Below are 112,779 nucleotides of genomic sequence, written 5' to 3' on the forward strand. Positions count from 1 at the left end.
CTCAGGTCCCGGGGCACCGGCATCAGGCGGGCCGGTATCCCCCGCCGGTCACAGTCCTTCTTGAACCGCATGGCGCCGAAGTGGGAGTAAAATGTGGCGATACAGACCATTTTACTTGGTCAGGGTCAGGGTGTAGGTGCCGTTCTCCTCGGCCACGGACACCTGGCAGCCCTGATGCTGGGCATAGCGGGTCACATTCTCCCGAGCGGTGGGGTTGTCCACCAGCACCTGGCAGGGCAGCTTTCCCGCCGTCACGGCCTTCCGGGTCAGGATCACAGGCTCCGGGCAGGAGAGCCCTCTCGCGTCCACTGTGTGCATGCTCATTCTCCTCTCTTTTTGCCAAAGGTGTTGCAGCAGGCGATGATTGCCACCACGGCGATGCCGATGAGCACCGCGATCTTGCCGTTGGCAGTGGGGCCCTCCCCGCTGGAGGCCAGGCCGAAGTTGTGGGCGAAGGCGGCGCCGGCCACCAGGCCGATGACGGTGATGGCGCTGTCGGTGTTGCCCTCACCGGCCAGCACCAGCTGGCGCAAGGGGCAGCCGCCCAGCAGCACGCAGCCGAAGCCCACCAGCAGCATGCCCAGGGCGTTCCACAGCCCGTCGGTGTGGGCCACGGCCTGGCCGGCCATGCCCAGCTTGAAGTAGACGTTGGGGGTGACGCCGGTGAGGATCAGGTTGCACACCAGGGCGCTGGCGAAGATGGCCACAAAGCCGGCCAGCAGCTTCCACTCCCGGAAGAGCACCACATCCCGGATGCCGCCCACCATGCAAAGCCGGGTGCGCTGGGCCAGAGCGCCCACCACCAGGCCGGCGATCAGGCTCACCGCGATGGCCGCGTGCTGGGCGCCGGGGCCGCCGCCGGCCTCGGTAAAGTGGATGAAGGCGGGGGCGGCAATGAGCAGCACCAGCAGCACCACCTGGACGACAGGCAGGATGCGGCCCTCCAGGGCGGGCAGCTGATAGGTGCGCTTCAGGGAGTAACCCTTGGTCAGGAAGAACACGCCCACCAGGATGCCGCACACAAAGCCCACCAGGCCGAACACCGCGTTCAGGTCGCCGCCCGCCAGCCGCAGGATCATGCGGAAGGGGCAGCCCAGGAACATCAGGCAGCCGATCATCACGAAAAAGCCCAGCACAAAGCGGGTGACCGGCGCACTGCCGCCCTTGGAACCGAACTCCTTCCGGGCCGTGGCCAGCAAAAAGCTGCCCAGCACCAGGCCGATGATTTCAGGGCGGATGTACTGCACGTTGGCCGCGCTGTGCAGCCCCAGGGCCCCGGCGGTGTCCCGCAGGAAGCAGGCGATGCAGAAGCCCATGTTCAGGGGATTGCCCAGCAGCACCAGCAGCGACGCGATGACGCCGATGACCAGCCCGGCCAGGATGATCCCAGTCTTCTCTCGTTTCAACTCCATAGCTCTCTCCTCCTGTCTGTTGCTTACGATGTGAGTATACCGGAGGTTTACTGTGATTTCCAATAGTAAGTATTGATATATTTAATCATTCTATTTGAAATTCCAATGATAGTGGAGTACAATGGACGGGCAAAGGGGGCAGAACTATGGACGCCATCTACTTAGACAACGCCTGCACCTCCTACCCCAAGCCGGAGGCGGTGCCCAAGGCCATGTATGACTATATGTGCCGGGTGGGCAGCAACGTGAACCGGGGCTGCTATCAGCGGGCCTACCGGGTGGAGGAGACGGTATACGAGGCCCGGCAGATGCTGTGCCGCCTCTTCGGCGGCGACGACATCCGCAACGTGGTCTTTACCAAAAACGTCACCGAGAGCCTGAACGTGCTGCTCAAGGGCTTTCTGAAGCCGGGAGATCACGTGATCGTCTCCTCCATGGAGCACAACGCGGTGATGCGCCCGCTGGTGCAGCTGGAGAAGCTGGGGGTGACCTTCACCCGGGCCCATTGCAGCGAAACCGGGGCGCTGGACCCCACCGTGCTGGAGCGCTGCCTGGAGCCCAATACAAAGGCGGTGGTGATGACCCACGCCAGCAACGTGTGCGGCACCATGCTGCCCATCGCCGCCGTGGGGGAATTCTGCGCCGCCCACGGCCTTCGGTTCTTTGTGGACGGAGCCCAGACCGGCGGGGTGTTCCCCATCCACATGGGAGACATGCACATCGACGCCCTGGCTTTCACCGGCCACAAGGGGCTGCTGGGGCCCCAGGGGATCGGCGGCTTCCTGCTGCGGGGCGGCATGGAGGGGGAGCTGGAACCGCTCCTCTCCGGCGGCACCGGCAGCGTCAGCCATCTGGAGGAGATCCCCGACTTCATGCCCGACCGCTTTGAGCCGGGCACCCCCAATCTGCCCGGCATCGTGGGGCTCCACGCCGCCCTGAACTGGCTGGAGGAAACGGGCATGGAGGCCATCCGCACCCACGAACTGGCGCTCACCCGCCGGTTCCTGGACGGCCTGCTGGAGCTGCGGTCAGCGGGCCTGCCTCTGAAGATCGTGGGCCGGGAGGACACGGAGGACCGCACCGGAGTGGTGTCCATCCAGACCACGGACCGGGACATGGCGGAGGTGGCCTGCCGCCTGGACGAGGACTACGGCATCATGACCCGGGTGGGACTCCACTGCGCCCCCTCCGCCCACAAGACCCTGGGCACCTTCCCCGCCGGCACCATCCGCTTCTCCTTCGGCTGGCACAATACGGAGGAGGAGATCGACCGGGCGTTGGAGGCCCTGGAACACATTTTGAAGGAGCAGCCCGGACTATGGACATGAAGCAGCTCCAGTCCTTCGCCGCGATGGTGGAGTACCGCAGCTTCACCAAAGCAGCGGAGAAGCTCTACATTTCCCAGCCCACCATCAGCACCCATATCCGCCTGCTGGAGGAGGAGCTCCACTCCTGCCTCGTCATTCGGGGCAAGCGCACTGTGGAGGTCACCCCCCGGGGGCAGGAGCTGTACGAGTGCGCCCGGGACATCCTCAGTCTGCGGGACAGCCTGCTGCGCCGCTGGACGGAGGAGAAGAATCCCATCATCCAGCTGGGGGCCTCCACCATCCCCTCCGCCTACATCCTGCCCGAGATCCTGCCGGAGTACGGGCGGCTCCACCCGGAGGTGTACTTCACCATCCACCAGAGCGACAGCCAGGGGGTGGCCGACGGCATTCTCAACGGCAGCTTCGACCTGGGGCTGGCGGGTATGGAGGTGGCCCACGAGCAGCTGACCTGCGTTCCCTTCTACCAGGACCGGATGGTGCTCATCACCCCGGTTACCCCCCGCTTTCTGGCTCTGAGGGAACTGCCGGAGGTGCCGCTGGACAGTCTGCTGCGGGAGCCCATCATTCTCCGGGAGCAGGGCAGCGGCAGCCGGAAGAGCGCCGAGCGCTTTCTGGACAGCATGGGCGTCCGGGAGGAGGAACTGAACGTCACCGCCCGGATCAACGACCAGGAGTCCATCAAGAACCTGGTGGCCGGCGGGCTGGGGGTGTCCATCCTGTCCGAGCGGGCCGCCCGCAATTTTGCGGAGGAAAAGCGGGTGCTCCTCTTCCAGCTGCCCGAGCGCACCTCCAAGCGGTATCTGTATCTGCTCTTCCGCAAAAATTTCGTACTGAAGTCCTATATCCAGGCCTTCTGTGACCACATCAGGAAATACTATGCCGACACCTTACGGCAGACATAAAAGCCGGAGCACCCCGATCGGGGTGCTCCGGCTTTTTACACATCAGCTCAGCGGAACCAGATGGTCATGTCATATTTAAAGGTACGGTAGTTCTGCATGCTGCACTCATAGGCGTACTCCCGGATGAGCACACCGTCCGGGTCATACTCCCCGAACACCATGGCCACGCCGCTGTTCACCACCCAGTTGTCCGAACCGTCGCAGGGCGAGCCGTTGGAAACAATGCTGGAGTAGGGCACGTCGAAGCTGCGCTCCAGGGAGAAGGTGCGGTTATTCTCATCAATGCGGTAGATGTACACCTGGCTGGTCTCGTCACCGGTTTTGTACAGGCCGGTACCCACGCTGTCCGCCACGTCCATGTCGAAGTCACGGCTGTTCAGGGACCAGTAGTTGTTGTTGAACAGCGCCAGGTAGTAAACGCCGTCCTCTTCCCCGTCGGCATAATACTCCACACAGTGCTGGCCGTACTGGGGCACAAAGTCCCCCTCCTGGGTCAGGCAGGCGTCGGCGTAGGGGGTGTCCGCCCAGAACCGCTGGTCGCCGGCCAGCCAGTCCACAGCGGGAGCGGTGTGCAGGTCCTTGATCTTGATGATGGTGGAGGTCTCACGGGAGGACACGATCAGGCTGTCCTCCTCCGGCAGGTACTGCAGGCTGTTCAGGTGGATCCAGTCCCACTCCCCCGCCTGCCAGAAGAAGTCGTCAGTGGCGCCCACACGCCGGGTCATGCTGAAATAGGGCTCCAGCAGTTCGGCGAAGTCCAGCAGCTGAGTGACTTCACCGCTCTCCAGGTCGATGGACAGCAGCCGGTCCTCCACCGTCTCCCCGCCGATCTCCTCGGCCAGGGCCAGGACCTCCCCGTCTTGGCCGAAGCCGATGTCGTGGTGCAGATCATAGCCGCTCAGGTCATAGATCTGGGTCACCTGGCCCAGGCCGTTGATCCGGGCCAGCTTGGAGGCGGAGACACAGGTCAGGATCTCGTCGTCCACAAACAGGATCCGGTCAAAGCCGTAGCCCTCCAGCACCATCTCATAGCGGAGGATGCCGTCGTTGTCGTAGAAGAATCCGTAGCCCAGATAGCCGTTGACCCGCATCATGGTGAACAGGCCGCCGGCCTGCTCCGCCTCAGAGGGACCGTCGGTGGTCTCCAGCCGGGTGGCATAGCCCGAGCTGGCCTCCGGCATATCCACCTTGAAATTCACCACCTGCCTGGTGTTGCCCCAGCTGCCGCTCATGGTCAGGGTGACATAGTTGGTCTCACCGGGCACCAGCCCGATCACCTGGAATTCGTGGATCTTGGTATGCTCCTTGCCGGAGTGGTCGGCGGCGGCGGCGGTAAAGTCCGGGATATCGTCGTCGTCCACACGTATTGTATAGCTGACCGCAGTGGCCCGCTCCGTCTCAAAATACAGATACAGCCCGTTGCTTCCGGTACCGTAGGGGTTGAGCACCGCTAAGGGTGTGGTCGCTGTCCACGATGCACCCGACGAGTTCTTCATGCTCTCCAGAGCCCCCTCCAGCCGCGCCTGTACATCCATGTCGTAGTAGGTGAAGCCCTCCTCCTGGATATCCCGGGGCACCAGCTGGACAGCCCGCAGACCGTCCCCCAGTTCCGCCTCCGCAAAATCCACCTGCCACTCATCCATTTTGGCAATGATGTCGCCGGTCTCAAAGGTCCAGTCCGTGCGCACCGTGTGCTCCTGGGCGGTAAAGTATTTGGAGACGGCCAGCACTACCGCCGGCACGACGACAAACACCACTACCGCAGTGATGATCACGATCTTGCAGATTCTCTTCCAGTTTTTTGACGTCTTGGTTGCCATATTGATCTCCCCATTTTTATATGATTTTTACTCACCAGAAGGAGATAACTACCAGAATAATGCCCAACACGGTGAGGATGATACCGGTCAGCCGGTTGAGCAGCCGGGCATCCGCCCGAGTGGCGATCCTGGCGGCGATCTGTGCCCAGATCAGAGTGAAGATCACGCACATGACCAGCAGATCCAGCCGCGGCATATGGCTGGCCAGGGTAAAATGGCTGATGGTGCCGGTCAGTGCCGAGAACGTCATCACAAACACGCTGGTACCCACGGCGGTCTTAAGCTCATAGCCCAGCACCATCGTCAGCACCATCAGCATCATCATGCCGCCGCCGGCGCCGAAAAAGCCGCAGATCAGGCCGATGCAGGAACCGCCCACAGCCCCTTTGACGATCTGCACCGCCCGGCTGCCGCCCTGGATGGTCCGGCTGGGCGACGTGACGGGCAGGATCAAAAACCGCAGGCCCAGGATCAGGGTCATAACCACCGAAAATCCGCCCAGCGTGCTGTTGGGCACCATAGTGGACAGCCAGCTGCCCACCATGGTCATGCCCAGCACACCGCACATCATTACGATCCCGTTTTTGATATCAATAGCGCCGCTTTTGGCATAGGTACGGGCACTGACCGCACTGGCCAGTACGTCACTGCCCAAGGCAATGCCGATGGCATCGTAGGCCGGCACGCCCAGAAACGTGACCAGCATGGGGCTGATTACGGTAGCCGCGCTCATCCCCGCAAAGCCGGTACCCAGCCCCGCCCCGGCACCAGCCAGAAAACAGATCAAAACCTCAAACCAAAGCTCGTTCAAGTCCTACTTTCTCCTTTAATTGGGTTTATCTTTTATGCTAACAGATACCGACCTCTTTCTCAACAGTTTCCTTGTGGGACGACTGATAAAAATTGGAATATTATTTATCTGGCAACAAGCATAGGCTTGACAACGTCCTCCAGTGGCGCTATAATGTCCTTCACAAGTAAACAGGACAGTTGAAGCGCCCAGGAAAAAGCATTTGCTTGCCGAAGGAATAACACTCTCAGGCGTTCCGGTCAGGAACAGAGACTGTGCGTGAATGTCACTCTGGAGAAGCTCATGAACTGAGTGCCGAAGGGGCAAAGCGGCAGAATAAACGCCGCCAATCTCTCAGGCAAAAGGACAGAGGATAAACAGAACCGGCGAAGCCGCAGGCTTCGCCGGGGTAATTGTTTGTTTTCAGGCCGTGGGTGGATCCACGGCCTGTTTTTTTGAGAAAAGAGGAGAGAAAACATGTTGGAAACATTAGAAGCCTGGCTCTACCCCATCGTCTGTGAAATCAACGTCACCTTATCCAGCTATATTCTGGTCTTTCTGCTGATCGGGGTCGGTTTGTGGTATTCGATCCGCACCCGATTCATTCAGGTGCGCTGCTTCGGCGAGGGTATGCGGAAGGTCTTTGGCAATCTGTCCCTGCGGGGCGGTCGTCAGGAGCAGGGCATGAGCACCTTCCAGGCCCTGGCCACCGCCATCGCCGCCCAGGTCGGCACCGGCAATATCGTGGGCGCCTCCGGCGCCATCCTCACCGGCGGCCCGGGGGCCATCTTCTGGATGTGGGTCATCGCCTTCTTCGGCATGGCCACCATCTACGCCGAGGCTACCCTGGCCGTCAAAACCCGGGTGACGGACGATCAGGGGAACTATCACGGCGGCCCGGTCTACTACATCACCACCGCCTTTAAGGGCGCCTTCGGCAAGTTCCTGGCCGGTTTCTTCGCCGTGGCCATCATCCTGGCCCTGGGCTTCATGGGCTGCATGGTCCAGTCCAACTCCATCGGCTCCACCTTCCAGACCGCCTTCGGCGTGCCCTCCTGGGCGGTCGGCATCGTTCTGGTGATTATCTGCGCCGTCATCTTCCTGGGCGGCATGAACCGGCTGGCGGCGGTGACCGAAAAGCTGGTGCCCATCATGGCGGTGATCTTCCTGGCCGGCGGCCTGGCGGTTCTGGTGGTCCGGTACCGTTACATTCCCGACACCTTCGCCATGATCTTCCGCTATGCCTTCCAGCCCCAGGCCATCATCGGCGGCGGCTTCGGCTACGCCATCAAGACCGCCATCAGCCAGGGCGCCAAGCGGGGCCTGTTCTCCAACGAGGCCGGCATGGGCTCCACCCCCCACGCCCACGCCCAGGCCAACGTGAAGGACCCCCACGACCAGGGGGTTGTGGCCATGGTGGGCGTGTTCATCGACACCTTTGTGGTGCTCACCCTCAACGCCCTGGTCATCATCTCTACCCTGTACACCAGCGACGGCATTCTCCACACCGGCGCCATCCCGGCAGAGATCAGCAAGACCAATCTGGCCCAGACCGCCTTTGGTACCGTGTTCGGAGCGGAGGGCGGCGCCATGTTCGTGGCGGTCTGCCTGTTCTTCTTCGCTTTTTCCACGGTACTGGGCTGGAATATGTTCGGCAAGATCAACGTGATCTATCTGTTCGGTAAGAAAGCGGCTCCGGCCTACGCCGTCATCGCCCTGCTCTTCATCTTCCTGGGCACCCTCATGTCCAACGACCTGGTATGGGAGCTGACCGATATGTTCAACAACCTGATGGTCATTCCCAACGCCATCGCCCTCTTCGCCCTGACCGGCACCGTGGTGGGAATCGCCCACGGCAGGAACAGGCAAGCGGCACTCCCGCGGTAAGACTGCGTCAGCCGCATAAAAATCACGGCTTCTGATTCAGAAAATCAGGAGCCGTGATTTTTTGGGTCGGAACATCATGCCGCCATGCCAACCTACCGCTCCGTCTCCGGCAGCAGCGCCGAGGATTTGGTTATTGAGCTGTTTCCCCACACCTTCGGTCATCTACCAGAACAGCCGGTTTGCCGACTTTTTGATTGAGAACGGCGGACAGAAGATGGCCATTGAGATCGCGTTGGGGCTTCTCACAACACAAAGCTGATCTCCCAGATGCGAGCGTTATGTTCGAGACGGCCTGCTGGTGCCCGATCTGGTGGTGCCCATGAGCGAGCACCGGACCTTCAAACCTTTCAAAGAGGAGACCCTCCAGAAGTATCCCAAACAAATAGAAGTCCTTGGGGTGCGGCGGATCTACAGATTGATCTACACCGCAGGACCATCTGATCATCGGATGAAATGCGGAGGACCGCCCTACGGCGTACCTACGGCGCGGGCCAGGCGATTCTCCGGGCCAAAGTGAAGGTTGCTTTTATGAACCGGCAGTTCTATAATTTGTAAGAAGAGCGACCGATAAAATGAAGATGTTTATCAATTTTTCCAGGTGCCCTGCCGGCCTGGACAGCCGTGCCTTCGTTCCGGACGATGGTCACCTGAATGGCGCCGCCGGTCAGAGAGGGAGCACCTGATACTCCTGCTCCAGCAGATCCATCCACAGCAGCTTCCCCGCCAGAGGGCTGGACCGGCCGCACAGAAGCCTGATGGCCTCGCCGGCCTGGACAGCCGCGCACAGGCCCGCCGTGGGCGAGAGGCTCCCCTGATCCGGGTGCGCGGGGGCATCCGCGGGATAGAGCCGCTCCAGCAGATCGCTCTCCGGCAGGATCACCGCCGCCTGGGCATACCAGCCCTGAATGGCCCCATGCACCAGGGGGATACCCGCCTGGCGGCAGGATTTCGCCAGGATACGCCGGGCGGACGGGCTGTCCAGAGCGTCCAAGGCCAGATGGTGGCCGGCGATCAGACGGTCGGCATTTTCTGCCGTCAGGAAGGTGGGAACGGCCTTTACCGTGACCTGCGGATTCACCAGGGCGGCCCGCTCACATGCACACTCCGCTTTGGACCGGCCCAGACTTGCTGTGTCGGCCAGCAGCTGACGGTTGAGGTTGCTGGGTACGAACCGGTCCCCGTCGCACACCGTGATGGCTCCCACCCCGACCCGGAGCAGATGCTCCAGCAGATACCCGCCCAGTCCGCCGCAGCCGGCCAGAAACACCCGGCGCTTCTGCAGCAGCAGGCAGTCCTGCTCCGTGAGGGGACCCAGATTGCGGGCATAGCGCTCCTGCATCACACATCCACCTTTCCTGTTACGATTTTGAACTTATTTTACCGGATTTCCCTGGGAGAGACAAGCCCCGGGGTGCGGTTTTCCATACCGTCCGCCATGCTCGCAGGAGGGAAGCTTCATGCTCAATGTCAAAACTCCGGATGAGGCCCTGGAGATCATCCGTACCGCCTTTGCCCCTCTGGATCGGCCTCCGGAAACTGTGCCGCTGGCCTCTGCTCTGGGGCGGGTGCTGGCGCTGGATGTGACCGCTGATGAATGGGCGCCCGACTTCCACCGCTCCACGGTGGACGGCTATGCCGTCCGGGCCTCCGACACCTTCGGCTGTTCCGACGCCCTGCCCGCCCAGCTGATCCTGTCCGGGGAGGTCCGGATGGGAGCGGGGGCGGGGCTGACCCTGGCTCCGGGGCACTGTGCCGCCGTCCCCACGGGAGGAGAAGTGCCCCAGGGGGCGGACGCCGTGCAGATGCTGGAACTGTGCGAGAACTACGGCGACGGTACCATTGGGATACTCAAAAGCGTGGCCCCCGGCCACAACATGATCTTCCGGGGAGATGACGTCAAGCCCGGTGACAGGGTACTCCCCGCCGGCCGTCGGCTGGAGCCCCAGGACATCGGCGCCCTGGCTGCCCTGGGGGTGGTCTCGGTGCCGGTGGTGCCTCGCCTCCGGGTGGGAGTCATCTCCACCGGGGATGAGCTGGTGCCGCCGGAGTGTATCCCTGCCACCGGCCAGGTCCGGGATGTGAACGGCCCCCTGGTGTGCGCCCTGCTGGAGCAGGCCGGGGCGCTGCCCCGGTTCTACGGCATTGTCCCCGATCAGGAGGACCGGCTGACCCGGACGGTGGAGCGGGCCCTGGAATCGTGCGACGGGGTGATCCTGTCCGGGGGCAGCTCCGTGGGGGAGAAGGATGCGGCCTACCGGATCCTGTCCGCCCTGGGGGAGGTGCTGTTCCACGGCATCGCCATGAAACCGGGCAAGCCCACGCTCCTGGGCAGGACGGCATCGGGCAAAGCCATGGTGGGGCTTCCGGGGCATCCGGTGGCCGCCCTGTTCACCACCCAGATCTTTGTCCGGGCCCTGCTGGCCCGCCTGGAGGGGCGGACCCTGCGCCAGCGGCAGGTCACCGCCCAGCTCACCGAGGAGGTCTCCGCCAACCACGGCCGGGCCCAGTACAACGGTGCCATCCTCCACCAGGGTCCTGAGGGGCTGGAAGCCCTGCCCATCCGGGGCAAATCAGGGCTCATCACCGCCCTGGCCGGAGCAGACGGCTATTTCTGCATTCCCCGGGACTGCGAGGGCTTTCCCGCCGGGGCCCGGGTCCCGGTCCATCTGTTTACCGCGGACTGAACTGTTTTTTACCATTCCCTGTGGGAAGGAGACCGATATGGCCTTTCAATATCTCAACAACCGGCCTCTGGACGAGGCCAGAAATCAGTACCTGGCCCTGCTGCAGGAGGAGGGCTTTGCCCCCCGGACGGAAACCATACCCGTTCCGGCTGCCGGAGGGCGGGTCACTGCCGGGGCAGTGTACGCCCGCATCTGCGCACCCCACTACCCCGCCTGTGCCATGGACGGCATCGCCGTCACCGCGGCTGACACCTTCGGAGCCAGCGACACCACCCCGGTCTCCCTGGCCCCGGAGCAGTATGCGGTGGTGGACACCGGCGACCCTCTGCCTGAGGGGCGGGATGCCGTCATCATGGTGGAGGAGGTGGTCTTTGCCGGCGGGCGGGCGGTGATCCGCCAGGCTGCCGCCCCCTGGCAGCACGTCCGCCAGATCGGAGAGGATATCTGTGCCGGGGAGATGATTCTGGCCGGCCATACTGCGATCTCTCCTGCCGCCATCGGGGCCATGCTGGCTGCCGGGGTGCTGGAGGTGGAGGTGCTGGCCAGGCCGGTGGTGGGGATCATCCCCACCGGAGACGAGGTGGTTCCCCCCACCGCCGACCCCGGACCCGGCGACGTGATGGAATTCAACTCCTCCATTTTTTCGGCCATGCTGAACCAGTGGGGGGCGGAGCCCCGGGTTTATCCCATTGTCCCGGATCGGGCGGAGGACATCCGCGCCGCTCTGGAGGGGGCTCTGGAGCAGTGCGACATGGTTCTGCTCAACGCCGGCTCCTCTGCCGGGCGGGAGGACTACGCCGCCTGCGTCATTGGCCGGGTGGGTGAAGTATTCTGCCATGGCCTGGCCATCCAGCCTGGCAAGCCCGCCATCCTGGGTCATCAGGCGGGTAAGCCCATTCTGGGGGTGCCCGGTTACCCGGTGTCCGGCATCATTGTGATCGAGCAGCTGCTGCGCCCCCTGGTGGACCTGTGGCTGGGCCGGGAGACGGAGCTGCCCGCTCAGGCCCAGGCCGTCCTGAGCCGCCGGGTGGTGTCCAGCCTGAAATACCGGGAATTTGTCCGGGTGCGGCTGGGCCGGGTGGGAGGACGGCTGGTGGCCGCGCCCCTGGCCCGGGGCAGCGGAATGGTCTCCTCCTTCCTGAAGGCCGATGGTATCCTGGAGATCCCCCAGGGCAGCGAGGGACTGGAGGCGGGGACGGAGGTCTCCGTCCGCCTGCTCCGTCCTGCCCGGGAACTGGAACACACCCTGGTGGTCATCGGAAGCCACGACCCGCTGCTGGACGAACTGGCCGACCTGCTCCACCAGGCCGATCCCTCGGCCTATATGAGTTCCTCCCATGTGGGCTCCATGGGGGGTCTCATGGCGATCCGCCGGAGGGAAACCCATATGGCCGGCTGCCATCTCCTCAATGAGGCCGACGGCACCTACAACACCGCCATCCTGGAAAAGCAGTTCCCCAAGGGCGGCGTGTATCAGGTGGAGTGCGTGGGCCGGACCCAGGGCCTGATGGTGGCCCCCGGCAATCCCCTTGGCCTCACCGGATTCCGGGACATCAGCCGGCCCGGCATCCGCTATGTCAACCGCCAGAAGGGGTCCGGCACCCGGATCCTGGCCGACTACCTGTGCCGGAAGGAGGGGGTGGACCCCGCCGCGGTCTATGGCTATGACCGGGAGGAGTTTACCCACACCGCCGTGGCCGCCCAGATCGCCGGCGGCACCGCCGACGCGGGTATGGGGATCCTGTCTGCGGCAAAAATCTACGGCCTGGATTTCCTGCCGGTATGCGTGGAGCAGTACGATCTGATCATCCCTGATTACGCCTGGGACACCCCTATGGTCCGCCGGGTGCTGGAGATCCTGGCAAGTCCGGCCTTCCGGACCCGGCTGGAGAAGCTGGGCGGCTATACGCTGGATCAGCCGGGGCGGGTGCGCCGTGTCTACTGAGGTGCGCTATGATGTGGTGGTGCTGGGTGGCGGACTGCTGGGCTGCTTTGCCGCCCGCCATCTCACCTCCTACCGGCTGCGCTGCGCTCTGGTGGAGGCCCGGGAAGACGTGTGCACCGGCATTTCCCGGAGCAACAGCGCCATTGTCTATACCGGCTGCGACAATAAGCCCGGAACCCTGAAAGCCCGGCTGTGCGCTCAGGCCAATCGGACCTTTGAGCAGCTGTGCGCCCAGCTGTCCGTCCCCTTTGCCCGCCGGGGCTCCCTGCTGGTGAGCTATGGACCCCGGGGGGACCAGGTGGTACGGCGCAAATATGAACAGGGGCAGGAAAACGGAGTGGAGGGCCTGTCCATCCTCACCGGAACCCAGGCGGCGGCCCTGGAGCCCGGACTGGCCCCGGGAATCACCTCCGCCCTCCTTGCCCCCGGTACCGGAGTGACCGACCCCTGGGCCCTGTGCTATGCCGCCTATGAGAATGCCCGGGCCAACGGCTGCCAGGTCTATCTCAACGCCCCGGCAACTGGCCTGCGCCGGGAGGGGAACGACTGGGTGATCACCGCCGGAACCTATACCCTCCGGGCGGGGGCTGTGCTCAACTGCTGCGGCCTGGAGGCCCACCGCGTCCAGGAGCTGTGCGCCCCTCCCACCGTGCGGGTCATTCCCGACCGGGCGGACTATCTGGTTCTGGACCAGCCGGCGGGCCTCTATGTCCGCCATGTGATCTTTCAGGAGCCGGAGCAAAAGGGGAAGGGCCTGACCCTGATCCCCACCACCGACGGCAAGCTGCTCCTGGGTCCCTCGGAGCAGCCCGGCGGAGCGGGACCCCAACGGGCGGTCACGCCGGAGGGGCTGGATTTCCTCCGGCGCACGGCGGCCGGGGTGGTGCCCGGCCTGGATCTGGGTCAGGTGATCCGGGCCTTCGGGGCGGTCCGCCCCAATCCCTTTTCCGTCCGGCGGGAGGGAGCGGCCTGGGTGCCCGAGGACAAGGGCATCCACAGCTTCACCATCAGCACCCCCTGCCCCGGCCTCTGGTCCCTCATCGGCATCAAGACCCCTGGGCTCACCTGCGCCGACGCCCTGGGGGCCATGCTGGCCGGTGAGGCGGCGGCCTATGTGGGGAAAGACAGGCCCAACCCGGACTTTGATCCCTGCCGGCCTCTGCCGCTCCGGCCCCGGGATCTGGACAGCGCCGCCCGCCGGGCTCTGGTGCAGGCCCACCCCGCCTATGGTCGGGTGATCTGCCGCTGCGAGGACGTGACCGAGGGGGAGATCCTGGATGCCATCCGCCGGGGTGCGGTGACCCTGGACGGGGTCAAGCGCCGGGTGGGACCGGGGCTGGGTCGGTGCCAGGGCAGCTGGTGTACCGATCAGGTGCTGGACCTTCTGGCCCGGACGCTGGGGGTGTCCCCCGGGGAAATCACCCAAGACGGAGCGGACAGTTTCCTGCTGGGAGGTGAGAGAACGTGACCTGGGACGTACTGGTGGTGGGAGCCGGTGCAGCTGGGATGGCGGCCGCCCTTTCCGCCCAGGAGGCGGGTGCAGACTCCGTCCTCCTGGCGGACCGGAGTACCCGGCTGGGCGGCGTGCTCCCCCAGTGCCTCCACACCGGCTTCGGCATGGGCATCTTCCGCCGGGAGCTGACCGGGGCGGACTATGCCGCCCGCTGGGCGGCCATGGTCAGGGCTGCCCCCATTGCGCTCCGCCTGGATACCACGGTCCTCTCCCTCAGCCCGGACCGCCGGGCCCTGCTCTCCGGGCGGTCCGGGGTGGAGGAGATCTCCTTCAAGGCCCTGGTGCTGGCCGCCGGGTGCCGGGAGATCCCCATCGGGGCCCTGGCCCTCCCCGGTACCCGGCCGGCGGGGATCTTTACTGCCGGCCAGGCCCAGCGGATGGTCAATCTCCAGGGCCTCTCCCTGGGCCGCAGGATCGTGATCCTGGGCAGCGGGGACGTGGGCCTGATCATGGCCCGCCAGTTTGCCCTGACCGGCTGCACAGTGGAGACCGTGGTGGAGCGGCGGGATCACTGCGGCGGCCTGCCCAGAAATTATCATCAATGTATCGAGGCATACGGTATCCCCCTGCTTACACGGAGCACGGTCAGCTGTATCCACGGTGAAGGGCGCATCTGCGGGGTGACTATCCGGCAGCTGGACAGCGGCGCGGAATATTTTCAGCCCTGTGATACCCTGGTCACCGCCCTGGGCATGGTCCCCGAGCGGGAGCTGCTCCGCCCGCTGGGAGAGCAGCTGCCCCCCTGGGTGTTTCTCTGCGGCAACTGCCGGAGCATCCACCGGACAGTGGACACGGTGAGCCGCCAGGGGACGGCGGCCGGTCGGGAAGCCGCCGGATGGGCCCTGCAGTCCGGGGAAGCCGGTTGACAAACCCCTGCCAGAAGATTAGTATTTAAAGTATAAAAGCAATCCCTGGGACCGCGCCTTCCGGACCGGTCTGTCAGGGGCATAAAATAACAGGAACGGAGAGGAAACCGCAATGAAGAAACAGACTGCCGCCCTTTTGCTGTCTCTTTCCCTGCTTGCAGGATGTTTGGTCGGATGTGCACCGCAGAATGCCGCTGTAAGCGCGTCTCCTGCGGCGGCCCCGGCGGAGGGCGTCGATCTGACGATCCTCTACGAAGCGGACGAGGATATGATCAACAACTACTCCCTGCTGGCGGTCAATCCCGACGCCCCCTTTGCCGACGCCGACGGCAACCCGGTATCCGACGTGTACATCAATATGGAGGGGGCCGCCGCCCTCATCAACTGGATGCTCTCTGAGGAGGGCAAGGCAGCCATTGCGGACTACGGCTATGCCGACTACGGCGAGCACCTCTTCTATCTGACGGAGGACGGCCCCACGTCTGCCGCCGACATCCCCCAGGCCACGGATCAGACCAAGGTCATCCGCATGTCCACCACCACTTCGGTGAACGACTCCGGCCTGCTGGCCTATCTGCTGCCCCTGTTTGAGGATGCCTACGGCTACACCGTGGAGGTCACCTCTGCCGGCACCGGAAAGGCCATTGCCAACGCCCAGAACGGCAACGCCGATCTGCTGCTGGTCCACTCCAAGAGCCAGGAGGAGGCCTTTGTGGACGGCGGCTACTCCTATGTGCTGCCCGGCTTCGACAGTGAGCGGCTGACCTTTATGTACAACTACTTCGTCCTGTGCGGCCCCTCTGCCGACCCTGCCGGTGTAAAGGAGGCCGCCACTGTGAAGGACGCCTTTGCCGCCATTGCCGAAGGAAAGTATCCCTTCGTCTCCCGGGGAGACCAGTCCGGCACCCATACCAAGGAGATCTCCCTGTGGCCGGAGGACCTGGGCATCACGACGGATGCCGCCTCCGTGGAGGGCTATGCCGACTGGTACACCTACTCCAATGCGGGCATGGGGGTGTGCCTCACCATGGCGGAGGAGACGGGAGCCTACATCCTCTCGGACAAGGCCACCTTCCTCACCTTCCAGGCCAACAACGGCGCGATTGAGTAATCGAGTAACAGATGCGGCCCGGCGGCTCCGGCCGCCGCAAAAAGGGCCTGCCCCGCGGCGGGCCTTTTTTAAAGGAAGGGGGGGCGTTTCATAAAGACTGCCTTTGTCCAGGCTCTGGTCCTGATCGCCTCCGGAGACAGGCAGCTTGGGATCATTCTGGCCACCACTCTGCGCATGGCCCTGGCAAGCTCTGTCATCGCCCTGGCGGCAGGCGCCCCCCTGGGGGTGCTGCTGGGCAGCTATTCCGGCCGGGGCAAACGGGCCCTGGTAGTGGTCAACCGGACGCTGATGGGCCTTCCGCCGGTGGTGGTGGGCCTGGTGTGCTACATGCTCTTTTCCGGGGTCGGACCTCTGCGCCATCTGCGGCTGCTGTACACGGTGACAGGTATGGTCATCGCCCAGATCATTTTGCTGGTCCCCCTCATTGCCGGCAGCCTGGAGTCCCATGTGTCCACGGTGGCTCCCGATATCCGGGAGACCGCCCACGGCATGGGCCTGGGCCGGGGCCGCACCCTGCTGCTGCTCATCAACGAGAGCCAGTATCAGCTGGTCAGCGCCTATCTGCTGGGCCTGGGCCGGGCCTTTGCCGAGGTGGGAGCGGTGTCCATGGTGGGGGGCGCCATCGCCTTCAAGACCAACGTGATGACCACCGCCATCATGAACTACACCAACATGGGGGACTTTACCACCGCCCTGGCCCTGGGGATCATCCTGCTGGCCATCTCCCTGCTGCTGAATGCCGGGGTGGCCCTGCTGTACTGGGGGCTGGAACGATGAACCTTCCCCCCATCACCAAGACCTACGGCGGCCGCAGGGTGCTGGATCTGCCCGCCCTGGAACTGGCGGACGGCACCATCCACGCCGTGATCGGCGCCAACGGCAGCGGCAAGTCCACCCTGGCCCGGATCCTGGCCGGCGTGGTAAAGCCGGATCAGGGCAGCTTTCCCTGGGTCGGACAGGCGGGATATATGCCCCAGCGGTCCTATTCCTTCCGGATGAGCGTGGTGCAAAACCTGCAGCTCACCGGTGCCGGGCGGGGCCGGGCCATGGCCCAGCTGGAGACGTTCGGCCTGGCCGGGCTGGCCCGGCAGAATGCCAAGGGCCTCTCCGGCGGGGAGACGGCCCGGCTGGCGCTGGCCAGGGTGCTGATGGAGGACCACCCCCTTCTCATTCTGGATGAGCCCACCGCGGCCATGGATGTGGCCGCCGCCCTCCGGAGCGAGGAGATTCTGCTGGGGTATCAGGCCAGAACGGGGTGTACCGTGGTGCTGGTCACCCATTCCATGACCCAGGCCCGGCGGATGGCCGGACAGGTTCTCTTTCTCAAGGATGGGTGCCTGGCGGAGCAGGGGGAGACCGGACAGGTCCTCTCTCATCCCCAATGTGCTGACACACAGGCGTTTCTGGACTTCTACACTCTCTGAGCCAGGCCCGGAGATGGAATGAATTGTAATCAGGAATGAGAAGCGCAGGTATTGCAAGGCCTGCGCACGGGAGGCGAGACTATGTCATCCAAATACGGCGGGTACATGGGAAAGGTGGTCCAGGTGGATCTGGCCACCGGCACGGTCAGTCCCTATCCCTGGTCCGACCGGGATCGGGAATTGTTCATCGGCGGTAAGATCATGGCCGCCAAAATTCTCAGTGACCATCTGACGGGCACGGAGGAGCCTTTTTCCGACCGGAACCTGCTGGTCATTGCCACCGGCCCTCTGACCGGCACCGGCGCTCCCAGCTCCAGCAGGTTCAATATCTCCACCCTGTCTCCTCAGACCGGCCTGCTGGCTTCCTCCAACTGCGGAGGCAATTTCGGCTATTATCTGAAGAAAGCCGGCTATGATGCCCTGATCCTCCGGGGACAGGCCAAGGAGCACACCTGGCTGGAGATCACCAACGACAAATTTGTCTTTCACAATGCGGATGAGCTGTGGGGCAAGAAAACGTCTGCGACCCAGCAGGCCCTCTCCGCCCTGCTGACCCAGCGGGGAGGTCCGGACAAAAGCGGAAAGCTGTGCATCGGACCGGCCGGCGAAAACCGGGTGCTCTATGCCTCCATTGTCAGCAACGAGCGTCTCTCCGGCCGCACCGGCATGGGCGCCATCATGGGCTGGATGAATCTGAAAGCCATTACAGTCACGGGCAACCATGTGGTGCGGGCCTATGATCCGGAAAACATGATGCGCTGGAACCGGAAATGGTTCCGCTATCTCCGCTCTCATCCGCTCACCAGCGAGCAGCTGCCCCGGATCGGCACCGCCGGTCTGGTCAGCCAGATGCAGATGCGGCGCATCCTTGCCACGGAGAACTTCCGCTACGGCCAGAATGAATCCTTTGAGAAGGTCAACGGCGAGCGGCTGGCCGAGGACTTCAACCTGGTCAACAAGGGCTGTCTCACCTGTCCCATCCGGTGCGCCCGCACCGTGGCAGTGGACGGTCAGGAGGTAAAGGGCCCGGAGCTGGAGACCCTTGGGCTGCTGGGTGGCGGGATCCGCAACGACAACATGGAGCTGCTGCTGCGGTGGAACTATGAACTGGATGAATTGGGCATGGACTCCATCTCTGCCGCAGGCACCCTGGCCTGGGCCATGGAGGCCAACGAAAAGGGGATCTGGAACTGCGGTCTGAACTTCGGGCAGGTGGACGGCATCTCCCAGCTGTGGGAGGATATTGCCCACCGCCGGGGGATCGGCGGCGAGCTGGCCGACGGCAGCAGACGCCTGTCGGAAAAATACGGCGGCAAAGAGTTTGCCATCCAATCCAAGGGGCTGGAGCTGTCCGCCTACGAACCCCGCCACGCAGTGGGAATGGGCCTGGGCTATGCGGTGTCCAACCGGGGCGGCTGCCACCTCAACGGCGGGTATCTGGTGATTCTGGAAGGACTGGGGCTGAACATTGACGCCCAGACCCCCAAGGCCAAGGCGGATCTCACCGTCATGTTCCAGAATCTGATGGAGATGATCTCCGCCACCGGGCAGTGCCTGTTCACCTCCTACGCCTTCTTCCCCGCCCCCCTGCTGTCCAGGCCCAATGCCTGGTATACCCGGGCGGCCAACAAGCTGCTCCCCCATACGGGCATGGCCATCCGTCTGCTCAACTGGTTTCCCCGGGCGGTACATATGCACCTGTCTCCCGTATTCCACCACACCCGGGGGTTCCAGTATGCCACCGGCATGCCCATGACCTTCGGCGACTATATGAACGTAGGCAGCCGGGGCTACACCCTGGAGCGCAGCGTAAACTGCCGGTTCGGCGTCTCCGCCAAGGACGATACCCTTCCCAAGCGCCTGACGGACGAGCCCCAGCAGCCCAACGACCCCAGGAGCCGGGTGCCCCTGAAAAAAATGACCCCGGTTTATTACGCCGCCCGGGGGTGGGATTCCAACGGGGTCCCGACCCTCCGAACCTTGAAGAAACTGGGTCTGAAGGGGGATGACTGATATGGTGAGTGTCAAGCTGTTCGGCGCGCTGCGCCTGCGGTCCGGTTTGAAAGAGTATCAGCTGGAGGCCCGGAACCTGACCGAACTTTTTTCCCAGCTGGCAGAGCTGTCCGCCCATACGGGGATGGAGCAGGTCACGGTCCGGGAGCTGCGCTCCTGTATCATCTCAATCAATGGCAAACAGTGCGGGCCGCGCCATGCCCTCCGGGATGGGGATGCCGTCGTGCTGCTCACCCCGGCCAGCGGCGGCTGAGAGGAGGTTTCGAGCAATGTCCTATCGGATTACGGATAAATGCAAAGGCTGTACCCTTTGCAGCAAGAATTGTCCTGTCATGGCCATTACGGGCCAGGTAAAGCAGCTGCACACCATTGATCCGGACCGCTGTGTCAGCTGCGGCTTGTGCGGAAAGCTGTGCGCCTTCGGTGCCATTGTGGATGACCGGGGCGTGCCGGCGGTAAAGGTCCCCAAGGACCAGTGGAAGAAGCCGGAGATCGACCCGGCCCTGTGTGCCGCCTGCTCTGTCTGTGTGGAAAACTGCCCCAAAGAGTGCCTGTCCATTTCCGATCCCCGGTACCATGGAGACATTACCATGGTCGCCCTGCTCCGCACGCCGGAGGACTGTATCGGCTGCGGGATCTGCGCCGACCGGTGTCCGGTAGGGGCCATTACGCTGATCTGACAAAGTATATTCAGGAAAGGAGCGTCACGTTATGAATACCCTGTCCAAAGTCTATTGCAGAACCTTCCAGGCCATGATGAAGCTGGGACATTACTTTTTGAACTATCGGATCCCGGAGACGATGAAAGGCGCCGGAAGCATCAAGCGGCTGCCCGCCTTTATCCGGAACAAGGGCATTGACCGGATCCTGGTGGTCACCGATGCCGGCCTGATGAAGCTGGGGCTTCCGGTTCCCATGCTGGAGGCCATGAAGCAGGCGGGGATTACCTGCACGGTCTATGACGGGGTCGCTCCCAACCCCACCTCGGATAACGTGGAGGAGGGTCTGAAACTCTATCTGAAAAATGGCTGCAAGGGAATCGTGGCTATCGGCGGCGGCTCCCCCATCGACTGCGCCAAAGCCATCAGCGCCCGGATCGTCCGGCCCAATCGGTCGGTGGCCCAGCTGCAGGGCCTGCTGAAGGTCAACCACCGCCGCAAGATCCCGCCCTTTGTGGCCGTTCCCACCACCGCCGGCACCGGCTCGGAGACCACGGTGGCCGCTGTCATCACCGATGCCGCCACCCACCACAAGGCCTCCATCAATGATACCGCCATTCTCCCCCACTACGCCGTCCTGGATCCGGAACTGACCATCGGCCTGCCCCCCTTCACCACGGCCACCACCGGAATGGACGCCCTTTGCCACGCCGTGGAGGCCTACACCAACCACACCTATAACACCAAGCTGGAAAACCAGTATGCGGAGGAGGCCGTCCGCCTGATCCATGACAACCTGCTGCTGGCGTACCACGACGGCAAGAACCTGGAGGCCCGCCAGAACATGCAGATCGCCGCTTTCAAGGCCGGCCGCGCCTTTACCCGGGGCTGTGTGGGCTATGTCCATGCCATCGGCCACACGCTGGGGGGCCTGTACGGGACGCCCCACGGCCTTGCCATGTCTGTCTTGCTGCCCCATGTGATGGAGGCCTTCGGCCCGGCCGTCTATCCCCGGTTGGCCAAGCTGGCCGATCTGTGCGGGATGGGGCAGGGTACCCAGGAGGAGAAGGCCAAGCGATTTATCCAATGGATCGTCGACATGAAGAGGGAAATGGGTATTCCCGAAAAGCTGGATATGATCAAAGACGAGGATGTTCCCCAGATCATTACCTGGGCCATGAAGGAGGCCAATCCGCTTTACCCTGTTCCCGTCCTCTGGGGCCGGGAGGAGTTCCGACAGTTTATCGACAAGGTGCGCGTCTGATTTTTCCGCATTGACCGGGGGCCGGCAGCCTATGGCTGCCGGCCCCCGGCGCATCCGGACGTGACCAATAAGGGCAGGGTTGATCGGGAGAAATTGTATGTATCCTCAATAAGCGGGAGGCCATCCGACAGGCCTTTTACAACTTCTGCCTGGAGCAGTTCTGCGGCTACGGCGAGGAAAAGCTAGAAAAGCTTTGGAGTGGTTGGATTTAAACCTATGCTCTCTTGGACCCGAAGGGAGCTAGAACACTTTTTCTAATGATTTTTGCTTATTTTTGGCCGTTTCCGCTCCGATTCTCTTACTCTCCGGCCCTCTTTGAACGCGGGTTTTCCGTGTGCTCCGGGGCTGTATGTGGTGGGTTCTGTGGTCAAAAACGCTCTCCGTCCTTTGCCGGGATCCGGCAGGGACGGGGAGCGTTTTGCCTGTTTCGGATTGTCTGCATTGTACCTCTGAATGCAGACTGAAGCAAGAGACTAAACAAAAAGAGGGGTTTTGCCGTCATAGGTTAAGAAAACTTAAGGGAATGTTCAGGCGCTTCTCCCAATCCTCTGTGTTATAATTTCAGTACCGAGAGAGCAGCAAAGGAGAAACACAGCGATGAGCTCAGTTTTACATTTCAAAAACTCCTGTTATTTCGACGACGGCATGGAGCGGACCATTGCGGGAACACAATTCCGTGCCCTGATGGAGCTGTGCTTTGCCCAGGCGGACACCTTTTCCCTCCTCCGAAGCGGATGGCCCGGCGCCAGGGACGGAACCCTGGAACAGGCCCTTCGCCCCTGGCTGGTCGGGGAATATGCCTCCTACGGAATCCTGCACTGGTTTGACAGGCAGAGCCGGGAAACGTGTTATCTGTACCGGGCCACCCAGGAGACAAAGGAAATTCTGCTCCAACATATCCACCACCTGTTTGAGGCGGAAAAGAGCCTGGCCCCAGCCGGCCATCAGGCGTATCTTGAGGAGAAGTACGCTGTCTATGACCGTGCATCGGAGGAGGCCTGGGATCGTTTCTCTGCATACATGGAGGCTGAAGGACAGGGGCAGTCGGAAGAACAGCAGAATGCGGTTTTGCTGGGGCTTTACAAGAAAGCCAGGGAGGGGTGTCCGGATATCTTCTCCGAGGGGGACCATTACAGCAATATGGAGGACCCCTGCTTTTTCCGGGGAAATGAGATGTTCTTTGAGACCATCACCCATGAGCAGGAGTGCTGGGCTCAGGTGCTCAGCCCGGAATTTGAAGTGGCCCTGAGAGAGCTGGGAGAGTGGTTGGACGTGTCTGGGGATACACCCCTGCCCCTGTTCTCCCTGGCCACGGCTGAGGAAATGAAATGGTATAGGGGCACGGATGCATACTGAACAAACAGGTCCAAGGTGAGAGGAGGTGCGGCTGCCTGTGTGGATGGATGCGTTATTCCAAGGAATCATAGACCTGGCACAATCAGAGCGGGTTTCCAGACCTGTCCGAATCCTCTGTGCGTGTCTGATCTCCCTCGTGTTTCTGATCAGTATTGCCGGTTTCTGTCTGTTGGTTTTTGTAATCGATGGCCAGAGCCTCCTCAGAAGAGGGATCTTTCTGCTGATGGGACTTGCCATTCTTGCCTATTACCTGCATTTTTTGAGCATTCTTGTGAGAAAGGACGGAAAGAAGCCGTGATGAAGCCGGAAATAGAGAAGACAAGGGCCTATTACAGCAATCTCGGCCCCGAAAATATCTGTAGCTGCGGTTATTGCCGGAACTACTGCACCAGGGTCAAAGAGGCCTATCCGGAGGTGGCCCGCTATCTGGATTCCCTGGGGGTAGATATTGAAAAGCCCTTTGAGACCTCTCCGCTGGAACCGGAGGAGGACGGATACCTGGAATACTGCGTCTGCCAGTATGTCGTGTTCGGTACCTGTCCCCCGGACTACGCCCACCAGATCGGGGATGTGAAGTTTGGAATCTCCGGCCGCCATCCAGACACGAAACTGGAAGAGGAGCACTTTGTGCTGGACTTCTATCCCATCAGGCTGAAGTTCGAGCCGCCGGAACCCATATCGTAAAGTACCGAAAGCTGCCCCTTCGGCTCATTGTCGAAGGGGCGGCTCTTTCTTTGCGGAAGTGAATAACGAAACTTTCGGGAAGTAGGCGTATCATTTTTTAACACGGTCTAGACAAAGAAATAGGCGCTATAAAGCATGTTTAAAAATAGGCCTTTGAACCAACAAACCGAGAGATACGGGCTATAAACAAATCCTAATACTTAAAAAATCCAATTATCACAAGAGAAATGAAAGCATTTAACACTAATTTCTCAAATCTTTCTCACTTTAGTGCCTTCTTCAGAAGAATTTCTTCCTCCGCTTATGATGGCCAATTTTTATAAAAGTATATAACTATTTTTCAATCTTTAAGAGAGTTGTCCGCACTTGAGAGGCTAATGGTCATTTTTTTACGATTATTCGTTTCTGATTCCTAAAACGACTTAAACGGTTGAACTAAATTTTTTCTGGTTATTTCTAATAGTTTTTGACCCTTTTCGCTACATTTGGCTCACTCTTTTTCGCTCTTAATTCCACTGTTTCCGAGTGCTCCGGCGCTGTCTGTGGTCAAACATGTGGTCAAAGAGCCCTTCTTGACCAGTCGCGGCATAACTGCCGTAGCCTGTTCAGAAGGGCTCTTTTTCATATTCAGGTTTGGGGTATTGTACCTCTGCAGAGGCCAAGAAGCAAGAGGTTTTTTCGAGTCAGGCGTATCAGTTTTTAGCACGCCTATACAAAGAATACGGGCGCAAAGTTAGACCTAGGGCGGAAGGTTTTGCCATTCCTGACCCCGGATATGATCCAGAAATGCACCGAGCAATTCAAGCGGCCAGAGTTACTCACCAGCATCAATGGACAGATCGTGTCCGCCTCCGTGGAACCGGAAACCCTCTGCGCACGGCGGAAATGACCCTGGAGAATGCCTATTGCATGGTTGACGGGATCGCCAACAACGGCCGCCGTGGAAAGGAACTGGAGAGGGCTCAGGCCGAAGCGCGCAGGACCACGCTGGAGAAAAAGCCCTCCATCCGGGAGAGACTGGAGGATGCAAAGCGGGAGTGTAGGGAACGGAACGTCTCAGGAAAACCCGCTCTGTAGAAGAAGCCTGCGGAGCCGGGCGATTTATGAGCCGGAGCAAGAAATGGCGTCTGAAATGGCCGTTCTTTCCGGGTAAGAACGGCAGGCGTCAGTATAACAAGCTCTGCAAAGTCTGCGTCTATCCCTGCAAACAAAGTTTACGGGCGGTGGTGGTGTCTTTCCCGCACTATTTTCCCGTCGTTCCCAAAAGCGTAGGAATTAGAGTTCAAAATGGGCAAAGAAACCGCCTGTGGCAGCTTTTCCGTGTAGGGGCAGTATGATTCACGTATAGGCCGGCAGAGCACTTCTGCGTAGGGAAAACGCCAGACTTTCACCTTTAAACAAAATGGGAGCGCCATCACCGGATACTGTCAGGTGGTTAGGCTCCCATTTTTATATGATTAAAACACTAAATACATAAACAAATTTTGCTTTCTGTTTGGAAAATTGATTTCATGCCTTTCGATTCTTACATTGTGAGAAGAAAATAAAAATGATATAATAAATTGGAAAATAATATAAGTTTGTTTTCTGAGGAAACAGTTCCTGTCAATAGCTAGGGGTTGCTTGACCGGAGATTTAAGGCGTTTCTTGTCCATAAAGAAAAACGACGATTTCAAATCTATAGTAAGGAGGTATTTTCATGTGGTTAGATAATGCATCTAATATTGATATGTTATTCTACTCTCCATACGCAGACACTATTGTTAACTTTATAAAAGAACCTGAACTCACTCCCTTAACAATAGGATTATATGGTAGCTGGGGTGCAGGAAAGTCCTCTCTTCTACAGCTGATCCAACAAAATATGGAAAGCAATATCAAAGATGTAGTTTGTATTTCATTAAATGCTTGGCAATTCGAAGGATATGAAGATGCAAAAGTTGCCATCATGGAGTCTCTTTTAAAATCATTACAGAGTAATAAAACATTTTCTGAAAAAGCCGGAGATAAGATTCGTAGTTTATTGTCACGCATTGACTATCTGAAACTTGGAAAAAACATATTGTCTAAAGGGGCTCCGTATGTGGTCAGCGCATTAACAGGGAATCCCATTCCAATAGCTGTTAGTCTCTCTACTGAATTATCTAATACAGAGGATGTAATTTCTAAATTAGAAAACTTTAAAAATGATTATATAAAAGCTGCAAGTGATTCCGAAACACAAACAGAAAATATTCGGAAATTTAGGATTGAGTTTGAAAAAATGCTGGCTGAAGTTTCATCTGTAAAAACTCTTGTTGTTATAGTAGATGATTTAGATAGGTGTACGCCCGATCGAATAATTGATACGCTTGAGGCAATAAAACTATTCTTATCTGTAAAGAAAACCACTTTTATTGTTGCTGTAGATCAAAGAATTATCGAGTATGCAGTAAACATTAAATACCCACAGATTGATGGCTATGCTGTATCTACAGACTATATTGAAAAAATAATTCAGCTGCCTATAAAAATTCCTGAACTGTCTCCAAAAGATATAGAGAATTATTTGTTGCTTTTAATTTGTCAATTACACTTGGCAACCGAAAGTTTTGAAAAACTAATTCAGACACTGTATGATAAGAAACTTATGCTTGAAGACAAATCACTTACATATACAGTTATTGAGTCAATAATTAAAGATACAAATGGAACATTTAAAACAAATTCCAATCAAGCAGCATTGGAACAAGATGCTTCTATTATATCGAAAATCAGCTTTGCTGTTTCGAGTAGTCTAAAAGGAAACCCACGTCAGGCAAAAAGGTTCCTTAATACTTTTTTCGTTCGGAAAAATCTTGCTTCTCTTTATTTCGGAACCGATATCGATCTTTCAGTTATGGCAAAAATCTTAGCATTAGAAACAATTGATATTAAAGCATTCAGAAAACTCTACGAGTGGAATAGTGAATTTGACGGCGAGATAAAACAGTTAAAAGAAGTGGAAACATGCATAGATAATGATAAAGAACTAAATGAAACCTATAATCTCTGGAAAAATCCAAGGATTATCCGTTGGGTTAAGAGTGAACCTAAGGATCTCTTTAAAATGGATCTAAGCAAGTACTTCTATCTATCTAGAGAATCACTATCTAGTATAGAAAATATATCCGCTTCGTTTAGTGAAGCAGAACGAAAAATGCTGGCTGCAATTCAAAACAGTCTGGCAGGTCAAGAAGATGCCCGCCTTGAAGAACTTAAGGACATGGAACCCGAATCTCAACGCAAAATATGTGATGCCGTGTTGGTTCATTTTAAGTCCGATACAATAACTCTAAGCATGATTAGTAGGGTGTACAAAGAATACCCAGATTACCAATCAGATATAGTTGACGTGCTGAAAGCAAAGCCAAAATCATTTTTCGGCCCAGCATCACTACCACATATTACCCGAATGTATAGTGCAAATGCTACACAAATTAGTAGTCTACTTGAAGATTTGGAAAAAAGCAAAAAGATTTCGCAAGTAATTAAATCACAAATTACAAGTGGAAATTTTGCTGTTAAGGCTGTTGATCGGAGATAAAAATGGGAACATCTAAAGGTTATATTGCCCCGTCTACTCCTCACTGGGCACAGGCGAAACGAGGAGTATCTATGTATATTAACAATCCATCAGATGCTGTAAAAAGCGCTGCTGCATCAAAATATGCCAAGGCTATGAACACCAAAGGGTATGCCAATAACCGAGTTGCCCATATCCTTGCTGGATTCGCAAGTTTTGCATCAAATAGCAGTACCAATGGTTACGAAACTGCTCTTCGAGACATTGGAAGAGCAGATATATTAGCCATGGATCCAGAGGATGCAATAAACGAATTAACTCTTCACTTTGCTAACAATGGTGAAACCATTGACGATGCTATTGCTTTAGATTGCATTGCTGAAACTCTTTCTGTCCTTAATATTCAAAAAATTGAAGATTTACAAAATATAGAAATTAATAAATTTATTAAGGAAATGGTATGTCAATTTGCAAAGCTAAAATTTGCGCAATTATTTGATAAGCAAATTCGCAATAAATGCCCTAATATTATTCAAGCAAATCAGCGCATTGAGGAAATGCAAAACTATATTTACTATACAATGGAACTTAATTTAACAAATGAGATTCTTGCCTCAATCAATCCACATAATCTTTCAAATGAAACCATAGTTCAAGATATATTAAAAAAAGGTTTTGAACTAATGGAACTATATTATGGTGATTCATATGAAAATCTGGATTAACAAATGTATCGAGAATGAAAAAAGTACTTATTTCAATGACGCGCTTACATTTAATTTAAATGTTTCTGGAAAAGGCGGACTTATTGCGTCGAATATACGTGATGGATGGTACAGAAAACTTGGCATTCAAAGTGTGTCTCCAATCTGCGAAGATTTATATATTCTGGCATTATCTGTATTTGCAGCCGATAAAAGAATATCGCGTTCTTCTTCATCCGATGGATGGACCCGAAAGTTACATCTGTCCATTCCGGTTATTGAGCATTCTCATTGGAATTCAGTGCGTACCAACTTAGAAAAAATGCTTTCATTTCTTTCTGGCGATATATGGACAATTGATTTCAGAGAATGCGAACCTACTAATCGTTATCAGGATAATCATAAACGCACTCCACCAAAATTGGTATCTCCTGAAACATATGATGCAGTATCTCTTCTTTCGGGAGGATTAGATTCATATTGTGGTGCATATGAACTACTGTCACGAGGTAAAAATGTTATATTTGTCGGGTTTAAAGAATTCGGAAAGCTTGAACAGGTACAAAACGAAATAATACATCATTTTAATGAAAGCTTTCCAGAAACATCAAAAATGCTATTTACATTTACCGCAAAAGCATACAAGCCATTAGGAATTGAGAAGTTACCGGCAGAAAACACGAGCAGAAGTAGATCGTTCTTATTTTTAGCCGCTGCGATTTGTGTCGCTGACGCTATAGGAGTCGATACACCCGTTTACATACCTGAAAACGGATTTATTGGACTTAATCTTCCCCTAACTCCAGGGAGGAAAGGAAGCTGTAGTACTAGAACCACGCATCCCTATTTTTTGAAAATGCTGAATCAACTTCTGTTACAGTTGGAAATCAGTCACGAAATAATTAACCCATATGCTTTCATGACTAAACGTGAGATGATTCAAGCGCATAAGGATACCAAAGGGTTTCTTGATTGTGTGTCTAAGACAATATCATGCTCACACCCTTGTAATACGCGTTGGCACGGCAAATCACAACCAGAAAATTGTGGATATTGTTATCCATGCCTAATTCGGCAATCTTCGCTTCTCGATGTGGTAGTCCCAAACGAACACTACACATTTAATGCTCTTTCGTATGACTATATTTTGTCTTCAACAGATTCAAGACGTTCAGATTTAGTCGATCTTCTGACCTCTATCAGCACGGCAGTAAAATCTACGGATCAAGCGTTGCTAAAACGAATTAAACAAACAGGGCAACTGTCGAAGGAAGAGTCGTTAGCCTTTCTAAGACTATATAAAGCGACCATTAACGATCTTTTGCAACTTTTCTCAAGGGACAAGGACCTTATGCGAATGATAGGAATAGAGTATGCACCTAATTGATACACATTTTCATTTAGATTACTATAAAAATCATGAATATTGGTATGACCAAATTAACAAACTTCAGCAATACACTTTATGTGTAACAAATTCTCCTGAAGTATTCCATTCTTGCAGAAAGCTATATCCTGAAACCAAGTATGTTAAATTTGCATTGGGATATAATCCACAGCAAAGCTCTAAAGTGGATTTTTCTGAAAACACTTTTCTGCATGAATTAGCTAATACGCCATATGTTGGCGAAGTCGGTCTTGACTATTCTAAAAAGTTTGTTGCCTCAAAACAAAAGCAGAAAGATGCCTTTGAATTTATTTGTCATCAATCTGCTAAACAAAAAAAACTTCTTAGTGTTCATACCAGGATGGCTGAGGAAGATACCCTAAGAATTCTACTCCAGCAAGGAGTGAAAAAAGCTATTATTCATTGGTATACTGGAAACCTTGAAATAATGAACCATTTGTTAGATGCAGGATACTACTTTTCGGTTAATTCTAGTATGTGTGCTACAATTAATGGTAGAAAAATCATATCAAATATTCCTATAGACAGATTACTTGTTGAAAGTGATGGGCCTTTTTCAAAAATAAATTCAAAAAAATACTCTCCAACGGATTTGCAGCAAACATACGATTTGATTGGTAGTGTTATTGGGGTGAGAGAGATTTCAAAACTTATTTTTGATAATTTTAAATGTCTACTTTTAAGCTAACATTTGATCAGGAACTAATCTAAAAATCTGTAAGTCTGTTAGGTGAAAAACAAGGGCATTAAACAGGCAATCCAGGAAACCCAATATGTGATGTTACCCTTGTTCGGTCTTAAAAAATAGTTGTCATATCTTATTGTGGCTCTAGTTCCTTTCTTACCTCTCTTCGCTTTTTTGATTCCGAAGCATATTCAAATTCTGACGAAGGGTATCGTATTCATTACCCTCCCGCTGTACCTTCTGAAGTTCCGCTTGTGGGGCGATCTTGCGAGCGGAGAGTCCAACCAGTTCCACCTTGAGCCTATCGGAGAAAGGAAGTTTGGTGAGTCCAGCCTCCTTGATGTCCCTGGCTGCCGCCTCGAATAAGATGATCTCGCTCTTAACGCCTCGCAGGAATTTTTTCTTGTCCTTTGCTGCTTTGTATTTTTCATAAACGGGTTTCAGCTTGCGGTAGGTATTGATCTACTTTCCCAGGTGGGCAAGGTCGGCGATCCGCTGTTCCGTATCCCGCAGGCTTTCCCTGAGGCGGATGGATGCGGCGGCAACGACATCGCGCCGTCCCACCAATTCCTCGTAGCTAACAATGCCGTGTTCGTTGAGGAAATTCATAGTGGCGATCGCCCGTTTCAGATTTTCAATGGTCGCCCACCGCTGGTATCCGGCACTCTGCTGAGCCTTAATATTGTTCTGAATGTCAATGAGCAGGCTGACCTTCCCGTTGCGCTGCCGGGGCCGTATGGAGGGCCTGGTACCTCCGGCAATCCGGGAGACAGTGGCTTCTTCCACGTAGTCGACACCCATGGTGTTGAGCCGGATGAACCGCTTCTAGTTCGGCGCTTTGGCGAAAACATACTTTCCTCGCTTGATTTCATATCCTTCCCTCTGCAACCGGGCAAGTAAATCTTCTAGGCTGGAGGACACGGGAGGCAGCCTGTCAATGGCGGCTTTCAGCTTTGCCTTATAGCTGGTGCCGTTCTGTGCGGCCTGATGCTCAATGTAGCTCTTGTCCTTGTCTCGGCCGGGGAAAATGACGGCCTGGCTGTGTTCTCGGCACAGCTGATCACTGGCCCAGCGTATTTCGTGATAGCTGCGTTTGTTGGAATGGTAGTGCTTGTGGTCAGTGAATCTGACCGCATTGAAAATCAGATGATTGTGGATATGTCCTTTATAAATATGGGTGATAAGTATAAACTCGTACTTACCACCCAATATTTTTTTGCCAGCTGTATCCCAATCCCCTGGGCTTCCTCGGCGGAGACTTCCCCAGGCTCAAAGGCTTGGATCAGGTGGCATCCCAGGTGCGTGCCCTTATCGATGGCATGACGGCGTGTCCATTCAAATTCAATGTCAGTGGTCTCGGCGGCGCAGCCGAAGGAGGACACCAGAAGCTTTCCATCTGTCTTATCGGGATAATTAATAGTCCCTTTCTGTATAGATTAATGAGCATATATATTTCCGAACAGCAGTTTGACATGCTGATAGAATCACTTGATCTATGACTATAAAAAGAAGGTGAAACCCCATAAAAACACGACAGCGATATGACTTTGTTAGCGCCGGGAGATCGAGACCATATTTTGTCGGGAGTATTTAACCAATTTTTGTCGGCGAACCCCAGAGCTAGTAGAATAAACAAAAAGAGTGCCAACAACCCAGCACTCATAGATTAGTTATTCTTTCGTTACTGCCGGCTCAACTGTAGGTACCCTGCCAGTTTGCAGTGAGACGGTCTCCAGTTTCTTTCCGCGGAAACTTTCACCACGCAGCTTAAACACAGTGGCATCGTCAAAGATGCGGTCCAGCGTACACAGCAAGGTAGCGTCTTCCTCGAAATCCTCACGCCAGAGAGCCGGATTCTTGTTACTGGTGAAGATCATATTGAAACTGCCTTCCTTGTTGTAGCGCCGGTCAATCAGGTCAAAGAACAGCCTGGTATTCTCCTTGTCAAAGGCACAGTGGCCAATCTCGTCAATAATCAGGCAAGAAGGGCGCACAAGACCATTTAGGCAGGAATCAGTCTTTCCAGAACGTCGGGCTGCTGTGAATCTGTCACGGAGTTCAGATGCCTTAATGAAATAGGTTTTCAACCCGTGCTGGCAGCAGGCGTATCCGAAAGCCTGAGCCAAATGCGTTTTGCCTGTGCCTGCCGGGCCAATAAAGGCCAGGTTGCGGTGAGAGTAGATAGCGTTCAAGGAGGACAAAACCTTCAGGCGTTCCACATCTTTCCCTTTGAGCAACGAAAAGTCAAAATTCTCAAAGGTCTTGGGTGCTTTTGTGGGTAGACGACTCATCTTCAATAAGGTCTGAATGGTGGTCTGCTGTTTCTTTTCGCTAAGATAGCCGAGCAGCATCTGTACCGCCTCCATTCCCGCTTCCGAGAATTCCCGGTCTTCTGCGAACAGCGCGAATTCCTCAGCGGAAAGATCCAGCTTCAAAACAGAAGCAGCGGACGCCACCTGCTCAAAGATTGTTTCTTTCATACCTGGTCCTCCTTGTCAAAATCGAATTTGGCAAAGGATAGATCCTGAGAGGGTTTTGGTAACTGAAAAATCTGCGTTTGTACAGGCGCTGTGGGAAATTCTTCTGGCTGTGCCAAGGATTCGTACTGTCCCTCACAGAAACTGTCGGTGCGGCTCCAGGTAACGGTATGTGTAGCCAGCAGTACCTTCAGATCAGCAGAATAGATGCGCAACAAATCACCGTTGCGCTCTACTCTCGCTGTTGCACCAGGATAGCTGTAGGGTACACCGAAACGCCTGCCCTCGTAATTTACAAAGCCATCAAAGGAGATTTTTCTTTCCGGACAGAGATAGAATCGGATGGCATCCTCCGGAACCATACGCAGTTGTTCTCCGCATACAGTTTCGTGAATCTTTTGAGGCGCACCATCCACAGTACGGCGGTATGTTTCGTTCTGTTTGTTGCACCATTCCAGTGCCTGCCAATTCAGGTCTGTAAGATCGCAGAATACTCGGTCAGCCAGGAAATTGTCTTTCACAAAGCGAACCAACCGCTCCACCTTGCCCTTGGTAAAGGGATGCCGTGGCTTGCAAAGTTTTGTCTCGAAGGCCAGGGCTTGCATAAAGGTTTCGTAGTCTTTCTGCCAGACTGGATGTCCCTCCAGATCCCGGTGCAGCACGACACTCTTCATATTGTCGGTTAATACAAATCTCGGAACCCCCATGTACTGGAAAGCATGGATCATCCCAATAAACAGGTTTTCCTGCCGGGCGTTGGGGAAGAACTCAATATACCGCTGGCCACAGTGGTGACAAATCATGGCAAAGCAGGCAACGCGGTAGGTCCGACTGTTGTAATCCAAGACATCCGTGAATCCCCAGTCCATCTGGTAGGCTTCACCGGGCTTTGTGACGTACCGGCGGCCACGATTTCCCTGCGGCGCAACCAACTGGCGTTTGGCCGGAATGAGGTCCTTGTGAGCGGCAATATACTCTTTTACAATGGTCGCCCCTCCTTCAAAACCAGCCTGTTTCAAACGCTCCAATACGACAGAGGAATTCTTAACGCCTTGGCGCAGCAAGCTGTCCAACAGGCCAGTATAACCGCTGAGTTTTGTGACCCTATGTCTACTGCCTTTAGTGCTGCGAGGCAAGTCTTGAAAGCCGTTTCTCTTGAGTCTGCGCAGTCTGCTACGAGATACGCCGGTTCGTCGTTCTAACTCCGCTAAGTTGATGCGTTCCAAAGAAAAGGAGTCTCCCTGTTTTGCCTTCATTTCTTCTATGGCTTGTGCTATACTTGGTGCAAAGCCATTACCATTTTGCTCTTTCATCGCTTTTCCTTTCCGCTGGGTTGTTGGCACTTTCCAGTGTACAGGATTTAAAAGAGCATCGGTAGTGGCTTTATCTTTTCCGACTAGGTATGGCTGCGAACTCCCGACACTTGAAGGTTAGTTTCGCCCGACCCGAATAANTTTTCCTTTCCGCTGGGTTGTTGGCACTTTCCAGTGTACAGGATTTAAAAGAGCATCGGTAGTGGCTTTATCTTTTCCGACTAGGTATGGCTGCGAACTCCCGACACTTGAAGGTTAGTTTCGCCCGACCCGAATAACTTTAACATGCTATCATGCTATATATAAAGAAATAAGCACTATAAAGCATATTCAAAAAAGCTCTTGAAACAGATTATCAAGAGATGAGTGAAGAAGTGGGCTATAAACGAGTTCTTATTCTTAAAAAATCCAATTATTGCAAAAAATCGAAATTTTAATACCCATTTTCCATGATTTTATGTACTTTTATTCCTTCATCAGAAGCCTTTTTGCCGCTGTTTATGATGGTCAATTTTATAAGAACATCTAACTATTTTACAATCTTTGAGAGCGTTGTACGCGCTTTGAGAAGTTTATTGGTCATCTTTTTATGATTATTCATTTCTGGCACTAAAAACGAGTAGACGGTTGAACTATTTCCGGTGCTTTTCAATCATTTTGACCATTTCTACTGCGTTCTGCGCACTCTTAGACGCTCTTAATCCAACTATTCCTGTATACTCCGACCCTGTTCGTGGTCAAACATATGGTCAAAGAGCCCTTCTTGACCAGGTGCGGCACAACTGCCGTTCCTGTTTAGAAGGGCTCCTTTTCATGTTCAGGTTTGGGGTATTGTACCTCTGCCAAAGCCAAGAAGCAAGGTGTTTTTCCGAGTCAGGCGTATCAATTTTTAACACGCCTATACAAAGAATACAGCCTGACGAGAGGCGTATCTCACCTGCACAGGAGCCAACAAAGGCCTACAGCTGTGCGTTCCACAACATGATTGTAGTGATTACCCGGATTTAGCTGAAACACCGCATCAATTCCCTTGCTTTGGTAGAAAGCATAAATCTCTCCTGTGTTCTGTTGAACACTTCTTAGAACCGGGTTTCGAGTTTTGCTCTCCTTATTTCCCAGAGAAAAGTATGTACAATCTGGCCACCGCTTTGGTTCGCGTGAGAAGATATAGTCCTTCATTCCAGGAAACCAGAGAGAGCCGGACATGCTGCCCACACGGGAAAATAGGTCTGTCTGGTAGATGGCATACAGCGCAAACAGCCCAGCCAGGGAGTACCCAGCGATTCCTCGCCAACGAGGGACTCCGTTAATCTCTTTCTCTGCCGTTGGTATAATCTCCTCGGTGATGAGTTGCAGATAGTCGTCCGCACCACCGGTGCAAGGCTCAGCATTTTTGAAAGCAGGCGGACTGTCCCAAGGTACCATGTCGTGGTTCCAGTCCAGATCACTGATTGCCACCAATGTAAACGGTGGACAGCCAGCAGCCTGCGCGGCCTCAAATACCTTCTGCCCCTCGTTGGAGAAGGTGTTGAGGTAGATAATAGGTGCGGTTACTTCAAAACTTGGGAAAATGGATATCGTTTTGCCCTTTGTTGAGAAAGTGTACATAAGTTGAATCATCCGCTTTCTATTTTGACAGATGGTGCCATACAGAATAGTCCTGTTTATTGGATAAATATAATGCTAAACTAATTTTCCAATGAAGAGAAACAACACATATCGAAACCGGATAGCTTTGTTGATATTTGCCAATAAGTCCTTGTCGGATTTTGGAATTCCAGTTATACTAGATACAATATACATCTACAAAGAGAAGATAGGAAGAGTGAAATATAATGCTGCCTCCTGGCCTCTACGAACAAGTCATCAATACTGCCCTGAACCGCGAGCTTTCGGAGATTCCTGATGCCCGTAAATCAGTTGCGCCCATTGACAAGGCAGAAGCCTCCAAGGTGCTGGCGCAGTATCTGGCAGATGTGGTGAAAAAGGGCTTGGAGAATGTGGTGGACAACGGCGGAGACATCTTTACCCAGATCGGCCTTGCCAACCAGATCGTAGACCTCATCCAGAATACAACGAAAGAAGCTGACTTTGCTGCGCTGAGCGTCGACCTGCGGGCAGAGCAGCTTCTTGCGCTTTTACAGGAGCAGGATCCACGACTGGTAGCGGGCAAGACGGCTGCCGACCTGAGCCGGCCGGAAACCTCCATCGCCCAGAGCAGCCTGTTTACCGGAGCTATCCATGAGCCCCAGATGTACACGGAGCTCAAAAAGGAGATCGTCTCTGCCGACCGTATCGATATGTTGGTGTCCTTTATCAAGTGGAGCGGCTTGCGGCTCCTGATAGATGAGCTGCGGGAGTTTACCCAGAACGGAGGCGAGCTGCGGATCATCACCACCTCCTACATGGGGGTCACCGATGTGAAAGCCATTGAGGAACTGCGCAAGTTGCCCAACACCAAAATCAAGGTCAGCTACGACACTAAGCGCACCCGCCTCCACGCCAAGACCTATATCTTTTACCGGAATACCGGCTTCACCACCGCCTATGTGGGCTCCTCCAACCTGTCCAACGCCGCTATCTCCAGCGGTTTGGAGTGGAACGTGAAGGTGACCCGCCGGGATCTGCCGGAGACCATTGATAAGATTGCCGCCACCTTCGAGAGCTACTGGAATTCCAACGAGTTTGAGTACTATTCCGAAGATCAGAAAGAGCGGCTGGCTCGGGCGTTAAAAGCGGAAAAATACTTCGACGCCAATAACGCCGAAGTCTATACCATGGATATCGTGCCCTACTCCTACCAGCAGGAGATCCTGGACAAGTTGGAGGCCGAGCGCACCGTCCGGGGCTATACCCGCAATCTGGTGGTGGCCGCCACCGGTACTGGCAAGACGGTGATCTCCGCTCTGGATTATAAGCGATTTTGTAAGCAACACCCCGGAAAGCTCTGCCGGCTACTCTTTGTGGCCCACCGGGAGGAGATTCTGCGACAGAGCCTGTACACCTTCCGGGCCGTTTTGAAGGATGCCAACTTCGGAGAGTTGTTTGTGGGCAGCTACCGGCCAGAGGGCATTGACCACCTGTTTCTGTCTATTCAAACCTTCAACTCGCAGGATTTCGCCGCCAAGACCGCCCCTGATTTTTACGACTACATCGTGGTGGACGAGTTCCACCACGCAGCAGCGCCCACCTATCAGAGGCTACTGTCCTACTACCAGCCCCAGATCCTCCTGGGCCTGACAGCTACTCCGGAGCGTATGGACGGTAAGAGCGTACTGCCCTACTTCAACAACCGGATTGCCGCGGAAATCCGTCTGCCGGAGGCCATCGACCGCAAGCTGCTGTGCCCCTTCCAGTATTTCGGCGTCACCGACACGGTGGATTTGAACACCCTGAAATGGAGTGCCGGCGGCTACGACAAAAATGAGCTTTCCAATCTCTACACCCTCAGCGGCGCCGTGGCCAACCGCCGCGCCGATCTGGTGGTATCCTCCCTTCTCAAGTATGTGACTGATATCGACGAGGTGAAAGGCCTGGGCTTCTGTGTGTCCATCGAGCATGCGGAGTTTATGTGCCGTTATTTCAATAGCAACGGCATTCCCTCCATTTTCCTGACGGGGAAATCCTCCGATGATGAGAGAAAAGCCGCCAAGGGGCGGTTGGTGAGCGGCGAGGTGCACTTCATTTTCGTGGTGGACATCTACAACGAAGGCGTTGACATCCCAGAGGTCAATACGGTGCTGTTCCTGCGGCCCACCGAGTCCCTGACCATTTTCCTCCAGCAGCTGGGTCGTGGTCTGCGGCTGGCGGAGGATAAGGAATGCCTGACCGTGCTGGATTTTATCGGCCAGGCCAACAAGCGGTATAACTTTGAGGACAAGTTTGCCGCCCTGCTGTCCAATACCACTCGCAGCGTGACCCGGGAGATCAAAGACGGGTTTGTCTCCGCGCCCAAGGGCTGCTATATCCAGCTGGAGAAGAAGGCTGCCAAGTACATCCTGGATAACATCCGTGCCTCCTACGGAAATACCGCCGGGCTGGTGTCCCGGGCGGCCAGCTTTGCGGAGGACAGCGGTTTGGATCTGACCCTGGCAAACTTTCTGGACTATTATCATTTGGACCCCAGGGCAATCTACAAGTTTTCCTCCTTCTCTCGTATCTGTGCTCGGGCAGATGTAATTGCAGATTTCAGTGAACCGCTGGAGGAGGTGCTCACGAAAGCCTTTGCCCGATTGGCCGTTGTGGACTCCCAGCGCTGGATTTGCTTTTTGTTGGATCTGCTGCCCCGCCTGGACAATGTGGACTTTGCGACGCTGGATGAGCTGGAACAGCGCATGCTCCAGATGTTCTACGTAACTATTTGGGGCAAGGCAGCAGAAAGCTGGACATCCGATGAAGTGCTGGACAACCTGTATGCCCTCTCGGACAGTCCCGTGCTGCTGGGCGAGCTTTTGGACCTGCTCCGCTATCGGTATGAGCAGATCGACTTCATTGACGAGCCGGTGGAGCTGGGCTTTGACTGCCCGCTGGACCTCCACTGCACCTATACCCGGGACCAGCTGCTGGTGGCGCTGGATTTCCTGAAACCGGCCACGGTGCGTGAGGGTGTGAAGTGGCTGCCGGAGAAACATCTGGATGTGTTCTTTGTGACGCTGAATAAGGCGGACAAGGACTACTCGCCCACCACCATGTATCACGATTACTCCATCAACGAGAACCTGTTCCACTGGCAGAGCCAGAGCACCACAGCGGCGGACTCTCCTACCGGGCAGCGATACATTCACCACTGGGAGCGTGGGAGTAAGGTGTTGCTGTTCGTCCGGGAGTTCAAAGCCGACCGGATCACCGGGGGTGCCGAGGCCTATACCTTCCTGGGCACGGCAAACTATGTGAAGCACAGCGGGAGCAGACCCATGAATATCACTTGGGAATTGGACCGGCCGATTCCGGCGAAGTTTCTGAAGAAGACCAACAAATTGGTGGTGGGATAGTACACTTACACCTTGACGTGGTCTCCGTACGGAATAGGGAATGTTTTGGCTCTGTTGCCATCTACCAACACCCAGTCGTCAGTGAATTCCAGCCGAACTGGGACCCACCCTATATTTTTCTCAAAAATAGACAAGCATTCCCCGCAATGCAACCCACCATAGAAGGTCCCATTTTCAAATATAATATCCGGTCGATCGTTAAGTTTGATTAGAATTCCAATCATAAACATCTCCTATAAGAGAGGGACTGCGATGAACCTGTTTGAGCGTATCCCAACTGATTTATTTTCCATTTTGGCCTCGCCGAATCGTGCACTGTATGCCGACGCACTTGATGTGCTTTGGGAAGCATACCGAGACAATTTAAAAATTCCAGAGAACACCTTTTACTCCATGCTTCGCAGCAAATTGGAGCAGCAGCTGGCCGATGCCACATTCGAGGGGGAGGACATTGATGAGGAAGAACTGCGGGATATTTCGGGCCGCGCCAGATTTCTAATTCGTAAATTATACAGCAAAGGTTGGTTCGAAAAAGAGCGCAGTGAGGACTTTAATGAATATATTACAGTTCCTAGCTACAGCAGCTCCCTTCTGAAGCTGTTCCATCAACTACGGGATGACAGTCCCATTCGCGGCTATTCCTATGTGTTCAGCACCTACTCCACCCTAAAAGTGGCCGATGAGAGTGGCAGCATCTATGACAAGATGGCGGCGGTTTACAATGCCTATGATAATACCCAGGCACTGCTCCAGCTGCTGCAAATGGTCTATCACAATGTAAAGCATTTCTTTCAATTGCAAATTAAGATGCAGGAAGTGAATGATGTTCTGGCCTCACATTTTGATGATTTTGGGCAGAAAGTGGTAGAGGCCTATATTCGGCCACTGAAAATCAAGGATTCGGTTCCAAAATACAGGGTTCCAATCCAGACGATCCTTACAAACTGGGCCGAAGATGATGCGCTGTTGACAGCTCTTGCCAACGCTGCGTTACAGGATCGCCGGGGCGCCGCACTGGCAGACTGTCGACGGGACCTGATGCAAAAAATTTTTGAGGTAAAGGACTGTTATGACAGCATTGAGTCGGAGTATCTGGATGAAATTGATTGCCAGGTGCGCCGGTATACCAGGGCAACGACACAGAAATTAGAAAATTTGACCAACCGTGATTTCTCCGTTCGTGGAAATCTAAACTATCTTCTGAATGCACTGGGAGGAAAACATCGAGATTCCGAGCTGGTGGACCGGATTCAGCCCGCATTTCAGATCTATGAACAATCTTTCCTTTCTGATAAGAGCCTTTGGTATCGCAAGCGCCCCGGAAAACGAACGAAGACGGCTCCGGTGCTGATCGAGGAAACGGAGCTGGATGCAGCGGCAGAGGCACAGGCGTTGGAATTGCTTCGATCAGAGTATGGCCGGTCTGCCATTGCGGCATACGTGGAAAAATGGCTGGGTGATCGCGGCATCTGCTATTCTAAAGACATGGGGCTGTCGGATGATCGGGCCTATATTATGAGTATGCTGGCCGTGCTCACTGGCCGAGATCCCGAGGCGGACTTTGTGGTCCGAGAGCTGGAAGGGACATTTACCGAAAACGCATACACCATTCCACAGCTTCAAATTACGCGCAAGGAGGGGAAGAAATGAGTTTTGAGTGGCTCAGTACAGCGACCCAAAAAGATCTTGACCGCTTTAAGTCCATTTGCAATCAACTCCTCAGCCGCACTTATGTAGTAAGAACCGTGTATCAACCAGGGGTGGGACGGGTCAATAATCCGGACTATGTGTTTCTTTCTGCCCACTTTGAGGCGATACAGGAGTATCTGGCCTTTTTGGATTGGGATCTACGCAAGGACGATTTGAACGGGTATTATTATGTTCTGAACACGGACGAGGCCAATCGTTGCAATCTGAATAAGAAAGAAACTGCTATGCTGCTGGCGATTCGTATGCTCTATGAGGAAAATCTGGAGCGACTTGGATTAGAGCAGGATGCCGTCTGTTCTGTTCGGGACCTTTTAGAAAAAGTAGTGACAGACTATGCCATCTTACCGGCAAAGCCCAACATGGATGAGGTAAAGCGGGCACTTACGGTGCTGGATAACCACTCGGTGATTCAGCGAATCGAGGGAAAATACAACCAGGGCAGTTGTAAATTCGCCATATTGCCCACGGTTTTATCTGCGGTTTCTAGTGAAAAACTGAATGCCATTGTATCGGTATTAAGAAAGGAGGAGGAAAGTGAAGAAGCTGAAGAAGATTCTGCTGATTAACTGGCTCTATTTTAGTAAAGAACTTATTGAAGTGGATGATATTAATTTCCTGACTGGAAAAAACGGAGCAGGAAAATCCACTATAATCGACGCGCTTCAAATTGTTCTTCTGGGCGAGACCAACGCCCGGAACTTCAACCAGGCAGCCAATGAAAAGTCTCAGCGGACGCTGGATGGATATCTGCGGGCTGATATGGACGAAAATAACCCAAATTCCAGACGCGGAAAAAATTACTCCACCTTTATTGCCTGCGAATTTTTGGACGATGTGGAGGGTAAGCGGTTTGTCAGCGGCGTCATCTTCGACTGCCGGAGCGACGGAAGTCGGCAGGACCGGTTTTTCCTGTATGATGGAGTACTACCAGCGGACTGCTTTATTCGCCAGGGTGAGGCCATTGATATCCCTACTCTTCGTGTGTTTTTGAAAGAGTATGGTATGCGGGGGAAGCTTTACGATACCCACAAGCAGTACCAGGAAGACCTGTTGGCCAAGTGGAATGTCCACAACGAGCAGGTCATGCGGATGATGAAGAAGGCGATCTCCTTTCGTCCCATTGTAGACATTCAAAAATTTATTACAGAGAACATCTGCGATATCCCTCAAAAGCCGGATATTGAGGCCATGCAGCAGAATGTCCGGGATTATAAGCGTCACGAGCAGTTGGCACAGCGCCAGGAGGAAAAGCTGGAGGCTTTGCAAAAGATCGGGCGGCTGTACCAGGATTGGCAGCAGGCTATCGACCGGTGGCGCATTCAATTTTTCCTGTCTCTGTGGGCAGAGAAGGAAGTGCAGCAGTCTGCCATCGAATACACAGAACGGGAACTGCAGGATGGTAAAGCCGCCTTACAGAAAACAGAGGAGGATATCCAGGCTTTTTCCCTGGAAATCGAGGAAAAAGAGAAGCGACGGCAGGAGTTAGAACTGGCAGTGGCGCAAAGCAGCGTGTTTCAGGAGGAAGAAAAGCTCCAACTGGAAAAGAAACGGCTGCTGCAGGAACAGGAAAAATTGCTGTCAGGTATGCAAATTCTGTCGCTGGAAATCCGGCAGGAGGCCAGCCGCATCCACCATTTATGCAGAGATATGGTCGCCTGGGAGACAGAAGAAGATCTGGCGCAGGTGCAGCAAGCTGCGGAGACCGCCCAAAACATATACGCCGCCCTGGAGAATACAGGAGCGCAGCTGTTTGCCCGTCCGCTCTCCCTCTTTGAGCAAGCCCAGGCCGCTGTGGCAGAGCTCACTGCGGCAATTCGAAATACTGCCCACAAGGTGGAAGACCATCTGGACACATACAGGGCCGAAGCAGATCAAAAACAGGCCGCATTAGCCAATCTGCGAAAAAACATCAAGGACTACCCTCGGGGCCTGCTCCACTTCCAAAAGCGTCTGAGCATGGAGCTGGAACAGAAGGTAGGTAAGCCAGTGGTGGTGCCAATTCTAGCCGATGTATTGGAAATGAAGGATGAGGCCTGGCGTGGTGCAGTGGAGGGCTATCTCAACACTCAGAAGTTTTATCTCCTGGTGGATCCAGCCTGCTACCCGGAGGCGCAGAAACTCTATAATCAAATCAAAGAGGAGTTTGGCCAAAATTCCTTTGGCATTGTGGATATCGGCAAACTGCGGGAAAAAGAAAAACTCCACCCCCTGGAGAATAGTTTGGCCCAAAAGGTGGAAACGGAAAATGATCTGGCCCGCAGCTATATTGACTATCTTCTGGGACGGGTGGTGTGCTGTGCGCGAGTGGAGGAGCTCCGCAGCCATAAGACGGCCATCACAGCCGAAGGTATGCTGTATCAAGGGTATGTAACCCGCCCGCTGCGCCGTGCGTGGATGGAGGACGCCTTTATTGGTCGCCGTGCCGTAGCCCTGCGGATCCAGCGTCTGGAGGCGGAACTGGATCGGGTGCAGGAGCGCATCCAATATTGGGCGCCGATACTACAGGTATTGAAACGGCAGGCAGAGCCTCTGTTTAACCATTTTTTCGTTCAGAATACGGTGCAGGAAAAGCTGAATGATTACCTGCGTAGCCTGAAAATCAAAGAAGAAATTGCGCAAACAGAGGAACGGCTTTCCCAGCTGAATTTGCTCTGGCTGGATGAGCAGCGGCAGACCATTGCAAGCCTGATTGGTGAGATCAAAATCCTGCGCGACAGGCAGCAAGACACCGTGGAGCGTCGCGGAGACCTGAAAGCACAGATCCGCCAGTTGGAAGATGAGCGCCTGCCGGGTCAGCGTCAAAAACTTATGGAGCTGGAGAGTCGGATTTCCGAGACATTTCCCCAGACGTATCAGGAACAGACCGGTCTGCCCCGCTACCATCAGGAACTTGCCCGTCTAAAACGGGCGGTAACGGTGCATAAGAACTTCAGCGATCAGCTACCGCGCACCATCAATGAGCGGGATCAAACCAGGGAGAAGCTGCTTCAGGCCAGGCAGAACTATGCCGATCAGTTTAAGCCTTGCCCCTTCCGGGTGGATGCTATGGACAACGGAGAATATGAGGCGGAGCGGCAGGTTCTGGAGGAAAGCGAGCTGCCAAAATACAGGGAGAAGATCAAGGCCGCCCGGGAAAGCGCCATGGAACAGTTCAAAAACGATTTTCTCAACAAACTGAAATCCAGCATTGAGCAGGTAGATCGGCAGGTCAAGAACCTCAACAAAGCTTTGAAACAGGCAAAGTTCGGAACAGACCAGTACCAGTTTAAAATAGACCGCAATCCAGATTACGCCGATTATTATGATATGATTATGGCACCGGAGCTGATGGAAGGGGATGGCGGCTTGTTTGCACTACCGTTCCAGCAGAAATACGGAAATCTGATGGAGACCTTGTTTAGCCAAATTGCCATGTCCGATGATACCCAAGTCAACGCCAGAAAGCAGAGTGAGCTTCAGCAGAATATCGAGCGATTTACCGATTTCAGGACCTACCTAAAATTCGATCTGGAAACTACGGATCAAAACGGTTCCAGGCAGCTGCTCTCCCAGACCTTGAATACCAAATCCGGCGGTGAGACTCAGACGCCCTTCTATATTGCGGTACTGGCGTCCTTTGCACAGCTGTACCAGGTAAACAATTCTTCCACCCTGGCCAGTAATACCGTTCGGCTGGTGGTATTTGACGAAGCATTCAATAAGATGGACAGTGACCGCATCATGGAGAGCGTCCGTCTCCTACGGAAAATGGGATTGCAGGCAATTATCTGTACGCCTCCGGACAAGCTGCCAGATATTATGCCCTTGGCGGATCGCACCCATTTGGTGATAAAAGAAAAGTATCAAATGCGTGTCAAGGCTTGGGGGAAGGAGATCATGCCGGCATGAAACAAAGTATCCTTCTGTCCCATCTGCTAGACAAATATGAAAATAGTAAGCATCTGACACATCCGGGCACCTCCTCACGCAGGGTGATGCTCCGGATTGAAAAACACGAATTCCCGGAGTATGCTTATGAAGATGCACAAATTCGGGATACATGGAACGACGTAGTAAACGACCTGGAAACACGTGGGCTGATTTCCGCACAGTGGGTCTACGGACGCCCGGTTCTTTCCAATGTGATACTGAATTTAGAACACCTTTCGGAGTGTTATCAGCTAACGGGCCGCACACATCCAAAAGAACTGGCGCAAACTGTAATGGAGCGTATGACCGCAAGGCTTTCTGGCGTTACGACAGACTGGATTCTGGCATGGCGTGATGACATCTGCCATCAGGCAAAAGAGGCCTTTCGGGTTCCGTCCTACTGCAAAAAGGATCTGGCGCCGCTGGACCAGCTATTAACTGCGTTTGTGGTGTACGATTCTTTGGCGGGGGAATCCATTACCATGCGCGCCTTCAGCGGAAAGTGTTATCAGAACACCAAAACCTTTGAGCGGGAGGTGCGGGAGACTTTCTTACGAATTGCTTCCACGTACTGTGCCGGATTGATAGAGGCCTGTGAGCAAAGCGAGATGGGTGAGCGAGAGCAGCTGGCCTACCTGGGTATATATGCCCGTCCGGAGTTGTATGAACTTGCCGGGAACTGCGTTATCCAGACCGAACAAGGAGAGATTTCTGTGGCCGCTGCGGCGCCGTATGGTTTGGCCCTGCCTAGTCCAGGTGTTGATGCCATACAGTCTTTTGATATGAACGCCATTCAAAAACTCATTTTTATTGAGAACAAGACCAATTACGATGAATTTGTGTTGTCTGAACTGCGTCCCCAGGAGCTTGTAGTTTATCATGGCGGCTTTTTAAGTCCTCAAAAACGCAAGTTTTTTAAAAAGATGGCGGCTGCACTGCAAAACCAGACCGAGACCGTATTTTGGGCGGATATTGATTTGGGCGGATTCCAAATGTTTGAACGGCTGAAGGAGATTTTTCCTACCCTGACTCCCATGCGAATGTCTGCTGAAGATGTGACAGCCCATCATGGAACCGGACTCGTGCGCTCAGAGCAATACTTGAAAACCGTTCAGATTGCCCTCGCTTGTAATCAGTATCCGCTTTTTCATATGGCTATGAAAAAAATATTAGAATATGGTGTTACAATTGAACAGGAAGTATTTTTAACAGAGTAACTAGAAGATGCCAGTGATCACAATGGAGAGTATAAAGAATGACTGAGGTAGTTGCGGCCCTAATTTGGGATCAGGATAAGTTTATGATTTGCCAACGCCCGGCACATAAGGCCAGAGGACTCCTATGGGAGTTTGTAGGGGGCAAGGTAGAGATTGGAGAAACCAAGGAACAGGCACTCATCCGAGAATGCCAGGAGGAACTGGCCATCACACTGGATGTGGGCGAAGTATTCATGGATGTGATTCATGAATACCCAGATCTGACAGTTCATCTGACGCTGTTTCATGCGACTATTCGGGAGGGTATCCCACAAAAACTGGAGCACAATGACATTCGTTGGATTGCGGTGAATGAGATTGATCAGTATGCATTTTGCCCTGCGGATGAGGAAATTTTGAGGAGGCTAAAGGATGCCTATTAAAGCCTATCACAAACTGGTGCGGGATCGTATTCCGGAGATTATCGAAGCAGATGGGAAAACCTGCGTTTTCAAAACCTTATCTGATGAGGAATACATATACCTTCTGGAGCAAAAGTTGAATGAAGAGTTAGCTGAGTACCAAGAGAGCAAATCTTTGGAGGAACTGGCCGATCTTCTGGAGGTCATACATGCTGTCGTGAAAGCCCGCGGCTGGACCCTGAAAGAGTTAGAGCGGGTTCGGGAAGATAAGGCGGCCAAACGGGGTGGATTTGAGAAAAAGATTCTGTTAAAGGAAGTGCTGTAATGAACGGAGCAACGCTCCAGGAACTAGTCGCAGAAAAAATAAAAATGCTCTATAGTGTATCTCGTGAACTGGAAGAACTGTTTCCGGGCAGGTGTTATACGCCAGACGGATACATAGTTGGAAGCATCGGAGAGGCCCTGGCGTCTAGTTATTATAATTTGGAACTATTTTCTGCTACAAAAGAAACGCACGATGCTAAAGGGCCGGATGGACGTCTGATTCAGATTAAAGCGACACAAATTGACCGTGTTTCTCTTTCTAGTGAGCCAGAGTGGTTACTTGTGCTGAAGATACATAAAGATGGGACCTTTTCCGAAGAATACAATGGGCCTGGCAAGCTTGCTTGGGCACATTGCGGGAAAATGCAGAAGAACGGCCAGCGCCAAATTTCTCTTGCTAAATTGCAGAAGCTCCAAATAGAAGTGCCTGCGAGTGATCGTCTAAAGCGAATGATGTGAGGTGAACCCTATGCCTACCTACCGCTCCGCCTCCGGCAGCAGTGCTGAAGACTTGTTCATCGAACTGTTTTCCGACACCTTCGGTGCCGAAAAGGCCGGCTATCTATACTCCCAGTACCCTTTCTCCGACATCTACCAGAACAGCCGGTTTGCCGACTTTCTAATTGAGAACGGCGGGCGGAAGGTGGCCATCGAGATCGACGACGAGGCTTCCCACAACCCCAAGCTGATCTCTCAAAATAAGTTTTACGATGACCTGCTCAAGCAGAACAGCATGATCTACCTGGGATGGGATGTGTACCGCTGGGCGGTACGGCAGATGCAGCAGCAGCCGGAGACTGTAAAGGACGAGCTACGGGTATTCCTGGGCCAGCACCCCAGCTTCAGGGAGATTGAGGACTACCTCCCCACCCAGCGGGGCAAGGCACTGGATGGATCCAAACTAAAAACACACCAGAAGGAGGCACTGGCGGCGCTGGAGGAGATGCGCTGCAACTTTGAGACCATCGCCCTGCTCTACCATGCCACCGGCACCGGCAAGACGGTGACCGCTGTCATGGACGCCAAGCGGTTTGGCAAGCGTACGCTGTTCCTGGCTCACACAGTAGAGCTGGTGGATCAGGCCACCAAGACCTTCCGGGATCTGTGGCCCAGGGCCACGGTGGGCCGCTATGTGGAGAGCATGAAGCAGGGCAACGCCTTCGTGGTCTGCGGCAGCATCCAGAGCGTGGCGCTGAACCTGGAGCGGTTCAAGCCGGATGATTTTGGCTACATCATTGTGGACGAGGCCCACCACGCCTCCGCCGATACATACCAGAAGGTTCTGTCCTACTTCACGCCGGAATTCACCCTGGGCCTGACTGCCACGCCGGAGCGGGCCGATGACAAGAACATCCTGGATATCTTCAAGAACACCGCCCACAAGCTGGACATCCAGACCGCTGTGGAGATCGGCGAACTGGTGCCGGTGCGATGCATCCGCATCCATACCAACATCGATCTGACCAAGGTGCGGTTCAACAGCGTCCAGTACAACATCCGGGATTTGGAGAGCAAGATCTATGTGCCGGAGCGGAACCAGCTCATCGTGGACACCTGGCTCCAGTATGTGAAGGACAAGCGGACCGTCATCTTTTGTGCCTCCGTCAAGCATGCCCAAGAGATTGCCGGACGGCTCCATGATGCGGGGGTGGCTGCCGAGGCCGTGTCCGGCGGAATTAAGGCCAGTGACCGCCGGGAGGTGCTGGCCCGGTTTGAAAAGGGCGAGACCAAGGTGCTGTGCGCCTGCGACCTGCTCAACGAGGGCTGGGACTGCCCGGCCACCGAGGTGCTGTTCATGGCCCGGCCCACCATGTCCAAGGTGCTCTATACTCAGCAGCTGGGCCGGGGCATGCGGCTGTCCCCTGGCAAGGAAAGCTTGATGGTGTTCGACTTTGTGGACAACGCCAGCCAGTACAATATGCCCTACTCCATGCACCGCCTGTTCCGGCTGAAGGAGTACAAGCCTGGTGCCCTGGTGCTGGGCACCAAGCAGCAGAAGACCGCCGAACAGGGCCTCTACGACCGTGGCGAGCGCCCGGACGCCCTGATCGACTGGCCGGTGGACGCCTTGGACTACGAACTGGTGGACATCTTCAACTGGCAGGAGGAGGCCGCCGGGATGATCTCCCAGATGGAATTTGTCCGCCGGGTGGACGTGCAGACGGAGACCATCGAGCGGTATGTCCGGGACGGCCTGCTGGTGCCCGATCTGGTGGTGCCCATGAGTGAGCACCGGACCTTCAAATATTTCAAAGAGGAGACCCTCCAGAAGTACGCAGAGCAGTACGGCTGGACGCTGATTGACGACTCCAACCGCAAGGATCTGTTTCTGGATATGGTACGGCAGATGGACATGAGCTACTCCTACAAGCCGGTACTGCTCAAGGCGGTACTGCTGTTCGCCGATGACAAGGGCCGGGTGAAGCTCAGCGACATCGTGACCTGCTTCCGGGAGTTCTACGAAGCCCGCCGGGCGGCTGGGCTGGTGGTGGAAAAGGCCAACAGCATCTACGCCAAGGGTGGCTACACCGATGCACAGGCCCAGCGAAATATTCTCTCCAATCCCTTCAAACGGTTCGAGGATATGCAGATGCTCCACCACACCAAAACTTTGGGTGTGATCCAAGTGGATGAATCTGTCTGGAAGAAGCTGACCCGGGAGGAGAAGCAGGAAATTGAGCGGATCTGTGATGAAAAATTAGAAGACTATTATCGGCGTTTCAAGTAGTGCAGAGAAAGGAAATGAGTGATGAAGGTCATCTGCTTCGGCGATTCCAACACCTACGGCTATGACCCCCGGAGTTATTTCGGTGGGCGCTATGATGCAGACAGCCGGTGGGTGAATATCCTGGCTGCGGAAACCGGCTGGGAGGTCCGCAATATGGGGCAGAATGGCCGGGAGATCCCATCTGCTGCTTCCTCCTTCCCTGCTGACACAGATCTGCTGATCGTCATGCTGGGAACCAACGATCTGCTCCAGGGCCGAAGCCCGAAGCAGGCTGCCGAGCGGCTGGAACGATTTCTCGCCGTCATCACCCTGGACCGAAGCAGGATCCTGCTGATCGCGCCGCCACCGGTGACCCTGGGCGAGTGGGTGCCCAGCCAGCAGCTTATTGATGACTCCCATGCGTTTGCCCAACTCTGTCAGGCTCTGACGGAGCGAATGGGGATCCGCTTTGCCGACGCTGGAATGTGGGACATCCCCCTGACCTATGACGGCGTACATTTCACGGAGCAGGGCCATAGGGCCTTTGCCGCCGGGCTTCTGGAGGAACTCAGATGAAACGAATGATCCCCTTACTGCTCTCCCTTCTATTGCTGGCCGGATGCGGCGGGAATTCCGCCGACAGCTCCTATCACCAGATCACCCAGGAAGAGACCAAAGAGATGATGGACACCCAGGAGGTCATCATTCTGGATGTACGGGAGCAGGACGAATACGACAGCGGCCACATTCCTGGCGCTGTCCTGCTGCCGGCGGGCAGTATTGATGAAACCACCGCAGCCGAGGTGATTCCGGAGAAAGACTCCACGGTGCTGGTCTACTGCCGCAGTGGGAACCGGAGCAAGACCGCTTCCTCCACACTGGCCGAACTAGGGTACACCAATATCTATGAATTCGGTGGCATAAACACCTGGCCGTATGAGACGGAAACGTAAGATAAACGCACAAAATCTACATCGCCTATACAAAGAATACGGGACTGGCCGGTTGGCCAGTCCCGCCGCTTATTTGGGTAGATAATCCTCTTTTACTCGATACCGGCTAATACCGAAACTATTGCTCCGCTCGATGACCTCCCGGGGGAGTTGGTTCAGATACTTCCGGCCAAAGTTGGTATCGCCGAAGTAACAGTCAAAATTGGTCACAGGGAGTACTACCCAGTCGCTGTCCTCTGGGCGGTTGGCCAGGTAATAAGCCACCAGAGTAGGCAGGACATTGGAAGGCATTTTCTCAGGGCGAATCTGCTCAAGTCTCTTTGTTAGTTCCGACGGCAGTTCAGGTTCTGTGCGGCGCAGAGGACCCAATTCCAGGGCATCGGCAATCATATCATCAAAGCGGATCGTCCACGCACCTTCCGTAGAGGTGGAAAGAGCCTTGGTTTGGTATTGGAGCACCTTGCTGCGCCACACTCGGTCAAACCGCTTGCTTAGCTCGCCGGCAGAGTCCGCATAGTTTTTACGGACCAATTCCGGATGCTCGGTGGCAAAACGCATAGCCTGATGGAAGTGGCGACTGAACCAGCCCCAGCTATCCTTGTCCACTAACTTGGGAAACTGTTCGTGGAGTGACGCAAAATCAGTGCGGTGCTGCCACTCTTCTTTGGGTGTACTGTCCCGCTCCGGAATGCTGCACCAGGCGCACAGACTATCGTGAGCATAATCAATCCGCTCTCTGGGATCGCCTGGTAGCAGCGCACCTTCTGAATCGTGGAAGAGAAAGCCCCGCGCCAGGATGGTCAAAATGCGATTCATACCGCTGAAATCCCGCAGGGCCTCGAAAGTAAACCGCCCCAGCCAGGTGGTGTCTTTTTTGCCAGAGGCACGGTACGCCACCGGCTCTGTATAATCTAAAAATTCCTGCCACTCATTCAGCATGGCGCACCTCCAATACATTGGGTTCTAGCGTATCCAGCAACAGATCCCACAGCAGATTCCGCTTGCCCAGGGCCTCCAGATAGCGCACAGCCACCTGTGGACGCACAATCTCATTCAACAGTTCCCGGCACCGTATAGATACCGCCTCCCGATAGTGTTGGGAGTTCCGCTTGTCGAGATATGCTTCCATCAAATTGTCAAATACCGGCGAATCGTCGGAACGATGCAACTGTCGTTGTTTTCGCTGCTCATTTTCCTGCAGAATGTCACAGAGCAAGTCGCTTAGAACCCGATATCCGCCGCTACGGAAATCAGAAAACAAGTCAAACAGTTGCTCAAACTCCGGGAGCCATGTAAGAAGGAAGTGCATTCTCTGCTCTTCTGTAAGAAACTGCCACTTGGTGTTATCCAACGCTGCCCAGATTTCCTCCAAACGTTCCGGAGGCAGTATTCCAAGCTGAGCGTACAGCTCGTCCGTATCCCAAAGTTCCTCCTGTCCTCGGGCAAAGAGAATCCGCTCTATATCACTCTTCCGTTTCTTTTCTTTTGGCTCTACCCGGCAGGCCCGGATGCGGGAGAGGCAGGCTTCATAGTCGCGCAGCAGTGCGGAGACCTGCTCCAAAATCTCCTGATCGAGATGCTCCCTCCAGTCCGATTCCTGGGCAAAGGTGAAGAGCTCATAGTCCTTTGCCGGCTTGGACTTGATGGTCGGCGTGTGCTTTCCCAGCTGGAGGGCCAGATAGGGCAGCCGCTCCAGATTGGAGTCCACCTTGTCCCAGTCAATTTTCTCAAAGAAGGCTTTGATGCGCTGCTGGTGGGTGGGCTCGTACCAGGCCCGCCGGGTCTCTTCCGATTTCTCCACCAGATTTTTATACTGCAGGAAGGGCGTCCGTTCCATCCGCCGCTCCTTCAGGTACTCGTCCAGATCCGGGCGGATCCCGCTCTTGGCGGCGTCAATTTCCAGCCCAGTCAGGATGGCCAGCACCTCCGTCTCCTCCTGAAGCCGCTTTCGCTCCTCTGCGTTGGAGTTTTCATTGTAGGCGATGATGCTGCGATCCAGAGCGGCGTTGCAGATCTGCCCCACTCGGGAGGAAAAGGTACCCCGCACCAATTCAAACCGAGCCTCCCAGTCATCTGCATTACGGATCAATGGTTCTGCTGAGGGGATCATCAGCAATGGGATATTCGCCTCGTTGGAGAGCGCGTCATCTGCGGTGTGGTGAGATGCCTCATAGTTCCGGCGAACACACTCGTTCAGAATAGGGTCGGCGATAGTCTTGATCATATCCCCGTCATAATCCGCACCGCCCAGGCGCTCCGCCGCCAGCATGGTAGAGTCCACCATGACAAGATCGGTGAGATGGTGGAAATAGTTATGCCGCAGCTGCAGCTTGTCTTTCTTGGCATCGTAGGAAGAGAGCTGCAGCTCTTCATTTCTGGCGATATGAGGGTTACGCAGTAGGGTACAGACAGTTCCACGTTGATAGGCCGCACCAGGTGCATAGAAGGCGCTGGTTTTGAATCGCAAACTTTTGGTCACTTCGTAATAGCTTTTATTCCGTGATTTCTTTGGAAGCGTCTCCAGCAGATAACTTAAAAAGTCCATGAGATCCCCGGAGAGGTAGCGGTTATCACCGGCCACGATCAGCCGGCCTACGGCGTAGTTCCTCAAAATCTGTTTTGCTCTGGCATCCAGTTCATTCTGATAGATAGGTTCGCCGATCATCCGTGGATTTTTGCGCAGAATCCTTCCCAGTAGATGCTCCCGGCTTTTACGGAAAGGCAGGATGCCCCAGCGGTTCATGCGTTTCAGAAAATATTCCTGTTGGAACTTTTTGTTGGCCCGGAAGTTGTAGTAGGCCACCTCGGTCTGTTTGGTGAGCCAGTTCCGCGTGTCCTCTTCTGGACTGTGATCCCAACCGTCAGGCAGGTCGCGGGGCCGGAACTCATCCTCTCGGATGGAAACCGTATTCAAAAACTGGTAGTTCAGCTCCGTGTGGGTTTCCGGCTTCACCTTGCTGACGTTGGTGATATATAAAGCGTGGCGGTAGCGGCGGAAGGCGTCCCAGTAGTCTGCCCAGGTCATACCGCTGTCCTTCAGCCAACCAAAGCCCTTGAACATACTCTTGGTAAGGATAATGTCTACGTCCTTGACGTTGTGCTCCTGTCCCCAGATATCCGTGATTACCTTTTGCCCGCACAAGTCCAAAAGGGTCTGGAAGTTTACCTGATGCACCATTCCCTTGACATAGGGTAAACGGATCTGGAAGGAGGTGTGGACAACGGAACCGCAGAGTGCCCGGTCGACGACTTTGGCATACTGCTTGGAAATGAGGCCCTCCCCGTCAAAGCAGGTGATAGCGACATCCGTCCGCCGCTCTACCCGATGGTATTTCCGGGTGCTGTTCTGGGTGCCGTCGTCCTCTACTGTGATGACAGAGACATTCCTGGCCGTCACAACTGGATTATCTACCACAATAACACGGTGGGGCCTGTCAATGCCGATCCCGTCCAGCCGCACACCGCTGGAGAGCATTAACCCGTTGTAGGCGTAGAGCTTACTGAGCTGACAGTCGCCAATGGTCATGTCCATCTGGATGCGGCGGCGTACCTGGTGGTACACATCCTCCCGGAGAAAGGACAGCTTGCTCTGGCGGCTCATGCTGTTCGAACGCTCAAAGGCGAGATAGCGATGCATCCCCGAGCCGAAATCCAGGCACACGCCCTCCGGACGGAACATATCCCGTGCTTTCTCCTTACGGATCTGCTGTCGAGGCAGCGTGCTGCTGCGGTCGAAAATTCCGGAGAAGTCCATATAGAAAATGACATCGGCAAGACCATCGATCAAATGGTCGTCTGTCGGTTCTGAAAAGTCGTCTCCTTGAAGAACACACATGATCTGAAAGAACAGTGCGTTGCCATCCTGCTCGTGCAGAGCAGAAAAGCTCTTGCATTTTTCCGTTGCTGACCGGTCAAGGGCAAAGTGCCATTGCCCGTTTTCCCGGGCAGCATAGCTCATCACTGCCCGGGCGGATACTTCAAAAATACGGTATTTGCTCTGGGCCATTTTCTCACCTCCGGATACACCCATTCTATCACAGAGAAGAAAAAAGGCAATACAAACACTGCTCCCACAAATTTTGCAGGAGCAGTTTATTTCTCTGACTAGAAAGGGGTAAAGCAATTATGAAAATCTCGAGCATTCAGTCCTATGATGACCTGCCGCTGTTTCTCAACGTGAATCTGGTGGCACAGGTGCTGGGCGTGTCCATCTCCACCGCCTACGAGGTGATGCACGAACCCGGCTTCCCGGTACTGCGTGTGGGCAGCCGCATGGTGGTACCCAAGGAAAAGTTCATTCAGTGGGCGGAGGAGCAAGCAGGAGGTGCGAAATGAAAAAGCAAAGCTGGACCAAGCGTGATCCCATCAAAAACTATTTCCCGCTGCCCAACGAGCTCTACGATCTGAATCTGTCCCGGGGCGCCATTGTGGTCTACGGTTTCCTGCTGCGCTGCGAAAACCGGAAGACCTATCAGTGTCTGCTCAGCTACCGGGAGATCGCAGAACGTGTGGGCATGTGCGTGAGCACGGTGCGCAAGTATGTGGCGGAGCTGGAAGAACGGCTGCTCATCCGTACGGAGCGTACGACCATCACCACCCAAGACGGCCGCAAACGAAACGGCTGCCTGCGCTATCATGTCCTGCCCATCCAGATGTCCATCAACCAGTACTATGAGCGGCAGCTGGACAGAGCCGATCTGATTCTGGAGCAGTACAGGGCGGAGCGGAGTGCAGCTGCGCTGGATAGAAAGGAGGGTACATCCAAATGTTGATGCAGGAGCTGGACCGTATGATCCAGGAAGAGCCTTACCTGTCTGCCATGGCCACGGCGGACAAGCGGAAGTACATCGTCAGTAAGTGGAACGCCAGTCACGGGGAACCCATCGACGAAGATGCCGTGGCACTGTTCCTCTGTGATGAGCGCCGTGGAGAGCTCACCGAGGAGCAGAGGGCCTTTGCGAAAGAGCGCCGAGCGGAGTTTGAGCACTGCAATCAAATCGCGGTGTACCGGCTGCTCCAATGCGGCGAGATGATGCGCCGGCATCTGGTGTCCGGCCCGGCGGAATACTGCCGAATCTTCCTGCCCCAGTGCACCGTCCCATGCGACAGGAGAATCCCCCTGTGTGGCGGCCTGTGAGGCGCTGTGTGCCCTCCTTCGGGGCAGGGCAGGGCCCTGCCCCACCGAGGGTTTTCGGGGCGGATTTGGGCCGTTTTCGAGGGACGGAAGGAAGAGCAGGAGAAAGCCCTGACGCCTTTCTGCGTCCGGGCAGCCACAACCACCCGCAGTGCGGGCGGTTCCGGGAATTGGGACCGACGCTTTTTCAAAGAGCCGAATGTGGGTTTGACGCTGATTTGAAAGGGTTGGCCTCAAAAGCCCGGAATTACAAGGTATTGAATGACGCTATTATGGAAAAGGAGGTAGTTTTACCATGGAAGAGCGGAAAAACCGGCATACCATCTGGCTGACCGATTCTGCCTGGGATACTGTGGAAACACACTATCAGAAGGACAACTGCTCCACCAGGAATGAGTACATCGAAAAGGCCGTCCGGTTCTACGCAGGCTACCAGGATGCGGAACAGGCGGACGCCTATCTGCCCCGTGTCCTGGCTCAGGTGCTGGAAGGAAAGCTGGGAGCCTTCGGGAAACGGGTGGGCCGTATGCTGTTCAAGCTGTCGGTGGATGAGGCGGTCATGTCAAATCTGGTGGCGTTCTATTTCAGCCCCGATGAAGATGGCCTGAAAAAGCTGCGTGTCCTCTGCATCAATGATGTAAAGGAGACCAACGGAGAGATTGACTTCCAGGATGCTCTCCGGTTCCAGTGTGGTGCAAACGAATGATTGGTCTCATTCAAAAATCCGGCTACATCAAGCCGGGGGGCGGCGGCGGAAGCTACGCCCGGTACATCGCCACACGGGACGGCGTGGAGTTGATAGAAGCGCCGGCAGGTGAAGGTTATCTGGCGTACATCGCGGAGCGCCCCCGTTCCCATGGGTTGTTTTCCGCAAGGGGTGTCGCCGATCTGGAACAGTCCATGGAGGTGCTCAACAGGCACACCGGCCCGGTGTGGACCTTCGTCTATTCCCTTCGGCGGGCAGACGCGGCCCGTCTGGGCTATGAGAATAGCGAAAGCTGGCGCAGGTTGGTGCTAGCGCATCAGACGGAGTTGGCGGAGGCGATGAAAATTCCGCCGAAGGACTTCCGCTGGCGGGCTGCCTTCCACGATGAGAAGCACCACCCCCACATCCACATGATGGTCTGGTCAGACGACCCGAAGCAGGGCTACCTGACCGAGAAAGGGATTGAGCAGATGCGCTCTCAGCTGTCCAATGACATCTTTCAGGACGAACTGCTGTCCCTCTATCAACAGAAGGATCTCTCCTATCAGCAGGTGCGGGACGCGGCCATGGAATCCATGGCCCGTCTCGTCCGGGAGATGAAGTCCAACCTGTGTGACAGTCCGGTTATCGCGGAACAGATGGAGACGCTGGCCGGACTGCTGGGAGAATGCACAGGCAAGAAGGTCTACGGTTATCTGAGGAAACCGGTGAAGGAACAGGTGGACGCCATCGTGGATGAACTGGAGAAGGTTCCGGAAGTGGCGGAGTGCTACGAGCAGTGGAACCGGCTGAGGGATGAGCTGGAGTGCTACTACAAAGACACCCCCAGAGAACATAAACCGCTGTCCCAGCAAAAAGAATTCAAGGCCATCAAGAATATGGTGATCCGGGAGGCGGAGAATCTGCGCCTGGGCGTACCCACTTTTGAGGATAAGGAGATGAAGGACGAGACGAATGAGGAGCAGGAGGTGGTATGGCGGAGTTCCCGGTGGGACCTGGCGGCGGCTTATCGAAACGCCAAGGAAATTCTGGACGAGCACGAAAACCCGGAGAAAGAGAAAGCGGTGCAAGTGGGTGTGCTGGAACAGCTCTGGGATGCCGGCTTCACCGTGGCTGCCCATCAGCTGGGTAAGTGTTGGCGGGATGGAATGGGTGTGCTCCCGGACGATGAGCGGGCGGAGCTGTGGTTCCGCCGTGCCGCTGAGTCCGGCCACGACTTTTCCCAGTACGCCCTGGGCAAGCTGCTCCAGGGGCAGAAGCGGATGGACGAAGCGGTGACCTGGTATGAAAGAGCGGCAGACCAGGGCAATCAGTATGCCGCCTACCGGCTGGGCAAGCTGTATCTCCAGGGGGAGCAGGTGCCCAAGGATGTGCCCAGGGCGGTGGAATATCTGATAACAGCCGCAGAGCTGGGCAACCAGTATGCCCAGTATACGCTGGGTAAGCTGTACCTCGCCGGTGAGGAGGTGGAACAGGACCGGGAGCAAGCGTACAGCTGGTTCCGGCAGGCGGCGGTGCAGGGAAATGAATACGCTCAATTCTTCCTGGACCATGCGGACGTGCCCCACCGGCCGAACGCCCTCCTGGCCGCCACAAAGCTGCTCCACCACATGGGCCAGATTTTTCGGGACAACTCCGTGCCGCCGGCGGCCCCGGCAGAGACGCAGATGGACCACAGACGCCGACAGGAACTCCAGGAAAAGCGGATCGCCCTGGGGCATAAGGCGGATGACCATGAGGAGCAGCAGCACGGCGGCTGGAACATGGGCGGCATGTAGCGTATCAAAATTTAACATGCAGATACAAAGAAAAAAGGCTCTCCGCACCGGGGAAATCTTTCTGAAAAAGTTTCGGATAAGGGGTGGATATCGGGACCGGGTTAGGGTATTGTGTGTTGCTGATAAGGAGGCGGCACACATGGGCTACTACATGAGCGAGTTGTACCGGCGCTACTTCCGGGCACCGGACTTCAGTGAACTGAAAGAAGAAATTGAACATACCCGCCAGGAAGTGCGGGACTGGCTGGACCAGACGCAGCGGCGGGAGCTGATGCGCCTGGTGGATGCGCAGGACCAGCTGAAAGCGAACCTAGCTCAGGCCAGCTTCGAGGCCGGGTTCCGGCTGGCCATGGGGCTGCTCCGGGAGGTAGAGGCGGAGCGTATCCGGCTCGAACTGGAAGAGGAGGGTTGAACGTGAAGAACATGCAGCTTCCCATTCAGAAGTGTCAATACTGCGGGAGCGAGGACATCGGTCTGGGCTGGCAGCACGGCGAGGCGCTGGTGACCTTCAAAAAGCATGGCCTGCTGGGCAACCGGCTGCAATACCTGATCTGCCGCCGCTGCGGCGCTGTGCTCTACCAGCGGGTGGCGGAGCCCCACCGGTTTCCCCCAGCCAGGTAGCACACAGAGATACGAGATAGGAGGTGAATCGAGATGGCAAAGAGACGGCCGTCGGGAGACGGCATGGTGCGCAAGCGGGAAGACGGCCGCTGGGAGGGCCGTATCGTCATTGGACATAAGGAGAGCGGCGCGCCCATCTTCCGCTATGTGTCCGCCAAGACACAGAAAGAGCTGTTAAAAAAGCTGCACCAGAGCATGGAAGAATACCGGGATGTGGATCTAAGCGAAAACAGCAAACTGCCTCTGGGCCAATGGTTGGACCGCTGGCTGGAGGAGTATGCCGCCCCCTCGGTGCGTCCCTCCACCCTGGAGGGATACCGGGGATATGTGGAGCGCAACATCAAGCCCCACCTGGGGGACAAGCCCGTGGGGAAGCTCACCCGGGAGGATGTCCGCAGGCTGTACCGAGAGCTCCAGAAAAACGGACGGCAGGAGTGTCATCCGGAGCACGGATACAAGCTGTCAGGCGGCACCATCCGCCGGATCCACGGGGTACTCCACCAGGCCATGGACGCGGCGGTGCGGGAAAACCTGATCGCCCGGAACCCAACGGAGGGCATCACCCTGCCCAAAAAGAAAACTGCCCCCAAGCAGATCCTCAACGACGCTCAGCTGGAGCGGTTTATGGAGGTAATCCAGGCGGACAGCGTCTGGCATGACTTCTTCTATACCGAGCTGACCACCGGCCTGCGGCAGGGGGAGATCTGCGGCCTCCTGTGGAGCGATTTTGATGAGACCCACGGAACCCTCTCTGTCCGCAGGACGCTCCATGTTCAGAAGGGCGGAGTTCTGGTCACTGGTGAGACCAAGACGGGTACGGGAAAGCGGACCATCACCCTGCCGCCCAGCACAGCCCAGCTTCTGGCCCAGCGCAAGAAACAGTCCTACTCCCAATGGATCTTCCCCAACCCTCTCCGGCCGGAGCAGCCCGCTAATCCCAACACCGTATACAGTCACTTGAAAACGCTGCTGAAAAAGGCCGGACTGCCCAGCATCCGCTTTCACGATCTCCGTCACACTTTTGCCACCCATGCCCTGGCCAGCGGTGTGGATGCCAAAACGCTCTCCGGCATCCTGGGTCATACCCAGGCCTCCTTCACCCTGGACACGTATACCCATGTGACCGGCGATATGCAGAAGCGGGCCAGTGAGATCGTGGGCGGATTTCTGGAACACATCATGGTGAGGTGAGCAAATGCCAGGCAAGAGAAAGAAGGGCGAAGGCACCGTCCGCCTGCGGAAGGACGGCCGCTGGGAGGGCCGGGTGGTGGTGGGCTACGACGAGGCGGGCAAACCAAAGACGAAAAATGTGCTGGCCAAAACCAAGAAGGAGTGCGTGGTCAGGCTGAAGGAGCTGAAAAATACCTGCCAGGTGGTTCGTCCCGTCCAGGTTCAGACCGGCATGCCCTTCGGAGACTGGCTGGACTTCTGGTATCAGAACTACTCTAGGCCCAGACTCCGCCCCAGTACCCAGCTCAACTACGAGTGCTGGATCTACCAACGCCTGATTCCCGGCCTGGGAGAGATCCCGCTGAACCAGCTGACCCAGGCGGAGCTCCAGCAGTTCTTCCGGCAGATGAAGGAGAGCGGACGGAAGGCCAATGTGGAGCAGCGGGGCTCCGATATGGCGGACCGTTCGGTACGCAGCTGCCACGCTGTCTGCCAGATGGCCCTGGACAAGGCGGTGGAGGAGAAGCTGATCCACGCCAACCCGGCGGTGGGCTGCAAGCTCCCACCTCTGAAGGGAAAAGAGATGAAGATCCTGACCCAGGAGGAGATTCAACGTTTCCTCATCCAGGCCAAGGCTGAGGGGATGTATGAGCTCTTCCTGCTGGAGCTGACCACCGGTATGCGCCGGGGCGAACTGCTGGCCCTCCGGTGGGAGGACCTGGACTTCGCCACCGGGAAACTGCGTATCGACAAGCAGGTCTGTCCCGTAGGCGGCAAACTGGCCATCAGCGAACCCAAAACCAGGGCGGCCAACCGAACCGTCATTCTGCCGCCCGCCATGGTGGAGCTGCTGGCGGAGTATAAAAGGGGCGTCTTCTCTGAATTGATGTTCCCCTCCCGCATCAAGCCGGACCAACCCATCGACCCCGGCTATGTCCGCAAGCGGCTCCAGGTGATTCTGGAGCGGGCAGGGTGCAAACGGGTCAGATTTCACGACTTGCGCCACACTTTCGCCACCCTGTCCCTGGAAAACGGTATGGATGTGAAGACCCTCTCCACCATCATCGGCCACGTCTCCTCGGCGACCACGCTGAACACCTATACCCACATCACCGATGAGATGCGCCGGAAAGCTGCCCTGAACATCGATCAGGGGATCGCAAAGGCGGAGGTGCAGCCGGAGCCGGAGCGGCAGGCGGCTGTCGGGCAGGAGCAGCAAACCTTTGTACCCATAGAGTTGCCCCGCCGCAGGCCGGGCACCGGGTGTGTCAGCCAGATCAACGAACACCTCTGGGAGGGCCGCTACTCCCCGGTGTGGCCGGACGGCAAAAAGCGGCCCCGCAACGTCTATGCCCATACCCGGGAGGAGTGTGAGGAAAAGCTCAAAGGGCTGATCCTGGAGATGAAGGCGGAGATCGCCGCCCTTCGCTCCGGGGCGAGCACGGAGTATCCCGACGGGGTGAATCCCAGGAAGAAGGCCATTGCCGTCTACCTGCGGGAACATCCGGACGTGACCAACAAGGCCAGGATCGCCAGGGAACTGCACATGAACCGCTCCACGGTGCGCCGGTACTATGATGAAGTCCGGGCGGAGGCTCAAAGGCAGAATTAAAGTAAACAGGGAACACCTCAAAAGCAAGGTGTTCCCTGTTTTGGTGACAATCGATTGTGCGCAAGGCCCGTTCAAGTGTGGGAATCTTCCCATGTTTGCAGAACTTTTCGCTGCTCCGGCGTATGGAACCAATGCTCTCCATTGTCCATGATCGTAAGTTGTGCCCCGTGATGCCGGGTAAATTCCTCCACTGTTTGGCGGGAAGTCATGTTATCCTGTCTGGCATACAGAATACAGATGGGGCATTGCCAGTCATGGATAGGGTGCTCCCGCACATAGCAAAGATAGGCCCATGACAGCTTTTGTCCAAAGGAGGTTGCGACCTCCCCCTTCTCTGAAAGCTCCCGCTCCGTCACGTTGGCCCATCGCATCATATCCAGGATCAGGCGCTCCATGTCCAGAATAGGGGACACCAGCAGGGCTTTTGCCGGTGCGTCCAAAGCGAGCATGGCAAAATAAGCGCCGATACTGTTGGCCCGGAGGGAGATGGAATCCCAGCGAACTTTGACCCAATCCATCACCGACTGCAGTTCTGGTACCACCGTCCAGGGGTTCAGTTCCTCGTTCCACCCCTGACGCGCTCCGTGTCCCGGAAGATCAATGCCCAGAACCTGAGCGCCTTTCGGGCAGACGATTTTGGCAAAGGCCTCCGCCTCCTCCTTGTACCCCATCTGACCATGAAGAAACAGCCATAGTCGTTCCGCGTGTTCACCATATAAAACGGCCGGAATTTGGCCGATCAGAAACTGTTGTGTTTTCATCGTTTCATCCCTTTCGGCGGGTGTATCTGAACATGAAATATCATCGAATGCTCACAGTATAACAGAGCTCCTGCCGAATGTATATGAAAAAGCCTTGAGAACAAGCTCAAAGAGTTGATCCTGGAGATGAAGGCGGAGATCGCCGCCCTCCGCTCCGGGGTGAGCACGGAGTATCCCGACGAGATAAATCCCAGGAAGAAGGCTATCGCCGCCTACCTTCGGGAACATCCGGATGTGACCAACAAGGCCAGGATTGCCAGGGAACTGCACCTGAACCGCTCTACGGTGCGCCGGTACTATGATGAAGTCCGGGCGGAGGCTCAACAACAGAGGTGATAAAATCGTACCGGGACGGTGGTTGTGTCAAATTCCAGATTGTAGCTCAATGGCTGTCATGGTATGATAATACTTACCCTTTCAGAAACGCGTCCCAGAGTGGATGGACAGGATGGAGAAGGATATGAGAGAAGTTGATCCCAAAAGCACACCCCGGGCCCTGGCCTTTGAGCTGTGGAGCAAGGCTCCCATGCCTATGGTAACCCTGATGAAGACCCTGGATGTGACCCCGTTGGTGCGCCTCAGCCGAAAACGGAACTATAAATTCAATATGCTCCTGTGCTGGTGTATCGGAGTAGCTGCTGCCCAGACGGAGGACTTCTACCTGCTTCCTGTGGGAGACAAGCTGATGCGGTACGATAAGCTGGCTGTCAATACGGTGGTGGCCACCCGGGACGGAGGCATTGCCACCTGTGACCTTCCCGTTTCCACTGACCTGGATCAGTTTGACCGGGACTACCGAAGCCTCACCGGGCAGGTTTACGAGAGCGGAGAGAGCTATGAGCTGGGCGAGGACTATATGGTTATCGGAACCTCCGCTCTGGCGGGGTATGAGATCGACGGTGCGGTGAATATCTACGCCGGATGCTACAATAACCCATTTCTCATCTGGGGCAAATACCGGAAAAAGTGGCTGCGCGCCACCTTGCCGGTATCCTTCCAGTTTCATCACACCCAGATGGACGGCATCCCTGCCGCAGCCTTTTTGGAGCGGCTGCAGGGAGAAATCCGGCAAGCGGGGAGGAAAAACCGATGACGGAACAAATCAGATGCAGCTGGGCCAACCCAAAGAATCCCCTTTATATTCGCTACCACGACGAGGAGTGGGGCGTCCCGGTTCACGACGACCACAAGTTGTTTGAAATGCTGATCCTGGAGAGCTTCCAGGCCGGACTCTCCTGGGAGTGCATCCTCAACAAGCGGGAGGCCTTCCGACAGGCCTTTGACGGCTTTGACCTGGAGAAGGTCTGCGGCTACGGCCAGGAGAAGCTGGAGAGGCTGATGCAGGAGCCTGGCATTGTCCGCAATAAACTGAAAATCCGTGCCGCCGTAAACAACGCCCGGATTTTCCGAACCATCCAGCAGGAGTGGGGCAGCTTTGACCGCTACCTCTGGCACTGGACAGAAGGGAACACCGCCTATGAGACAGGCAAGGTAAGCTCCGAGCTTTCAGATATGGTTTCCAGAGACCTGAAGCGCCGGCGCATGAAGTTCGTGGGGACAGTCATTATCTATTCCTATCTCCAGGCAGTAGGGGTCATCAATTCTCACGAGGAGGCCTGCTTTTGCAGGCACATCAAATCATAGTTTGGCTGCCGGGGCAGTTGTTTTGAGGGACAGGCAGCGGGCCTGCAGCAAATGCTGCAAGTCCGCTGCCTGAATCATAGAATGATTTTGTTGTAGTTTTTGAGTGAAAAATCGTAGTACATAGATGAAGCCGGAAAGGAGGCGGTGAGATGACAGACGATGAAAAAATCATTGAACTGTTTTTTGCGCGTGACCAACAGGGTATACAGGAATTGGACTCAAAATATGGAAAAGCCTGTCACAGTTTTTCGTATCACATTGTGAATGACAGGAATGATGCCGAGGAATGTGTGAACGAGGCCTATTTCGGTGCATGGAACGCCATTCCTCCGGCAAACCCCGACCCGCTGCTATCCTATCTTTTGAAAATCGTCCGGAACATTTCCCTCAAACTGTATTGGAGAAAGGAAGCAGCTAAACGAAGCGGTCACTACAAAATTGCTTTAGAGGAAATCGAGGGCTATATCGCAGACCCAAAAACCGTGGAAGATGAAATCGAAGCCAAAGAGTTAGCCCGTATCATCGAAGAGTTTTTGGACACGCTGACCGTCCAAAACCGCGTGATCTTCATGCGCCGCTATTGGTTTGCCGACAGCTACAAGGACATAGCCGAGTTTGTAGGGCTGACCGAGAAAAATATCTCCGTTCGGCTGACCCGTATCCGCGAGAAGATGAAGAAATACTTGATAGAACGGGAGGTGTTTGTATGAACGCAAAGACGTTTTCCGACGCCATGAGCGAACTTGATACGAAATATGTTGATGAAGCTCTTTTTTATGATAAATCACAAATATCGAAGGTAAGGCCTCGAAAGTTGGGCATCCTGATTGCTGCCGTCATAGCTTTATTAGCTCTTTGCGGTTTTGTAGTGTGTGAACTCGGATTATCTGACCTGTGGATCCAGAAGCCATCTACTGATCCAGTCCAAACTGTTCAAAGTGCGATTGAAGGACAAGCCGATAAGGAATATACAATTTGTGTGCGCGTGGATGAAATTAAAGTGGACGAAAGCGAAACAGAGCGTGTGATCGAAAGGTACTCCGGCAGCGACCTTGCAGAAGCAAGAGGATGGACAGACGAATATCTCGCAGAGCATTTTGTCGTGGTATGGGCGAAATACTATGTAGAGTACGACCACACAAAGACATTTTTGGATGACGGTTATACAGAACAGTATTTTTACCTAACCCAAGATACAAAATCTGGTGAATGGACAATTTCTGATAATACATCCCCTAATATAAAGACAGAATAGACTTCCGGTTTGTAGGGTAGACATCCACTTCTTTTGTCCATGAGAAGAAAGGTGTTGCAGCAAGAGCTGTCCCAAGAGGAACGCCGGACGCGCAGCCACCAGCTGACTGTCCGGGATGCGGCCTTTGAAGGTGTCGTGTTGTTTACATGGTTATCTTGTGACCCTCTCAAATCCTGAGCTGCAGAAAACAAAAGACGTGCACTCCCGAAAAAGGGGTGCCCGTCAAGTGGTCAAACGGAAAACCTGACTGTGGTATTTATGTGGTCAATTTTTGAGGCCACTTTTTTAACCCAAAATTTCGTAACAAAAAACAAGAAAAATCCGCTATTTTCTCACGAAAATAGCGGATTTTTGGTCCGAGTGGCGGGATTTGAACCCACGGCCTCTTGGACCCGAACCAAGCGCGATACCAAGCTTCGCCACACCCGGATGAACTTTTCTGCCTCTTCCTGCCCCGCTTTTCCAGTCAGGTGCAGAATCAGCACGTATTATTATACTGATGCCCCTTCCTTTTGTCAAGGGGAGAAATGGGCGGCTATCCGCCCATTTCCAACCCCGCCACCACCTCCCGCACACAGGTCAGGAAGTGGGCGGTGAGCGGCGAGGGTGCCTTCCCGCTCCGGGTCGCTAAACCGATATCCCGGAACCGGGGATGCTCCAGAGGAATGGCGGAAAAGCGGCGGTTGCTATTTCGCAGCACCAGCTCCGGCATGATACTCACGCCCAGCCCCTGCTCCACCATGGACAAAATGGCAAAATCATCATTCACGTTGTACTGCAGATTGGGTCGGATCCCCTCCTCCTGGAAAATGCGGCTGATCTCCACATCCCGCTCCTCCAGAATACGGATATAGGGGTCCTGAGCAAAGCGCTCCACAGGGTAGCTGTCAGCATTCGCCAGAGGATGGTCGGGAGGCAGCACCGCCAGCAGTCTATCCCGCCGCAGCGGAATGGTATCCAGCCCCTCCCCCGCCGGAAGCCGCAGGAAGCCGCAGTCCACCTGCCCCCGGCGCACCAGGTCCTCCACCTCCGCAAACTCCCAGCTGCTGACCAGCTCGAAATGGATGCCGGGATAGCGGTCCAGAAAGGCCTTCATAATGGCTGGCAGCCAGTGGATGGACACGCTGGTGAAGGTCCCAACCCGCAGGGTACCACGGGTCATGCCGTGGAGCTCCGCCACCTGCTCCTCCAGCTCCTTGGCTGCATTGCACACCGCCTGGATGTATGGCAGCAGCGCTTCCCCGTTGGAGCTGAGAGTCACCCCGCTCCGGCTGCGGGTCAGCAGCTCCATATCCCACTCCCGCTCCAGCTCCGCGATGGTCCGGCTCACCGCCGACTGGGTATAACCCATGGCCTCCGCCGCCCGGGTGATCCCTCCCAGCTCCACCGTTTTCAGCAATGCTTGATACTTTGTCAGATTCATAGTATCATTCCTTTTCATCATGTAAATCATGAAAAAGATTCGTTTGCTTCATATCGCTTTCTATTGTATACTATAGCCAGAAGGAAAGCAAGAGCGCCGGAAAGAAAGGAGCGATCGTCATGAAGAAGAACATCACCATGGAGACCAGCCGGAGAATTGCCGGATATGAGCTGCTGCGGAAGGGAATTCCCGCCGGGCTGGTGAAGGAGTACTGGGTCGGAAGTCCCTGGCGAGCGCTCCGGGACTGTGTCCGGGGCGTGTAACAGCAACCTGCCTCACGGGTTGGGGAGAGCATAACGAAGGGGGGTACCGCCGTCAGGCGGTACCCCCCTTCCAATCTGTTCAGATCAATTACTTGCGGTAGCAGATCTCGTGGCGCTTAGGACCAGTAGAGACAATGGTGATGGGCGCCTCGATCTCCTTCTCGATGAAGTCCACGTAGTCCCGGGCCGCCTGGGGCAGGGCGTTGTAATCGGTAATACCCCGGATGTCGCACTTCCAGCCCGGCAGGGTCTGATACACCGGCTTGGCACGGTCCAGCAGGGCGGGCACAGGGAAGTCGCGGGTCACCTGGCCGTCGATCTCATAGCCGGTGCACACCTTGATCTCATCCAGATAGCCCAGGCAGTCGATGGCGGTGAGGGCCACCTGGGTGGTACCCTGCACCATGCAGCCGTAGCGGGTAGCCACCGCATCGAACCAGCCCACGCGGCGGGGACGGCCGGTAGTGGCGCCGTACTCGCCGGCGTCGCCGCCGCGATGACGCAGTTCCTCCGCCTCATCGCCGAAGAGCTCGCTGACAAAGGCACCGGCGCCCACGGCGGACGAATAGGCCTTGGTCACGGTCACGATATCGCTGATGGACGTGGGAGGCACACCGCCGCCCACGGTACCGAAGCCGGCCAGGGTATGGGAAGAGGTGGTCATGGGGCAGATGCCCAGGTTGGGATCCTTCATGGAGCCCAGCTGGCCCTCCAGCAGCACCTGCTTGCCGGACTTCAGGGCCCGGTGGACAAACGTCACGCCATCCCCCACATAGGGCTCCAGGATCTTGCGGTAGCCCATCAGCTCTTCAAAGAGGGCATCAGGATCCAGCAGAGGCTTGTGATAGAGGTGCTCCAGCAGCACATTCTTCAGCTCACAGATGTGGGCCAGCTGGCCCTTGAGCCGGTCCTCATGCCACAGATCGGCCACCTGAATGCCGATCTTGGAGTATTTATCGGAATAGAAGGGGGCAATGCCGGACTTGGTGGAGCCATAGGCCGCGCCGGCCAGCCGCTCCTCCTCATAGGAATCCAGCAGCACATGATAGCTCATCAGCAGCTGAGCCCGCTGATCTACAATGATGTGGGGCGCAGGAACCCCGCCGTCCTCCAGATGCTTCAGCTCCGCGGCAAACTTGTTCACATCCAGAGCCACGCCATTGCCGATGATATTGGTGATATGGGGGTAGAACACACCGGAGGGGAGCTGATGCAGAGCAAACTTCCCGTAATCACAGATGATGGTGTGCCCGGCATTGGCACCGCCCTGAAAACGGATGACCACATCAGACTGCTCGGCCAGCAGATCGGTGATCTTGCCCTTGCCCTCATCGCCCCAGTTTGCGCCGACGATTGCCTTTACCATACGATTTCCTCCTGCCGCGGGGATTCGCGCATTGGCCTTTTCCCGCCGGCAAACTGTTGAGCCGATATCATGAGCCTGCCCAACGTGGGATATTATATTCCTATTTTTTTCTTTGGACAAGGTGGCAGCCGCAAAAAATTATATGAATTTCTCTCTTTTCTTCCGTTCTTTTTTCCCTGTGCGTTTTGGCGGAAGCACCGGCATGCCCCCCGGCAGCTGCCACTTCTCCTCCCGGCTCAGAACGCAGCGCCGCCCTTCCGCCTGCTCCGCCGCCTCCCACCGCACCCGGAGCACCCCCTCTTCCCTGGACACCTCCGCCGTCAGGCCGGCGCTCCACGGTTCGAAGGGCCGGGACCTGCTCCGGGCCGTCTGGGCCGCAGCGCAGGCACGCTGGTAAAGGAGCCCCTCCCACCGTTCCCGCCACATCCGCTCCAGACGCCGGTAGTAGCGCTCCACCCGCCGGGGCGCGGTCACGGGCAGCGTCAGCTTCGGCACCGAAAAGGACAGCACCGGCTCTCCCTCCCACAACAAGGTCCGGATACCTGAAGCCACAGGTCCCTCCTTCTTTATTTTTTCCATTACACTCTCCCCCTTATATGGAATAATTTTCTATTTAGTTTATGCATTTTTTCTAAAAGCGGTGAAAAAATGGTTTACTTCCATACTTCACTTTGGTAAAATATAAGACGATCATATCGCAATTTTAAGTGGGAGGTCTGACGGCCTATGACAAAAAATGAAAAGCGTGAACACGGCGATCTGCTCTATCAGGCGATCCTTACTCTAAAGGATCTGGACGAGTGCAAGAAGTTCTTCTCCGACCTGTGCACCGTGGCGGAGCTGCGGGCCATGGAGCAGCGGTTCGAAGTGGCCATGCTCTTATCCGACGGCATGATCTACAATGATATTTTAGAACGCACCGGCGCCTCCAGCGCCACCATCAGCCGGGTCAACCGCTCCCTGCAGTACGGAGCAGACGGTTATCAGGCTGTCCTGCCCCGGATCAAGGAGATGCAGGGCGACGATGGCGTATGAGTATTTAGCCCAGTGCTATGACCAATTTACAGAGGATGTGGACTACAGCCGGTGGGCGGACTATGTGGAAAAGCACTTCGCCCGCAGCAAGCTGCCCATCCGCACGGTGCTGGATCTGGCCTGCGGCACCGGGAGCCTGACCAGGCTTCTGGCCCAGCGGGGCTATGAGATGATCGGCGCCGACCTCTCAGAGGAGATGCTGGCCCAGGCGGCGGAAAAATGCCGGGGCGTGGGGGATCCGGAGCCCATCTTTCTCCATCAGGCGATGGAGGAGCTGGACCTCTACGGCACCATCGACGCCTGCGTCTGCTGTCTGGACAGCGTCAACTATGTCACCCGGTCCGGGAAACTGGCCCGGGCGTTTCAGCGTGTGCACACCTTTTTGATGCCCGGCGGCCTGTTCCTGTTCGACATCAATACCCCGGACAAGCTGCGGGGCCTGGACGGGCAGATGTTCCTGGATGAGAATGAAAACGCCTACTGCGTCTGGCGGGCGGATTACTCCCCCCGGCGGCGGGTGTGTACCTACGGCATGGACATCTTCCAGCGGACCGAGGGCAACCTGTGGCAGCGCTGGGAGGAAGTCCACGAGGAATTTGCCTACGAGCCGGAGGAACTGGAGGACCTGCTGCGGCAGGCCGGTTTCCGGCAGATCAAGCAATACGGCGAACTGCGTATGCGTGCTCCCCGGCAGGGGGAAGGCCGCATCTTCTTCGCCGCACGAAAGGATACCTAAGCATTATGACAGATACAATCATTCGCGCACTGACCAAAAACGCGCCGGTAAAGGCCTCCGTCATCTCCGCCCGCGGTATGGTGGAGCGGGCCCGGCAGATCCACAAGACCCTGCCGGTAGCCACCGCCGCCCTGGGCCGCAGCCTGATGGCAGTTTCCATGATGGGCAACCAGCTGAAGGAGGAGAATGGCTCCGTGACCCTCCGCATCAAAGGCGGCGGACCTCTTGGCTCCATCACGGTGGTGTCCGACAGCAAGGGCAACGCCCGGGGCTATGTGACCAACCCCCTGGTTGATCTGCCCCTGAAGGGGCCGGCCAAGCTGGACGTGGGGGCCGCTGTGGGCCGGGACGGCTCCCTGACGGTCATCAAGGATCTGTGCATGAAGGAGCCCTATGTGGGCACCGTTCCCCTGGTTTCCGGCGAGATCGCCGAGGACATCACCTCCTATTTCGCCGAGAGCGAGCAGATTCCCACGGCCTGCGCCCTGGGGGTGCTGGTGGATGTGGACCAGAGCGTTCTCTGTGCCGGCGGCTACCTGATCCAGCTGCTGCCCGGGGCGGATGACAAGGTGATCACCGCCGTGGAAAACGGCATCCAGCGGGTGGGGCCGGTGACCGAGGCCATGCGGAACGGCGCCGACGCCCGGACCCTGCTGGAGCAGGTGCTCTCCGATTTCGAGCTGGAGATCCTGTCGGAGGAGCCGGTGGAGTACCGCTGTTACTGCTCCCGGGACCGGGTCAGCCGGGCTCTCATCAGCATGGGCCGCCAGGAACTGGAGGACCTGATCCGGGAACAGGGCAAGGCGGAGCTGACCTGCCAGTTCTGCGACAAGGTCTATACCTATTCCAAGGAGGATCTGGAGGCCCTTCTGGCCTCCCTCGACGCTCAGTAACAACAACCGTGCCGTCCCCGGATTCCGTGCCTGGGGACGGCACGGAAAATAATCGAAAAAAATTTGCCGAAACGGTTGACAACCCCGGCAGCTTCTAGTATAATAACCTTCGCTGCTTGACCGAAAGCAGACTTGATAACGGGAGCATAGCTCAGCTGGGAGAGCGCATGCCTTACAAGCATGATGTCACAGGTTCGAGCCCTGTTGTTCCCACCACTCCCTTTCTGGGAGCTCCCGTACCCCCTACCGTATGGCGCGGTAGTTCAGTTGGTTAGAACGCCGGCCTGTCACGCCGGAGGTCGAGGGTTCAAGTCCCTTCCGCGTCGCCATTTGCCTCTGTAGCTCAGTTGGTAGAGCAGGGGACTGAAAATCCCCGTGTCGCTGGTTCGATTCCGGCCGGAGGCACCATCCTTCCGGCGAATATGTCCCACATATTCGCCGGAAGGTTCCCTTATTTTTCTGGTATCCCGTGTGTGTGGTCCGCATAGAATGGATCACGACATGCAGGTGTAGCTCATCTGGTAGAGCGCCACCTTGCCAAGGTGGAGGTAGCGAGTTCGAGCCTCGTCACCTGCTCCAAAAATGATCACAAGACTTCTTGTGATCCATAAGGCGACATAGCCAAGTGGTAAGGCAGAGCTCTGCAAAAGCTCCACCCCCAGTTCGAGTCTGGGTGTCGCCTCCAAAAAAGAAACACCAGCCAATAGGCTGGTGTTTCTTTTTTGCGCAAAAGCTGTGACGTCTGCGTCTGAATCCGTAGTATAAGAGCGAGGAAGAAAGGAGGGCGGCAAATGGAGGACCTCAAGATCATTGATTTGTTTTTCCTGCGCTCAGAGACGGCCGTTACGGAGCTGGAGAAGAAGTACGGAACAATTTGCAAAAAACTGGCGTTCCATATTTTAAACAACAAAGAGGACGCAGAAGAGTGTGTAAACGACGCCTACCTGGCCGTATGGAACAACATCCCGCCTAATCGGCCAGACCCGCTGCGGGCCTACCTCTGCCGGATCGTACGGAATCTCTCCATCAAGAAATATAAAGCGAACACTGCGGAAAAGCGCAACAGCTTTTATGACATATCATTGGAGGAGCTGGCCGAGTGCATCCCGGCCCGCGAGACGGTAGAGGACCTGTGGGATGCAAAAGAGCTGGGCAAACAGCTGGACGCCTTTCTCGGTACGCTGGATCAAAGGAGCCGCATTCTGTTCCTGCGGCGGTACTGGTTTTCTGATTCATTGGCCGAGCTGGCATCAGAATTTCACATCACGGAGCACAACGCTGCCGTCCGGCTGTCACGGATCCGGGCAAAACTGCGGAACTATTTGTCAAAGGAGGGTATTCAGAGATGACACGGGAACAGCTATCGGATGCCTTGGGAGAAATCAACCCCCGCTATGTGGATGAGGCGTTGACGGGTGCGGACCGGCGCGCCGCAAGGCCCAGGGGTCTTCTCCGGGCAGGTCTGGCCGCGGCGGTGATCGCGGGTCTGCTGATACTCACGACGGGCGCGGTATTTATCCTCAAGCCGGTTCTGCAAACCTACTTTGGCAAGTCCGCAGCCTATGTCTACCAGAAGAACAGTCAGATCCTGAACCTGAGCCAGACCGTGGACGGATGGACCATGACCCTTACCGACTGCATCGGCGACGACAACCGCCTGTATGTGGGAATAGAGGTCACGGCCCCTAAGGGGATCGCGCTGAACGAGCAGGGGTATCCACTCCCCTACGGGATTGAGGAGATCGACATTGACGTCAGCGACGGCGCCCGACATCCCGGGGCATGGTACATCAATCAGGTCCCGGATGACAGTGAGACGGACAACCATCTTCGCTTTGTCCTCTGGATGAATTGTCAGGAGTCTCTGGATGGGAAGACCATTTCCTTGGTCCTGGGCAGGATCAGCCATGGCAATGGGGTCTGCGACTTCGACGGAAGCTGGACCTTCCGGGATATCAAGCTGGACCTGGCAGATCAGAGCATCCGGCTGGAGCCGCAGGTGACTGTCCCGGTACTGGATACCACTGCTACCCTGACAGAGCTGACTGTTTCCCCTGTTTCCATCACGCTTTGCTTCCAGGGCGAGGGGCTGATCGGACAGTGCCAGCGCTATCCCAACGGTACAAACATCACAGATCCCACCATTGTTCTTTATGACCACGAGGGCAACGTCATGCAGCTGGAAACCCGGCACGCCCCCTTCGGCAGCCGGGCAGGCAGCGGCGACAACAACACAACGGGAGAACTGCGGATCGTGCAGGGCTACGAAACCTTTATTGATCTGGAGGCACTGGACCATATCGAAATCTGCGGGGTCTCCATTCCGGTAAGGCAGTAGCCGTCCAGCCGCAGCATTGTGACACCGCAAAAAGGAACACCAGCCTTAAGGCTGGTGTTCCTTTTTGTCTGTCCGCGGGCTTACTTGCTGCCTGTGTTAATGAAGGGGGCCAGGGCGTCGGCCACGCCGCTGATGGGCATGGTCTGAAGCACCACCCGGCCGGGACCGGTGATCACCGTGTTGAACAGCCCCTCGCCGCCGAAGAGCACGTTCTTCACGCCCTTGATCATCTGGATCTCCATGGAGCAGGTGGCGTCCATCATAGCCAGGTTTCCGCTGTCCACCACCAGGCTCTGCCCCGCCCGGAGCTCATACTCCACCACGGAGCCGTCCAGCTCCACAAAGGCCATGCCGCTGCCGGAGAGCTTCTGCATGATGAAGCCCTCACCGCCGAAGAAGCCGGCCCCCAGCTTCTTCTGGAAGAAGACCGACAGCTCCACGCTGCGCTCCGACGCCAGGAAGCCCCGCTTCTGCACCACCACCGGGTGGGCGGGGTCAATCTGGACCGCCCGGATGGCCCCGGGGAAGCTGGAGGCAAAGGCGATCATGCCCGGGCCGCCCTGAGCCGTATACGTATTCTGAAAGAGAGAGTCACCGGAGAACATCCGTCCAAAGGCCTTGCCCAGGCCGCCGGCCCCGGTCTCCATCTTCATGTTGGGGCTCATCCACACCATGGAGCCCCGCTCCGTGATCATGGATTCCCCGCCCTCCAGCTGGCAGATCACCACCGGCATAGGCTCGCCTTGGATTTCGTACTTCATATGTTACCCTCCTTTTATCTGGATAGATTTAGTATATTCCGGTTTTCGAAGGGATTCAACCTCTCCCTCCCCATCTTTACAAAATCTTAAGAGCTGTGTTATCATGGTAAAAACTGCATGGGAGGCACACGTCAATGACACAGCTGACACGGGAGCAGGCCCTGGACCTGCTGAAAGAATACAATCACGAACCGTTCCATCTTCGCCACGCCCTTACGGTGGAGGCGGTAATGGACTGGTACGCCCATGAGCTGGGCTACGGGGACCAGGCGGCGTTCTGGGCCATGGCCGGCCTGCTCCACGATCTGGACTTTGAGCAGTACCCTGACGAGCACTGCGTCAAGGTACGGGAGATCATGGAGTCCAGGGATCTGGACCCCGCCCTCATTCACGCGGTGGTGAGCCACGGCTGGGGCATGACCGGCGGAGACGTTCAGCCGGAGCACGAGATGGAGAAGGTCCTCTTCGCCGCCGACGAGCTCACCGGTCTGATCGGAGCGGCTGCCCTGATGCGCCCCTCCAAGAGCGTGCAGGACATGGAGCTGTCCAGCCTGAAGAAAAAATACAAGGACAAGCGCTTTGCCGCCGGCTGCTCCCGCGAGACCATCGCCCAGGGCGCCGAAATGCTGGGCTGGGAGCTGAACGACCTGCTGGACCGCACCCTCCAGGCCATGAAGGCCAAGGAGGCGGACATCGAGGCCCAGTGCGCTGCTCTGTAATCGTTCTCTGCTGATAAAAATCGCGGTCTGCCGGAAACGGCAGACCGCGATTTTTATTTTTATCTGTTGGCCGCTTCGGCATCGATGCCCGCCCGCTCCTGGGCAATGTTCAGGGCATGGTCGCCGATACGCTCAAAATCGGTGAGCAGCTCGGAGAAGATGATGCAGGCCTCGTCGGAGCATATACCCTTCCGCATCCGCTCCATCTGGTGCTTCCGGTAACTCTCCGTCATGTCGTCCATCCGCTGCTCCAGCGCGGAGACCTTGGTCAGCCATTCCGTAGGCTGGATGTTCTCCTGCTCCAGCAGGTCCATGGCGTCCAGGCAGACACCCTCCATGGTCTTGAGCTCCTTCTGGGCCTCCTCGGAGAAGTGAATGTTCTTTTCATGCATCATCTGGGTATACTCGCAGATGTTCATGGCGTGGTCGCCGATGCGCTCGATGTTGCCGGTGATCTTGAAGTAGGCGCTGACCGCGGTGGAATCCTTCTCATTGGTCTCAAACACGATTACCTTGGAAATGTATTGAGAGATCTCTTTATTCAGATAATCAATATATTCCTCCGTGGCGGAAGCCGCCTCCAGATGCTTGGGGTCCCGGTCCAGCACCGCCTGGAAGCCCAGGGCGATGTTGTCCTTGGCCATGGACAGCATCCGGTTCAGTTCCTGCCGCAGCTGGGTGATATACATGGCGGAGAAACCGATGGGGTGCTCCTGCTTGGTGTGGATGGGGCCGGGCACCAGGTAGGCCAGGTGCATCCCCTCTTCCCCGCTCTCGCTACGGTCGGGCAGGATCTTCATGGCGATCTTCACCAGATAGTTGCCCAGAGGCAGCAGCAGCAGGGTGGTCACCACATTGAACAGGGTGTGCATATTGGCGATCTGAGCCGCCGGATTGTCGGGGGTCAAACCCTGCATCCACTGGGTCAGAGGCGTCAGAATGCAGATCGTGGTAAAGAGCGCCGTACCGATCAGGTTGAACATCAGGTGGATCACGGTGGTGCGCTTGGCGTTGCGGCTGGTGCCCACCGAGGCCAGCACCGCGGTGATGCAGGTGCCGATGTTCTGTCCGAACAGGACGAACACCGCATTGTCCAGGCCGATCACCCCGCTGACCGCCAGGGCCTGCAGGATACCCACCGAGGCGGAGGAGGACTGGATCAGGGCGGTAAAGACGGCGCCGGCCAGGATGCCCACCAGGGGGTTGGAGAAGGTGCTGACCAGATTGACAAAGGCGGGCCACTCCCGCAGGGGGGACATGGAGGAGCTCATCATCTCCATACCGATAAACAGCACGCCCAGGCCGGCCAGGATGTTGCCGTAGTGGTGGATCTGGGGCTTTTTCAAAAAGACCACCATGGCCACGCCCACGAAGGCGAACAGCGGCGCCAGCGCCCCCACGTCCAGGGCAATCAGCTGGCCGGTGATGGTGGTACCGATGTTGGCGCCCATGATGATCCACACCGCCTGGCGCAGGGTCATCATGCCGGAATTAACGAAGCCCACCACCATGACGGTAGTGGCGGAGGAGGACTGGATGACGGCGGTGATGCCGGCGCCCACCAGCACACCTAAAAACCGGTTGGAGGTAAGCCGCTCCAGAATACTCTTCATCCGGTTGCCGGCCGCGGCCTCCAGGCCGGAGCTCATCATCTGCATACCATAGAGAAACAGTGCCAGGCCGCCCAGCAGCCCCAAGACAATGCTCGAAATTTCCACTTTTTTCCCCTCGTTTTACACTCTTTTTTCTATCTCTTTACATTTTCCAGCAGTAGTATACCCAATGTAAAGTACTCCGTCAATGGCTTTTACGATAACTTTACAAAACACCGGCCCTCTCATTTTATCCAGCTATTTTCTTTTTAGGGGGAATTTTCTCAGCCAGCGGCTTTTTTCCGTTCTCACGTTGCCTTTTCCAAACTTTTAGGCTATACTACCCTATACCCAACAATAAAACGAAAAAGGAGCGCACGTATGGAATATTCGTCCGCAAAACGCCCCAGAGTTCCAAAGAGCAAGGCCGGCAAGCTGCTGCTCAATCTGGTGGTCACCGCCGTCATCGGGTTTCTGTACTTCTATATCGCCCTGCCCCCTATCAACCTGCAATCCGGGGACTTTTACACCTTCGTGGGCATCCTGTGCGTGGTGTACGTGCTGTGCGCCCTGGTCACCTCCGGCATGCAGACCGTCACCTCCGGCGGCGGGCCCAGAGAGTTCCTGCTTTTCATCAAGAAGCAGTGCCTGCCGGCAGGCATCCTGTTCCTGGCCCTCATTCTGGTGGCGGTGGTGGGCTCCGTCATCTCCCTGCCCATCTTCCGGGCGGCAGACTACCGGGACCTGCTGACGGTGGAGGACGGCCAGTTCGCCCAGGACATCAGCCAGATCTCCTTCAATGAGATCCCCACCCTGGACAAGGACTCGGCCAACTACCTGGGGGACCGGCAGATGGGCACCCTCAGCGACATGGTCAGCCAGTTTGAGTACTCCAACGACTCCACCCAGATCAACTATCAGGGCCGGCCCGTCCGGGTGGCCCCCATCGACTACGCCGACATCATCAAGTGGTTCACCAACCGGGGCAACGGCCTGCCCGCCTACGTCATCGTGGACATGGTCACCCAGGAGGCCCAGGTGGTGCGCCTCACCGAGGGGATGAAGTACTCCTTCTCCGAGCCCCTCAACCGCAACATCGAGCGTCACCTCCGCTTCCAGTATCCCACCTATATCTTCGGCACCCCCCAGTTTGAGATTGACGAGGAGGGCCACCCCTGGTGGATCGCCCCCCGCATCGTCAAGACCATCGGCCTGTTCGGCGGCCAGGACATCCATGGCGCCGTGCTGGTGGACGCCATCACCGGCGAGAGCACCTACTATGAGCTGACCGATATCCCCACCTGGGTGGACAACGTGTTCACCCCTGAGCTCATCATGGAGCAGTACGACTACCACGGCACCCTGATCAACGGCTTCATCAACTCCATCTTCGGCCAGCGGGACGTGACGGTGACCACCGCCGACTCCAACTATATCGCCCTGAACGACGACGTGTATATGTATACCGGCGTCACCTCCGCCAACGCCGACCAGTCCAACCTGGGCTTCCTGCTGTCCAACCAGCGCACCAAGGAGACCAAGTTCTACTCCGCCCCCGGCGCCACCGAGGCCGCCGCCATGTCCTCCGCCCAGAGCGTGGTCCAGGATCTGGGCTATATCGCCACCTTCCCCCTGCTGCTCAACATCAACAGCCAGCCCACCTATTTCATTCCCCTGAAGGGCAAGGACAATCTGGTGAAGATGTACGCAATGGTCAATGTGGCCCAGTACCAGATAGCCGCCACCGGCACCACCGTCTCCCAGTGCGAGCAGGAGTATATCCGTATGCTGCAGGAGGGGGGCATCACCCAGGCGGAAGAAGTGCCCCAGACCGTGGCCAGCGGCGTCATTGACGACATCCGCTCCGCCGTCATGGACGGCAACTCCTTCTACTTCATCCGGCTGGAGGGGACGGACACCTATTACAGCCTGTCCGCCGCCCAGAACCCCATCGCCGTCATCCTCAATGTGGGAGACACCGTCACCATCCAGCACGCCGCCCCGGTGGAGGGGGGCGACAACTCCATTCTGGAGGGCTCCTCCGTCACCCTGGACACCCCCGCACCGGAGTCCACGCCGGAGCCCCAGTCCTCCCCCCAGGTCACCCTGCCGGTGATCCAGGAACCGATCCTCTCCGAATAGGTCAACGGCCCTGCCGCAGAAAGCGGCAGGGCCGTTTTTTATTTTCTCCTGCCCGGCAGCAGGGCCAGGGCCTGGGGAGAGAGCAGCAGCAGGGCGCACAGGTTGGGCAGGGCCATCAGGCCGTTGAACAGGTCGGTGAGCTGCCACACCACCGTTACGTCGGCGGTGCTGCTCCACACCACCGCCCCCAGGAAAGCCAGGCGGTATCCCCCCCGCCAGCGGTCGGTGCCGGTGAGGGCGGACAGGCTCCGCTCCCCGTAATAGCTGCACCCCAGCAGGGAGGTAAAGGCAAACAGCAGCAGGCACACCGCCACAAAGGCCTCCCCAAAGGGCCCCAGGACGGTGGAAAAAGCGGCGGCGGACAGCGGGGCCCCCAGCATACTGTCGGTGACAGTTCCGGCGCGGAGGGCGGCCAGAGCCGCCTCCTCCTGATACACGCCGGAGGTGAGGATCACCAGGGCGGTGACGGTACACACCACCAGGGTGGCGAAGAACACCTCAAACATCCCCCACAGTCCCTCGTCGGCTGGGTTTTCCACATCAGAGGCGGCGTGGGCCATGGCGGAGGTGCCCATGCCCGCCTCGTTGGTGAATACCCCCCGGGCCACCCCGTAGCGCATGGCGGCAGCGATCCCGTAGCCCGCCCCGCCCCCCAGGGCGGCCCTGGGGCAGAGAGCGCAGGTCACGATCCGTTCCAGCGCACCGGGCAGGGCCGCCCGGTGGCAAAAGAGCACCACCGCGCCGCCCCCCAGAAACAGCAGGGCCATACAGGGCACCAGCTTCTCGCTGACCTTGCCGATGCGGCCGATGCCCCCCAGAATCACCGCCCCGGTGAGCAGGGCGGTGACTACCCCCACCGCCAGCCGGTCCCAGCCGAAGGCGGCCTCCAGGGAGGCGGCGATGGAGTTGGACTGGACCAGGTTGCCTCCCGCCAGGGAAGCGGCGGCGCAGCTCAGGGAGAACCAGGCCGCCAGGAAGGGGCTGCCCAGGCCGTGGGCGATGTAGCACATGGGTCCCCCCTGCCACAGGCCATCCCTCCCCCGCTCCCGCCAGCGCACCGCCAGGGTCTTTTCCACAAAGCTGGTCATCATGCCCAGAAAGGCGGACACCCACATCCAGAACACCGCCCCCGGTCCGCCGAAGAAGATGGCGGTGGCCACCCCGGCGATAGAGCCGGTGCCGATGGTGGAGGCCAGGGCGGTGGACATGGCCTGGAGCCGGGTCAGTCCCCGGCCCGTGCCCTTCCCCCCTCTCCGCAGCAGCCCGCCCAGGGTGCCCCCCAGCCAATACTTCACACCGAAAATCTGAAAGAATCCAGTTCTGACTGAAAAATACAGGCCGCTGAGCAGAAACAGGCCCAGCAGCCAGGGGTTCCAGATATGATCACCCAGCCGTTCCAGCATGACCACGCCCCCACCTCCCCTCTTTCCAGAGGTATGCGGCGGGGGCGTGGGTCATGCCTGATACAATTTTATGTCAACGGCAGGCGGGCGGTAAAGGTCACCCGGCCATCTTCCATGGCGGCGGTCAGCTTGCCTTTATGCCGCTGGACGATGGCCCGGGCGGTGGACAGGCCGATGCCGTATCCGCCCGTCTCCCGGGATCGGGATGGGTCCGCCCGGTAGAACCGGTCGAACAGCCGGGGCAGCTGGGCCGGGTCCAGCCCAGCGCAGGGATTGGAGAGGGTCAGCACCGCCCAGCGGCCCTGCTGGGTCAGGGTCAGGCGGATGGTACCGCCGGCGTCACAGTATTTCACCGCGTTGTCCAGCAGCAGCGTGTGCAGCCGCTTCAGATTCTCGGTAACCCCCCGTACCACCAGGCCGGGGGTGATGTCGCTCTCCAGGGTCTTGCCGAAGGACTGGGCCAGGGGACCGTAGTCCTCCACCTGGGCGGCGGCGATGCGGCTCAGCTCCACCGGCTCGGCCTCCGCCTCCGGCAGGGCCTCCTCGCTGCGGGCCAGCTCCACCAGGTGGCCGATGAGCCGGTCCAGCCGCCCCACCTGCACCTGGGTGCTCTTCAGCCAGCGGTTCTCCCCCACCGTGGCCTCCAGCAGGCCGGTATTGGCCGAGATGACGGCCAGGGGGGTCTTGAGCTCGTGAGAGGCGTCGGTAACAAACCGGCGCTGCTTCTCCAGATTCTCCGCAAAGGGCCGCACCACCCGCCGGGAGAGGAGAAAGAGCAGCAGGAACACGATGGCCACGCAGGCCAGGGAGGCCAGCAGGGTGAGCCGCAGCACGTTGCTGGCGGCCTGGAGCTGGAGGAAGCAGTCCAGCACCACGATGGTCTGTCCGCCGCCGGCCTCGTCAAAAATGCCGAAGCGGTAGTACCCGCTGTAGCCGGAGGTGCGGCCGGAGTCCAGGATCTCCTCCACCTGCTCCACCATCATTTTCCGGTCCAGGGCGGCGATGTGGTCGGTCTCCACCTCCGACACCTCCCGCTGGCCGGTGAGCCGCACCACAAAGTAGCGGGTTTCAAAAGGGGTCTCCATGGTGACCTGAAAGCCGGGAAAGGCCCTGGGGTCCGCCGCCTCCTCCGGCTCGGGGAATTTTCCCGCGTTCTGGTGGAGGACACCGATGACCTCATCCGCCCGGCTGGTGGTAATCATGTGGTAACCCAGGTTGATGACCAGGCAGAGGGCCGCCAGGGTGCCCGCCAGGGAGGCCAGGGCGATGAGGAGGAACCGGCGGCGCAGACTGCGGATCATGTCCCGGCCTCCAGCATATACCCTCGCCCCCGGCTGGCGGCGATGCGCACGCTGGTGTGCAGGCTCTCCAGCTTGCGGCGCAGATAGGAGATGTAGGACCAGACCACGCTTAATTCCGCCTCACTTTCATAGCCCCAGATCCGCTCCATCAGCTCCTCGGTGGACAGGAACCGGCCCTGCTGCCGCATGAGCAGCTCCAGCAGCTGGTACTCCCGGTTGCCCAGCCGCACCGAACCGCCGTTGGAGGACGCCTCAAAGGTGGTCCGGTCCAGGGTCAGGTCCCCCACCGTCAGCTGGTCCGGGGTGAACGAGCCGCTGCGCCGGGTCAGGGCCCGCACCCGGGCCACGAACTCTCCCATGGCGAAGGGCTTGGACAGGTAGTCGTCCGCCCCGGCGTTCAGGCCGCGGATGCGGTCGGTCACCTCCCCCTTGGCGGTGAGCAGCAGCACTGGGGTGGACACCCCCTTCTCCCGCAGCTGATGGAGCACCTCCAGCCCGTCCCGGCGGGGCATCATGATATCCAATACCAGGCAGTCGTAGTTCTCCGCCAGACCGTAGTCCAGGGCGTCCTGCCCGTTGTCCACCACATCCACGGAGTAATGCTCCCGCTTCAGCATGGCCTCCAGGGCCTGGGCCAGGTCCCGCTCGTCATCGGCCACCAAGATCCGCATATGCACCAGTCTCCTTTTGTTGTTGTCTGGCGCAAGTTTAGCGGGTGGTTATGCCCTGGGTATGGATGCTTTTTTAACAATTTGAAAATTTTCTCAGGCCTCCCCGCCCAGATCCAGAGCGCAGGTCAGGGTGCCGTCATCCATCTGGACAAAGCTGAGGGCGATCTCATCGGTGCCGGACAGCAGGGTTACCGCCGCGGTGCCGTCCTCCCCCTCCGTCACGTCGGTGACCGAACCCTCGCTGAATTCCAGGGCGACGGTGCTGGTCACTTCCCCGTCCAGATCCAGCACGGACACCTCCACGGTGCCCGTCCCGGGCAGGCTTGCCACCGTCAGGGTGCCGTCCTCCGCCGTCAGGTACTCCGCCTCGGTGTCCCCGGCGGTAAAGCGTATGGTGGTGTCGGCCAGGGCAGCCCCCGCCTCATCCTGGAAGGAGGCCGTCATGGTCAGGGTGGCCTCCGGCTCCGCGGTGTCCGCCGGGCTCTCGGTCACCTCCTCCTGCACCGGGGTGTTGGTGGGATCGGGGCTGGGACTTGCGGTCTCCTCCGGCTCCTGCTCCGACGAGCAGGCTGCCATGGTCAGCAGAAGAGCCATGCCCAGGCCCAGGGTGATCCATTTATTGCATTTCATAGAGATTACCTCCAAAACGTAAGTTCGGGGCCTCGCCCCTTGGGGCTATCATACGCTCCCAACTCAAAAGCAGCTTTAAGCCGTCCTTTTAAGTTGCTTTAAAGTCCCGCACCTATAATGTGGGTAATGCCCGTCCGGCCACCGGCCCGGCGGACACGGAAGTAAGGAGGGATCTGATTTGATTGAGATCGACCATCTCACCAAACGCTACGGCAGCCACACCGCAGTGTCAGACCTGTGTCTGACAGTGGAGCCGGGGCAGATCTACGGATTCCTGGGGCCAAACGGCGCCGGGAAGTCCACCACCATGAATATCATGACCGGCTGCCTGGCCGCCACCGAGGGCACTGTGCGTATCGGCGGCCACGATATTTTTGAGGAACCGGCCCAGGCCAAGGCCCTCATCGGCTACCTGCCGGAGCAGCCGCCCCTCTACCTGGACATGACCCCCCTGGAATATCTGGCCTTCGTGGCCCAGGCCAAGGGGGTGAGCCGGGAGGATCGGAAGCGGCAGCTGCATCGGGCCATGGAGGTCACCCAGATCGAGGGGGTGCAGAACCGGCTCATCAAGAACCTGTCCAAGGGCTACAAACAGCGGGTGGGCATTGCCCAGGCCCTGCTGGGAGACCCCAAGGTGGTGATCCTGGACGAGCCCACCGTAGGCCTGGACCCCATCCAGATCATCGAGATCCGGGACCTGATCCGGGAGCTGGGCAAGGAGCACACTGTCATTCTCAGCAGCCACATTCTGTCTGAGGTGCGGGCGGTGTGCCAGCAGATCATGATCATCTCCCGGGGCAAGCTGGTGGCCAGCGACACCCCGGACAATCTGGAAAAGCTGTTCGCCGGTACCGCCACCCTGGAACTCACCGTCAAGGGCAGCGAAGCTCAGGCCAGGGCGGTCCTGGGGGCCCTGCCCGGGGTGAGTTCCCTCACCTGCCGCCCGGGGGAGGAGGAGGGCCGCACGGCGGTCTCCCTGGAGACCGACCCGCCGGCGGATCTCAGCGAGGCCGCCTTCCGGGCCTGCGCGGCGGCTGATCTGCCCATCCTGCGGATGGATATGCGCCGGGCCAGCCTGGAGGACGTGTTCCTGGAGCTCACCGCCGCCGACCAGCCGGCGGCTCCCGCCCCTGAGGCGAAGGGGCCTGAGGACGGGCCTTCCGGCCAGCCCGAGGACGAGGAGGATGAGGAATCTTGACCGCTATTTATCAACGGGAGCTGCGCTCCTATTTCCACGGCATGACCGGGTACGTGTTCATCGCCTTCCTGCTGCTGTTCGCCGGCATCTACACCATGTTCTACAACCTGAGCAGCGGCTACCCCAACTTTGAATACGTGCTCCAGGCCATGACCATCATCTATCTGATCGCCATTCCCATTCTGACCATGCGGGTCATCGCCGAGGAGCGGCGGCAGAAAACCGACCAGCTGCTCTACACCCTGCCCATCGGCATGACCCGGGTGGTGCTTGGCAAGTACCTGGCCATGGTGACGGTGGTGGCCGCCCCCTGCGTGGTGATGGCCTTCTACCCCCTGCTGCTGTCCACGTTCGGCACGGTCTCCTTCCCCACCGCCTACGGCGCCCTGGTGGGCTTCTTCCTGCTGTCCGCCGCCCTGGCCGCCATCGGCCTGCTCATCTCCTCCCTGACGGAAAACCAGGCGGTGGCCGCCGGGCTGTGCTTCGCCGTCATGCTGCTGCTGTACTTCATGTCCTCCCTGTCCTCCTTCGTGCCCAGCTCCGCCGGCGCCTCCCTGGGTGCCCTGCTGGTCACCATCCTGGTGATCGCCATTCTGGTCCGCATCTTTACCCGATCCACCCCGGCGGCGGTCATCACCGGCCTGGTGGGGGAAGGCATCCTCCTGGCCGCCTATCTGACGGCCTCCGATTCCTTTTCCGGCCTCTTCGGCCGGGTGGTGGACGGCCTGTCCGTCTTTGCCCGGTTCAGCACCTTTGTGGACGGCATGTTTGACTGGACTGCGGTCATTTATTATCTCTCCATCATCGCTGTAGCCCTCTTCCTGGCGGTGCAGTCCATGGAGAAGCGGAGGTGGAGCTGATGAAGTGGAAAAAACCGGACGGGGCCTCTCTGAAGCGCTCCTTCCACACCCGGACCTTCCGGGCGGGCGGCTACAGCCTGGCGGCGGCGGCTGTGGTCATCGCCATCGCCGTGGCCATCAACCTGGTGGTGGGCGCCCTGCCCGCCGACTGGACCAAGATCGACCTGACCAGCAGCGGGCTATACTCCCTGTCCTCCCAGACCCAGCAGATAATCTCCGGTCTGGAGGATGAGGTCACCGTGTACTGGATCGTCCAGAGCGGCTCGGAGGATGACACCATCGGGGAGCTGCTGGACCGATATGAGGATCTGTCCAAAAACCTGAAGGTAGAAGAAAAGGACCCGGTGGTCTACCCCAACTTCGCCCAGCAGTACACCAGTGAGAGCCTGTCCAACAACTCCCTGATTGTGGTCTGCGGGGACCGCAGCCGCTATATCAGCAACTATGACATCTATGTCACCGACTATGAGTCCTACTACACCAGCGGCACCGCCTCCACCCAGTTCGACGGGGAGAGCCAGCTAACCTCCGCCGTGGACTATGTGACCAACGAGGATCTGCCTGTGGTGTACACCCTCACCGGCCACGGGGAGAGCGACCTGCCCTCCAGTCTGTCCGGCGGCGCCGAGGAGGAAAACCTGCTGCTGGAGGACCTGAGCCTGCTCACTGAGGAGGCGGTGCCTGAGGACGCCGACGCCCTCATCATCTACGCCCCCCAGAGCGACATCTCGGAGGACGAGAAGGATATGATCCTCACCTACCTCCAGGGGGGCGGCAAGCTGCTGCTGGTCACCGACTACTCCGACACCGAGATGCCCAACCTGGCGGCGGTAATGGAGTACTACGGCACCTCCCTGGTGGACGGCATTGTCATGGAGGGGGACAGCAGCCACCATATGCGGGGCTCCAGCTACTACCTGCTGCCCGACATCGGCAGTCATGACATCACCTCCCCCCTGGCCGACGGCGGCTACTACGTGCTCATGCCGGTGGCCCAGGGCATTTCCGTGTCCGACCAGCTGCGGGACGGGCTCACTGTCACCCAGCTGCTCACCACCACCTCTTCCTCCTACTCCAAGACGGACGGCTACGACCTGACCACCTACGACAAGGAGGACGGAGACATCGACGGGCCCTTCGCCCTGGGCGTGGCCATCTCCGAGGAGGTGGAGGACGGCACCACCGGCGTGGTGTGGCTCACCACCAGCCATATGTTCGACGAGGAGACCGATATGCTGGTGTCCGGTGCCAACACCGACCTGTTCCTCAACGCCCTGGACTGGATGTGCCAGCGGGAGAGCGCCATCTCCATCCGGGCCAAGGATCTGTCCGCCGAGTACCTGACGGTGCCCTCGGCCGACGCCTCCACCTGGAGCCTGATCCTGGTGGTTACCCTGCCGGCGGTCTTCCTGATCGCGGGCGCCTATGTGACCATCGTAAGGAGGAAGCGCTGATGAAACGTGGAAGCAAACTGCTGCTGCTGTGCATGGCCCTGGTGGTCCTGGGTGCCTGCTACGTGGCGGTGCGGCAGCTCACCGCCGACCCGGAGGAGGACGAGGGCATCGCCCTGGCAGGGCCGGAGACCCCTTCCCAGCTGTCCTGGACCGACGACAGCGGCACCCTCACCCTGGAACACGAGGGGGACGAGGGGTGGATCTGCGCCGACGACACCGCCTTTCCCCTGGACCAGACCGTGCCGGAGGACATGACCGCCGCCCTGGCGGCAGTCACCGCCAGCCGGCAGATCGACACGCCGGAATCCCTGGCCGACTACGGCCTGGACGAGCCGGCTCTCACCGTCACCGCCCTGGACGAGGACGGTACGGAGTACAGCTACGCCTTCGGCAACACCAACGAGCTGACGGGAGAGTATTATATGCTGTACAACGGAGACCAGGACACCGTCTACCTGGTGGACTCCGCTCTCCACGACGCCTTCAATCTGGACCTGTACGACATGGTGCAGATGGAGGATCTGCCCGAGTTCGGCTCGGTCACCGCCCTGTCGGTGGAGCAGCCTGACGGAAGCCTCTCCCTCATTTACGAGGAGGACAGCACCGGCCTGTGCTACGACACCAGCAAGCACTGGTTCCTGGAGCAGGGGGATTCCCTTCTGGCCCTGGATTCCAGCAAGGTCAGCACCCTGACCGGCGCCGTCACCGGGCTGTTCTGGGATTCCTGCGTCACCTATGACGTGGACGACCAGGAGCTCACCGCCTGGGGGCTGGACGACAGCGCGGCCATCGTCACCGCTGTCTACACCGCCGCCATTGACGAGGGGGAGGACACCGCCGAGCCGGAGACCTTCGTGCTCCGGCTGGGCAGCACCAGCGATGAGGGCACCTACGCCATGCTGGAGGGCTCCTCCATGGTGTACCTGATCAGCGCGGACACTGCCGACACCCTGCGCTACGCCTCCTACTCCTCCCTGCGGCCCGACAATCTCTGCTCCATGGACTGGGATACGGTGGACCGGCTGGACATCACCCTGGACGGCACCACCTACACCATCTCCTTTGACGAGACCGAGACCGAGGTGGACGGTGAGACCGAGACCACCACCCGCTACACCTGGGACGGCCAGGAGCTGGACAGCACCGATGTGGAGAGCATGCTCTCCACCGTCAACAGCCTGACCGCCGCGGGGGATGCCTCCGGCTCCGCCGATGACAGTCCCCTGGTCACCTTCACCTTCCACCGCAACACCAACGACTTCAGCCAGCTGACCCTGACCCTGTATCCCTGGGACACCGGCTCCTGCCTGGCCGTCTTTACCGGCGAGAGCGGCCGGCTGGTGGACCGCAGCGCGGTCACCGACCTGACCGAGCAAATTCAGGCCCTGTTTGCCCAATAAGAAAAAAACGTCCGCCCCGGACCAAAAGTCCGGGGCGGACGTTTTCGTATGTTCCGTGATTCAGTTGCCGTTGAACTCGTGGAAGAAGCGGTCGTGGATGACCTGCACCGCACGGTCAGCCTCCGGCAGGTCCACCAGAACGGAGACCTTGATCTCACTGGTGGAGATCATGTTGATGTTGATGCCGGCGTTGTACAGGGCCTCGAACATCTTGGCGGCCACACCGGGATTATGCACCATGCCGGCGCCCACGATGGACACCTTGGCGATGGAATCGGTCACGTCGATGTGGTCAAAGCCCAGGGCGGTCTTGTGGTCCTCCAGAGCCTGCTTGGCCCGTTCCATATCCTGCTTGCCCACGGTGAAGCTGATGTCCTTGGTGTTGTGGCGGCCGATGGACTGCAGGATGATGTCCACGTTTACGTTCTCCTTCGCCAGCAGGGAGAAGATCTTAAAGGCAACGCCCGGCTCATCGGGCAGACCCACCACAGCCAGACGGGCCACATTCTTATCGCAGGCTACCCCGCTGATATGCATTTTTTCCATGGTCTTTGCAACCTCCTTGACTTTCGTACCCGGTTTGCCGGAAAAGCTGGAGAGCACCTCCAGACTGATGCCGTATCGCTTGGCCATCTCCACCGAGCGGTTGTGGAGCACCTGGGCCCCCAGCGTGGCCAGCTCCAGCATCTCGTCGTAGGTGATCTCCTCCAGCTGGAAGGCCTCCGGCACCACCCGGGGGTCGGCGGTAAAGACGCCGTCCACGTCGGTGTAGATCTGACACAGATCGGCGTGGAGTACGGCCGCCAGCGCTACCGCGGAGGTGTCCGAGCCGCCCCGGCCCAGGGTGGTGATGTCCTCGTATTTATTGATGCCCTGGAAGCCGGTGACGATAACGATGGCCTTCTTGTCCAGCTCAGCCAGCACCCGCTCGGTGTTCACCCGCTTGATGCGGGCGTCACCGTAGGTGGAGTTGGTGCGGAAGCCGGCCTGCCAGCCGGTCAGAGAGATCACAGGATAGCCCATGGCCTCAATGGCCATGGCGCACAGGGAACAGGAGATCTGCTCACCGGTGGACAGGAGCATATCCATCTCCCGCTTGGAGCCGTGGGGATTGATCTCCGCGGCCTTGGCGATCAGGTCGTCGGTGGTGTCCCCCTGGGCGGAGAGCACCGCCACAACGCTGTGGCCCCGGCGATAAGTCTCAGTAATGATGCGGGCCACGTTGCGGATGCGGTCCGCGTCCGCGACAGAGCTGCCGCCGAACTTTTGCACGATGAGTCCCATTGGTGTTTGTACCCCCTAAATCACAGGAAAATCTATACTGCCGCCCGCTGCCTTATCCTATGCGGCGGCGGTCATACCGGTCAATCCAGCACCCGGAAAACCGAGCAGGGCTTCAGCCCCGCCAGGCGCTGGTCCAGCGCACCCCGGGTCATGGGCTCGGTCACAAGGGCGAACTCCCCCTCCGGGGCGCCCGACCGGGCCAGCAGGGCACGGTCCGGGAACACGGCCTTGGCCTGCTCCGCCGTCCCCTCCACCCGGATATACCAGGCGCTCTCCAGGTCGGCGGGAGAGACGGTCACGTCCTCGCCGCCCTCGGACCAGAACATCCGCTTCTTCTCGTCCCGGTGCTTGGCCGCGTCGATCACGTCGGCTACCACCGCCGAGGCGGTGGGCAGCTTGCCGGCGCCCCGCCCGTAAAACATGACCTCGCCGATGGCGTTGCCCTTCACCGTAATGGCGTTGAACACATCCTCCACGCCGGCCAGCGGGTCCTCCTGATCCACCAGGTGGGGCGCCACATAGGCGCACACCTTGCCGTCCGCCCGGCGCATGGCCCGGCCCAACAGCTTGATCTTCTTCCCGCAGGACTCCGCGTAGGCTACATCCGCCAGGGTCACGCCGGTGATGCCCTCGGTGGGCACCTGCCGGGGATAGACGTGCCGGCCGAAGGCCAGGGAGGCCAGAATGCAGATCTTGCGGCAGGCGTCATGGCCCTCGATGTCGGCGGTGGGGTCCTGCTCGGCGTAGCCGTTGGCCTGAGCCTCCTTCAGGGCGGCGTCAAAGCTCAGTCCCGCCCGGATCATCCGGGTCAGGATATAGTTGGTGGTGCCGTTGAGGATGCCGCACAGCTCCTCGATCTCATTGGCCGCCAGGCACTGGTTCAGGGGCCGGATAATGGGGATGCCGCCCCCCACACTGGCCTCGAACAGATAGCTGACCCCCTTCTCCTGGGCCAGCCGCAGCAGCTCGCAGCCGTGCTCGGCCACCAGCTCCTTGTTGGAGGTGACCACGCTCTTGCCTGCCATCAGCGCCCGTCGGGTGAAGTCCAGGGCCACCTTGGCGCCTCCGATGGTCTCCACCACGATGCTGACCTCCGGATCGTTCTCAATGATGCTGAAGTCGTGCACCACCTTGTCGGCAAAGGGGCTGTCGGGGAAATCCCGCACGTCCAGAATATATTTCAGGCGGATCAGATCGTCCACCTTCCGGTCGATATGGGGACCGTTGGTGGCCAGCACTTCCGCCACGCCGGACCCTACCACGCCAAAGCCCAGGATCGCCACGTTCACCATGGTATTGCTCTCCTTTCTGTCTTACGGGCCTCAGCCCGCCAAAATCTCACAGCGCAGGACGGCCTGCTGGTTCTGCACCTGCTCCAGCAGTTCCTCCAGAGAGATCTGAAGGCCCGACGTCTCCGCCCCGATGGTCACCGCCGCGCAGCCATTCACCGGAATGGCCTGGTTGATGGTGAGAATATTCCCGCCGGTCTGGGCAAAAATACGCAGGACAGAAGACAATCCCCCCGGCTCATCCTTCAGCAGGATCTGGAAGGTGACGATCCGGCCGTGGAGCATGTCGTTGAAGGGCTGCACCGCGTCCTTGTACTTGTAAAAAGCGCTTCGGCTGATACCCACCCGCCGGGCCGCCAGGTTCACTGTATCCACCTCGCCGGTCTCCAGCAGGCGTTTGGCCTCCGCCACCTTCAGAAAGACCTCAGGCAGGGCACTGGCCTCCACAATAAAATAGTTGGGTGTCTTTCCCATGGATAACCTCCGGACTGTCCTTATTAGGAAGTCATTTGTCTGTGTCTTGTGGTCTATTGTAGCACACCCTCCCCGCTGCCGCAAGGGTCCCTTTCTCCTTTGCCTGCTGATTTCAGGCCAGTCCCCTCCTCCATTTTTCGTCATTTTATACATATCCAGTTTTTTGGGGGGTGGCCGCGGCGGAAAACAGACATCTGCGATTCCTGCTCCGGCTGACTTACGCCGCGCTGCTGGCCGGCGGGCTATGGCTGGCGGGCCGGGTGCTGCTGCCCTGGCTGCTCCCCTTTCTGGCGGCCCTGGGCCTGTCGGCCCTGCTGGAACCCTGCGTCCGCTTTCTGATCCGGCGGCTGCGCATGGGCCGCCGGTGGGCCGCCGGGCTATGTACGGCGGCCCTGGCGGGCGGACTGGCGGCAGCGGCGGGTCTGCTGCTCTGGCGGGGCTGGTATGAACTGACAGTACTGCTGGGCCGGCTGCCCCAGCTGATGTCCGGCCTGCCGGAGCTGGCCGGGGAGCTGGAAAGCTGGCTCTACCGCTTTCTGGTGGCCCTCCCCCTGCCTGCCCAGGAGCCGGTAAAAGCGGCTCTGGATCATCTGATGGAACAGGGGGCGGGACTGCCCGCCCGGCTGTATGAGCGGCTCACCACCCTGCTTGGGAATGCGGCCTCCGCCCTGCCCGCTCTGGCGCTCTTCCTGATAACCACCCTGCTGGCCACCTATCTGATGAGCGCCTGCCGGCCGGAGCTTCTGGCCCTGGCAAAGGAGCGCATCCCCAGGTCCTGGCAGCGGGAACTGAGCCAGCTGGGCGGCGGCCTGAAACAGGCCCTGGGCGGCTGGCTGAAGGCACAGCTGATTCTCATGCTCATCACCTTCGGGGAGCTGGCCGCCGGCCTTTTCCTGCTGCGGGTGGAGCTGGCCCTCCTGCTGGCCGGGCTGGTGGCTTTGCTGGACGCCCTGCCGGTGTTCGGCGCAGCTGTGGTACTGGTCCCGTGGGCCCTGGGGGCTCTGCTCGGCGGCCGCATCCTGCTGGGAGTTGGACTGCTGGTGCTGTGCGGGATCGTCACCCTGATGCGCAGTCTGCTGGAGCCCAGGCTGGTGGGTCAGCGGGTGGGGCTCCACCCCCTGGCCGCCCTGGCCGGGATGTACGTGGGTTTCCAGGCTTTCGGCGTGGCGGGTATGATCCTGGCCCCTCTCGCCCTCGTTCTGGCAAAGCAGCTCTGGACCTGCGGCGTTCCACAGCGGCTCTGGTCACAGATTTAAAAAGCGGTTCCCTGGAGCAGCTGCTCCAGGGAACCGCTTTCCTCTATGCTTACCCGCCGGCCGGCACATAGGGCTCTTCCGACGGGCCCGACGTCGGGGACGCGCTGGGCGTCTGGGTGGGGTCTGTAGTCGGCTGCGTGGTCTCGCCGCCCGGGGTCTCTACGGGCGGCAGATTATAGTCGGGATAGGTGGTCTCATCCGCCGGGTCGAAGCCGGGCCACTGCTCCTGTGTGGGCCAGGTGGAGGGATCATACCGGTTGAAGGAATAGGGATCGTACTCCGCCGGCGGGGCCACAGCCTGGGTGGTGTGGACCGTGCAGGTGCCCTGAGCCTCCAGGAAGCTGTACAGGTAGCTGCTGTCCCGGGCGACGGCACCTCCCACACTCTCCCGGGCATAGTCCAGGATGCCGATGGTCTTGACCGTGCCCTCGGTGATGCCCAGGGCCGCATTGGCCTCCCGGGGACAGTACTCCCCGGCCAGATGGTACAGGCCGGAGATGGCCGTCCCATCGGAGCCCAGCACCGGGCAGGCGGTACACACCTCTACCTCCTTGTGCAGGCCGCAGCGCTCGGTGGGGATGTCATCCTCAAACAGCGTGACGCTGATGACCCGGCTACCCCGGGGATCGGCGGCACAGGCCTCGGTGGCCAGCAGGCCGCTGTCCTGACAGATCTGCACCGTCTTGGTGCCGCCGGGCTGGGTGAAGTTTTTGTTCTCCAGTCCCTCGTGGATGGGCGCCATCACCTTTTTCCACATGCTGACCGCCGGGTTGGGGCTGCTCTGCACCCGCTCTGGGTTCTTGTAGCCCACCCAGACTGCGGCGGTGTAGTAGGGCGTATAGCCCACGAACCACTTGTCGTTGCTGGAGGTGGTGGTACCGGTCTTGCCGGCCACCGTCATACCGGAGAGCTGGGCTCCGGTACCGGTAGCGCCGCTGTACTTGCCGTTGACCACGTTCTTCAGCAGCTCATTCACATACCAGGTGGTCTTGGTGGACAGAACGGCCTCCGGCTCGTCATCGGTGTTGTCCAGAAGGACCTCCTCTTTGCCGTCCACCTCGCGGGTGACCTTGGTGTAGGTCTTGGGCTCGATATACAGGCCGTCCCGGGGGAATACCGAGTAGGCGGCCGCCATGTCCATGACGCTGACGCCGCTGGTCAGACCGCCCAGGGCCAGCTGGCTGGTGCCGTAGTCGTTCTTGACCTCGCCGCCGGCCACCAGCTCCTCCACCAGATCGATATGGAAGTTATCCTGCATGAACTGGAAGGAGGTCTCCACACCCAGCGCTTCCAGCGTCCGTACCGCCACCGGGTTGGAGGAGACGGCGATGGCCGGGGCCAGGTTCATCAGGCCCTTATAGTGGGAGTAGGAGTTGACGGGCCAGGCCTTGCCGCTGTAGACCTGCACCGGGTAGTCGTCAAAGGCGGAGGCAGGGGTGATGATTCCGTACTCCAAAGCCGGGGCATACACCGACAGGGGCTTGATGGAGGAGCCGGGCTGCCGGGTGGTGCCGCTGGCCATATTGAGCAGCAGGTTGCCCTCCTTCTCACCCAAAGCGCCCGCCAGGCCCACCACGTTGCCGTCCGGGTCAATGATGACGATGGCCGACTGGATCTCCTGACCGCTCTTTGACACCAGATCCAGGCTGCTGCGGTCGTAATAGACAGATTCCACCACCGACTGGACCTTCGGGTCCACACAGGCGTAAATCTTCAGGCCGCCGGAGAGCACCATGTCCTCCGCCACCTGCTCGGAGTACCCGTATTTCTCGATCAGATCCTCAATGACGTCGGAGATGACCTGCTCGTCGTACCAGTTGTAGATGGTGGAGGGCTTCTGCTCGTCCTGTCCCCGGACAAAGTTCAGCTCTTCCGCCACCGCCTCATCATACTCCTCCTGGCTGATCATCCCCAGGTCCAGCATCTTCCACAGCACCAGTTCCTGCCGCTGCTTGTTCCGCTCCCGGCCGGTGGTGACCTCCCCGTCGGCGTTGGTCATGCGCACGGTGGAATAGGGGCCGTAAATCGTGGGGTTGTTGGTAATGGAGATGAGGCTGGCGCTCTCGGCCAGGGTCAGTTCCGACACGTCCTTGCCGAAGTAGTTCTCCGCAGCGGTGGCCACACCGTTGCAGCCGTCGCCCAGATAGATATAGTTGAGATACCACTCCAGGATCTGATCCTTGGAGTAGGTGGCGTCAAAGTCCAGGGCCCGGAAAATCTCCAGGATCTTCCGCTTCACCGTCACGTCGTCATACTGGGTGAAGTTCTTGATGAACTGCTGGGTGATGGTGGAACCGCCCTGGATGTCCCCGCCGGTGAACATGAGCAGCACGCCCTTCAGGGTGCGCTTCCAGCTGACGCCATTGTGCTTGTAGAAGTTCTCATCCTCAATGGCGATGGTAGCCTGCTGCAGGGACTTCGGGATCTGATCCAAAGTCACCAGCTTCCGATTCTCGCTGCCGTGAAGGGACAGGTGCTCCGCATATTCCCCGGTCTCCGAATCCTTATAATAAATGGTGCTGGTCTCGTTCATGACGATATTGGCGTCCACATGGGCCTGGGGCAGGATCACCGTGCGGATATAATTGGCCGCGAAGCAGGCCAGGATCACCGAAGTGATCACGCCGATCAACAGAATGGTCCCCACTACCTTCCCGATAGTGGAACATACCACGGCGGCCGTGGAGGGCCGCTTCCGCCGTCGCTCGGGACGTGGGTTCTGATTGCTGGTTGCTGACAAAATGACACCTCCGTTATTCAGGTGGAACAGTCAAAGGGTACAAATTAACAGGATATATTATAACACATTCCGCCTCATTGTCCACCCTACGCGCTTCCTGTTTTTCCACATTTTGTTGCAGGTAAAAATTTGGCTCGTCTCACTCTTGCATTTTTGGGCCGCGCAGGATACAATAATAGACGAAGAAAAGGAAGGTATGGTGCCCGATATGAGTGAAGAATTTGGCCCCGATTTCATCACCGTTACCGATGAGGACGGCAATGAATTTGAGCTGGAGCATCTGGACACACTGGAGTACAACGGACAGACCTACATGGCCTTCTTCCCCGCCGTCCAGGGCGAGGAGGGCGACAAGGTCCAGGACGTGGACCTTGTCGATGAGGAGTACGGTCTGATCATTCTCAAGGCGATCACCGTGGACGGTGAGGAGCAGCTCTCCACTCTGGACAGCGAGGAGGAGCTGGAACTGGTCTACCAGCAGTTTATGGAAGCGCTGTTCGCCGACGAAGAGGACAACTGAAACACGATTCCTGCTCGGTGCGTGACGGGTTTTATTTAAACCCACATCTCTGAAACGGGATGCCCCACTCATGGCGTGGACTGCAGGCCTCCCGGCGCCCCCCGAGGGCGGCTGGAAGTTGGAAGCAACGAAGCGCCATGGAGGCAACCCACCTGCCATTTTGTGCAGGTTTTAAATGGATCCGCACGGCCACAGCGGGGCCCCCACGAAACTTAGTTTCGTGGGGTTTTTTCTTTTTAAAACTGAACAAAGTGTAAAAACTGTTTTTAGACTTGAAAGCGGGGAAAAATTCCGATATAATAGTTCACTGTCTATAGGTTCCCCTGCTTCGGCAGGAACATTTATCGAGAGGACTGAAGCTATCAATGAGCGCATCCAGAGAAAAAAAGCAGCGCCAGGGCGACCTTGCTCAGGGCCTGACCCAGAAGCAGCGCCAGGAGCTGAAGGAGCAGCAGGCAGCCAAGCGCAAGGCTGTTCTTTACACCGTCATCGGCGTGATTGTCGCCGTGCTGGTGGTGATTCTGCTGGTGTGGCATTCCGGCATGTTCCAGCGCCGCGCCACCGCCCTGAGCGTGGACGGACGGAATTACAACGTCAACGATGTGGAATACTATTTCCGCAGCGCACTGGTAAATGAGTATTATATGGGGTACTACACCACCGGCTCCCCTGCCTTTGATCCCTCCGGCGACCTGCGCACCCAGTATGTGGACGCGGACCAGACCCAGAGCTACTATGACTACTTCCTGGAGCAGGCTACCTCCCAGCTGACCCAGGTGGCTGCTCTGGAGAATGCCGCCGCGGACGAGGGCTATACCCTCAGCGACGAGGACAAGGCCTCTGTGGAGACGGAGATCGACTCCACGAGAACCTCCGCCGAGCAAAACGGCTATCCCAACCTGGAGAGCTATCTGAAGGCCAACTATGGCAAGTATATGACCGTGGGCGCCTACCGGACCTGCCTGGAGCGGGCCGCCCTGGTCAGCAGCTACCAGGCCGCCTACTCCGACAAGCAGGAGGTCACCGACCAGGATCTGGACACCTACTATGAGGAGAATGCCGACACCCTGGACAGCTACGACTACCGCTATATCTTCATCGACGGCTCCGCCCCTGAGACCACCGATGCCGACGGCAACACTGTGGAGGCCACCGACGAGGAGAAGGCCACCGCCATGCAGGCCGCCGAAGCCAAGGCCAACGAGTTTGCCGACGCGGTGAAGGCCGCTGACGACAAGGAGGCCGCTTTCATTGAGCTGGCTCCCGACTATGTGTCCGAGAGCAGCAAGGACTCCTATGCCGACGATCCCGACCGCTCCCTGAGCACCGGCGTGGTGGGCAGCAGCCTGTCCTCCACCTACGGCAGCTGGCTCAAGGACGCCAGCCGCACCGCCGGCGACGTGACCGTGGTGGAGGGCTCCGAGAGCTACTATGTGGTGCTCTTCCTGGACCGCTACCGCAATGAGGATCCCACCGCCGATATCCGGGAGATCTTCGTGAAGGCTGAGCTGACCCAGGAGGACGACACCTCCACCGAGGATGTGGACGAGTCCACCGTGCCCACCCAGGAGGCTCTGGACGCCGCCAAGACCGAGGCCGAGGACCTGCTGAGCCAGTGGGAGTCCAGCGACAAGACCGCCGAGTCCTTCGGCGCCCTGGCCGAGGCCAACTCTGACGACAGCACCGCCTCCAACGGCGGTCTGAGCGAGGCGGTCACCCGGGGCAGCCAGTTCGACGAACTGGACGCCTGGATCTTTGATGAGGCCCGCCAGAGCGGCGACACCACCGTGCTGGAGGACACCACCGACGGCGCTCAGGGCTGGCGTGTGGTCTACTTCCAGGACTGGAACAACCCGGTGTGGAAGAACACCGCCGACAGCTCCATCCGCAGCCAGCGGGTCAGCGACTGGCTCACCAGTCTGACCGAGGGCCTGGAGGCCACCCAGGGCAGCGGTATCAAGTACGTGAACGAATAAAATTTGCACGAGCAGGGCCTGCCGCATAGCGCGGCAGGCCCTTTTCAAAAGGAGTATGTATGGACGAGCGATTTTTGAGAACGGAGATGCTGCTTGGGGCCGCCGCCATGGAAAAACTGGCCGCCAGCCACGTAGCGGTGTTCGGTCTGGGGGGAGTGGGCAGCTGGTGCGCTGAGGCCCTGGCCCGCTCCGGAGTTGGGGCCCTCACCCTGGTGGACCACGACGAGGTGGGGCTTACCAATCTGAACCGGCAGGTGGAGGCCACCGTATCTACCCTGGGAAAACCCAAGGCACAGGCAATGGCTGACCGCATCGCCGACATCAATCCGGATTGCCATACCACGGTGCGTGTGGAAAAATATGAGGCGGACAACCGGGAATCCTTCTTCGCCGTCCGGTACGACTATGTGGTGGACTGCATCGACCTAGTATCCTGCAAACTGGACCTGATTGAGACGGCCCTGAGCCGCGGCATTCCCATTCTCTCCGCCCTGGGCACCGGCAACAAGCTGGACCCCTCCCAGTTCCGCATCGGGGACATCTCCAAGACCGAGGGCTGCCCTCTGGCCCGGGTGGTGCGCAAGGAGCTGCGCGCCAGGGGCATCCAGCACCACCGGGTGCTGTGGTCTCCGGAGCTGCCCCGTCAGGCGGAGCAGCGGGAGGCGCCCCCGCCCGGCCGCCGTTCCGTCCCCGGCAGCGTGGCCTGGGTGCCTCCGGTGGCCGGCCTGATGATGGCGGGGGACGTGATCTGCTCCCTCACTGGCATAAATAAATAAGAGTATAAAAACATCCCTCCGCCGGCAGACTAAGGCCAACGGAGGGATGCTTTTTGAAACGACCGGAATACGGATGGCTCCGTCCCGCCCTGGCCGGGGCGGCGGCGGGGCTGGTCAACGGCTTCTTCGGGGGAGGCGGAGGCATGGTCCTGGTGCCGCTGCTGGCGGGGTGGTGCGGGCTGGGCCAGCGAAAGGCCTTTGCCACCTCGGTGGCTGTCATTCTCCCCCTGTGCGTCCTGTCCGCCGCCATCTACCTGTTCCGGGGCGGCGTGGAGCTGCTGCCCGCCCTGCCCTACCTGGCGGGGGGCCTGCTGGGAGGGCTGCTGGGGGGAAAGCTGTTCAAGGGCCTGAACATGACTTGGCTGCGGAGGGGTTTCGCCCTGCTCATCCTCTACGGCGGCGGAAAGGCCCTGCTGGGATGACCGGCTGGCTCCTTCCCCTGCTGGCCGGCGCCGTCACCGGCATTCTGTCCGGCTTCGGCGTAGGGGGCGGCACCCTGCTGCTCATCTACCTCACCGCCTTCGCCGGCCTGCCCCAGAACCAGGCCCAGGGCATCAACCTGCTCTACTTTCTCCCCGCCGCCGCCGCGTCCCTCCCCGCCCACGCCAAAAACGGGTTTCTGGAAAAGTCCGTCCTCCTCCCTGCCATCGCCGCCGGACTGGCCTGCGCCGCCCTGGGGGCCTGGGGCGCCACCGGCCTGGACACTGGGCTGCTGCGGCGGTGCTTCGGCGGGTTCCTTATCCTGATCGGCCTGCGGGAGCTGTTTGCCCGGCCAAAAGAGCGCTGAGGGCGGCATAGGTTTCCCCGGCGCTGCCGTCCCCCGCCCCCACCAGGTAGTTGGTCTCCCCCGTTTTTATCAGCAGCCAGGGACCGGTGCGGGGATCCAGGCAGACGGTGAGCGCCCCGTACTCGTCACAGCGCCAGCGGCCCTTGTCCACCGTGTCCATGGCGGTCCCCGCCACCCGACGGATGTCCGGCAGCTCCGCCAGCAGCTCCGCCGATTGGATGTCCGCCAGGGGGATCTCATAGCGGCTGCCGGAGTGGGCGGCCACCAGGACGGTGTCCGTCAGGGTGAGGGTCACCGGGGCCCGCTCCTCCCCCATAAGCCACACTCCCACCAGGGGCATCAGGAGCAATAGGGCAGCGACCGCTGCCATAAGTCCTTTACCCACCGGCCTGGCCAAATTAACAGTGGTGTTCAGTCCCACCCGGGCATTGATGACCAGTCGGCTGTCGTTTGGGTCATAGTAGAACATCCCCCACAACCACTTGTCATCCTCATCCACATAATAGTCTCGGCCGCTGTCCGCGGTAAGCTTCTCCTGGAGCCTCCGCAGCTGAAATTCCAACCCGACCATGGCCGTCACCATGACCGCAGACAGGGTAAGCGTCAGGATAAGCCCCGCCAAAGGGTGGTCAAAGGTAAGCAGCATAATCCAACTGAACAAGGCCATGAACCAGGTGCCCCACAGCCAGCACCGCCGCCAGGCCCGGCGGCGGATGCGGGTCAGGGCGGCGGTCAGGTCCTCATTCCCGTCCACCACCTCCGCCTTCCGGCGGAAGGCAAAGCGCCAGCACAGCCAGAACAGCACCACGCAGCCGGGGTTGATGAACAAAATCAGCCCTTCCAGAAATTTTCCCCAACCCAAAGCCAACCACACCGGCAGGGCACTTACCACCAGTGGCGGTACAAAGGCCCCGGTAGGCAGTCTCTTCTCCTCTGGCTGGGCCGCCATCTTTAAATCGGCCACCACCCTCTTCTGCCTTGGGTTTCCCCAAGCCCTTTCCCGTTTCAGAACCTTCAGCGCCCGGTTACATTTTACGTAGGGCACCACGGGCAGGACAATGCACAAATCCGTCCACACCAGAAACAGGGTAAGAGCTAAGCCGAAGGATCCCGGCAAAAGTATCAGCACCGCTGCCAGAGCCACCAGGGCCAGACACGTCCAGCCCAGTTCCCCCTTGAAGCGCTTCAGGATAGCCAGGGTATCCGGATGGGTGCGGCCCTCATAGGGCAAGGTCACTCCCACGGCGATGTTCTTCTTGAATTTGGCCTCGTTTTTCAGAATGAAGTACATGAGCGGCGCCAGCCAGATGGTGCTCAGCCACAGGATCATCCTGGCGATCATACGCTCCCCTCCTCGTCATACAGCCCGGCGCACAGGGCCAGGACCTCCTCCCGGCTCAGTCCCGCCAGCCGCAGCTCCGACAGGTTCACCCGCAGCGCCCGCAGGGTGGCCTGCTCCGGTCCCCGCCGCCCCGGCCGGGGACACACCACTGTGCCGCTGCGCCGGTCGGTCCGGAGATAACCCTCCTGCTTGAGCAGCTGATAGGCTTTGCTCACTGTCATGGTGTTCACGCCGCTCTCCTCCGCCAGGGCCCGGACGGTGGGCAGCCGCTCCCCGGGCGGCAGCCGCCCGCCGGCGATCCCCACCACGATCTGATCCCGGATCTGCTGGTAGATGGGAATGTCGCTGCCGAAATCCAGATGCAGCAGCAAGGTCCTCACCCCCCTGTATCATTTGTATTATATATTATGATACAAAATTTCCAGAGTCAGGACCCCCGGCTAAGCCGGGGGCTTGAGTAAGCCCTAGAAGGGCACAATACGGACAACGCCCCTAAAGGGGCCGCGAATGGGTCGGCCAACTGCATTGCTGACTCATGGCCGGCCCCTGAAGGGGCTATTTTTATGCCTTGGGATTCTTGCTACCCGTAAACGGGTCGATAAATTCCTTGATGCTGATCTGGTCTGCAATCCGGTCCTCCTCTAATTGATGCCGGATGTACTCCTGTATCTGCTTCTTATTGCGCCCCACTGTATCCACATAATACCCTCTTGCCCAGAAATGCCGGTCTCCGTACTTGTATTTTAAATTCGCATGCCGGTCGAATATCATGAGACTGCTTTTCCCTTTGAGATACCCCATGATTTGTGATACACTGTACCTGGGCGGTATGCTGATTAGCATGTGAATATGATCCGGACACGCTTCTGCTTCTATAATTTCCACACCTTTTTGCTCACACAATTTCCGCAGAATTTGTCCGATATCCTTCTTGATTTGTCCATATATCGCTAGCCGTCTATATTTGGGCGCGAATACGATATGGTATTGACATCTCCATGTCGTATGTTGCAAACTCCCTATATCTTTTTCTTTCATCGAAAAAACCTCCTGGTTCTTTGGTGTTGCAGTTGGCCGACCGCAACTTCCATTCTACCAGAAGGTTTTTTCACTATATAATTCTTTTTACTCTCCCCAGCATAGCTGGGGGTTGTCGTTGCGCTGAAGCGGTAACAAAGCAAGGGCCGGAGGTCCATCTCCGGCCCCTGCGCCTACCGCCCGGCCCGCTTGAAGGTCAGATAGCCCTCCAGAATCAGGGTGGCAGCCACGGCGTCCACTGTTTTCTTGTGGTTTTTCATCTTCTTCCCCGAGGCGTGGAGAATGTTGTGGGCCTCCACGGTGGTACGCCGTTCATCCCACAGCACCGGCTTCAGGCCGCAGGCCTCCTCCACCCGGGCGGCAAAGGCCTTGTACAGCTCCGCCCGGGGACCCTCGGTGCCGTCCATATTCCGGGGAAAGCCCATCACCAGCTCGTCCACCTGGTGCTCCCCCACCAACCGGGCCAGCTCAGCCGCCACCACGTCCGCTTTGCGGCTGTGGATCACCGTGGTGTACCCGGCCAGCAGGCCGGTAGGGTCGGAAATAGCCACGCCTGTCCGGGCGTCGCCGTAGTCGATGGCCATAATACGCAACAAAATCACTCCTATTACAATAAATTTGGACAGGAAAGCCGGGCAGCCAGTCCGGCTTTCCCTCCATCTCGTGCCTAAGCTACAATAAGAGGAGCAACTGGCTGACCACTCACTCCTTGGGCTTGTAAGTCCGTACGAAAGACTGTCAGCCATCCTCTTGTTGTAGCGTTCGATTTCAGCAGGTTGAGCCACCGGATGCCGGGGAGTTCGCGTCACCCAATAGATTGAATCGGCAACGAGAAAAGATGGATTCCGGTTGCAGATTCTTTAGTATTGGAGGAATGTGGATGAACAGCGTTGGCATCGATGTTTCCAAAGGGAAAAGCATGATCGCCGTCATGCGCCCCTTCGGTGAGGTGGTGGTTTCACCCTTTGAAGTGCGACACACCGCCAATGAACTGAACGAACTGGCAGGGCTGCTCAAAAGTTTGGACGGTGAGACCCGTGTGGTGATGGAATCCACGGGTAATTACCACGCGCCGGTGGCCTGGCTGCTCCACGACGCGGGACTTTATGTCTCCGTAGTCAATGCAATGCTGGTGCATGACTATGGGAACAACAGTTTAAGACGAGGCAAGACTGACAAGAAGGACGCCGTGAAACTGGCCAACTACGGCCTTGACCACTGGCTCACACTACCGAAATATGTCCCGGAGGAGGACACCCGGCTCATGCTGAAGACCTGCTACCGGCAGTACCAGCAGTATTCCAAAGTACGGACCATGCTGAAGAACAACCTAATCTCCCTGCTGGACACCGCTTTCCCTGATGAAAACCGCCTGTTTACCAGTCCGCCCCGCGGAGATGGCGGCGCGAAGTGGGTGGATTTTGTAGCCGCTTTTTGGCATTGGGAGGGTGGCTGTGGTTTGTCGAAAAAGGCCTTTACCACCCAATACCAGAAGTGGTGCAGAAAGCACGGCTACAATTTTAGCGAGGATAAGGCACTGGACATATACGCCTCTGCATGTGGACACTTCGGTGTCATGCCGAAAACGGCTACGGCAAAACTTTTGGTAGAACAGGCTGTTTCCCAACTCCGGGCAACTTCCGCCGCGTTAGCTGCTCTCAAGCAGGAGATGCAGTCCCTGGCCGTTTCTCTACCGGAGTATCCTGTGGTGATGGAGATGTTTGGTGTTGGCCCAACCCTCGGCCCCCAACTCATAGCTGAAATTGGCGATGTACGCCGTTTTCATTCCAAGAAAGCGCTGGTGGCCTTTGCAGGCATTGACGCCCCACCTTACCAATCTGGACAAGTGGATGTCCGTAGCCGTAACATTTCCAAGAGAGGATCTGCCTCACTGCGAAGGACGCTCTTTCTGGTGATGGGGGTCCTCCTGCAATGCGCTCCAATGGATGAGCCGGTCTACCAGTTCATGAACAAGAAACGCTCTGAAGGTAAGCCCTACCGTGTCTACATGATGGCCTCCGCCAACAAGTTCCTGCGCATCTACTACGCTTCTGTGAAAGCCTACCTGGATTCTCTGGAGCATGGCTGATTTCCCAGCTCTATACTGTCTGGCTGACCGCCATTTTTTGAAATGCACAGCGGTTTAATTTGGTGCACCCTTTTCCTTTGCTCGTTTCCTTTGAAAGTTTTACTTGACTTTTGTTAGCAGGTCTTCCGNCATGGCTGATTTCCCAGCTCTATACTGTCTGGCTGACCGCCATTTTTTGAAATGCACAGCGGTTTAATTTGGTGCACCCTTTTCCTTTGCTCGTTTCCTTTGAAAGTTTTACTTGACTTTTGTTAGCAGGTCTTCCGGTACACTATACCGAAGAAAGGATAAAAAAACAAGAGGAAAGTGCTTGACTTCCATCCACCGCTGTGGTATAGTTCAGTTACCTATGAAAAAGGGCTCTTTTTTTGTGCGCATTTTTACGGTGTGATGACGTACAAAACCCTTTCCCTTCCCCGTGAGGACATAGGGAGGCAATGTGCCGGATCCGCACCGTAACGTGAAAAAAGGGCGTCTTTTGACGCCTGCGCGTTGCTGGATTCGGCCAAAGGCCGGGTTCAGCTTTTTTGCTGTCCACGGCAAAGAATGAAGGAGGTGCCGAACATGGCGAAAGCCGGCAACCGGGTGAAGATCACCCTGCGCTGCTCCGAGTGCAAGCAGCGGAACTACAACACCAACAAGAACAAGAAGAACACTCCCGACCGTCTGGAACTGAACAAGTACTGCCCCTTCTGCAGGAAGCACACGGTTCACAACGAAACCAAGTAATGAGTGCTGCTATGGCTCAGAAGAAAGAAGGGTTAAACGGAATGTCTGAAAACGAGAAGCTCGAGCAGGCCGCCGAAAACGCTGCCCCCGCTCCCGAAAAGCCCGCCAAGACTGAGAAGAAGAAGGACGTCAAGGCTGAGAAAAAGTCCAAGCCCGGCTTCTTCGCCCGGATCGGCAAGTGGTTCAAGGAGATGAAGAGCGAGCTGAAGAAGGTCCAGTGGCCCACCAGAAAGCAGACCATCAACAACACCGTGATCGTCATTGTCTGCTGCATCATCGTGGGTATCTGCATCTGGGTGTTCGACGCCCTCGCCGGCTCCGTGATTACCGCCCTGCTGGATCTGTTCGGTAAGGGTTAAGGTGCTGAAATGGCTGATAACGCGAAGTGGTATGTGGTGCATACCTATTCCGGTTATGAGAACACGGTAGCCGCCAGCATCGAGAAGGCTGTGGAAAACCGCGGCCTGCGGGATCTGATCCAGGAGGTCAGTATCCCTCTGGAGACCGTCACCGAGATCACGGACAACGGTCCCAAAACAGTGGAACGCAAGGTGTTCCCCGGCTATGTGTTGGTCAAGATGGTCATGACGGACGATACCTGGCACCTGGTGCGCAACATCCGCGGCGCCACCGGGTTCGTGGGTTCGGGTAACAAGGCCATCCCGCTCACCGATGATGAGATCGCCGCCCTGGGCGTGGAAAAGCGCGAGGTTGTGGTGGGCTACCAGGTGGGTGACAACGTCAAAATCACCGACGGCGCTCTGGAATCCTTCCTGGGCACCGTGGAGGAGATCGACCTGGACCGCAGCAAGGTCCGTGTGGTGGTCTCCATGTTCGGCCGCGAGACTCCCGTGGAGCTGGAGCTGGATCAGGTGGAGCCTGTCCAGGACTAAAGCCCCGGGCCGCCGGCCCTTTCCCCCGCACGTGGGAGGGACTGCACAGCAGTTCCGCTTCCAACCACATTTATCGTAGGAGGTGCTGTTTCAAATGGCACAGAAAATTACTGGTTATGTGAAACTTCAGATTCCCGCGGGCAAGGCCACTCCCGCGCCCCCCGTCGGTCCCGCCCTTGGTCAGCACGGTATCAACATCGCCGCCTTCACCAAGGAGTTCAACGAGCGCACCAAGAACGACGTGGGCCTGATCATCCCCGTGGTGATCACCGTCTACGCCGACCGCTCCTTCACCTTTATCACCAAGACCCCTCCCGCCGCCGTCCTCATCAAGAAGGCCTGCAACATCGAGTCCGGCTCCGGTGTGCCCAACAAGACCAAGGTGGCCACCATCAGCAAGGAAGATGTGCGCAAGATCGCCGAGACCAAGATGCCCGACCTGAACGCGGCCAGCATCGAGGCCGCTATGAGCATGATCGCCGGCACTGCCCGTTCCATGGGCATCGTGGTGGGCGACTAAGCCGAAGGAGGGAAATAGAGCATGTTTAGAGGCAAGAAATATCAGGAGAGCGCCAAGCTGATCGACAAGAGCGCTCTGTACGATACCGCTGAGGCGATGGAGCTGGTGGTCAAGACCGCTCCCGCCAAGTTCGACGAGACCGTCGAGCTGCACGTGAAGCTGGGCGTTGATTCCCGTCACGCCGACCAGCAGGTCCGCGGCGCCATCGTGCTGCCCCACGGCACCGGCAAGACCCAGCGCGTGCTGGTCTTCGCCAAGGGCGACAAGGCTGAGGCCGCCAAGGCCGCCGGCGCTGACTTCGTGGGCGAGATGGACATGGTGGAGAAGATCCAGAAGGAGAACTGGTTCGACTACGACGTGGTCGTGGCTTCTCCCGACATGATGGGCGTTGTGGGCCGTCTGGGTAAGATTCTGGGCCCCAAGGGCCTGATGCCCTCCCCCAAGGCCGGCACCGTCACCCCCGACGTGGCCAAGGCCGTTACCGAGATCAAAGCCGGTAAGGTGGAGTACCGTCTGGACAAGACCAACATCATCCACTGCCCCATTGGCAAGGTCTCCTTCGGCGCTGAGAAGCTGACCGAGAACTTCAACGCTCTCATGGGCGCCATTGTCAAGGCCAAGCCCTCCGCTGCCAAGGGTCAGTACATTCGCTCCTGCGTTTGTGCTTCCACCATGGGCCCCGGCGTGAAGATCAACAGCGCCAAGCTCATGTAATTGATCCGGAGATCGTTGGCTCCGGTACCAAAAAGTTGTCATTTCCGGACAGGTCATGCTTGACATGGCCTGTCCGGGATGATATACTATCAGTCGTGTTCAAAGACAGCAGGCGGCGCAAGCCATAAGTCCTGCCGAGAATGCAGCCACAACGGAATGATTTCTTTGTGCTGTTTTCGCTGCTTTGAATGCGGAAACAGCTTTTTTGTTGCGTGACTGCATCGGAAAAGTTGAACTCAAATTCAACGGAGGTGAATTCCAAATGCCTAACGCAAAGGTTCTCAGCGAGAAGCAGGCCATTGTGGCCGATCTGACCGAGAAGCTCAAGACCGCCAGCAGCGGCGTGCTTGTTGATTACAAGGGCATCACCGTGGCTCAGGATACCGCTCTGCGCGCCGAGTGCCGCAAGAACGAGCTGGACTACGCCGTGGTGAAGAACACCCTGGTGCGCTTCGCCATCAACAACGTGGGCCTGAACGAGATGGATGACGTGCTCAACGGCACCACTTCCATGGCTCTGTCCCACGGCGACCCCATCGCCCCCATGCGGGTGATCAACAAGTTCGCCAAGCAGTTCAACGGCGAGAAGTTCGTTATCAAGGCCGGCTTCATGGACGGCAAGGTCCTGTCCATGGACGAGATCATGGCTCTGGCCGAGCTGCCCTCCAAGGAGGTTCTGCAGGCTCAGGTTCTGGGCACCATGCTGGCCCCCATCACCAGCCTGGCCATCGTCATCAAGGCCATCTGCGAGCAGAAGGGCGGCTCTGTCGAGGCCGCCGAGGCTCCCGCGGAAGCGGCTGCCGAGTAATTCGACGCAACTGATTTTTACAATTATTTATTTAGGAGGTTACCTATCATGGCTTCTGAGAAAATCACTGCCCTCATCGAAGAGGTTAAGGGTCTGACTGTTCTGGAGCTCTCCGAGCTCGTGCACGCTCTGGAGGACGAGTTCGGCGTCTCCGCCGCTGCTATGGCCGCTCCCGCCGCTGGCGGCGCTGCTGCTCCCGCTGCTGAGGAGAAGACCGAGTTCGACGTCGTTCTGGCTGAGATCGGCTCCGAGAAGATCAAGGTCATCAAGGCTGTCCGTGAGATCACCGGCCTGGGCCTGGCTGAGGCCAAGGCTACCGTCGAGGCTGCCCCCAAGGCCATCAAGGAGGGCGTCTCCAAGGAGGAGGCCGAGGAGCTGAAGAAGAAGCTGGAGGAAGTCGGCGCCAAGGTGGAGCTGAAGTAATCCAAGCGATTTCCGCTCATCAGAGAGGCCGGTTGTCGAAAGACAACCGGCCTCTTTTTCATGTCACAGCATCTCACAAAAAACGGGAGCGGCCGGGCCGCTCCCGTTTGTTTCAGCTCAGCTCGAACATCCCGTGGTAGAGCTGGTAGTACTCCCCCTTCTGGGCCAGCAGGTCGTCGTGACTGCCCCGCTCCACCACCTGTCCGTGCTCCAGTACCAGGATGGCATCGGCGTTGCGGACGGTGGACAGCCGGTGGGCGATGACGAACACCGTCCGGCCCTCCATCAGCTGGTCCATCCCCTTCTCAATCAGGGCCTCGGTACGGGTGTCGATGGAGGAAGTGGCCTCATCCAGGATGAGCACCGGCGGATCGGCCACCGCCGCCCGGGCGATGGCCAGCAGCTGCCGCTGGCCCTGGGACAGGTTGGCGCCGTCTGCCGTCACCATGGTGTCATAGCCCTGGGGCAGGCGGCGGATGAAGGAGTCGGCGTTGGCGATCTTTGCCGCCTTCTCCACCTCCTCCTGGGTGGCGTCCAGCTTGCCGAAGCGGATATTGTCGGCGATGGTGCCGGTAAACAGGTGGGTATCCTGGAGCACCATGCCCAGGCTGTGCCGCAGGGCGCTCTTTTTGATGTCCTTTACGTCGATGCCGTCATAGGTCAGTGTGCCCGCCTGCACGTCGTAGAACCGGTTGATCAGGTTGGTGATGGTCGTCTTGCCCGCACCGGTGGAGCCCACGAAGGCGATCTTCTGTCCGGGTTTGGCGAAGAGGCTGATGTCCTTCAGGATCGGCCGGTCGTCCTCATAGCCGAAGCTCACGTGCTCAAACCGCACGTCGCCCCGCAGCGGGGTGCGGCTGCCGTCCGGCCGCTGCCAGGCCCAGCCGCCCTGCTCCAGAGACACCAGATCCACATTTCCCTGGTCCACCTCGGGGGGCTGGTCCAGCACCTCAAAGACCCGCTCGGCACCCGCCAGCGCGGCCAGCATGAAGTTGCTCTGCTGGGTGAACTGATTGATGGGCACGGTGGACTGGCGGACGAACACCAGATAGCTGGCCAGGCTGCCCACATCGGTCATGCCCTTCATGGCCATGATGCCTCCCAGGACGGCCACCACCGCGTAGTTGAGGTAAGACAGGCTGACCACCGCGGGGATCATGGTGGCGGCGTAACCCTGGGCACCGGTGCCCGCCTTCCGCAGGGCCTCGTTCTTTTCCCGGAAGGAGCGCATGGCCGCCTCCTCGTGGTTGAACACCTTGACTACCTTCTGGCCGCCCATCATCTCCTCGATATAGCCGTCCAGCTCCCCCAGGCAGGCCTGCTGTTTGTTGTAGTAGGCCTTGCTCCGCTTTCCGCTGAAGCGGATATAGAGAAACATGACCACATAGCACGCCAGCATGACCAGGGTGAGCTGCCAGTTGAGGATGAACAGCAGGGCCATGGTACCCACCACCTGGATAAAGCTCTGGATCATCATGGCAAAGCTGTTATTCAGGGCGTCGGAGATGGTATCCACGTCGTTGGTGAAGTAGCTCATCACCTCGCCGTGGCGGTGGGTGTCAAAGAAGTGCAGGGGCAGGGTCTGGAGATGGGCAAACAGATCCCGGCGGATGTCGTAGAGCACCTTCTGGGCCGCCTTCACCATGGTCTGGGTGTAGCCGTAGGCGGAGAGTACTCCCACAATGTAGATCCCGGCTGTGAGGATCACGCCGAAAACCAGGTCATTCCAGCTGCCGGCGGCCAGGCTGTTCACCACCGGCCGGATCATGTAGGTACCCAGCAGGTTGGCGATGGCGCTGATGCTCACCAGCACCGCCACCACCAGCAGCAGGAACTTGTGCCGTCCCAGATAGGACAGGAAGGTGCGCAGGGTGTAGCGCAGGTGCTTAGGCTTCTTGGCGCTGAGCTGTCTGGCTGCCATGCTCCTCCCCTCCTTTCATCTGGGATGCGTAGATCTCCTGGTAAATGGGATCGGACGCCAGCAGCTGGGCGTGGGTCCCGGTGGCGTGGATCCTGCCGTCCTCCAGGATGACAATGAGGTCGGTGTTCATCACCGAGGTGATCCGCTGGGCAATGATGATCTTGGTCACGCCGGTGAGGGCCGCCAGAGCGGAGCGGATCTTGGCCTCGGTGGCGGTATCCACCGCCGAGGTGGAGTCGTCAAAGATCAGGATCTTGGGCTTTTTCAGCAGGGCCCGGGCGATGCAAAGGCGCTGCTTCTGACCGCCGGAGACGTTGACGCCCCCCTGACCCAGGTCGGTATCCAGGCCCTTGGGCATCCGCTCCAGAAATTCGTCGGCGCAGGCAGCCCGGCAGGCGACCCAGATCTCTTCATCGCTGGCCTCCGGGGCACCCCACCGGAGGTTCTCCCGCACGGTGCCGGAAAAGAGCTCGTTCTTCTGGAGCACGATGGACACCGCATCCCGCAGGACGGTCAGGTCATAATCCCGCACGTCCACGCCCCCCACCTTCACCGCGCCCTCGCTGGCGTCGTACAGGCGGGGAATGAGCTGTACCAGGGTGGTCTTGGCCGAGCCGGTGCCCCCCAGGATGCCCACCGTCTGGCCGGCCCTGATGTGCAGGTCCACATCGGCCAGGGCGTACTCCTTGGCCTTGGCGTGATACTTAAAGGATACCCTGTCAAAGTCCACGCTGCCGTCAGCCACCCGGGTCACCGGCTTTGCCGGAGAGGTGAGGGCAGGCTCCTCATCCAGCACCTCCACGATGCGGTGGGCGCTGGCCAGGGAGCGGGTGAGCAGCAGGAACACGTTGGAGATCATCATCAGGGAGTTCATCACCTGGAGCACGTAGCTGAGGAAGCCGGTCAGCTCCCCCACCAGCAGCTTGCCCTGGAGAATCATGCCGCCGCCGAACCAGAAAATGAGCACCACGCTGGTGTACATCACCAGCTGGAAGGCAGGCAGGTTGAGCACGGCGAAGTGGAAGGTGCGCTCACTGGTGGACAGCAGCTCCCCATTGACATCCCGGAACTTGTCCTCCTCATACTCGCCGCGCACGAAGGCCTTCACCGCCCGGATGGCGGTCAGGTTCTCCTGCACCACATTGTTCAGGCCGTCCATGGCCTTCTGCAGGCGGCTGTACATGGGGGCCACCTTCCGCACCACCGCGAACAGGATCACACCCAGCACCGGGGCACACACCACAAATACCAGGGCCAGCCGGGGATTCATCCAGAAGGAGAGGCCCAGGCCCATGGCCAGCATCACCGGACTGCGCACCAGAGGCCGCAGGCCACCGTTGACGGCGTTCTGCAGTACCGTCACATCGGTGGTCATGCGGGTGACCAGGGAGGAGGTCTCAAACCGGTCCAGATTGGAGAAGGCATAGCCCTGGACCTTTTCAAACTCCGCCTCCCGCACCTGAGCGCCCCAGCCGTAGGCCGCCCGGGCGGCAAACCGGGCATACAGCAGGCCTGTGATCAGAGCAAGGCCCGCGCACACCGCCATCTGCACACCCTTGTAAAGGATGTAGGGGACGTCCCCGTTGGCTACGCCCACATCGATCAGGTCCGCCATAAAGACCGGAATCACCAATTCAAATATGGTCTCGATCAAAACCAGCAGCCCGCCGATAAACATGTCCTTCCGATAGGGACCCAGATAGCGGAACAGACACTTCAGATCCTTCATGTTCCGGACTCCCCTCCCTCTTTCAGGTTCCGGTAAGCCCGCCCCAGATAGTCGGCAAACTGCGCCCGCTCCTGGTCGGTAAAGCCGGCGAGCATCTGCTGCTCCATCTCTCCGCAGAAGCCCTCCCAGGCTCCATAGGCCGCCCAACCCCGGTCGGTGATCTGGATCCGCTCGCACCGGCGGTTCTCCTCGTCAGCCTCCCGGGTTACAAAGCCGCCCTTCTGCATGGAATCCAGCATGCGGGAAATGGCTGCCGGATCGATCTCGCAGTATTCCGCCAGCTGCCGCTGCCGGCTGGCGCCATTGCGGATCAGATAGCCCAGCACCTTGGGCTGGCCGGCTCCCAGGCCAAGCTCGCCCAGGTGGGGCCGCAGAGCGTTGCGCTGGGCGTGAAACGCCCGATAGAGCAGCATATGAAAGGTGCGCTCCATACCCTCATCCTCCTTTGTTGACATGTCAATTATAGCTGCTTCCCCTGCCTTGTCAAGTCTTTCTGTCCGCCTTTCCTTTTTCCCTTGCAAGCAGGTGCGGAACGTGGGATAATGAAAAAAACCGCACAGGAGAAAAAAGGAGGTCCCCGCCATGGAGCCCACAAAAGCCTATCGTCCGGAAAATCTGCACTATCTGAAGATGCTGGCCCGGCAATATCCCAACGTACAGGCCGCCAGCACCGAAATCATCAACCTCCACGCCATCCAGAACCTGCCCAAGGGCACCGAGCACTTCATCTCCGACGTCCATGGGGAATATGAGGCCTTTCTCCACATCCTGAACTCCGCCTCCGGTGTGGTGCGGGAAAAGCTGGACGACCTGTTCGCCACCACCGTCTCCAAGGCCGACCTGGACCAGCTGGCCACCCTGATCTACTACCCTCAGGAGAAGCTGGAGGAGATCGAGCGGGAGACCGCCGACATGCGGGAGTGGTACCGCATCACCTTCCACCGGCTCATTGAGGTATGCCGCCTGGTCAGCTCCAAGTACACCCGTTCCAAGGTCCGCAAGGCCATGCCGCCGGAGTACGCCTACATCATCGATGAAATGATCCACACCCACTACGAGGACAACGACAAGCGGGACTACTACGAGAACATCATCTCCACCATCATCGACATCGACCGGGCCTCCAACTTCCTGGTACAGCTGTGCGAGCTGATCAAGCGTCTGGCGGTGGATCACCTCCACCTGGTGGGGGACATCTTCGACCGGGGCCCCCGGGCCGACATCATTCTGGATTCCCTGATGGACTACCACAGCGTAGATATCCAGTGGGGCAACCACGACGTGCTGTGGATGGGGGCGGCCTCCGGCTCCCGCACCCTGGTGGCCACGGTGCTGGTCAACTCCCTGCGCTACAACAACCTGGAGGTCATCGAAACCGGCTACGGCATCTCCCTGCGGCCCCTGTCGGTCTTTGCCAACGAGGTCTACAAGGACTGCGATACCCACCGCTTCGAGGTCAAGCTCAGCGGCGCCGATGCCGCCCACTACACCGAAAAGGACAAGCTGCTCTCCGCCCGGATGTACAAGGCCATCACCATCATTCTCTTCAAGCTGGAGGGCCAGAAGATCCTGCGCAACCCCTGCTTCAACATGTCCGACCGGCTGCTGCTGGACAAGATCGACTACGAAAACAAGTGCATCACCATCGGGGATGTGACCTATCCCCTGGAGGACACCGACTTCCCCACCGTGGACCCCAAGAATCCCTACACCCTGACGCCGGAAGAGGACGCCCTCATCAACCAGCTCACCAGCTCCTTCCTCCACAGCGAAAAGCTCCAGAGGCATGTCCGCTTCCTCTACTCCAAGGGCAGCCTGTACAAGATCTATAACGGCAACCTGCTCTTCCACGGCTGCATCCCCATGACGGAGGACGGGAAGCTGCTCACCTTCTCCATCGGCGGCAAGGAACTGTCCGGCAAGGCGTTTCTGGACTACGCCGACCTGACCGCCCGCCGGGCCTACTACAGCAAGCCCGGCTCGGAGGAGCGGGAGTTCGGCATGGACTTCCTGTGGTTCCTGTGGGCGGGCCGGAACAGCCCCATCTTCGGCCGGGACCGGATGACCACCTTCGAGCGGCGGCTCATCGCCGACGAGTCCACCTGGGTCGAGCCCAAGAATCCCTACTACCGGTTCTACAACGACCCGGCGGTGTGCGACGCCCTGCTGAAGGAGTTCGGCCTGGAGGGTCCCCACTGCCACATCGTCAACGGCCACGTGCCCGTGAAGTCCAAGAAGGGGGAGAGCCCCATGAAGGCGGGCGGCAAGCTGCTGGTCATCGACGGCGGGTTCTGCAAGGCCTACCAGAAGACCACCGGCATCGCCGGCTACACTCTGATCTATAACTCCGCCTGCTTCCGCCTGGTGTCCCACGAGCCCTTCGTGGGCCGGGCCAACGCCATCCGGGAAAACCAGGACATCGCCTCCACCTCCGTGGTGTTCGAGCGGCTGGAGTCCCGGATGAAGATCTCCGGCACCGACGTGGGCCGTCAGCTCCAGGAGCAGATCAACGACCTGATGGATCTGCTCTGCGCCTTCCGCAGCGGCGAAATCGTGGAGGACCACAAGGACTGAGCCCCAAAATCCCATTTCATGAAAAGCGAG

At 57.7% G+C, this 112,779-nt stretch carries 107 protein-coding genes, 6 tRNA genes, 1 other RNA gene, 1 pseudogene, 1 riboswitch and 1 other annotated feature (1 of these 117 only partly in view); of the genes and pseudogenes, 80 read left to right on the forward strand and 35 right to left on the reverse strand.

Annotation, left to right across the window (positions count from 1 at the left end; all coding sequences use genetic code 11):
• The 3 genes in view from E0E41_RS05065 to yedE are tightly spaced (at most 2 nt apart) and all read right to left on the reverse strand, a layout consistent with a single transcriptional unit that may run on beyond the window.
• A protein-coding gene (locus E0E41_RS05065; RefSeq protein ID WP_130869011.1) for a DUF3343 domain-containing protein crosses the window boundary here: on the reverse strand, positions 1-110 show its 5' end (the start). It extends 136 nt beyond the left edge of the window; only the first 110 of its 246 coding nucleotides appear in the window; the start codon lies at positions 108-110; the stop codon falls past the left edge of the window.
• Between the two features lies 1 nt (position 111).
• Positions 112-318: a sulfurtransferase TusA family protein gene (locus E0E41_RS05070; RefSeq protein WP_130869012.1), complete on the reverse strand. Its 207-nt coding sequence runs from the start codon at positions 316-318 to the stop codon at positions 112-114.
• A gap of 2 nt (positions 319-320) precedes the next feature.
• Entirely contained in the window at positions 321-1,412 is a 1,092-nt protein-coding gene (gene yedE, locus E0E41_RS05075; protein WP_130869013.1) for a YedE family putative selenium transporter, read from the reverse strand.
• A 146-nt stretch (positions 1,413-1,558) separates the two neighbouring features.
• Here yedE and E0E41_RS05080 point away from each other — a divergent pair, with 146 nt between their 5' ends.
• Both E0E41_RS05080 and E0E41_RS05085 read left to right on the forward strand, forming a co-directional pair.
• Positions 1,559-2,740 (forward strand): aminotransferase class V-fold PLP-dependent enzyme, encoded by a 1,182-nt coding sequence (locus E0E41_RS05080; protein ID WP_130869014.1) that lies wholly within the window; start codon positions 1,559-1,561, stop codon positions 2,738-2,740.
• Complete coding sequence (locus tag E0E41_RS05085) at positions 2,731-3,642, forward strand: selenium metabolism-associated LysR family transcriptional regulator (protein WP_130869015.1); 912 nt, start codon at positions 2,731-2,733, stop codon at positions 3,640-3,642. The genes E0E41_RS05080 and E0E41_RS05085 overlap by 10 nt, the downstream gene beginning before the upstream one ends.
• 47 nt (positions 3,643-3,689) lie before the next feature.
• Here E0E41_RS05085 and E0E41_RS05090 read toward each other — a convergent pair whose 3' ends face one another.
• Together E0E41_RS05090 and E0E41_RS05095 are read right to left on the reverse strand one after the other, a co-directional pair.
• Positions 3,690-5,462 carry an aryl-sulfate sulfotransferase gene (locus tag E0E41_RS05090; RefSeq protein WP_130869016.1) on the reverse strand — a complete coding sequence of 591 codons (1,773 nt, stop codon included), beginning with the start codon at positions 5,460-5,462 and terminating at the stop codon, positions 3,690-3,692.
• 31 nt (positions 5,463-5,493) lie between these two features.
• Positions 5,494-6,273 (reverse strand): sulfite exporter TauE/SafE family protein, encoded by a 780-nt coding sequence (locus E0E41_RS05095; RefSeq protein ID WP_130869017.1) that lies wholly within the window; start codon positions 6,271-6,273, stop codon positions 5,494-5,496.
• Positions 6,274-6,533: 260 nt separating this feature from the next.
• A riboswitch (glycine riboswitch) is annotated at positions 6,534-6,632 on the forward strand.
• A gap of 97 nt (positions 6,633-6,729) precedes the next feature.
• Between E0E41_RS05095 and E0E41_RS05100 the strand changes: the two genes are divergently transcribed.
• Positions 6,730-8,139, forward strand: coding sequence for an alanine/glycine:cation symporter family protein (locus E0E41_RS05100; protein WP_130869018.1), 1,410 nt, complete (start codon positions 6,730-6,732; stop codon positions 8,137-8,139).
• A gap of 664 nt (positions 8,140-8,803) precedes the next feature.
• On the opposite strand, the gene E0E41_RS05105 is transcribed toward E0E41_RS05100, so the two are convergent.
• Positions 8,804-9,478: a HesA/MoeB/ThiF family protein gene (locus E0E41_RS05105; protein WP_130869019.1), complete on the reverse strand. Its 675-nt coding sequence runs from the start codon at positions 9,476-9,478 to the stop codon at positions 8,804-8,806.
• A 118-nt stretch (positions 9,479-9,596) separates the two neighbouring features.
• On the opposite strand from E0E41_RS05105, the gene E0E41_RS05110 reads away from it, so the two are divergent.
• The 19 genes from E0E41_RS05110 to E0E41_RS05210 all read left to right on the forward strand — a co-directional run bounded on the left by E0E41_RS05110 (position 9,597) and on the right by E0E41_RS05210 (position 30,002).
• Positions 9,597-10,823 (forward strand): molybdopterin molybdotransferase MoeA, encoded by a 1,227-nt coding sequence (locus E0E41_RS05110; RefSeq protein WP_130869020.1) that lies wholly within the window; start codon positions 9,597-9,599, stop codon positions 10,821-10,823.
• Positions 10,824-10,860: 37 nt separating this feature from the next.
• Entirely contained in the window at positions 10,861-12,768 is a 1,908-nt protein-coding gene (locus tag E0E41_RS05115) for a molybdopterin biosynthesis protein (RefSeq protein ID WP_130869021.1), read from the forward strand.
• Positions 12,758-14,236 (forward strand): NAD(P)/FAD-dependent oxidoreductase, encoded by a 1,479-nt coding sequence (locus tag E0E41_RS05120; RefSeq protein WP_130869022.1) that lies wholly within the window; start codon positions 12,758-12,760, stop codon positions 14,234-14,236. Before E0E41_RS05115 ends, E0E41_RS05120 begins: the two co-directional genes overlap by 11 nt.
• The gene (locus E0E41_RS05125; RefSeq protein WP_130869023.1) at positions 14,233-15,147 is read left to right on the forward strand and encodes an NAD(P)/FAD-dependent oxidoreductase; all 915 of its coding nucleotides are present in this window, start codon (positions 14,233-14,235) and stop codon (positions 15,145-15,147) included. The genes E0E41_RS05120 and E0E41_RS05125 overlap by 4 nt, the downstream gene beginning before the upstream one ends.
• 112 nt (positions 15,148-15,259) lie before the next feature.
• Positions 15,260-16,258 (forward strand): substrate-binding domain-containing protein, encoded by a 999-nt coding sequence (locus tag E0E41_RS05130; RefSeq protein WP_130869024.1) that lies wholly within the window; start codon positions 15,260-15,262, stop codon positions 16,256-16,258.
• Between the two features lie 174 nt (positions 16,259-16,432).
• On the forward strand, positions 16,433-17,035 hold the full coding sequence (locus E0E41_RS05135) for an ABC transporter permease (protein WP_130869025.1): 603 nt from the start codon (positions 16,433-16,435) through the stop codon (positions 17,033-17,035).
• Positions 17,032-17,682, forward strand: a complete 651-nt coding sequence (locus E0E41_RS05140) for an ATP-binding cassette domain-containing protein (RefSeq protein ID WP_130869026.1) — start codon at positions 17,032-17,034, stop codon at positions 17,680-17,682. The genes E0E41_RS05135 and E0E41_RS05140 overlap by 4 nt, the downstream gene beginning before the upstream one ends.
• A gap of 81 nt (positions 17,683-17,763) precedes the next feature.
• Positions 17,764-19,695: an aldehyde ferredoxin oxidoreductase family protein gene (locus E0E41_RS05145; protein WP_130869027.1), complete on the forward strand. Its 1,932-nt coding sequence runs from the start codon at positions 17,764-17,766 to the stop codon at positions 19,693-19,695.
• A gap of 1 nt (position 19,696) precedes the next feature.
• Positions 19,697-19,948 carry a MoaD/ThiS family protein gene (locus E0E41_RS05150; protein WP_165450505.1) on the forward strand — a complete coding sequence of 84 codons (252 nt, stop codon included), beginning with the start codon at positions 19,697-19,699 and terminating at the stop codon, positions 19,946-19,948.
• A 16-nt stretch (positions 19,949-19,964) separates the two neighbouring features.
• Positions 19,965-20,375, forward strand: coding sequence for a 4Fe-4S binding protein (locus tag E0E41_RS05155; RefSeq protein ID WP_130869029.1), 411 nt, complete (start codon positions 19,965-19,967; stop codon positions 20,373-20,375).
• A gap of 31 nt (positions 20,376-20,406) precedes the next feature.
• Entirely contained in the window at positions 20,407-21,618 is a 1,212-nt protein-coding gene (locus E0E41_RS05160) for an iron-containing alcohol dehydrogenase (protein ID WP_368019868.1), read from the forward strand.
• A gap of 597 nt (positions 21,619-22,215) precedes the next feature.
• Positions 22,216-22,974 carry a hypothetical protein gene (locus E0E41_RS05170; protein ID WP_130869030.1) on the forward strand — a complete coding sequence of 253 codons (759 nt, stop codon included), beginning with the start codon at positions 22,216-22,218 and terminating at the stop codon, positions 22,972-22,974.
• Between the two features lie 37 nt (positions 22,975-23,011).
• Entirely contained in the window at positions 23,012-23,272 is a 261-nt protein-coding gene (locus E0E41_RS05175) for a hypothetical protein (RefSeq protein ID WP_130869031.1), read from the forward strand.
• The gene (locus tag E0E41_RS05180) at positions 23,269-23,658 is read left to right on the forward strand and encodes a hypothetical protein (RefSeq protein ID WP_130869032.1); all 390 of its coding nucleotides are present in this window, start codon (positions 23,269-23,271) and stop codon (positions 23,656-23,658) included. The genes E0E41_RS05175 and E0E41_RS05180 overlap by 4 nt, the downstream gene beginning before the upstream one ends.
• A 909-nt stretch (positions 23,659-24,567) precedes the next feature.
• On the forward strand, positions 24,568-24,735 hold the full coding sequence (locus E0E41_RS18860) for a hypothetical protein (protein ID WP_242623700.1): 168 nt from the start codon (positions 24,568-24,570) through the stop codon (positions 24,733-24,735).
• 622 nt (positions 24,736-25,357) lie between these two features.
• Positions 25,358-27,223, forward strand: a complete 1,866-nt coding sequence (locus tag E0E41_RS05195) for a KAP family P-loop NTPase fold protein (protein WP_130869034.1) — start codon at positions 25,358-25,360, stop codon at positions 27,221-27,223.
• Between the two features lie 2 nt (positions 27,224-27,225).
• Positions 27,226-27,927: a hypothetical protein gene (locus E0E41_RS05200; protein WP_130869035.1), complete on the forward strand. Its 702-nt coding sequence runs from the start codon at positions 27,226-27,228 to the stop codon at positions 27,925-27,927.
• The gene (qatC, locus tag E0E41_RS05205; RefSeq protein WP_165450506.1) at positions 27,911-29,293 is read left to right on the forward strand and encodes a Qat anti-phage system QueC-like protein QatC; all 1,383 of its coding nucleotides are present in this window, start codon (positions 27,911-27,913) and stop codon (positions 29,291-29,293) included. The genes E0E41_RS05200 and qatC overlap by 17 nt, the downstream gene beginning before the upstream one ends.
• Complete coding sequence (locus E0E41_RS05210; RefSeq protein ID WP_130869037.1) at positions 29,280-30,002, forward strand: TatD family hydrolase; 723 nt, start codon at positions 29,280-29,282, stop codon at positions 30,000-30,002. Before qatC ends, E0E41_RS05210 begins: the two co-directional genes overlap by 14 nt.
• Positions 30,003-30,155: 153 nt before the next feature.
• Here the strand turns inward: E0E41_RS05210 and E0E41_RS05215 are convergent.
• From E0E41_RS05215 to E0E41_RS05230, 4 genes and pseudogenes are all read right to left on the reverse strand, one after another.
• Positions 30,156-31,432 (reverse strand): annotated as a pseudogene (locus E0E41_RS05215) (relaxase/mobilization nuclease domain-containing protein).
• A gap of 237 nt (positions 31,433-31,669) precedes the next feature.
• Entirely contained in the window at positions 31,670-32,479 is an 810-nt protein-coding gene (locus E0E41_RS05220) for an ATP-binding protein (protein ID WP_087296494.1), read from the reverse strand.
• Positions 32,476-33,789 (reverse strand): IS21 family transposase, encoded by a 1,314-nt coding sequence (istA, locus tag E0E41_RS05225; protein ID WP_130869038.1) that lies wholly within the window; start codon positions 33,787-33,789, stop codon positions 32,476-32,478. Before istA ends, E0E41_RS05220 begins: the two co-directional genes overlap by 4 nt.
• Positions 33,790-34,722: 933 nt before the next feature.
• Positions 34,723-35,397, reverse strand: coding sequence for an alpha/beta hydrolase (locus tag E0E41_RS05230; protein WP_165450584.1), 675 nt, complete (start codon positions 35,395-35,397; stop codon positions 34,723-34,725).
• A gap of 227 nt (positions 35,398-35,624) precedes the next feature.
• On the opposite strand from E0E41_RS05230, the gene E0E41_RS05235 reads away from it, so the two are divergent.
• Positions 35,625-38,780, forward strand: a complete 3,156-nt coding sequence (locus E0E41_RS05235; RefSeq protein ID WP_130869040.1) for a DUF3427 domain-containing protein — start codon at positions 35,625-35,627, stop codon at positions 38,778-38,780.
• A gap of 5 nt (positions 38,781-38,785) precedes the next feature.
• On the opposite strand, the gene E0E41_RS05240 is transcribed toward E0E41_RS05235, so the two are convergent.
• A complete protein-coding gene (locus E0E41_RS05240) occupies positions 38,786-39,010 on the reverse strand; it encodes a DUF5348 domain-containing protein (RefSeq protein WP_207303195.1) in 225 nt (74 codons plus the stop codon).
• A gap of 22 nt (positions 39,011-39,032) precedes the next feature.
• Here E0E41_RS05240 and E0E41_RS05245 point away from each other — a divergent pair, with 22 nt between their 5' ends.
• From E0E41_RS05245 to E0E41_RS05290, 10 genes are read left to right on the forward strand one after another with little or no spacing between them, the layout of a single operon-like run.
• Positions 39,033-40,430, forward strand: a complete 1,398-nt coding sequence (locus E0E41_RS05245; RefSeq protein ID WP_130869042.1) for a Wadjet anti-phage system protein JetA family protein — start codon at positions 39,033-39,035, stop codon at positions 40,428-40,430.
• On the forward strand, positions 40,427-41,056 hold the full coding sequence (locus E0E41_RS05250) for a DUF4194 domain-containing protein (RefSeq protein WP_130869043.1): 630 nt from the start codon (positions 40,427-40,429) through the stop codon (positions 41,054-41,056). The genes E0E41_RS05245 and E0E41_RS05250 overlap by 4 nt, the downstream gene beginning before the upstream one ends.
• Positions 41,025-44,378 (forward strand): ATP-binding protein, encoded by a 3,354-nt coding sequence (locus E0E41_RS05255; RefSeq protein ID WP_130869044.1) that lies wholly within the window; start codon positions 41,025-41,027, stop codon positions 44,376-44,378. Before E0E41_RS05250 ends, E0E41_RS05255 begins: the two co-directional genes overlap by 32 nt.
• Complete coding sequence (locus tag E0E41_RS05260; RefSeq protein WP_130869045.1) at positions 44,375-45,616, forward strand: Wadjet anti-phage system protein JetD domain-containing protein; 1,242 nt, start codon at positions 44,375-44,377, stop codon at positions 45,614-45,616. Before E0E41_RS05255 ends, E0E41_RS05260 begins: the two co-directional genes overlap by 4 nt.
• A 38-nt stretch (positions 45,617-45,654) precedes the next feature.
• Complete coding sequence (locus E0E41_RS05265; RefSeq protein ID WP_130869046.1) at positions 45,655-46,038, forward strand: (deoxy)nucleoside triphosphate pyrophosphohydrolase; 384 nt, start codon at positions 45,655-45,657, stop codon at positions 46,036-46,038.
• Positions 46,028-46,342: a nucleoside triphosphate pyrophosphohydrolase gene (locus tag E0E41_RS05270; protein ID WP_130869047.1), complete on the forward strand. Its 315-nt coding sequence runs from the start codon at positions 46,028-46,030 to the stop codon at positions 46,340-46,342. The genes E0E41_RS05265 and E0E41_RS05270 overlap by 11 nt, the downstream gene beginning before the upstream one ends.
• Complete coding sequence (locus E0E41_RS05275) at positions 46,342-46,800, forward strand: DUF6998 domain-containing protein (protein ID WP_130869048.1); 459 nt, start codon at positions 46,342-46,344, stop codon at positions 46,798-46,800. The genes E0E41_RS05270 and E0E41_RS05275 overlap by 1 nt, the downstream gene beginning before the upstream one ends.
• Positions 46,801-46,810: 10 nt before the next feature.
• A complete protein-coding gene (locus tag E0E41_RS05280) occupies positions 46,811-49,069 on the forward strand; it encodes a DEAD/DEAH box helicase (RefSeq protein ID WP_130869049.1) in 2,259 nt (752 codons plus the stop codon).
• Between the two features lie 21 nt (positions 49,070-49,090).
• Entirely contained in the window at positions 49,091-49,624 is a 534-nt protein-coding gene (locus tag E0E41_RS05285) for a GDSL-type esterase/lipase family protein (RefSeq protein ID WP_130869050.1), read from the forward strand.
• Positions 49,621-50,001, forward strand: coding sequence for a rhodanese-like domain-containing protein (locus tag E0E41_RS05290; RefSeq protein WP_130869051.1), 381 nt, complete (start codon positions 49,621-49,623; stop codon positions 49,999-50,001). The genes E0E41_RS05285 and E0E41_RS05290 overlap by 4 nt, the downstream gene beginning before the upstream one ends.
• 69 nt (positions 50,002-50,070) lie before the next feature.
• Here E0E41_RS05290 and E0E41_RS05295 read toward each other — a convergent pair whose 3' ends face one another.
• Together E0E41_RS05295 and E0E41_RS05300 are read right to left on the reverse strand one after the other, a co-directional pair.
• Positions 50,071-50,940, reverse strand: coding sequence for a hypothetical protein (locus tag E0E41_RS05295; RefSeq protein ID WP_130869052.1), 870 nt, complete (start codon positions 50,938-50,940; stop codon positions 50,071-50,073).
• On the reverse strand, positions 50,930-54,007 hold the full coding sequence (locus E0E41_RS05300) for an RNA dependent RNA polymerase (RefSeq protein WP_242623701.1): 3,078 nt from the start codon (positions 54,005-54,007) through the stop codon (positions 50,930-50,932). The genes E0E41_RS05295 and E0E41_RS05300 overlap by 11 nt, the downstream gene beginning before the upstream one ends.
• Positions 54,008-54,126: 119 nt before the next feature.
• On the opposite strand from E0E41_RS05300, the gene E0E41_RS05305 reads away from it, so the two are divergent.
• From E0E41_RS05305 to E0E41_RS05345, 9 genes are all read left to right on the forward strand, one after another.
• Positions 54,127-54,336, forward strand: coding sequence for a helix-turn-helix domain-containing protein (locus E0E41_RS05305; protein WP_130869053.1), 210 nt, complete (start codon positions 54,127-54,129; stop codon positions 54,334-54,336).
• On the forward strand, positions 54,333-54,773 hold the full coding sequence (locus tag E0E41_RS05310) for a helix-turn-helix domain-containing protein (protein WP_130869054.1): 441 nt from the start codon (positions 54,333-54,335) through the stop codon (positions 54,771-54,773). Before E0E41_RS05305 ends, E0E41_RS05310 begins: the two co-directional genes overlap by 4 nt.
• Positions 54,767-55,138: a hypothetical protein gene (locus tag E0E41_RS05315; RefSeq protein WP_130869055.1), complete on the forward strand. Its 372-nt coding sequence runs from the start codon at positions 54,767-54,769 to the stop codon at positions 55,136-55,138. Before E0E41_RS05310 ends, E0E41_RS05315 begins: the two co-directional genes overlap by 7 nt.
• A gap of 292 nt (positions 55,139-55,430) precedes the next feature.
• On the forward strand, positions 55,431-55,841 hold the full coding sequence (locus E0E41_RS05320) for a hypothetical protein (RefSeq protein WP_130869056.1): 411 nt from the start codon (positions 55,431-55,433) through the stop codon (positions 55,839-55,841).
• Positions 55,838-57,619, forward strand: a complete 1,782-nt coding sequence (gene mobP3, locus E0E41_RS05325; RefSeq protein WP_130869057.1) for a MobP3 family relaxase — start codon at positions 55,838-55,840, stop codon at positions 57,617-57,619. Before E0E41_RS05320 ends, mobP3 begins: the two co-directional genes overlap by 4 nt.
• 139 nt (positions 57,620-57,758) lie before the next feature.
• Positions 57,759-58,031: a DUF6809 family protein gene (locus E0E41_RS05330; protein ID WP_130869058.1), complete on the forward strand. Its 273-nt coding sequence runs from the start codon at positions 57,759-57,761 to the stop codon at positions 58,029-58,031.
• 11 nt (positions 58,032-58,042) lie between these two features.
• Positions 58,043-58,240 carry a hypothetical protein gene (locus E0E41_RS05335; RefSeq protein ID WP_130870775.1) on the forward strand — a complete coding sequence of 66 codons (198 nt, stop codon included), beginning with the start codon at positions 58,043-58,045 and terminating at the stop codon, positions 58,238-58,240.
• 33 nt (positions 58,241-58,273) lie between these two features.
• Positions 58,274-59,431 carry a tyrosine-type recombinase/integrase gene (locus tag E0E41_RS05340; RefSeq protein WP_130869059.1) on the forward strand — a complete coding sequence of 386 codons (1,158 nt, stop codon included), beginning with the start codon at positions 58,274-58,276 and terminating at the stop codon, positions 59,429-59,431.
• Between the two features lie 4 nt (positions 59,432-59,435).
• Positions 59,436-61,022 carry a tyrosine-type recombinase/integrase gene (locus E0E41_RS05345; RefSeq protein WP_130869060.1) on the forward strand — a complete coding sequence of 529 codons (1,587 nt, stop codon included), beginning with the start codon at positions 59,436-59,438 and terminating at the stop codon, positions 61,020-61,022.
• A 71-nt stretch (positions 61,023-61,093) separates the two neighbouring features.
• Here E0E41_RS05345 and E0E41_RS05350 read toward each other — a convergent pair whose 3' ends face one another.
• Positions 61,094-61,783 (reverse strand): alpha/beta hydrolase, encoded by a 690-nt coding sequence (locus E0E41_RS05350; RefSeq protein ID WP_130869061.1) that lies wholly within the window; start codon positions 61,781-61,783, stop codon positions 61,094-61,096.
• A 114-nt stretch (positions 61,784-61,897) separates the two neighbouring features.
• Here E0E41_RS05350 and E0E41_RS05355 point away from each other — a divergent pair, with 114 nt between their 5' ends.
• From E0E41_RS05355 to E0E41_RS05375, 5 genes are all read left to right on the forward strand, one after another.
• Positions 61,898-62,119 (forward strand): hypothetical protein, encoded by a 222-nt coding sequence (locus E0E41_RS05355; RefSeq protein ID WP_207303196.1) that lies wholly within the window; start codon positions 61,898-61,900, stop codon positions 62,117-62,119.
• Positions 62,120-62,243: 124 nt separating this feature from the next.
• The gene (locus E0E41_RS05360) at positions 62,244-62,876 is read left to right on the forward strand and encodes a CatA-like O-acetyltransferase, family 2 (RefSeq protein ID WP_130869062.1); all 633 of its coding nucleotides are present in this window, start codon (positions 62,244-62,246) and stop codon (positions 62,874-62,876) included.
• Entirely contained in the window at positions 62,873-63,427 is a 555-nt protein-coding gene (locus E0E41_RS05365) for a DNA-3-methyladenine glycosylase I (protein WP_130869063.1), read from the forward strand. Before E0E41_RS05360 ends, E0E41_RS05365 begins: the two co-directional genes overlap by 4 nt.
• Before the next feature lie 149 nt (positions 63,428-63,576).
• Complete coding sequence (locus tag E0E41_RS05370) at positions 63,577-64,137, forward strand: RNA polymerase sigma factor (protein ID WP_130869064.1); 561 nt, start codon at positions 63,577-63,579, stop codon at positions 64,135-64,137.
• Positions 64,134-64,682, forward strand: a complete 549-nt coding sequence (locus tag E0E41_RS05375) for a hypothetical protein (RefSeq protein WP_130869065.1) — start codon at positions 64,134-64,136, stop codon at positions 64,680-64,682. Before E0E41_RS05370 ends, E0E41_RS05375 begins: the two co-directional genes overlap by 4 nt.
• 352 nt (positions 64,683-65,034) lie before the next feature.
• Here the strand turns inward: E0E41_RS05375 and E0E41_RS05380 are convergent.
• Positions 65,035-65,111 (reverse strand) — tRNA-Pro (locus tag E0E41_RS05380).
• Positions 65,112-65,217: 106 nt separating this feature from the next.
• On the reverse strand, positions 65,218-66,105 hold the full coding sequence (locus tag E0E41_RS05385; protein WP_130869066.1) for a LysR family transcriptional regulator: 888 nt from the start codon (positions 66,103-66,105) through the stop codon (positions 65,218-65,220).
• 119 nt (positions 66,106-66,224) lie between these two features.
• On the opposite strand from E0E41_RS05385, the gene E0E41_RS18470 reads away from it, so the two are divergent.
• Positions 66,225-66,368: a hypothetical protein gene (locus E0E41_RS18470; RefSeq protein ID WP_165450507.1), complete on the forward strand. Its 144-nt coding sequence runs from the start codon at positions 66,225-66,227 to the stop codon at positions 66,366-66,368.
• Between the two features lie 88 nt (positions 66,369-66,456).
• Here E0E41_RS18470 and E0E41_RS05390 read toward each other — a convergent pair whose 3' ends face one another.
• Entirely contained in the window at positions 66,457-67,734 is a 1,278-nt protein-coding gene (locus tag E0E41_RS05390; protein ID WP_130869067.1) for an adenylosuccinate synthase, read from the reverse strand.
• Between the two features lie 138 nt (positions 67,735-67,872).
• Positions 67,873-68,286, reverse strand: a complete 414-nt coding sequence (locus tag E0E41_RS05395) for a hypothetical protein (RefSeq protein WP_130869068.1) — start codon at positions 68,284-68,286, stop codon at positions 67,873-67,875.
• A gap of 174 nt (positions 68,287-68,460) precedes the next feature.
• Between E0E41_RS05395 and E0E41_RS05400 the strand changes: the two genes are divergently transcribed.
• The 10 genes from E0E41_RS05400 to E0E41_RS05445 all read left to right on the forward strand — a co-directional run bounded on the left by E0E41_RS05400 (position 68,461) and on the right by E0E41_RS05445 (position 72,736).
• Positions 68,461-68,769: a YerC/YecD family TrpR-related protein gene (locus E0E41_RS05400; RefSeq protein ID WP_130869069.1), complete on the forward strand. Its 309-nt coding sequence runs from the start codon at positions 68,461-68,463 to the stop codon at positions 68,767-68,769.
• The gene (locus E0E41_RS05405; RefSeq protein WP_130869070.1) at positions 68,759-69,505 is read left to right on the forward strand and encodes a class I SAM-dependent DNA methyltransferase; all 747 of its coding nucleotides are present in this window, start codon (positions 68,759-68,761) and stop codon (positions 69,503-69,505) included. The genes E0E41_RS05400 and E0E41_RS05405 overlap by 11 nt, the downstream gene beginning before the upstream one ends.
• Positions 69,506-69,510: 5 nt before the next feature.
• The gene (gene hslO, locus E0E41_RS05410; RefSeq protein ID WP_130869071.1) at positions 69,511-70,398 is read left to right on the forward strand and encodes an Hsp33 family molecular chaperone HslO; all 888 of its coding nucleotides are present in this window, start codon (positions 69,511-69,513) and stop codon (positions 70,396-70,398) included.
• A gap of 140 nt (positions 70,399-70,538) precedes the next feature.
• Positions 70,539-70,614 (forward strand) — tRNA-Val (locus E0E41_RS05415).
• A gap of 36 nt (positions 70,615-70,650) precedes the next feature.
• A tRNA-Asp gene (locus tag E0E41_RS05420) sits at positions 70,651-70,727 on the forward strand.
• Positions 70,728-70,730: 3 nt separating this feature from the next.
• Positions 70,731-70,806 (forward strand) — tRNA-Phe (locus E0E41_RS05425).
• 95 nt (positions 70,807-70,901) lie between these two features.
• Positions 70,902-70,977: transfer RNA gene (locus E0E41_RS05430), tRNA-Gly, on the forward strand.
• A gap of 32 nt (positions 70,978-71,009) precedes the next feature.
• Positions 71,010-71,083: transfer RNA gene (locus E0E41_RS05435), tRNA-Cys, on the forward strand.
• A gap of 106 nt (positions 71,084-71,189) precedes the next feature.
• Entirely contained in the window at positions 71,190-71,747 is a 558-nt protein-coding gene (locus tag E0E41_RS05440; RefSeq protein ID WP_130869072.1) for an RNA polymerase sigma factor, read from the forward strand.
• Positions 71,744-72,736, forward strand: coding sequence for a DUF4179 domain-containing protein (locus tag E0E41_RS05445; protein ID WP_130869073.1), 993 nt, complete (start codon positions 71,744-71,746; stop codon positions 72,734-72,736). Before E0E41_RS05440 ends, E0E41_RS05445 begins: the two co-directional genes overlap by 4 nt.
• A gap of 80 nt (positions 72,737-72,816) precedes the next feature.
• On the opposite strand, the gene E0E41_RS05450 is transcribed toward E0E41_RS05445, so the two are convergent.
• Positions 72,817-73,497 carry a TIGR00266 family protein gene (locus tag E0E41_RS05450; protein ID WP_130869074.1) on the reverse strand — a complete coding sequence of 227 codons (681 nt, stop codon included), beginning with the start codon at positions 73,495-73,497 and terminating at the stop codon, positions 72,817-72,819.
• Between the two features lie 134 nt (positions 73,498-73,631).
• Between E0E41_RS05450 and E0E41_RS05455 the strand changes: the two genes are divergently transcribed.
• Positions 73,632-74,216 carry a hydrolase gene (locus E0E41_RS05455; protein ID WP_130869075.1) on the forward strand — a complete coding sequence of 195 codons (585 nt, stop codon included), beginning with the start codon at positions 73,632-73,634 and terminating at the stop codon, positions 74,214-74,216.
• Positions 74,217-74,275: 59 nt separating this feature from the next.
• On the opposite strand, the gene E0E41_RS05460 is transcribed toward E0E41_RS05455, so the two are convergent.
• On the reverse strand, positions 74,276-75,934 hold the full coding sequence (locus E0E41_RS05460) for a Na/Pi cotransporter family protein (protein ID WP_130869076.1): 1,659 nt from the start codon (positions 75,932-75,934) through the stop codon (positions 74,276-74,278).
• Positions 75,935-76,189: 255 nt separating this feature from the next.
• Here E0E41_RS05460 and E0E41_RS05465 point away from each other — a divergent pair, with 255 nt between their 5' ends.
• Entirely contained in the window at positions 76,190-77,950 is a 1,761-nt protein-coding gene (locus tag E0E41_RS05465) for a CvpA family protein (protein ID WP_130869077.1), read from the forward strand.
• Between the two features lie 38 nt (positions 77,951-77,988).
• Here the strand turns inward: E0E41_RS05465 and E0E41_RS05470 are convergent, their stop codons facing one another.
• The 4 genes from E0E41_RS05470 to E0E41_RS05485 all read right to left on the reverse strand — a co-directional run bounded on the left by E0E41_RS05470 (position 77,989) and on the right by E0E41_RS05485 (position 81,955).
• The gene (locus E0E41_RS05470) at positions 77,989-79,353 is read right to left on the reverse strand and encodes an alanine/glycine:cation symporter family protein (protein WP_242623702.1); all 1,365 of its coding nucleotides are present in this window, start codon (positions 79,351-79,353) and stop codon (positions 77,989-77,991) included.
• 68 nt (positions 79,354-79,421) lie between these two features.
• Positions 79,422-80,654, reverse strand: coding sequence for a sensor histidine kinase (locus E0E41_RS05475; RefSeq protein ID WP_130869079.1), 1,233 nt, complete (start codon positions 80,652-80,654; stop codon positions 79,422-79,424).
• Complete coding sequence (locus E0E41_RS05480) at positions 80,651-81,325, reverse strand: response regulator transcription factor (RefSeq protein ID WP_130869080.1); 675 nt, start codon at positions 81,323-81,325, stop codon at positions 80,651-80,653. Before E0E41_RS05480 ends, E0E41_RS05475 begins: the two co-directional genes overlap by 4 nt.
• Positions 81,326-81,418: 93 nt before the next feature.
• The gene (locus E0E41_RS05485) at positions 81,419-81,955 is read right to left on the reverse strand and encodes a hypothetical protein (RefSeq protein WP_130869081.1); all 537 of its coding nucleotides are present in this window, start codon (positions 81,953-81,955) and stop codon (positions 81,419-81,421) included.
• 178 nt (positions 81,956-82,133) lie between these two features.
• On the opposite strand from E0E41_RS05485, the gene E0E41_RS05490 reads away from it, so the two are divergent.
• Genes E0E41_RS05490 through E0E41_RS05505 form a run of 4 tightly spaced genes read left to right on the forward strand, consistent with a single transcriptional unit; the run spans position 82,134 to position 86,867 of the window.
• Positions 82,134-83,153: an ABC transporter ATP-binding protein gene (locus E0E41_RS05490; RefSeq protein ID WP_130869082.1), complete on the forward strand. Its 1,020-nt coding sequence runs from the start codon at positions 82,134-82,136 to the stop codon at positions 83,151-83,153.
• Positions 83,150-84,013: an ABC-2 transporter permease gene (locus E0E41_RS05495; RefSeq protein WP_130869083.1), complete on the forward strand. Its 864-nt coding sequence runs from the start codon at positions 83,150-83,152 to the stop codon at positions 84,011-84,013. Before E0E41_RS05490 ends, E0E41_RS05495 begins: the two co-directional genes overlap by 4 nt.
• Positions 84,013-85,467 (forward strand): GldG family protein, encoded by a 1,455-nt coding sequence (locus tag E0E41_RS05500; protein ID WP_130869084.1) that lies wholly within the window; start codon positions 84,013-84,015, stop codon positions 85,465-85,467. Before E0E41_RS05495 ends, E0E41_RS05500 begins: the two co-directional genes overlap by 1 nt.
• A complete protein-coding gene (locus E0E41_RS05505; protein ID WP_130869085.1) occupies positions 85,467-86,867 on the forward strand; it encodes a DUF4340 domain-containing protein in 1,401 nt (466 codons plus the stop codon). Before E0E41_RS05500 ends, E0E41_RS05505 begins: the two co-directional genes overlap by 1 nt.
• Positions 86,868-86,927: 60 nt before the next feature.
• Here E0E41_RS05505 and E0E41_RS05510 read toward each other — a convergent pair whose 3' ends face one another.
• From E0E41_RS05510 to E0E41_RS05520, 3 genes are all read right to left on the reverse strand, one after another.
• Positions 86,928-88,151: an aspartate kinase gene (locus E0E41_RS05510; RefSeq protein WP_130869086.1), complete on the reverse strand. Its 1,224-nt coding sequence runs from the start codon at positions 88,149-88,151 to the stop codon at positions 86,928-86,930.
• 80 nt (positions 88,152-88,231) lie between these two features.
• Positions 88,232-89,443 (reverse strand): homoserine dehydrogenase, encoded by a 1,212-nt coding sequence (locus tag E0E41_RS05515; RefSeq protein WP_130869087.1) that lies wholly within the window; start codon positions 89,441-89,443, stop codon positions 88,232-88,234.
• Positions 89,444-89,473: 30 nt separating this feature from the next.
• Positions 89,474-89,914 carry an ACT domain-containing protein gene (locus E0E41_RS05520; RefSeq protein ID WP_130869088.1) on the reverse strand — a complete coding sequence of 147 codons (441 nt, stop codon included), beginning with the start codon at positions 89,912-89,914 and terminating at the stop codon, positions 89,474-89,476.
• Between the two features lie 170 nt (positions 89,915-90,084).
• On the opposite strand from E0E41_RS05520, the gene ytvI reads away from it, so the two are divergent.
• Positions 90,085-91,170, forward strand: a complete 1,086-nt coding sequence (gene ytvI, locus E0E41_RS05525; protein WP_130869089.1) for a sporulation integral membrane protein YtvI — start codon at positions 90,085-90,087, stop codon at positions 91,168-91,170.
• Between the two features lie 49 nt (positions 91,171-91,219).
• Here ytvI and E0E41_RS05530 read toward each other — a convergent pair whose 3' ends face one another.
• On the reverse strand, positions 91,220-93,910 hold the full coding sequence (locus tag E0E41_RS05530; protein ID WP_242623703.1) for a transglycosylase domain-containing protein: 2,691 nt from the start codon (positions 93,908-93,910) through the stop codon (positions 91,220-91,222).
• A gap of 208 nt (positions 93,911-94,118) precedes the next feature.
• On the opposite strand from E0E41_RS05530, the gene E0E41_RS05535 reads away from it, so the two are divergent.
• The 6 genes from E0E41_RS05535 (at position 94,119) to E0E41_RS05560 (ending at position 97,969) form a co-directional block, all read left to right on the forward strand.
• Positions 94,119-94,430: a DUF1292 domain-containing protein gene (locus tag E0E41_RS05535; RefSeq protein WP_242623704.1), complete on the forward strand. Its 312-nt coding sequence runs from the start codon at positions 94,119-94,121 to the stop codon at positions 94,428-94,430.
• 4 nt (positions 94,431-94,434) lie between these two features.
• Positions 94,435-94,635, forward strand: a non-coding RNA gene (ssrS, locus tag E0E41_RS05540) — 6S RNA.
• Positions 94,636-94,795: 160 nt separating this feature from the next.
• A complete protein-coding gene (locus E0E41_RS05545; protein ID WP_130869091.1) occupies positions 94,796-96,406 on the forward strand; it encodes a peptidylprolyl isomerase in 1,611 nt (536 codons plus the stop codon).
• A gap of 59 nt (positions 96,407-96,465) precedes the next feature.
• The gene (locus E0E41_RS05550; RefSeq protein WP_130869092.1) at positions 96,466-97,182 is read left to right on the forward strand and encodes a tRNA threonylcarbamoyladenosine dehydratase; all 717 of its coding nucleotides are present in this window, start codon (positions 96,466-96,468) and stop codon (positions 97,180-97,182) included.
• A 53-nt stretch (positions 97,183-97,235) separates the two neighbouring features.
• A complete protein-coding gene (locus E0E41_RS05555; protein WP_130869093.1) occupies positions 97,236-97,604 on the forward strand; it encodes a TSUP family transporter in 369 nt (122 codons plus the stop codon).
• Positions 97,601-97,969: a sulfite exporter TauE/SafE family protein gene (locus E0E41_RS05560; protein ID WP_130869094.1), complete on the forward strand. Its 369-nt coding sequence runs from the start codon at positions 97,601-97,603 to the stop codon at positions 97,967-97,969. Before E0E41_RS05555 ends, E0E41_RS05560 begins: the two co-directional genes overlap by 4 nt.
• Here E0E41_RS05560 and E0E41_RS05565 read toward each other — a convergent pair.
• From E0E41_RS05565 to ruvX, 4 genes are all read right to left on the reverse strand, one after another.
• On the reverse strand, positions 97,920-99,311 hold the full coding sequence (locus E0E41_RS05565; protein WP_130869095.1) for a DUF5808 domain-containing protein: 1,392 nt from the start codon (positions 99,309-99,311) through the stop codon (positions 97,920-97,922). The two genes, E0E41_RS05560 and E0E41_RS05565, sit on opposite strands and share 50 nt — an antisense overlap.
• Complete coding sequence (locus E0E41_RS05570) at positions 99,308-99,682, reverse strand: GntR family transcriptional regulator (RefSeq protein ID WP_130869096.1); 375 nt, start codon at positions 99,680-99,682, stop codon at positions 99,308-99,310. Before E0E41_RS05570 ends, E0E41_RS05565 begins: the two co-directional genes overlap by 4 nt.
• Before the next feature lie 190 nt (positions 99,683-99,872).
• A complete protein-coding gene (tnpA, locus tag E0E41_RS05575) occupies positions 99,873-100,349 on the reverse strand; it encodes an IS200/IS605 family transposase (protein WP_130869097.1) in 477 nt (158 codons plus the stop codon).
• Between the two features lie 173 nt (positions 100,350-100,522).
• Entirely contained in the window at positions 100,523-100,942 is a 420-nt protein-coding gene (ruvX, locus tag E0E41_RS05580; RefSeq protein WP_130870777.1) for a Holliday junction resolvase RuvX, read from the reverse strand.
• Positions 100,943-101,229: 287 nt separating this feature from the next.
• On the opposite strand from ruvX, the gene E0E41_RS05585 reads away from it, so the two are divergent.
• From E0E41_RS05585 to rplL, 8 genes are all read left to right on the forward strand, one after another.
• Positions 101,230-102,438: an IS110 family transposase gene (locus tag E0E41_RS05585; RefSeq protein ID WP_130870778.1), complete on the forward strand. Its 1,209-nt coding sequence runs from the start codon at positions 101,230-101,232 to the stop codon at positions 102,436-102,438.
• Between the two features lie 564 nt (positions 102,439-103,002).
• The gene (rpmG, locus tag E0E41_RS05590) at positions 103,003-103,167 is read left to right on the forward strand and encodes a 50S ribosomal protein L33 (RefSeq protein ID WP_009259908.1); all 165 of its coding nucleotides are present in this window, start codon (positions 103,003-103,005) and stop codon (positions 103,165-103,167) included.
• Between the two features lie 41 nt (positions 103,168-103,208).
• Positions 103,209-103,526: a preprotein translocase subunit SecE gene (gene secE / locus E0E41_RS05595; RefSeq protein ID WP_130869098.1), complete on the forward strand. Its 318-nt coding sequence runs from the start codon at positions 103,209-103,211 to the stop codon at positions 103,524-103,526.
• Between the two features lie 9 nt (positions 103,527-103,535).
• Entirely contained in the window at positions 103,536-104,060 is a 525-nt protein-coding gene (nusG, locus tag E0E41_RS05600) for a transcription termination/antitermination protein NusG (protein WP_130869099.1), read from the forward strand.
• A gap of 94 nt (positions 104,061-104,154) precedes the next feature.
• Positions 104,155-104,580 carry a 50S ribosomal protein L11 gene (gene rplK, locus E0E41_RS05605; RefSeq protein ID WP_007489097.1) on the forward strand — a complete coding sequence of 142 codons (426 nt, stop codon included), beginning with the start codon at positions 104,155-104,157 and terminating at the stop codon, positions 104,578-104,580.
• Positions 104,581-104,601: 21 nt separating this feature from the next.
• Positions 104,602-105,294, forward strand: a complete 693-nt coding sequence (gene rplA, locus E0E41_RS05610) for a 50S ribosomal protein L1 (RefSeq protein WP_130869100.1) — start codon at positions 104,602-104,604, stop codon at positions 105,292-105,294.
• A gap of 81 nt (positions 105,295-105,375) precedes the next feature.
• Positions 105,376-105,510, forward strand: a sequence feature (ribosomal protein L10 leader region).
• A gap of 46 nt (positions 105,511-105,556) precedes the next feature.
• The gene (rplJ, locus tag E0E41_RS05615) at positions 105,557-106,102 is read left to right on the forward strand and encodes a 50S ribosomal protein L10 (protein ID WP_130869101.1); all 546 of its coding nucleotides are present in this window, start codon (positions 105,557-105,559) and stop codon (positions 106,100-106,102) included.
• A 48-nt stretch (positions 106,103-106,150) separates the two neighbouring features.
• Positions 106,151-106,525 carry a 50S ribosomal protein L7/L12 gene (gene rplL / locus E0E41_RS05620; protein ID WP_130869102.1) on the forward strand — a complete coding sequence of 125 codons (375 nt, stop codon included), beginning with the start codon at positions 106,151-106,153 and terminating at the stop codon, positions 106,523-106,525.
• A gap of 112 nt (positions 106,526-106,637) precedes the next feature.
• Here rplL and E0E41_RS05625 read toward each other — a convergent pair whose 3' ends face one another.
• From E0E41_RS05625 to E0E41_RS05635, 3 genes are read right to left on the reverse strand one after another with little or no spacing between them, the layout of a single operon-like run.
• Positions 106,638-108,446: an ABC transporter ATP-binding protein gene (locus E0E41_RS05625; RefSeq protein WP_130869103.1), complete on the reverse strand. Its 1,809-nt coding sequence runs from the start codon at positions 108,444-108,446 to the stop codon at positions 106,638-106,640.
• The gene (locus tag E0E41_RS05630; protein ID WP_130869104.1) at positions 108,412-110,175 is read right to left on the reverse strand and encodes an ABC transporter ATP-binding protein; all 1,764 of its coding nucleotides are present in this window, start codon (positions 110,173-110,175) and stop codon (positions 108,412-108,414) included. Before E0E41_RS05630 ends, E0E41_RS05625 begins: the two co-directional genes overlap by 35 nt.
• Positions 110,172-110,606, reverse strand: a complete 435-nt coding sequence (locus E0E41_RS05635) for a MarR family winged helix-turn-helix transcriptional regulator (RefSeq protein WP_130869105.1) — start codon at positions 110,604-110,606, stop codon at positions 110,172-110,174. Before E0E41_RS05635 ends, E0E41_RS05630 begins: the two co-directional genes overlap by 4 nt.
• Before the next feature lie 151 nt (positions 110,607-110,757).
• On the opposite strand from E0E41_RS05635, the gene E0E41_RS05640 reads away from it, so the two are divergent.
• The gene (locus E0E41_RS05640; RefSeq protein ID WP_130869106.1) at positions 110,758-112,749 is read left to right on the forward strand and encodes a fructose-1,6-bisphosphatase; all 1,992 of its coding nucleotides are present in this window, start codon (positions 110,758-110,760) and stop codon (positions 112,747-112,749) included.
• Positions 112,750-112,779 lie beyond the last annotated feature (30 nt).

It is taken from the genome of Intestinimonas massiliensis (ex Afouda et al. 2020), assembly GCF_900626285.1.
GTDB lineage: Bacteria > Bacillota > Clostridia > Oscillospirales > Oscillospiraceae > Flavonifractor > Flavonifractor massiliensis_A.

What these genes read in the sequence shown, in the direction of transcription:
- E0E41_RS05585 (WP_130870778.1), top strand. Translation starts at nt 101,230, where the DNA reads ATGAACAGCGTTGGCATCGATGTTTCCAAAGGGAAAAGCATGATCGCC.
- nusG (WP_130869099.1), top strand. Translation starts at nt 103,536, where the DNA reads ATGGCTGATAACGCGAAGTGGTATGTGGTGCATACCTATTCCGGTTAT.
- E0E41_RS05210 (WP_130869037.1), top strand. Translation starts at nt 29,280, where the DNA reads ATGCACCTAATTGATACACATTTTCATTTAGATTACTATAAAAATCAT.
- E0E41_RS05160 (WP_368019868.1), top strand. Translation starts at nt 20,407, where the DNA reads ATGAATACCCTGTCCAAAGTCTATTGCAGAACCTTCCAGGCCATGATG.
- E0E41_RS05635 (WP_130869105.1), bottom strand. Translation starts at nt 110,606, where the DNA reads ATGGAGCGCACCTTTCATATGCTGCTCTATCGGGCGTTTCACGCCCAG.
- E0E41_RS05455 (WP_130869075.1), top strand. Translation starts at nt 73,632, where the DNA reads ATGACACAGCTGACACGGGAGCAGGCCCTGGACCTGCTGAAAGAATAC.
- rplL (WP_130869102.1), top strand. Translation starts at nt 106,151, where the DNA reads ATGGCTTCTGAGAAAATCACTGCCCTCATCGAAGAGGTTAAGGGTCTG.
- E0E41_RS05345 (WP_130869060.1), top strand. Translation starts at nt 59,436, where the DNA reads ATGCCAGGCAAGAGAAAGAAGGGCGAAGGCACCGTCCGCCTGCGGAAG.
- rplK (WP_007489097.1), top strand. Translation starts at nt 104,155, where the DNA reads ATGGCACAGAAAATTACTGGTTATGTGAAACTTCAGATTCCCGCGGGC.
- E0E41_RS05450 (WP_130869074.1), bottom strand. Translation starts at nt 73,497, where the DNA reads ATGAAGTACGAAATCCAAGGCGAGCCTATGCCGGTGGTGATCTGCCAG.
- E0E41_RS05360 (WP_130869062.1), top strand. Translation starts at nt 62,244, where the DNA reads ATGAGAGAAGTTGATCCCAAAAGCACACCCCGGGCCCTGGCCTTTGAG.
- yedE (WP_130869013.1), bottom strand. Translation starts at nt 1,412, where the DNA reads ATGGAGTTGAAACGAGAGAAGACTGGGATCATCCTGGCCGGGCTGGTC.
- E0E41_RS05105 (WP_130869019.1), bottom strand. Translation starts at nt 9,478, where the DNA reads ATGCAGGAGCGCTATGCCCGCAATCTGGGTCCCCTCACGGAGCAGGAC.
- E0E41_RS05230 (WP_165450584.1), bottom strand. Translation starts at nt 35,397, where the DNA reads ATGTACACTTTCTCAACAAAGGGCAAAACGATATCCATTTTCCCAAGT.
- rplA (WP_130869100.1), top strand. Translation starts at nt 104,602, where the DNA reads ATGTTTAGAGGCAAGAAATATCAGGAGAGCGCCAAGCTGATCGACAAG.
- E0E41_RS05390 (WP_130869067.1), bottom strand. Translation starts at nt 67,734, where the DNA reads ATGGTAAAGGCAATCGTCGGCGCAAACTGGGGCGATGAGGGCAAGGGC.
- E0E41_RS05280 (WP_130869049.1), top strand. Translation starts at nt 46,811, where the DNA reads ATGCCTACCTACCGCTCCGCCTCCGGCAGCAGTGCTGAAGACTTGTTC.
- rplJ (WP_130869101.1), top strand. Translation starts at nt 105,557, where the DNA reads ATGCCTAACGCAAAGGTTCTCAGCGAGAAGCAGGCCATTGTGGCCGAT.
- E0E41_RS05465 (WP_130869077.1), top strand. Translation starts at nt 76,190, where the DNA reads ATGGAATATTCGTCCGCAAAACGCCCCAGAGTTCCAAAGAGCAAGGCC.
- rpmG (WP_009259908.1), top strand. Translation starts at nt 103,003, where the DNA reads ATGGCGAAAGCCGGCAACCGGGTGAAGATCACCCTGCGCTGCTCCGAG.
- E0E41_RS05085 (WP_130869015.1), top strand. Translation starts at nt 2,731, where the DNA reads ATGGACATGAAGCAGCTCCAGTCCTTCGCCGCGATGGTGGAGTACCGC.
- E0E41_RS05365 (WP_130869063.1), top strand. Translation starts at nt 62,873, where the DNA reads ATGACGGAACAAATCAGATGCAGCTGGGCCAACCCAAAGAATCCCCTT.
- E0E41_RS05245 (WP_130869042.1), top strand. Translation starts at nt 39,033, where the DNA reads ATGAACCTGTTTGAGCGTATCCCAACTGATTTATTTTCCATTTTGGCC.
- E0E41_RS05250 (WP_130869043.1), top strand. Translation starts at nt 40,427, where the DNA reads ATGAGTTTTGAGTGGCTCAGTACAGCGACCCAAAAAGATCTTGACCGC.
- E0E41_RS05090 (WP_130869016.1), bottom strand. Translation starts at nt 5,462, where the DNA reads ATGGCAACCAAGACGTCAAAAAACTGGAAGAGAATCTGCAAGATCGTG.
- E0E41_RS05550 (WP_130869092.1), top strand. Translation starts at nt 96,466, where the DNA reads ATGGACGAGCGATTTTTGAGAACGGAGATGCTGCTTGGGGCCGCCGCC.
- hslO (WP_130869071.1), top strand. Translation starts at nt 69,511, where the DNA reads ATGACAGATACAATCATTCGCGCACTGACCAAAAACGCGCCGGTAAAG.
- E0E41_RS05220 (WP_087296494.1), bottom strand. Translation starts at nt 32,479, where the DNA reads ATGAAAGAAACAATCTTTGAGCAGGTGGCGTCCGCTGCTTCTGTTTTG.
- E0E41_RS05080 (WP_130869014.1), top strand. Translation starts at nt 1,559, where the DNA reads ATGGACGCCATCTACTTAGACAACGCCTGCACCTCCTACCCCAAGCCG.
- E0E41_RS05290 (WP_130869051.1), top strand. Translation starts at nt 49,621, where the DNA reads ATGAAACGAATGATCCCCTTACTGCTCTCCCTTCTATTGCTGGCCGGA.
- E0E41_RS05500 (WP_130869084.1), top strand. Translation starts at nt 84,013, where the DNA reads ATGAAGTGGAAAAAACCGGACGGGGCCTCTCTGAAGCGCTCCTTCCAC.
- E0E41_RS05535 (WP_242623704.1), top strand. Translation starts at nt 94,119, where the DNA reads ATGAGTGAAGAATTTGGCCCCGATTTCATCACCGTTACCGATGAGGAC.
- E0E41_RS05560 (WP_130869094.1), top strand. Translation starts at nt 97,601, where the DNA reads ATGACCGGCTGGCTCCTTCCCCTGCTGGCCGGCGCCGTCACCGGCATT.
- E0E41_RS05470 (WP_242623702.1), bottom strand. Translation starts at nt 79,353, where the DNA reads ATGCTGGAACGGCTGGGTGATCATATCTGGAACCCCTGGCTGCTGGGC.
- E0E41_RS05440 (WP_130869072.1), top strand. Translation starts at nt 71,190, where the DNA reads ATGGAGGACCTCAAGATCATTGATTTGTTTTTCCTGCGCTCAGAGACG.
- qatC (WP_165450506.1), top strand. Translation starts at nt 27,911, where the DNA reads ATGAAAATCTGGATTAACAAATGTATCGAGAATGAAAAAAGTACTTAT.
- E0E41_RS05400 (WP_130869069.1), top strand. Translation starts at nt 68,461, where the DNA reads ATGACAAAAAATGAAAAGCGTGAACACGGCGATCTGCTCTATCAGGCG.
- E0E41_RS05625 (WP_130869103.1), bottom strand. Translation starts at nt 108,446, where the DNA reads ATGGCAGCCAGACAGCTCAGCGCCAAGAAGCCTAAGCACCTGCGCTAC.
- E0E41_RS05510 (WP_130869086.1), bottom strand. Translation starts at nt 88,151, where the DNA reads ATGGGACTCATCGTGCAAAAGTTCGGCGGCAGCTCTGTCGCGGACGCG.
- E0E41_RS05130 (WP_130869024.1), top strand. Translation starts at nt 15,260, where the DNA reads ATGAAGAAACAGACTGCCGCCCTTTTGCTGTCTCTTTCCCTGCTTGCA.
- E0E41_RS05145 (WP_130869027.1), top strand. Translation starts at nt 17,764, where the DNA reads ATGTCATCCAAATACGGCGGGTACATGGGAAAGGTGGTCCAGGTGGAT.
- E0E41_RS05155 (WP_130869029.1), top strand. Translation starts at nt 19,965, where the DNA reads ATGTCCTATCGGATTACGGATAAATGCAAAGGCTGTACCCTTTGCAGC.
- E0E41_RS05285 (WP_130869050.1), top strand. Translation starts at nt 49,091, where the DNA reads ATGAAGGTCATCTGCTTCGGCGATTCCAACACCTACGGCTATGACCCC.
- E0E41_RS05195 (WP_130869034.1), top strand. Translation starts at nt 25,358, where the DNA reads ATGTGGTTAGATAATGCATCTAATATTGATATGTTATTCTACTCTCCA.
- E0E41_RS05370 (WP_130869064.1), top strand. Translation starts at nt 63,577, where the DNA reads ATGACAGACGATGAAAAAATCATTGAACTGTTTTTTGCGCGTGACCAA.
- E0E41_RS05545 (WP_130869091.1), top strand. Translation starts at nt 94,796, where the DNA reads ATGAGCGCATCCAGAGAAAAAAAGCAGCGCCAGGGCGACCTTGCTCAG.
- E0E41_RS05150 (WP_165450505.1), top strand. Translation starts at nt 19,697, where the DNA reads ATGGTGAGTGTCAAGCTGTTCGGCGCGCTGCGCCTGCGGTCCGGTTTG.
- E0E41_RS05520 (WP_130869088.1), bottom strand. Translation starts at nt 89,914, where the DNA reads ATGGGAAAGACACCCAACTATTTTATTGTGGAGGCCAGTGCCCTGCCT.
- E0E41_RS05315 (WP_130869055.1), top strand. Translation starts at nt 54,767, where the DNA reads ATGTTGATGCAGGAGCTGGACCGTATGATCCAGGAAGAGCCTTACCTG.
- E0E41_RS05405 (WP_130869070.1), top strand. Translation starts at nt 68,759, where the DNA reads ATGGCGTATGAGTATTTAGCCCAGTGCTATGACCAATTTACAGAGGAT.
- E0E41_RS05270 (WP_130869047.1), top strand. Translation starts at nt 46,028, where the DNA reads ATGCCTATTAAAGCCTATCACAAACTGGTGCGGGATCGTATTCCGGAG.
- E0E41_RS05240 (WP_207303195.1), bottom strand. Translation starts at nt 39,010, where the DNA reads ATGTTTATGATTGGAATTCTAATCAAACTTAACGATCGACCGGATATT.
- mobP3 (WP_130869057.1), top strand. Translation starts at nt 55,838, where the DNA reads ATGATTGGTCTCATTCAAAAATCCGGCTACATCAAGCCGGGGGGCGGC.
- istA (WP_130869038.1), bottom strand. Translation starts at nt 33,789, where the DNA reads ATGAAAGAGCAAAATGGTAATGGCTTTGCACCAAGTATAGCACAAGCC.
- E0E41_RS05375 (WP_130869065.1), top strand. Translation starts at nt 64,134, where the DNA reads ATGAACGCAAAGACGTTTTCCGACGCCATGAGCGAACTTGATACGAAA.
- E0E41_RS05235 (WP_130869040.1), top strand. Translation starts at nt 35,625, where the DNA reads ATGCTGCCTCCTGGCCTCTACGAACAAGTCATCAATACTGCCCTGAAC.
- E0E41_RS18470 (WP_165450507.1), top strand. Translation starts at nt 66,225, where the DNA reads ATGAAGAAGAACATCACCATGGAGACCAGCCGGAGAATTGCCGGATAT.
- E0E41_RS05330 (WP_130869058.1), top strand. Translation starts at nt 57,759, where the DNA reads ATGGGCTACTACATGAGCGAGTTGTACCGGCGCTACTTCCGGGCACCG.
- secE (WP_130869098.1), top strand. Translation starts at nt 103,209, where the DNA reads ATGTCTGAAAACGAGAAGCTCGAGCAGGCCGCCGAAAACGCTGCCCCC.
- E0E41_RS05565 (WP_130869095.1), bottom strand. Translation starts at nt 99,311, where the DNA reads ATGATCGCCAGGATGATCCTGTGGCTGAGCACCATCTGGCTGGCGCCG.
- E0E41_RS18860 (WP_242623700.1), top strand. Translation starts at nt 24,568, where the DNA reads ATGGTTGACGGGATCGCCAACAACGGCCGCCGTGGAAAGGAACTGGAG.
- E0E41_RS05350 (WP_130869061.1), bottom strand. Translation starts at nt 61,783, where the DNA reads ATGAAAACACAACAGTTTCTGATCGGCCAAATTCCGGCCGTTTTATAT.
- E0E41_RS05135 (WP_130869025.1), top strand. Translation starts at nt 16,433, where the DNA reads ATGGCCCTGGCAAGCTCTGTCATCGCCCTGGCGGCAGGCGCCCCCCTG.
- E0E41_RS05320 (WP_130869056.1), top strand. Translation starts at nt 55,431, where the DNA reads ATGGAAGAGCGGAAAAACCGGCATACCATCTGGCTGACCGATTCTGCC.
- E0E41_RS05505 (WP_130869085.1), top strand. Translation starts at nt 85,467, where the DNA reads ATGAAACGTGGAAGCAAACTGCTGCTGCTGTGCATGGCCCTGGTGGTC.
- E0E41_RS05200 (WP_130869035.1), top strand. Translation starts at nt 27,226, where the DNA reads ATGGGAACATCTAAAGGTTATATTGCCCCGTCTACTCCTCACTGGGCA.
- E0E41_RS05445 (WP_130869073.1), top strand. Translation starts at nt 71,744, where the DNA reads ATGACACGGGAACAGCTATCGGATGCCTTGGGAGAAATCAACCCCCGC.
- E0E41_RS05295 (WP_130869052.1), bottom strand. Translation starts at nt 50,940, where the DNA reads ATGCTGAATGAGTGGCAGGAATTTTTAGATTATACAGAGCCGGTGGCG.
- E0E41_RS05340 (WP_130869059.1), top strand. Translation starts at nt 58,274, where the DNA reads ATGGCAAAGAGACGGCCGTCGGGAGACGGCATGGTGCGCAAGCGGGAA.
- E0E41_RS05100 (WP_130869018.1), top strand. Translation starts at nt 6,730, where the DNA reads ATGTTGGAAACATTAGAAGCCTGGCTCTACCCCATCGTCTGTGAAATC.
- E0E41_RS05140 (WP_130869026.1), top strand. Translation starts at nt 17,032, where the DNA reads ATGAACCTTCCCCCCATCACCAAGACCTACGGCGGCCGCAGGGTGCTG.
- E0E41_RS05515 (WP_130869087.1), bottom strand. Translation starts at nt 89,443, where the DNA reads ATGGTGAACGTGGCGATCCTGGGCTTTGGCGTGGTAGGGTCCGGCGTG.
- E0E41_RS05305 (WP_130869053.1), top strand. Translation starts at nt 54,127, where the DNA reads ATGAAAATCTCGAGCATTCAGTCCTATGATGACCTGCCGCTGTTTCTC.
- E0E41_RS05475 (WP_130869079.1), bottom strand. Translation starts at nt 80,654, where the DNA reads ATGATCCGCAGTCTGCGCCGCCGGTTCCTCCTCATCGCCCTGGCCTCC.
- tnpA (WP_130869097.1), bottom strand. Translation starts at nt 100,349, where the DNA reads ATGAAAGAAAAAGATATAGGGAGTTTGCAACATACGACATGGAGATGT.
- E0E41_RS05335 (WP_130870775.1), top strand. Translation starts at nt 58,043, where the DNA reads ATGCAGCTTCCCATTCAGAAGTGTCAATACTGCGGGAGCGAGGACATC.
- E0E41_RS05110 (WP_130869020.1), top strand. Translation starts at nt 9,597, where the DNA reads ATGCTCAATGTCAAAACTCCGGATGAGGCCCTGGAGATCATCCGTACC.
- E0E41_RS05115 (WP_130869021.1), top strand. Translation starts at nt 10,861, where the DNA reads ATGGCCTTTCAATATCTCAACAACCGGCCTCTGGACGAGGCCAGAAAT.
- E0E41_RS05265 (WP_130869046.1), top strand. Translation starts at nt 45,655, where the DNA reads ATGACTGAGGTAGTTGCGGCCCTAATTTGGGATCAGGATAAGTTTATG.
- E0E41_RS05300 (WP_242623701.1), bottom strand. Translation starts at nt 54,007, where the DNA reads ATGGCCCAGAGCAAATACCGTATTTTTGAAGTATCCGCCCGGGCAGTG.
- E0E41_RS05485 (WP_130869081.1), bottom strand. Translation starts at nt 81,955, where the DNA reads ATGAAATGCAATAAATGGATCACCCTGGGCCTGGGCATGGCTCTTCTG.
- E0E41_RS05480 (WP_130869080.1), bottom strand. Translation starts at nt 81,325, where the DNA reads ATGCGGATCTTGGTGGCCGATGACGAGCGGGACCTGGCCCAGGCCCTG.
- E0E41_RS05640 (WP_130869106.1), top strand. Translation starts at nt 110,758, where the DNA reads ATGGAGCCCACAAAAGCCTATCGTCCGGAAAATCTGCACTATCTGAAG.
- E0E41_RS05275 (WP_130869048.1), top strand. Translation starts at nt 46,342, where the DNA reads ATGAACGGAGCAACGCTCCAGGAACTAGTCGCAGAAAAAATAAAAATG.
- E0E41_RS05260 (WP_130869045.1), top strand. Translation starts at nt 44,375, where the DNA reads ATGAAACAAAGTATCCTTCTGTCCCATCTGCTAGACAAATATGAAAAT.
- E0E41_RS05630 (WP_130869104.1), bottom strand. Translation starts at nt 110,175, where the DNA reads ATGAAGGATCTGAAGTGTCTGTTCCGCTATCTGGGTCCCTATCGGAAG.
- E0E41_RS05070 (WP_130869012.1), bottom strand. Translation starts at nt 318, where the DNA reads ATGCACACAGTGGACGCGAGAGGGCTCTCCTGCCCGGAGCCTGTGATC.
- E0E41_RS05310 (WP_130869054.1), top strand. Translation starts at nt 54,333, where the DNA reads ATGAAAAAGCAAAGCTGGACCAAGCGTGATCCCATCAAAAACTATTTC.
- E0E41_RS05385 (WP_130869066.1), bottom strand. Translation starts at nt 66,105, where the DNA reads ATGAATCTGACAAAGTATCAAGCATTGCTGAAAACGGTGGAGCTGGGA.
- E0E41_RS05170 (WP_130869030.1), top strand. Translation starts at nt 22,216, where the DNA reads ATGAGCTCAGTTTTACATTTCAAAAACTCCTGTTATTTCGACGACGGC.